Here is a 112,959-nt window from a genome sequence, read left to right on the forward strand (position 1 = left end):
GGTCGGCGAGCTCGTCGACCCGACCCCCGCCACGGTGCTCGAGGCGCTCGGCGCACGCCACCAGGACCCCTGATGCTGCGGGTCGCGCTGCGCGGCATCGGCGCCCACCCGGTGCGGTTCCTGCTGACGATGCTGGCCGTCGCGCTGGGCATCGCCTTCGTGGCGGGCACGTTCGCGCTGCGCACCATGCTCTCCTCGACGTTCACCGACATCGTCGAGACGTCGATGCTGGGAGACGCGTACGTGCGCGGCGCCGATCCCGCGCCGGGGGAGTCCGTCGGCGGGGAGGCCACCGACGCGCGCAACCAGGTGCCGATCGGGCTGGCCGACGTCGTGGCCGGGGTGGACGGCGTCACCGCCGCGCTGCCCGACCTGTCCGGGCCCGTGGTGCTGGTGGGCGCGGATGGCACAGCGGTGCAGAGCACCCAGGCGCCCAGCATCGCCCTGGTGCTGTACCCGCAGACGCGGGGGGTGGACGTGATCGACGGGCGCCTGCCGAACAGCGCCGGCGAGATCGCCCTGGAGCACTCGAGCCTCGACGCCTCGGGGCTCGAGGTGGGGGACGCCACCCAGATCGTGCTGGGCGGCGAGCTGCTGGACGTCGTGATCGTCGGCGACGTGGACGCCGTGGCCCCCACCGCGGGCGCCACGCTCGTCTACCTGGACCCGGCCACCGGGCGCGCGCTGTTCGCCCCCGACGGCATGGTGTCCACCATCGCCGTGTACGGCGAGCAGGGGCTCAGCGAGTCGGCGCTCGTCGACAGGGTGGAGCCCGTGGTCCGGGACGCCGCCCCCGCCGCCGCCCCCGCGCAGGCCGTCACCGGTGACGACGCGCGGGCGGAGAGCCGCGCCGCCATCGAGGCGATCCTCGGGTTCATCCTCACGTTCCTGCTGGTCTTCGCCGGCATCTCGCTGTTCGTGGGCGCGTTCATCATCGCCAACACGTTCTCCATGTCCGTGCGGCAGCGCACCCGGGAGTTCGCGCTGCTGCGCGCGGTGGGCGCCTCGCCGTTGCAGGTGCTCGTCTCGATCCTCTTGCAGGCCGCTGTGATCGGGGTGATCGGCGCCGCGCTCGGCATCGCCGGCGGGCTCGCCCTCGTCGAGGTGCTGCGGAGGGTCCTCGAGTCGATGGGGATGACGCTGGCGGGCAGCATCCCGCTCAATGGCTCGACGGTGGCCCTCTCGCTGGTGGTCGGCACGCTGGTCAGCCTCATCGCGGCGTTCGTCCCGGCCCGGCGGGCCGCGTTGGTGCCGCCCGTGGAGGCGATGCGCGACGAGACGACGGCGCCCGAGCGGCCCTTGCGGTTGCGGGCCGCGATCGGCGCGGCGCTCGGGGTGCTGGGCGTCGCGGGGGTGCTCGTGGCCATGTGGCGGCCCGAGGCGGACCGGGCTCCGCAACTCCTGGGCTACGGCGCCGCCGGGGTGGTGATCGGCGTGCTGCTGCTGGCTCCGGTGATCGCCCGCGCGAGCATCGGGGTGCTCGCGGCGCCCTTCGTCGCGGGGATCAAGCCGGTGGGCAGGCTCGCGCGCGGCAACGTGGTGCGCAACCCGCGCCGCACCGCCAGCACCGCGGGCGCCCTGATGATCGGCATGGCGCTGGTCGGGGCGGCCGCCGTCATCGCCGCGTCCACCACGGCCTCCACCCAGGCGATCGTCGCGCGCGAGGCCACCACCGACTACATCCTCAGCACCCCCGCCTCCGGCTCGATCCCCGCCGACGCCGTGACGGCCGTGCGCGCGCTGCCCGACGTCGCCGCCGCCGACGCGTTCTACGCCGGGCAGGTGCTGGTCGACGGCCCCGACGGTGACGCCGGCGCGCAGGCGTCGGTGCTGCTCGCCGGGATCGACCCCGCCACCATCGGGCGCAGCCTGCAGGTCGAGGAGGTCGACGGGGACCTCCGCGCCACCCTTGAGCAGGGTGAGGTGGCGGTGCAGCGCACCACCGCCCGGGACGAGGGCTGGGAGGTGGGCGACCGGCTCACGCTCACCGGCGGCTCCGGCGCCCAGGATCTGCGCATCGGCGCGATCATCGACTCCTCGGCCATCCCCGCGCCGCTCGTCGTGCCGCCCGACGTCTTCGACGCGCTCGTGCCCAGCGTCGAGCGCACCATCCCGACGGTGTTCGTCACCGCCACCCCCGGCGCCGACCTCGGCGAGCTCCGCGACCAGCTCACGCAGGCCGTGCGGCCCTACGTCATCGTCTCCGTGCTGGACACCGAGCAGTTCGTCGCCGGGCTCGCCGACCAGGTCAACCAGGTGCTGGTGATCCTGTACGCGCTGCTGGGGCTGTCGATCGTGATCGCGGTGCTGGGCATCGTCAACACGCTCGCGCTGTCCGTGATCGAGCGGACCCGGGAGATCGGGCTGCTGCGCGCCGTCGGCCTCGGGCGGCTGCAACTCGCCGGCACTGTCACCATCGAGTCGATCCTCACCGCCGTGTTCGGCACCGTCGTCGGGCTGGCCGTGGGCGTCGCGCTGGCCTCCACCATGCCCACCGTGTTCGCCGACGACGGGCTCACCGACCTCGCCGTGCCATGGGCCAGCCTGCTCGGCATGGTGCTGCTCGCCATCGTCGTCGGCGTGCTCGCCGCCGTGTGGCCAGGGGTGCGCGCCGCCCGGCTCCCGGTGCTCGACGCGGTCAGCTACGAGTAGCCGCGCCGCGCTCGTGGCCCCAAGGCCGACGATGGCTCACCTCAGGCTCGAAGCCCTCGCCTGGGCGCTGGCGTATGCGCGTTCGGCCACGGGATTCTCCCCAGCTTCGGTGGAGACTTCCTCGTAGGCGGTGGCAAGGGCTGGCTCTAGCCGGTCGAGGACCTCCCCACGCAAACGCGATGCCGCGCGTCGGCCCAGACCCCATTGGGTGACCTCGTCGTCGATCACCGTCGCGGTCAGCCCTTCGAGCAGGGTCTCGCCTCCCACGATGAGCGACAGGACGGTCTCGACGCCGAGTGAAGCGGTCGAGACGACGTCGTACGAGGGAGCAAGGCGCACTCCTGTGGCCGGGTCGATCAGCATGGAGATGTTCTTCGCGTGCTGATCGCAGTTGCCGAGGACCAGTGAGGCGAGAACCATTTCCAAGAGTCGCTCGAGCTCGCGCAGAGGGATGGCTGCGTGGTTGCTCAAGACCTGGGCGATCCGCTTGAGCGAGGGCGCGAGCGGGTCAGCGGCCTGCTGATACTTCGAGGTCGGCGCGAGACCCAGCGCTTGGCACATGTCCTCTTGGTGGAGACGGCGCAGGCGTCCCTCGACTGTCTCGCGGTCGTAGCGGCGCACCAGGATGGCCGGCCTGCCGTCGATGGGCCGGTAACTTGCCTGGGCGACGTCGAGGCCGGCATGGTCGAGCGCGCGCATCGCGAAGAGCTCAGCGTGGACGATCCCTGGCCAGCGTTCGCGGCCATTCGCGCGCAACGGCGATGGTTTGAGGATGTGGGTCGAGGGAGTCGCTTCCAGTGGGAGGCCCAACGCACCGTCGTCGCGTTCGACGAGGACGAGCTTGTCCTGGATGCCACCGAGGGACACTCGCACGTGGCTCTCCGGGCTGACGCCGAAGGGTGCGGTCGCGAGGTCGTCTACTGCCTGCTCAAGGGCCTGGTCGTCTAGCCATCGGACACCGGCACTTGCCGGTGGGCCCTCGCCCGCCTCGGTGACGGCAACGGCGCCGGCGCACTCGCGTCCGATCATCGCCAGCAGCCCGACCGTGTTATCGGTGGCGAGTCGAAACCGGTCGGCGAGGACTGCGCGCAGCTCCCCTTCCGGCAAGAGTCCGTCCATCCAGTTGCGCGCCTCAAATGCGTTGTAGGCCTCCTTGCGCACCGGCAAGCGCACCGATAGTGCCAGCGTGCCGAGGCCGAACCGGTCGAGCGCTTCGTCGGTGTACTGCAGCGACGCCATCCCGAAACCCGCGGTGTCGTCCAGGCGGGCGACGTGCACCTCGTTCAGCCACACATCGAGGGAGCTCACTGGCGCCCCTCGCTCCCGGTAGCTGCCTCCTGGTCTGAAGCAGCGGGAAAGGCCGCTCGGATCGCTAGGAGCACTCTGCGAAGCTGCGGGTCGGCAACCTCGATCGCCGCGTCGCTGGATGCCAACCGGCGTAAGTGTCGAATGAGGCGCCGGTACTGGTCACTGCTCGCGGCGAGGCCTTCTGGGTCCGCGGTCAGGGTCCGCAGGAGCCGCAGCAGGGCGGCAATCTCCGAATTCGCGATCCGGGAGAGGTCGGTCTCCGTCAGGGCGGCAGCCAGCTCCTCGATGCCGCTCTTGCCTCTTCTATGAGACAGGGCCAGCGGGCGCATCCTCTCTTCCTTGGCCGCGGGGTTGGTGCGGGGGATGGCGATCAGGTCCAGACCGACGGCACTGAGAGCCTGGACGAGGCGCCGCACCTGGAGGGTGGCTTCTCCTGTCTCAAGGCGCGACAGGTAGGCCTGGGTGACTCCCAGCCGTTCGGCGAGCTCGTTCTGGGTCAGCCCAAGCGCCGAGCGACTCTCGCGCAGGCGCTGCGCGATCCTGACGATGATCTCTGTGTCTCGGTCCATCGTTACCCTCGTCATCTCAAAAACCGATTCCAGCCCGCTCAAGCCACGGTATATCTGCTTTTCGGTATGTCAACACGCTAGCATCCCCGCATACGGATTACCGTGTGCGGGGATGCTCGCTGGTGTCGGAGGCGGGTGCCGACGTCAGACCAGCCGCCGTGCCCCCGGCGCCACGACGCGCAGCCACCGGTACCCGTAGCCGTCGAGCGCGACCTCCACGGCGCCGTGCTCGTCGCAGGTCAGTGTGCCCTGGCCCAGCAGGTCCACCAGTTCCACCTCGGTGTCGAGGTCGGGCAGCCGCAGCGGTACGGTGAGCGGCTCGGGGCCCAGGTTGTGCAGCGCGACGAGGGAGCCGTCGTCCCATGTGGCGCGGTGCGCGAAGACCGCCGCGTGGGGTTGGTCGAGCACCTCGACCTCGCTCCAGCCGAGTTCCGGGGACTCCCGGTAGCGGCGCACGAGCATTTGGACGAATGCGAGCAGCGAGTCGGGGTCGTGGCGCTGGTCGGCCACGTTGACGTGCTCGGGCGCGAACCCGCCCTCCACGACGCCCCCGGGCAGTCGGCGCCGGGCGGCGGTGGAGAAGCCGCCGTTCTTCCCGGACGTCCACTGCATCGGGGTGCGGACGGCCATCCGCCCGTCGAGGTCGAGGTTCTCGCCCATGCCGATCTCCTCGCCGTAGAACAGCACCGGGGTGCCGGGCAGGGAGAACAGCAGCGAGTACGCCATGCGGACCCGGCGCGGGTCGCCGTCGAGCATCGGGGGCAGCCGTCGGCGCAGCCCACGGCCGAAGACCTGCATGTCCTCCTCGGGCCCGAACGCCGCGAAGACCTCCTGGCGCTCGCCCTCGGTGAGCTTGTCGAGGGTCAGCTCGTCGTGGTTGCGCACGAACGTGGCCCACTGGGCGTCGCGGGGGATCGGCGGCCGGTCGTTCAGCGCCTTCTCGAGCGGCGCCGCGTCGGTGCGCGCCATCGCCAGGTAGAGGCTCTGCATGCCGACGAAGTCGAACATCATGGTCAGCTCGTCGCCGTCGCTGCCGCCGAAGTACTTCACCTGCTCGGCGTGCGGCAGGTTCACCTCGCCGAGCAGGATCGCGCCGCCGGAGCGCCGGCCCAGGAACGAGCGGAGCGCGCGCAGGTAGGAGTGCGGGTCGCCGTCCTCGGCGCTCGGCTCCACCTCGGCGCCTTCGAGCAGGAACGGCACGGCGTCCACCCGGAACCCGGACAGCCCCACCTCGAGCCAGAACCCCATGACCTTGGCGATCTCGTCCCGCACTTTCGGGTTGGAGACGTTGAGGTCGGGCTGGTGCTTGTAGAAGCGGTGCAGGTAGTACTCGCCGGTCTTCTCGTCGAGCTCCCAGATGGACGTCTCCTGGTCGGGGAAGACCACCTCGTGCTGCGTGGGCGGCGGCGCGTCGGAGCGCCACACGTAGAAGTCGCGGTAGGGGTTGTCCTTGCTGGACCGGGCGGCCTTGAACCAGGGGTGCTTGTCGGACGTGTGGTTGACCACCAGGTCGGCGATGACGCGTATGCCGCGGTCGCGGGCGGTGCGGATCATCTCCACCACGTCGCCGTGGGTGCCCAGGCGCGGGTCCACGCCGTAGAAGTCGGTGATGTCGTAGCCGTCGTCCTTCTCGGCCGTCGGGTAGAACGGCATCAGCCACAGGCACGTGACGCCCAGGTCGGCTAGATGGTCGAGGCGCTGCGTCAGGCCCGCGAAGTCGCCGATCCCGTCGCCGTTCCAGTCCATGAAGGTCTCGACGTCGAGGCAGTAGACGACGGCGTTCTTCCACCACACGTCGCCGGTGTCGGTGATCCTCATGCCGCCACCCCCACGTCGCTGAGCTGCGGGAGCACATGCTCGCCGAACGCGTCCACGAACCCCTCCAGGTGCTGGCCCACGTGGTGCAGGTACACCTGCTCGAAGCCCACGTCCGCGAGCTCGGCGATCTGCTCCGTGAGCCGTCCCAGGTCGGAGCCCACCAGCACGGTGCCCCGCACCTGGGAGTCGGGCACGTGCTCGCCGATGATGTCGAAGGCCTGCGGGGTGTCCACGTCCCAGCACACCGGCGGCGGATACGTGTTGGTGCGCCACTGGTCGCGGGCGATGGCCATCGCGGCCTCCTCATCCGGCGCCCACGACAGGTGCACCTGCAACGCGAGGTCGCCGCGGCCCCCCGCGTCCCGGTAGGCGCCCGTGACGGCGCGCAGCTTCTCGATGGGCTGGTTGGTGGTGATCAACCCGTCCGCCCACGCGGCATGAGCACGCGCGGTCTCGACGGACACCGCCGGGCCGATGAGCAGCGGCGGGACCTCCGGCAGCGTCCACACCCGCGCCCGGTCCACGGTGACCAGGCCGTGGTGGGTGACCTCCTCGCCGGCATGCAGCGCGCGGATCACGTCCACGCACTCGCGCAGCCGGGCGTCACGCGTCGGCTTGTCCGGCCACCTGTCGCCGGTGATGTGCTCGTTCGCGTTCTCACCCGAGCCGAGGGCCACCCAGAACCGGCCGGGGAACATCGCGGCCAGGGTCGCCGACGCCTGCGCGATGATCGCCGGGTGGTAACGCTGGCCGGGCGCGTTGACCACGCCCATCGGCAGGTCGGTGGTGGCCAGCGCGGCGCCCAGCCACGACCACGCGAACCCGGAGTGGCCTTGGCGCTCACTCCACGGGGCGAAGTGGTCGGAGCACATCGCGGCCCCGAAGCCCGCTTCCTGGGCGCGTTGGACCGCGCTCAGCAGCGCGGTCGGGTGGACCTGCTCATGCGAGGCATGCAGCCCGATGGTTGTCATGCCGGTCATTCCTACCGGCATCCCGTGCGGCCCGCGCGGCGAGAGGTCAGTCGGTGGCGAGCGGCGCGCCCACCGCCGGGCGACCCGCCGCCGGGGTCGTCTCATGCGCCAGGACGGCGATCCGGTCCCGCCGCCACGTGCGCCGCAGGGCGAGCAGCAGCAGGGCTGAGACCAGGATCGAGCCACTCATGAACGCCGCCATGACCAGCGCGCTCGGCGGGCCGCCCAGCCCGGTGAGCGGCGCGATGACCGCCCCCAGGCCGAACTGCAGCGCGCCCAGCAGTGCGGCGGCGGAGCCCGCCCGATGCGGGTTCGCCTCCAGCGCGATCGCCGGCGCCGAGGGCATCACCAGCCCGGCGGTGCCGAGCGTCAGCATCATCAGCAGGGTCAGCGGCCAGAACGGCGCGCCCGCCGCCGCCACGGCCACGAGCACCAGCGACACGGCCACCCCCGCCACCATGCCGCCCGCCAGGATCTGCTGCGGCCGGAACCTGCCGACCAGCGCGCCAGCGATCTGCGTCCCGGCGGTGATCGACACGGCGCCGCCCGCGAACACCCACCCGAACTCCTGCGCCGTCAGCCCGTACCCGGCCTGGAAGACGAACGTGGACGACGACACGTAGGTGAACATCGCCGACAGGTAGAACGCGGACAGCAACGCCAACCCCAGGAACCCGCGGTCCGTGAGGAGCTCACGGTAGGAGCGCAGCGCCGAGACAGTGCCCCCGGTGCGCCTGCGCTCCACGGGCAGCGTCTCGCGCAGGGTCGTCACCGCGAGCATCAGCAGCGCGACGCCGACGGCCGCGAGGAAGCCGAAGATCAGCCGCCACGAGCCGAACCGCAGAAGCTGCGCGCCGATGGTCGGGGCCAGCACCGGCGCCACGCCCACCACCAGCATGAGGCGCGCCATCACCTTGGACACCGCGTCGCCCGAGAACCTGTCGCGCACCATCGCCATCGACAGCACCATGCCCGCGGCCGCCGTGAACCCCTGCACCACGCGCAGCGCCGTGAACACCTCGATGGTCTGCACCAGCAGCATCGCCGCGGACGTCACCGTGTACAGCGCCAACGCCGCGATCAGCGGGCGCCGCCGCCCGAACGCGTCCGACAACGACCCGATCAGCAACTGCCCCGCGGCCAGTCCCGCGAGGGAGGCGGTGAGGGTGAGCTGCACGGCCGACGACGTGGCGCCCAGATCGGCGGCGATCTCCGGGAACGCCGCGAGGTACGTGTCGAAGGTGAACGGCCCGATGGCCGTCAGCGCGGAGAGCAACAGCACCAGGCCGACGCTGATGTGCGCGCGGGCGGGGGTGGCGGCCTGGGCGCGCGGGAGGTCCATGAAGATCCGAACCACTGGGAGCCCGGCGAATCTTCCCGTTGCTCACATCGTGGACAGAGTGGACAGGCCTGATTAGGGGGTCGGCTCCGCGGTCGGCGCGGGGCTGGGTGCGTCGAGAGCTGCGGCGTCGAGGGCGGCGCTGTCGAAGACGGCGCTCGCGCGAGTGCCCGTGCCCGCGTCGTCGTCCGGCCCTGCGCGTCGAGAGGCGACGACCCTGCCCGACAACGCCATCGCCACCAGCGCGATCGCCCCCGCTGCCGAGAAGCCCGCCACGAACGCCGAGTCCGAGGCCGTGCCGCCGAGCGCCGTGAACAGCGAGCCGGCGAGCGCCAGCGTCAGCGCCGTCGCGATCGCGTCCATCGTCTGCAGTGCCGAGGAGTTGGCTCCCTGCTCGGCCGGGGTGGAGAGCTGCAGCGTGAGCACCGAGGTGGTGGGCATCGCCAGCCCGATGCCGAAGCCGGTCAGCGCCCAGCCCGCATACCCGATGAGCACGGGGGTGGCCGGCGCCACGAGCAGCGCGGCCAGCGCCGTGCCGACGGCCATCACCAGCGTGCCTCCCCGCAGGAACACCGTGTCCCGCAGGGTGGTGACCCGGCCCCGCACCGACGAGCCCACCGACCACGTGACAGCCGCCAGCGTGAGCACCGCCCCGGCCGCGGACGGGCTGAGCCCATGCCTGCTCTGCAGCAGCAACGGCAGGAACACCTCGCCGCCGAAGAACGCCGCGCTCATCAGGCCGCGCAGCAAGATCACCGTGGGCAGCCCCCGCCTCGAGCGCAGCGTGCCCGCAGGCAGCAGCGGCGGCAGGCTCACCGCGAGGGCGGCCCCGGCCAGCACGATCCACACCGCCGCGGAGACGCCCTTCTGCTGGCCGCCGTGGTGCAGCGCGAGGACGGCCACCGCCGCGAGCAGCGACAGCGGCAGCAGGCGCTGGGAGGCGCGGCCCGAGGCGGGCCCGCTGGTTGCCCCGTCGACCTGCGGGCCGAGGCCTGCCGTCGCCGGCCGCACGGCGAGCAACGCGGGGATCGCCAGGGCGGGCACCGCCAGGAACACCCACCGCCAGCCCACGTGCTCCACGATCAGGCCCGCGATCAGCGGCCCCACCACGCCGGGGATCACCCAGGCGGCGGCGAACGCCGCGAACACCCGTGGTCGCACCAGCGCGGGGTAGGCCCGCGCGACGACCACATACATCGCGACGATCTCCAGGCCCGAGCCGACGCCCTGCACCACGCGGCCCACGACCAGCATCTCCATGCTCACCGCGAGCCCGGCGATCAGCACGCCGACGACGAACAGCGCCACGCCCCACACCAGCACCGGGCCAGGCCCGCGCCGATCCGACCAGCGGCCGGCCATCGTCATCCCGACCACGCTCGACGCGATGGGCGCCGCGAAGGCCATCGCGTAGAGGCCGAACCCGTCGAGGGCAGTGGCGACCGTCGGCATCGCCGTCGACACGGCCAGCGCCTCGAAGGCCGACAGGCTCGCCAGGGCCACGAGCCCGATCGTCACGATGCGGTGGCTGCCCCGCCACGGGCTCGCGGAGGCCGGCGAGGTGGCGCCCGAGGGCGGCGTGGAGCCCGAGGGCGAAGTCACTTGTCACTCCAGATGCGGTGCGGATGAACGATCTCAGATGGTTCGGCGCGGGTGTCCGCGTGCCCGAGGGCGCGACGCCCCGACGGGCCAGGAGGTCAGCGTGCACCTCAACATGTGATCCGCGCGAATGGGATTCCCCCTGGCTCGCCAGGCGGGACGGCCGAACCGGATCAATCACATATACGGGCAGAAAGTGCCCACAGGGCGGACGGCGCCGTCACGGCGGCCGATGACCTGCTTGGGTGTCGCCGCCAGGCGAGTGCCCGCGCTCGATCGAGCAGCGGGAATCCCCCCGAATCCCCCGGAGACACCCGTGTCTGACCCCCAGGTACCGACCGACCCGACGCGGCCGATCCCCGCCCAGCCCGAGGGCCCCGCGACGATCACCGACGAGGCTGCGACTCCGGACGGCGCCGTCGCCGAGGGCAGCGTCCTGACGGCTGAGGCCGCTCCCGATGTCGAGGCCGCCCCCGTCGAGGAGGCTCCCGCCGACGCGGCCGTGGACGCGCCTGCTGACGACGCGCTTGCTGACGACGCCCTCGTCGACGAGGCCCCTGCGGACGTTCCCTCCGCTGACGACGCGCCCGCCGAGGATGCCCTCGTCGACGAGGCTCCCGTCGACGAGGCGCCATCGGCCACGAGCGACTCCGACGCCGCCACCCAGGTGATCGACGCCGCCGATGCCACCCAGGTGATCGACGCCGCCGACGTCCCCGACGCGACGCCGCCGGCCGCCGACGCCCTCGCGTCCGAGCCCATCGCCGGCGCCGAGCCGCCCCCGTATGCCGCCACCGCGTACCCGGCCCAGGGCGCCCCCGCCCCGACCGGGACCGACGGCATGGCCATCGCGGGCTTGGTGCTGGCGTTCCTGGTCTGGCCTGTGGGCCTCGGCCTGTCGATCGCGGCGCTGGTGCGGACCCGTCGCAGCGGCCGGCCCGGCAAGGGCCTGGCGATCGCCGGCATCGCCGTCGCTGCGCTGGCGTTCGTCTTGTCGGTGATCTCCACGATCTACTGGGTCACCGCGGGGATCGCCCTGGTGGAGGCGGAGGAGGAGCGGATCGCCGCGGCGGCCGAGAAGTTCGAGGCTGAGTCGGCTGAGGCGGCTGAGGCCGCCGAGCTCCTGGCTGCCGAGGAGGCTGCCGCCGCCGCGGCGGAGAGCGTGGCTCCTCCGGAGGTCGCGGCGCCCGTCGTCGAGGGCTCGCTGCTGCTGCCCGCGTCGGTGGCGGGGCTGACCGGCGTGGAGCGCGGCTGCGAGATCCTCTTCGCCGACGACCCCCAGAGCTTCTACTCGATCATCACGACGGCGGACGCCGCTGGGCCCGATGAGGCCACTGTCGCCACGCTGGTCCAGCTCGTGGAGACGGCGAAGCCCGACCTGGGCGCGGAGCACGCCGCGGATGCGGACGCGTTGCTGGCGCTCTTCCGGCCGGAGACGCAGGCGCTGCCCGAGCAGGAGATGATCGCTGCCCTCACGGAGGGCAGCAGTGCGGCGGAACGTCTCGCGGTGGCATGCGTGGGCGGGCTGTGACCGGCGGCGCCCACCCACAGCCCGGCGTGGGCGCCTTCCTGCGCACATGACCTGAACGGGTCAACCCAGGCGGGGCGGGAGCCGTCATACTGGCGGCACCCGCCCCCCAGTGTCGAAAGCGGCCCCCGTGCTCCTCTTCTCCATCATCGGAGGCATTGGCCTCCTGCTCCTGGTCGTCTCGCTCGTGCTCGGCGAGGTCTTCGGCGAGTTGAGCTTCGGTGACGTCGGGCTGTCCGGCTCCGCGGTCGGCATCGGCGCCGTCGTGTTCGGGGCCAGCGGCGTCATCGCCGTCGCCAACGACCTGCCGACGGTGTGGACGTACGTCTTCGCGGTGGTCTTCGCCGTGGTGTCCGCGATCGTCGCCCAGATGATGATCAACCGGCTCGCCGACAGCGAGGACGCCCCGCCGCCCCCACTCGAGGGCGCCTTCGGGGTGCTGACCGCGACCACCGGCCCCGACGGCGGCGAGGTGCGGCTCGAGGGCGTCCGCGACCTCGAGAGCCGCCTGGCGTGGGCCGACGAGGTCCTCGACGCCGGGCAGCGCGTCGTCGTGGTCGGCGTCTCCGGCTCGCGGGTGCGCGTGACCAAGGCCTGACCGGCGCCCGGGCGCCCAGGCGCCTGACGTCGTGACTCCACCGATCCCGTCCGCACCAACGAAAGGAGACCCCGGCCCGCCGGGGATCACCATGAATGACTTCTTCTCGGGTGGTGCGGCCGTCATTGCGGTCGCCGCCCTGGTCATCGCGTTCTTCGCGGTGCTCGCACTCATCACCAAGCGTATTCGCCGGGTGCCGCCCAACGAGGCCCTCATCATCGTGGGCCGCGGCGCGGGACGGAACGCGGCCACCCCCGAGGGCGGCCAGCGGGTCATCGTCGGCGGCCGGGTGTTCGTGTGGCCGGTGCTCCAGCAGGGCTTCCCGATCTCGCTCGAGCAGCGGCAGATCGGCATCACCGTCGAGGGTGTGGACCGCAACCGCATCAAGCTCGCCATCAAGGCGTCCATCAACTTCAAGGTCCGTGGCGACGAGGAGGGCGTGCGGCGTGCCGCCCAGCGCTTCCTCTCCCAGCAGGCCACCCTCACCGACGTCATCCGGGAGTCCCTGGAGGGCTCGCTGCGCGCCATCATCGGCGACATGACGATCGAGCAGATCATCTCCGACCGGAAGTCGCTGCAGGACGCGGTGGTCGCCTCGACGAAGACGGACCTCGCGGAGCAGGGCCTGCAGGTCGACCTGCTCAACATCTCGGACATCTCCACGCCCGGCTCGGACTACCTGTCCAACCTGGGCCGCGCCGAGGCCGCGCGCGCCCGGCAGGTCGCCGAGGTCAAGGAGGCGGAGGCCCAGCAGGTCTCGGAGTTCGCCAAGATCAGCGCGATGGAGCAGATCGCGGAGCGGCAGCGCGACCTCGCGCTGAAGCAGGCGGGGATCAAGGCGGAGACCGACCGCGCCAACGCCAACGCGGAGGCCGCCGGGCAGCTCGCCCGCGCCGAGCAGGACCGCCTGGTCGCCACCGAGCAGCGCGAGGCGCTCGCCGAGCAGGCGAAGGTCACCGAGGAGCAGCTCGACATCGACGTCCGCAAGCCGGCCGAGGCCGCCGCGTACGCCGCCGTCCAGCAAGCCAACGCCGAGCGTGACGCCGCGAACGCCGCCACCGAGGCCGACGCCTTCAAGCGGACCCGCATCGCCGAGGCGAACAAGGTCGCCGCCGTGCAGGACGCCGAGGCCGCGGCCGAGGCGACGATCCGCGCCGGCAACGCCGAGCGGGACCGCCAGCTCGCCGAGGCGAAGGCCATCGAGGCGCTGGGCCTGGCCCGCGCCTCGGCAGCCCGCGCCGAGGGCCTGGCCGCCGCCGAGGCGACCAAGGCGCAGGCTGAGGCGCTGCGTGAGCAGGGCGCGGCAGTCCTCGCGCAGCAGGTCATCGCGAAGATGCCGGAGATCGTGCGGGCGGCCGCCGAGCCGATGGGCGCCATCGACTCGCTGACGGTGGTCTCCACCGACGGCGCCTCGTCGCTCACCAAGAACGTCGCGCAGGTGCTCAGCGAGGGCCAGGACGTCATCAAGTCCCTCACCGGGCTCGACCTGAACAGCCTGCTCAGCGGTGCTGCGGGCGGCGCCGCTGCCAGCGTGGTGGGCTCCGCGCGGGCCGGCGACGCGAAGGCGAACTGACCGCAGCCGATGCGCATCCGACGCGGGGCGTCCCGGGGGCCTGAACGGCTCCCAGGGCGCCCCGCGTCCGTGAACTCCCTACGCTGACCTGATGGGACGTCGCCTGGGCATCACACTTCTCGTCCTGCTAGTGCTCCTCGTGGGGCTGGGCGTGATCGCGGACCGGGTGGCGGTGGCCGCCGCCGAGCGACTGGCCGCCACGAAGGTCGAGCAGAGCCTCGACGTGTCCGGGACCCCGCAGATCGACATTCACGGGTTCCCGTTCCTCACCCAGGCGTTGGACGGGACGCTCGACGAGGTCACCGCCCACGCCGACGCGATCACGTTGGACGGCACGCCCCTCGAGGACGTGGACGTCACCGCCCGCGGGGTCAGCACCCGGGCCCCGTACTCGGTGCAGAACGCGGTCGTGACGGGCGCGCTCAGCACAGCGGCGATGGAGCAGCTCGTCACCGAGCACACCGGCGTGGCGGTGACGTTGGCCGCCGAGGGCGAGCAGCTCGTCGCCACGGGGAATGCGCTGGGGCTGCCGTGGTCCGCGCGCCTCGTCCCGCGCGCCGAGGGCGGTGAGATCCGCGTCGAGGTGGCTAGTGTCCAGTTCGGCGGGGTGGAGGTGTCCGCGGCCTCGCTGCCCGGGGGCCTCGGGTCGATGCTGAGCGACCTGGCCATCCCGATCGACGGGCTGCCCCAGGGTGTGACCGTCACCGACGTGACGGTGATCGGCACCGGTGTGCGGCTCACCGCCACCGGAACTGACGTGCTCGTCCCCACCGGAGGCCGCTGAACCCATGAACCTGCTCACCGACATATGGGAGCGCGCCACCACCGCGCAGCCGGATCCGCCGCAGGCCGTGGTGCTCGGCGCGTTGGCGCTGGCGCTCGTGTGCCTGGCGGTCCCGGTGCTGTGGCGGCTCACCCGGCATGTGCTGACCATCGTGCACGAGGGCTCCCATGCGCTCGCCGCGCTGCTGACCGGCCGGCGGCTGGCGGGCATCCGGCTGCACTCGGACACCTCGGGGCTCACGCTGTCGGTGGGCAAGCCGCGCGGCCCGGGCATGATCGCCACGGCGTTCGCCGGGTACGTGGGGCCGGCGATCCTGGGGCTGGGCGCCGCGTGGCTGCTGGGCCGGGGGTACGCGGTGGGGCTGCTGTGGCTGCTGGTGCTCGCGCTGGCGTTGCTGCTGGTGCAGATCCGCAACTGGTATGGGCTGTGGTCGGTGCTCGTCAGCGGCGCCGTGCTGGTGGGCGTGACGTGGTGGGGGAGCGCCGAGCTGCAGTCGGCGTTCGCCTATCTGGTGACGTGGTTCCTGCTGCTGGGCGCCCCGCGGGCGGTGCTCGAGCTGCAGACGTCGCGGCGCCGGAGCCGTGGCGCGTCCTCGGACGCGGACATCTTGGCCAAGCTCACGCGGGTGCCGGGGATCGTCTGGGTGGGGGTGTTCCTGGTGGTGTGCCTGGGAGCGCTCGGACTGGGGTCCACTTGGCTCGCCGGAGCGTATTTCGGGTAGCTCTGGGCAGGGTCTGCGCAGGTCAGCGTGGGTAAATGCCGATTCAGGACAGTTGTCCACAACTGTGGACCACCCTGTTCATGACGATTCGCCGCTTTCTCCCGGCGAGGCTCGTCTGGCTGCGGCTCAGGCCGTCGCGAGGGCCGATCGCGGGGTCGGCCGGCGGGTCGCGGCGGCGAGGTCGGCGGGCTCGCCGCGCCCGGGGCCGGAGGCGCGCAACGCCCACAGGATCGTGGTGAGGTCGACGAGCTCTTGCAGGCCCGCGCCGACGATCGCGGGGATCATGCCGAACGCCGCGGCTGCCATCAGGGCCAGGCTGATGCCCACCCCGATGCCGATGGCCTGCATGGCGACGTTGACGGTGCGGTGGCCGATGGCGATGGCCCGCGCGGCGCGGTCCACGTCGTCGACGAGGATGACGACGTCCGCCGACTCGGATGCCGCCGAGGATCCCTTCGCGCCCATCGCCACGCCCACGTCGGCGACGGCGAGCACTGGGGCGTCGTTGACGCCGTCGCCGACCATCATCACGGGCCGGTCCGGCAGGGCCCGCACGGCGGCGACCTTGTCGGCAGGCAGGCAGTCGGCGCGGAACTCGTCGACTCCCACGGCGTCGGCGACGTGCCGGGCCGTGGCCTCGCCGTCGCCGGTGAGCATCACGGTGTGGCGGACGCCGAGCTGGCGGAGCCGAGTGACGGTGTGGAGCGACTCGGCGCGGACGGCGTCGGCCAGGGTGATCGCCCCGGCATGCACGCCGTCGACGGCCAGGTGCACGGCGAGCTGCCCGGGCTCGAGCTCGACGGGCTCGATCCTTGACGTGCCGCCGACCAGTCCCGCGACGTAGGCCTCCTTGCCGACGGCCACCGTATGCCCGTCGACCTGGGCGCTGACCCCGTGGCCGGTGCTCTCCCGCACACCGCGCCCCGGGCTCAGCGTCAGGCCGCGGGCGGTGGCGGCGTGGACGATCGACGACGCCAGCGAGTGGTTCGAGTACTGCTCGACGCTGGCCGCGAGCCGCAGCAGCTCGTCGGCCGGCAGCCCGTCCCGCGGCGCCACGGCCACGACCTCGGGGTGGCCGTGGGTGAGGGTGCCCGTCTTGTCGAAGGCCGCCGTCTTGACCCGCGCCAGCCGTTCGAGGGCGCCGCCGTTCTTGACGATGATCCCGTTCTTCGACGCGCGGGACATGCCCGCCATGAACGCGACGGGCGTGGCGATGAGCAGCGGGCACGGCGTGGCGACGACCAGCACCTCGGCGAAGCGCGACGGGTCGCCGGACACGGCCCAGGCTGCCCCGGCGATGAGGAGCGCGACGGCGGTGAACGGGACGGCCACCCGGTCGGCCAGTCGCACGAACGGGGCCTTCGACTCGGAGGCCTCCCGCACCAGCGCGACGATGTGCTGGTACTGCGATGCGTCGGCGGTGGCGGTGGCGCGCATCCGGATCCCGGCGGGCCCGTTCACCGCGCCGGACAGCAGGCTGTCGCCGGTGACGCGCTCGACGGGCATGGACTCCCCGGTGAGCGACGACTCGTCGAGGGGCGCGGCGGCGCTCAGCAGGTCGCCGTCGACGGGGACGACCTCGCCGGGCTTCACCACGAGCTGGTCCCCGGGGCGCACGTCGTCGACGGGCACGTCCTGCACGGAGCCGTCGGGCCGCAGGGCGTGGGCGGTCTGCGGGGCGGCGGCCAGCAGGGCGCTGAGCTCGCGCCGGGCGCGCCCTGCGGCGTAGTCCTCGAGCGCGACCCCGCCGGTGAGCATGAGCACGATGACGAGCGCGGCCCAGTGCTGCCCCACGACGACTGTGGCGACGATGGCCGTCACCGCAAGGATGTCGATCCCCCAGGTGCCGGACCGCAACTCGCGGACCATCGCGACGGCCTGCACGGCGGCGATGGCCAGCGCGTATCCGCTGACCGCCCACTGCGCCACCTGGCCAGCCCCGGCGGCGGTGAGGACACCGCCCAGTGCCGCGACGGCGAGGGTGGCCAGGACGAGGGGGTACTGCCGGAGGAGCGTTCGCCACCACTGCATGCCTCTGGTCTACGCCGCCCGCGAGGTCGCCGCCAGCAAGGCAAGGCTCGGCTCAACGTGGTGCGCGCCTGCTGTTCAGGGCCGTTTCAGCTGGCCGCGGGAGCCGTCACGCAGCGGTCCAGCTCCCTGCTCATCGCGTCATGCTCGGCCTCGGTCACCCACAGCCCGTACGCCGATTTCACCCGGATCTGGCGCACCACGTAGACGCACCGGTAGCCCTTGAGCGGCGGCAGCCAGGTGGCCGCGTCGCCCGCGCCCTTCTGCTGGTTGAGCGGGCCGTCCACGGCGAGCAGGTTCGCGGGGTCGTTCGCGAAGGCTGTGCGGACCTCGTCGGTCCACTGCTGGGCGCCCTTCTGCCAGGCGTCGGACAGCGCGACGACGTGGTCGATCTGCACCTCGGAGCTGCGCTCCCCGCGCTCGAACGCGATGACCTGGCCGCCGTAGGGGTCGGTGAGCGTTCCGGTGAGCACCGTGCACCCGTCGGTGTCCGCCTTGAACGTCAGGTCGACGAGGTCGCGCCGCAGGATGTCGTTGCGGGTGTCGCAGCCGTTGCGGTCGACATCCGCCCAGGCCTGGCCGAAGGCGCTGCGCTCGTAGCCGGTCCGGGGCGCCCGGCCCTTCACGGCCAACCCGTCGAGCGCCGTGCGCGCGTCGGCGAGGTCGGCGGCCGTCACGGGGACGTCGGCGCCCGCGCGGGCGTCCTGCCACATCGGCGTCCCGATGCCGATGGCGACGGCCAGGACTAGCAGCAGCACCCAGCGGCTGCGCGTCGAGCGGGCGGGACGGCGGGAGGGCGAGCGGCCTGCTCGCGCGCGGGGGGACGGCACGGGTGAACGGTGCCATACCGCGGGCCGGGTGCGCCCATGGCGGTGGGGATGCCGCTGGCCGTGGGGATGCCGCTGGGCGGGGGCGGCGCCACGCTCGAGGGAGGCCCGATCTCCGGGCGAGCACTCATCTGCAGGAGGCGGCCATGGCAGTGCCGGCATTCCAGGACTACCCCCTCGCCCCGCGTGACCGCGCGTGGGACGCCGCCGCGGCGGAGAAGCGGGTGCGCGCGTTCACGGGCGCCGAGGAGGCGCCCAACGAGGCGTATCGGGATGCGCACCTGTGGTACGACGCGTCGCGCGAGGAGGACTTCACCGCGCACAAGCTGCTGATCGCCGATGTCGTGGACGGCCGGCTCGAGGCGGTGCCACGCGGGGTCTTCGCTGCGGCGGCGGTGATGGACGGCTCGCGTGGTGGCGTCGACCTGCCTGCCGCGGACATCCCGCGGGTGCGGGGCCAGCTCCGGCGGTACTACGAGAAGTTGGGCGAGGAGCCGCCGTGGGAGCGCGACTAGGGGAAGGCTGAGGGGATGGCTGCCGGTGGGCGCCCGGTGGCATGGTTCGGGTGAACTTCTGCGTATCTCTGGGCAGAAAAAGGGATATGTCCGTTTACCCTGTGGGCTCGGCATCGCCAGTCCGACGAGGGGCCACTACGTTGCGTCCGCTTGTCAGAAACCCTCACAGATAGGTAGGTCTACATGTCCGAGACCGCTGCTCCCGCGGCCCGTGTCCTCGACCCCAACAGCAGCACGCGCAGCCGCGCAGTCGCCGCTGTCCTGGCATTCCTCGTCGGGTTCCTGGGCGTCCACCGCTTCTACGTCGGCAAGATCGGCACCGGCGTCGCGATGATCCTGACCGTCGGCGGCTTCGGCTTCTGGACGCTGTTCGACTTCATCATGATCCTCATCGGCAAGTTCGAGGACAAGGAAGGCCGCGCGCTCATCAACTGGTGACCCGTGCGCGACACCGGAGGGCCTGGCTCATCGAGAGCCGGGCCCTCCGGCCGTCCACCTGGCGTGCGACAGCGTTCAGGCCACCGGCGTCGAGGGGAGCAGCTCGGCGAAGGCCTGCTCGGTGAGGACTGGGATCCCGTGCCGGCGCGCCGTGCGCACCTTGCCGCCCAGGGCGTCCGGGTCGGACGCCACCAGGAGCCGGGTGTCCTGCGTGACGTGTGACCAGGGCACGAGCCCGGCCTCACGGGCGAGGCCGTGCCACTCGTCCCGGGGGCGGCTCAGGTCGTCGGTGAAGACCACCCGATCGCCCTCCTCCAGGCCGATCAGCGGCCGCTGGATGGGCGTGCCCGGCGGCGCCAGGGCGACGGTGAGGTCGCCCTCGTCCAGGCCCAGCGCGTCGGCGATGTCGCGCAGCTCGGCGGCCTCCGCATCCGTGAGCCCACGGCCGCCCGCGGCGGCGTCGACGAGCGCGGCCCGCGCGATCGCCCCCAGGTAGGCCCGGTGCAACTCGTCCACGGTGGCGCTGTCCAGCCCGGCCTCCTGCGCGGCGGCCAGCAGCGACCCGCGGTGCTGGGCCGACAGCGCGCGGTCCAGCAGGGCCTGGTCCAGCAGGTCCAGGTACTCGTCGGCCTGCGGCGGCTCGCAGACCCGGGGGAGGCGGTCCGCGAGGGTCGCGAGCCAGTGGTGCAGGGAGTCGCTGTCGCCGCGGCGCACCGCGGCCGGCTCCTCCACATCGGGCCCGTCCTGCTCCACGAGGGCTGTGCCCAGGCCGTCGAGGCTGCCGGTGCTCAGGAAGTGCCGCAGCAGGCCCGCGCTCGCCCGAGCGTCGTCGAGCGCGGACTGCGCCTCGTGGTACGGCACCCCCGCGAGCTCACAGCACACCGCCAAGCCGCGCGACGCGCCGGGCAGCCGGTCCCGGGCGAGCCGCATCGTGCACAGGCAGTGCTCCGGGTCCAGGCGGAGCGCCACTCCCGCGCGGTCCAGCTCCGCCTGCAGGAAGCGCACGTCGAAGCCCACGTTGTGGCCCACGAGCACCCGGCCGCCCAGCAGCCGCCGCAGCCACGGCGCGACCTGCGCGAACGTCGGCGCCAACGCGAGGTCCGCACGGGGGATGCCGCCGAGCTGCACCGGGCACACCTCGCGGCCCGGGTCGACGAGCGTGCACCACTCCCGCTCGACCTCGCCCCGCTCGTCCAGGAGCACCACCGCGACCTCGAGCACGCGGTCATCGCGGGTGGTGGAGAAGCCTGTGGTCTCGAGATCGAGGACGGCGTAGCCGGTCATGTGGCCAGCCTGGCGTATGCGTGAGGCCGCGAATGGGGACGAACGGCCTGACCGTCTCGGGCGTCGTCCCACGCGAATTCCACGTAGTGGACATGTGTGGCGAGTGTCGTTCACTCTTTGTGCTGGTCAGGGCCCTACGGCCGGAGTGTCGCCGAGCGGAGACCTCAGCCGGTCCACCAGGATCGATCCGGGGCGTGCCGGTGCGAGGAAGCGCAGGCACCAGTCTGGCGCGCCCGGTGCAGCAGGGGGCGACAGGGGGCGGTTCTGGTGGAGAGTGTCGAGACGGTCGACGTGGCCGGGATGTGGGAGGCGCAGCTCGAGGCGGGCATGCTGCCGCGGGCGCCCGGCGAGCTCGGCCCACGAGGGTGGACGCTCGCCGTCGCCGACGTGCTGGCCCCCTTCGCCACCTCCGAGCACGTGCCGTGGGCGTACCACGACTACCGCCCGCTCGGCTCCCGGCGCACAGTGCACGAGGTCAACGGCGACGACGGGCTGGTGCGATTCGCCGGGCTCGGGGCCGAGGGCGCGCACCAGCTGCTGTCGCAGCTCACCGAGACACAGCTCGCCACGACCCAGCGCGACTCCCCGACCCTCGGCGCGGCGCTCCGCTCGGCAGTCGCGCACCCGGGGGTGGTGGAGGTGCACGGCCACGCCGTCGGCCCGGCCCGCGGCGACGAGCGGATCACCGCCGAGGGAGTCTTCCTCTACGCGCTGCCGGACCTGCACGTGCCCGGCTGGCCGCATGACGGCGCCTGCGACTGCACCACGCTGTGGGAGTCCGCCCGGGATGGGTACGGCCTCGACGACGCCCACGGCATGCCACAGGAGCTGCAACGCCGCGTCAACCCGTGGCGGCCCGGCGAGCACTGCTGGCAGCTCACCTGGGACTGATCGCGCGCGAGACGACGAAACCCCGGGACTCCGTCGAGGAGTCCCGGGGTTTCGTCATGCCCGGCCGGATCAGCCAGGCGGGGTCAGATCAGGAGGCCGCGAGGATGTCCACGACGAACACCAGCGTGGACCCGGCCGGGATGGTGCCGGTGGCCGTGTCGCCGTACCCGAGCGACGCCGGCACGACCAGCAGCACCTGGCTGCCGACCGTCTGGCCGACGAGGCCCTGGTCCCAGCCCTGGATGACCTGGCCGGCGCCGATCGTCGTCGTGAACTTCGTGGAGCCCCACGACGAGTCGAACGCGGTGCCGTCCCACAGCCAGCCGCTGTAGTTCACGGTGACGGCCTGGCCGGCCTCGACCGCCGGGCCGGAGCCCTGGATGAGCGGCTGGACCACGAGCTCGGTGGGGGCGTCGCCCTCGACGGGGGTGATCGACGGCTCGCCGTCCTCCGCGAGGGTGACGGTGGGCAGGCCCTCGACCGGGGCGACAGCCTCGCCCTCGGCGCGGTCCGGGACGGTCACGGCGTCGACGACCTCGATGGCCATGATCGTGGCGCCGTCGGCGCCGGGAACGGCGAGCAGCACCCGCGCGCCCACCGACTGGCCGGTGAGCACCTCGTTGAGCTGCGGGACGATGTTCACGTCGCCGAGCGTGATCGCCTCATGCGTGGAGCCGTACGTGCTGCCAGCGGTGGACCCGTCCACGCCGGACACGGCGACGTAGTCGACGGTCAGGACCTGGCCCTCCTCGAGCGGGGCGCCCGTGCCCTCGGACACCACGCGCGCGACGGCGGCGGAGACCGTGAACGGCCAGGCGTCGTAGGTGACGGTCGGCTCGGAGCCCAGGTCCCCTTCGACGGTGACGGCCTCGAGGGCGGCGATGTCCTCGGCGGAGGCGGTGGCCGCCGTGGTGCTGCTCGAGTCGGGGGACGAGGTGGGGTCGTCCGACCCGCTGTCACCGGAGCAGCCCGCGAGGAGCAGGGCGAGGGCGAGAGTGGACGCTGCCAGTCGTCGGCGCACGGATTCAATCCTTCAGGTCGGTTGTCCCGTCCCGGAGGGCGGCGGACTCGACGACGGTACGCGAGAACCCTGGGTGTCCGCTGGGTGGTGACGCCTCGTGATCCGCAGGATCCCGGGTCCCAGGGCGTTCCCGGGCCGACTCGTTAGCCTCACACCGTGCAGCCCACCCCCCGAACTGGCGCCCCCGCGCCTGAGCAGCCCGGCGCCGGCGAGCCCTCGGCCGAGCAGCTGGGCACCGGCCTGAAGGTGCGCCACCTGACGATGATGGGCCTCGGCTCCGCGATCGGCGCCGGGCTGTTCCTGGGCGCCGGGGCGGGCATCGCCCTGGCCGGGCCCGCGATCCTCGTGTCCTACGTCGTCGCCGGCGTGCTCGTCGTCCTGGTGATGCGGATGCTCGCCGAGATGGCCGCCGCGCTGCCGTCCAGCGGCTCGTTCTCCACCTACGCCGACGAGGGCATCGGCCGATGGGCGGGGTTCACCCTCGGCTGGCTGTACTGGGCGACGCTCGTGCTGGTGCTCGGCGTGGAGATCACCGGCGCGTCGCAGATCATCCACGGCTGGCTGCCCGTGCTGCCGCAGTGGGCCATCGCGTTGCTGCTCGTGGCGGCGTTCGCCGTGGTGAACCTCTCGGCGGTGCGCAACTTCGGGGAGTTCGAGTTCTGGTTCGCGTCGCTGAAGGTCGCCGTGGTGGTGCTGTTCCTGGTGGTGGGCGCCCTGCTCGCGCTGGGCCTGCTGCCGGGCTCCGAGCCGGTGGGGACCAGCAACCTGCTGGGACATGGGGGCTTCGCGCCGCAGGGCGTGGGCGGCATCGCGGCCGGGCTGCTCGTGGTGGTGTTCGCCTTCGGGGGCATCGAGATCGTCACCATCGCCGCCGCCGAGTCGCGGGACCCGCGCCGCGCCATCGCCGCCGCGGCCCGCAGCGTGGTGTGGCGGATCCTGCTGTTCTACATCGGCTCGGTGGCGATCATGGTGCTGGTGCTGCCGTGGGACGCGCCCGAGCTGGTCTCCGGGCCGTTCGTCGCCGTGCTGAGCAGCACGGGCATCCCCGGCCTGCCGGTGCTCATGGAGGCGGTGGTGGTCATCGCGCTGCTGTCCGCGTTCAACGCGAACGTGTACGGAACCTCGCGCATGTCCTACTCGCTGGCCCGCCGCGGCGACGGCCCCCGGATGCTGCTCCGCGTGTCCCGGCAGGGCACGCCCGTGGGCGCCGTGGGGCTGTCGGTGGCGTGCGCCCTGGTGAGCGTGGGCCTCAACTGGCTGCTGCCGGACACGCTGCTGGGCATCCTGCTGAGCGCCGCCGGGGCCTCGCTGATCCTGGTGTGGCTGTTCATCGCGGTGGCGCAGATCCGGCTGCGGCCCCGGCTCGAGCGCGACGGGCTGCTGACCGTGCGGATGTGGGGCCACCCGTGGCTGTCCTGGGCGACGCTCAGCCTGCTCGTCGCGTTCATGGTGCTGATGCTCACGGACGCCGACGCCCGCGGCCAGCTCGCCTCGGCGGTCGGGCTGTGCGGGGTGCTCATCGGCATCTACGCCGTGCGGGGCGTGCTGCGACGCCGCCGTGCTGAACAGGTCATCGGGCGCGGCTAAGGGGCGCCTGTCGCCTCAGCGGCTCGTTGTGCGGCGCGGTCAGTCGTCGGTGCGGGCGTGCGGGCTCGGCGCCAGCTCGGTGGGCGCGTCGTCGTGCACCAACTCGAACCACACGGTCTTGCTCTCGTCGTCCGCGTGCGGCAACGTGCCCCATCGGGAGGCCAGGCGGTCGACGAACATCACCCCGCGGCCACCCTCCGCGGTGGGCGGCGGGTTGCGCAGTATCGGCTCGGCGCGGGCGCCGTCGGAGACCTCCACGCGAGTGCGCACAGCGTCGACGTCCACCCGCAGCAGCACCGGCGGATCGGCGTGCTCCACGGCATTCGTGACGGCCTCGCTGACCAGGAGGACGAGCAGGTCGAGTGCAGGACCGCCCACCCCGGCCTCGGCGAGCCGTTCGCGCGCCCAGCGGCGTGCGGGCGCCACGGCGGCGGTGTCTGGCTCTATTCGTGTCTCGGCATGCATCTCTGCCCCCTCGTCGTGCGCGGGCGGTTCCGGTTCGTTCAGCCGTCGCGCGCATGCACCACCGTTCTGTACACCTGCCCGCCTAGCAACTCGAGAGCGTCGGGCATGCGGGTGATCCCTGGTCGCCGCGGCCGCCGACGGTCCCGCCAGGCTGTGGTGGGGAGATGGGATGATCGCCGTCATGCCCACCGACGACGCCCGCCCGCAGGCCCCGCGGGAGCCGGACCGCAAGCAGATCCGCCGCTGGCGCCAGTACCTCGCCGACGAGCGCGCCGAAGCGGCCGTCTACCGTGACTTGGCCAGCCGGCGCACCGGGGAGGAGCGCGACATCCTGCTCGCCCTCGCCGAGGCGGAGCGCCGGCACGAGTCGCACTGGCTGGGCCTGCTCGGTGACGATGTCGGGCGCCCCTTGCGCGGTGACCTGCGCACCCGCGTCCTGGGCTGGCTCGCGCGCCGGTTCGGCTCCGTGTTCGTCCTCGCGCTCGCGCAGCGCGCCGAGGCCCGCTCCAGCTACGAGTCCGACGTCGACGCCACGGCCACGATGGCCGCCGACGAGCGGATCCACGAGGAGGTCGTGCGAGGCCTCGCGCTGCGCGGGCGCAACCGCATCTCCGGGACGTTCCGGGCTGCCGTCTTCGGCGCCAACGATGGACTGGTCAGCAACCTCGCGCTCGTGCTCGGCATCGGCGCCAGTGGCGCGTCCAACGCCACGGTGCTGCTCACCGGCCTGGCCGGGCTGCTCGCCGGGGCGCTGTCGATGGCCGCCGGGGAGTACGTGTCGGTGCGCTCCCAGCGTGAGCTGATGGAGGCCTCGACCCCCGGCCAGCATGCCCACGCGGCGCTGCCGCACCTCGACGTGGACGCCAACGAGCTCGCCCTCGTGTACCGCGCTCGCGGCATGTCCCCGGATGACGCCCATGAGCGCGCAGACCAGGTGCTGCGCTCGCTCGGCTCCACGCAGGCGCCCGCGTTCGGGATGCCCGCGGCGGTCGACGGCGAGCAGGCCGAGGAGCACGACACGATCGGCACCGCGATGGGCGCCGCCGCCGCGAGCTTCTGCTTCTTCGCGTCGGGCGCCCTGATCCCCGTGCTGCCCTACCTCTTTGGCGTCGAGGGCCTGGCGGCTGTGGCGATCGCGTCGGCGCTGGTCGGCATCGCGCTGCTGGGCACCGGCACGGCTGTGGGAGTCCTCTCGGGTGGCCCGCCTCTGCGCAGGGCCCTGCGCCAGCTCGCCATCGGCTACGGCGCCGCGGGGGCCACGTACGTGCTGGGCCTGCTGTTCGGCGCGACGGTCAGCTGACGCCCGTCAGGCCAGGTTGAGCACCACGCCGTCGGGCGTGGCCTCCACGGACTCGATGGCGTGCAGCGCCCCCGAGGCGGTCTGCACGACGATGCGCTCGCCCCGCGTGGCCATCAGCGTCGTGCGGCCGCTCTGCACGCGCATGATCAGGTCGAAGGCGCCCAGCTCGCCGTGGGCGCCGTAGCCGCCGGGGGTGGGGGACGTGGCCGGCTGTGCGGCGGGCCGCGGGGCTGGCTGTGCGGGCGGGGTGGCGGTCGGGGTCGGGGTCGGGTGGACTGCCGGCGCCGCCGCCTGTGGGCGGGCTGCCCCCGCAGCGGGCGCAGTCGATCCGACATACGCCTCCAACGCCGCCACGACGCCCGTGCGGAGCGCCTCGACCTCGCTGGACGCATAACCCGCCCCGGATCGGCGCGGCCCGAACTTCGCGGTCTTCATCTCCCGGAGCAGCATCGTCGCGGCCGTGCTCGACCCCGACCGGCCCTCCTCCAACGCCGACAGGGTCGCGGCGGCGAGCTCCAGGTAGTGGTCGACCTGGGACTGGTCGTAGCCGTCCGAGCGGTAGCTGCTCGACAGTGCGCGGCGGCGGAGCTGGTCGGCGGTGATCACGGGGGACTCCTGGGCTGGTGCGGAACTGGGGGCCGGGCGGGGAGGCGGCTCAGCGGGCGTGCACGACGATCCCGTCCGCCACGGTGTCGACGGCCACCACGCGGGTGAGCGTCCCATCGGGCGCCCGGACGAGGAGGTGGTCCCGCTGGTCGCCGAACAGCGCGGCGCGCGCGGTCTGCAGCCCGAGCACGACGTCGTACGCGGTGAGGCCCTCCGGCGCCGACGACAGGTTCTGGGCGGTGGTCAGTCGGGGGGCCGGGGTGGTGGCGGTGGTGGCCGCGGTCGCCGCGGCGAAGACCGTCGCCGCTGACACGGCGGCGGGTGAGGGCGTCGACGTGATCGGTGCGGGCGTGGCCGCCGCCGCCGGCCTGCTCGCCGGCGCCGCGGCCGGAGTCTGCTGCTCGGCGCCGGAGGCCTTGCGGCGCGGCCCGGCATGCCGACGCACGTACTCCTCGAGTGTGGCGACGAGCTGGACGCGGAACTCGTCCACATCCTCCGACTGATAGCCCACGGCGCCGTCGGTGGCCGCGGGCGGCTCGCCAGTGCGGATGTCGCGGGGGAGCAGCAGTCGCGTCCCGTCAGGGCTGGCCGTCCGGCCCTGCTCGAGCGCGTCGAGGGTGGCCGTGACGCGCCGGATCATGTTGTCGACCGCGGCGGCGTCATACGCGCCGGGGCCCCGCGTGCGGGCGAACGAGATCTCGCGGACCTGTTGGGCGGTGATCACGGCGGCAGCTCCTGTCGGCCGGCGCTCCGAGCGGTGCGCCACGGCCGCATCCTGCCAGCGTGCGGGCCAGATCGCCACGAGCAGGACCTTGGTGCGACAACCCCCCGCAGGGCGCATGCCACGATGTGAGCGGCGACACAGCCACCAGTGGTTGAGGGCAGTTAGGGTAGGCATACCTCAACACGAAGGACGTGTCCTGTGAGCGCAACGCTGACCGCTCCCGCGGTCGTCAGCCCGTTCCGGGTCTTCGCCGTCGAAGTCGCCCGAGTCGAGGACCTCACCCCGAGCTTCCGCCGGATCACGTTCACCGGCCCCGACCTCGACCAGTTCGCCGACACCGGCCTCGACCAGCGCATCAAGCTCATCCTCGCCGCCCCCGGCGACACCTCCCCGACGGCCGTCACAGCGCTGTGCGGCGAGGGCGACTGGTACGGCGCCTGGCGCGCGATGCCCGACGACGTGCGCCCACTGCTGCGCACCTACACCGTGCGCGCCGTCCGGCAGCACGCCCATGAGATCGACGTCGACATCGTGCTGCACGGCGACGTCGGCCCCGCGACCCGCTGGGCCCGGCGCGCCGCCCCCGGCGACACCCTGGCCATCTGCGGCCCCAACGCCCGGTACGACGGCTGGTGCGGCGGCGTCGAATGGGTGCAGCCCGAGCACAGCCTGGCCGTGCTGCTCGCCGGCGACGAGACCGCCGTGCCCGCCATCGCGTCCATCCTCGAAGAGCTCCAGCCCGACGCCCGCGGCGAAGCCGTCCTCGAAGTGCCCAGCGCCGCCGACATCCTCCCCATCGACAGCCCGCCCGGCATCCGCGTCACCTGGCTGCCCCGCGACGGCGCCGCACACGGGGCCCACCTCATCCCCGCCGTCCACGCAGCCGCCGAACGGCTCCTCGCCCCGCCGATCGGCCCCACCGCCACCAGCATCGAGGACGTCGACATCGAGACCGGCATCCTCTGGGAGGTGCCCATCGACCCCGAGGGCGCCCCGCTCACCCGCTCCACCGAGCTGTACGCCTGGCTCGCCGGAGAGGCCGGCGTCATCAAGCAACTCCGCCGCCACCTCGTCAGCGAACGTGGCGTCGACCGGCGGTCCGTGGCGTTCATGGGGTACTGGCGCGAGGGGCGCGCGGAGGGCGCGTGACCACGTTCGCTCGCTCTGCGACCCTTGGGCCAGCCCGTCTGGTCTAGGCAGAGTAGGTGTCATGCTCACGGTCAACGTGCAGGACGCCACAGCGAATCTGTCTGACCTGCTGGCCCGTGCGGAACGCGGCGAGGAGGTATGGATCGCGCGCGACGGCACCCCTGTGGTGCGCCTCGTGCCCGCAGAGCGTAAGCCGCGACAGTTCGGGATCATGAACGGCCCCGACATCCCCGACTCGTTCTTCGAGCCGATGACTGAGGGTGGGCTGGCGGCATGGGAGTGAGGGGGCGCCTGCTCGACACGCACACGCGCCTGCCGTGGGAGCATCGGGACCCGTTCGACCGACGCTCGCCGCCCTGGCGATCCGTGACGAGGCGCTCGCAGAGTTCCGCGAGATCGGCACCCCGTGTGGGCTCCATGAGGAGGTGGGTTCCCTGAGCAGGCGGGCGCGATACCTCCGTGTGGTGATGGTGGGTGCGGCCCTGTCCCTCGTGGCCCTCGCCGCCGTCTGGTTCCTCAGCCCTGGCGACGATCTGGTGATCTCGCAGCGCGCGGGCTTGCCCGCCGGGGTGTCAGCGGACCCTGGCCACAGCGGCGCGGTGGTGCGGGGCGAGGAGCGGCTCGTCGACGTCTACATCGGCGGCAGCTCGTCCTGCCCCACGGAGCTCGATCGCGCGGAGTTCGCCGATGGGGTTCTCACGGTGCATTTCACCTCGCCGCGGGCGTCGGGCCCGTGCACGGCAGACCTGGCCTACACAACGACGACGATCGCGCTGCCGCCCGAGGCTCCGTCCTCGGATGAGCTCGACGTGCGCATCGTCATCGACGACTAGAGGCCATCGTCCGGCCCAGAAGGTGGAAATCGCCCCGGTTGTCACACCTCTGGGGAGCGCGGACCGCTACTTTGACGGCATGAAGCGGTCGATCAGCGACGATACGGGCCACCCGGAACACCGAGCTGCGCGGTACGCGCGATCAGCGCCGCTCGTTGCCGTGACTGTCGCGTTGGTGATCCTCACCAGCATGCGCGCCGAGGGCAATCGATCTGTCATCGGTGCGCTGATCCCTGGATTGACGTTCCTCGCGATTCTTGCCGTCACGTCAGTCATTCACGGGGTCGTCCGCGCGCAGCCTGGGCGTGAAGGCTTCGGCGTCGTCGCCGCCATGCTCCTCGGGCTCCTGTTCGTTCCCTTCGGGATGTGGGGGCCGATCTTCCTCGGGGCGGAGTTCTTCCTCGGCGTGGGCCTGGTGATCGTGGGCTGGCGTGGGAAGGACTCAGGGCTGTGGATCCCGGGAGTGGTCCTCCTTGCCGTGGGGCCGTTCATCAACCTCAACGGGGCAGCGAACACCGTGCCGCCCTACGACTCGACATCAGGGGTGGTGGTCCTGGCGCTCACCACCGCCGTCTTCGCAGTCCTCGCAACGACGGCGATCGCCGGTGAGCGTCGGGTGCGGGCGGGCGGCGTGCAGGTGGCGGGCGCCGGAGCCTGAGCCATCCGGCGCGCGTGTGCCCGGGCAGACATGGCCTGATCGAGTTCGTCGCTGACCGCCCTCAACGGAGATCGACGAGCGATTCCTCGCGGAACTCGCTGACGACCGAGGCGATGTGCTCGAAGTCCCTGTCGTAGTGCAGGACTGTCACGTCATGCTCGATCGCGACGGCGGCGATGAGAGTGTCGAACGCCCCTGCGGACCGGATCAGCCCGTTGTGCCACAGCCGTTGCTGGATGCCGAGTGCCACGGTGTGCGTCGTCGGCGACATGTGCAGCACGGTGAACGTCGACATCGCCCGATGTGAGGTGTCGAGCTCGACAGGGTTCCTGGCGCTGTACCCGTGCTCGAGCATCTGAGCGGTGGTCACGCAGATCGTGTGATCACGCTGGATGTCCGCGACGCGCTGCGCGATCGTCGGGGAGGTCGGCACGCGCGCCCACACGCTGTTGTCGATCAGGTAGCGCAGGCCCGCAATGGGTTCCGGTCGGACGGGCGCGGGCTTCGGACGGCGCGCGCTGGACGTGCTCACCGGCGCGCCTGCGCACGAACCTCCGGATCGAGCAGGTCCCTGGCGAAGGTCATCTGGCTGAGCGCGCCCAGGGCTTCGCGCTGGTGGCTCCGGCGCACGACGTCCTCCAGTGCGCTGGTGATCGCTTCGCGCTTGGTCTTCGCCCCGAGGGCGTGCATCGCTTCAGCGACGAGGTCCTCGGGAAGGTCCACGCTGGTCATCGCCATGAACTGCCTCCGGGTCATATAGAACGACGTCAATAATCATATGACCGGCCACCGCGGATGTCACGCCCCCTCACTTCGGCCCGCGTCATCAGCCGACGCGCGCCGCCAGGCTCCCGGACGACACGACGTCGACAACGCCCCCTCCGGCGCTGACCGTCATCGCGTACGCCCCATCCGTGACGTCGAAGTCAAGCTCGGCGTGCTCGTCGCCCGCCGTCCACGTCATCCGACCCCGCGTGCCCTGGACGTCCCAGGTGAACGCCCCGTCGAATGCGGGGTGGGCGGCGCGGACGCGCAGCGCGTCGAGCTGCGCGCGGACTGCGGGGCGCTCGAGGTGGTGGGCGATCTCGTCGGGCGTGTAGTGGTGGCGGTTGACGTCACGGCCCACGCCGGTGCGCTGGAGCAGGTCCATGTCGTTCTCCCCGGCGAGGAGGCCGACGTAGTACACCTGTGGCGTGCCCGGCACGAAGAGCTGGATCAGGCGGGCGAGCACGTACCGCTGGTCGTCGCGGGCCAGGGCGTCGTAGAACGTGCAGTTGACCTGGTAGAGGTCCAGGTTCGAGGCGGCCGCACCGGTGGCACGGCGGGAGGCGCCGCCGCTGTTGTGGTGGATCGCCTCGACGAGCGCGTCGATCTGGTCGGGCTCGAGGAGGCCGGGCTCGCCGGGGCGCAGGTCGGACGGCCCGACGTCGACGATGCCGATGCCGTCGTGGGTGTCGAGCACCGTCATCGCGTTCGCCGGGCGTATCCGCAGCCAGTGGGCCAGCGGCTCGAGGTCGGCGGCGGTGAGCGCGTGCAGCACGAGCGGCGGCAGGGCGAAGTCGTAGACGTGGTCGACCTTCTGGGCGATCTCGATCTGCTGGGTGTGGTGGCCGTGCACCTCGACCAGCACGGAGGCGCCGCGCGCGTGGGCCCGCTGCACGATCCGCTCGGTGTACTCGTCGGTGGCGGGGGTCATGAAGCAGTCCGTGCCTGCCTGCTTCCCGGTGTACCCGACGGCGTCGAGCCGGATCTGGGTGACGCCGCCGGCGGTGAGCGCGTCGACCACGGAGTCCAGGTAGTCCCAGGCCTGCGGGGTGCGCAGGTCGATGTCGACCTGGTCGGAGGTGAAGGTCGTCCAGACCAGGCGCCGCTCGCCGCCCAGCGTCATCGTGGTGAAGGGCAGGCCCGGCCGGGGCCGGTAGACGCGCGCCAGGTCCGCCTCGGCGGCGCCGTCGGGGAACACCGACGAGAGCGTGAGGAACATCGGCGCCCACGGCGAGGCGTCCCCGCGCTCGCGGACGTCGAGGAACTGCTCGGACTCCGCGGACATGTGGTTGACGATCAGGTCGGCCATGACGGTGCGGCCCTGCGCCAGCGAGCGCATGTCGTCCCACGTCCCGAGCCGCGGGTCGACGGTGGCGTGGTCGCGGGGGTCGAAGCCCGCGTCGACGCCGTCATGCGGGGTGAAGAACGGCAGCACGTGCACGCCGCCGAACGCTCCTGCGAGCGGCCCGTCGAGCAGGTCCGCGAGCCCGGAGACGCTTCCGGCGAGGCGGTCGGCGTAGGCGATGAGCTGGGGGCGGGTGTTCACGTCAGGGACTCCGTCAGGGTGCGGATCGGCGGATGCGGGTGGGCAGCGGGCGCCGCCTCGCTCGGGGTGCGGGCCAGGAGGCGCTCGAGCCAGCTCGCCCTTGCGGCTCGCGCCGCGACGGAGAGGCGGGCGGACGGGGCGAGCCCGTCGAACCCGTGGCAGCCGCCGGGCCACACGTGCAATTCGGCGTCGCCGCCATCGGCCCAGAGGCGGGCGGCGTACTCGACGCACTCGTCGCGGAACGTCTCGGCCGAGCCGACGTCGATGAACGCCGGTGGCAGGCCCTGCAGGGTGTCGGCCCGGGCGGCGGACGCGTATTCCGGGGTGTGCGGTCCTCCCGCGTCGGCGCCGAGATAGGCGCCCCAGCCGGTCGCGTTAGCGGTGCGGTCCCACGAGCCGGCGCCTGCCATCTGATGTCCGGAGGCGCTGTCGTTGCGGTCGTCCAGCATCGGGTAGACGAGGAGCTGGCCGAGCAGCGGCGGGCCGTGGCGGTCTCGCGCGAGCAGTGCGAGTGCCGCGGCCAGGCCGCCACCAGCGCTGAAGCCCGTGACGACCACCCGAGTGGGATCGATCCCCAGGAGCTCCCCCTCCGAGACGAGCCAGACGAGCGCCGCGTACGCGTCCTCCACGGCTGCGGGGTAGGGGTGCTCCGGCGCCAGCCGGTAGTCGACGGAGGCGACCGCCCACCCGGGCGCCACCGACAGGGCCGCGTCGACGTTGTCGGCGACGGCTCCGGCGATCAGGCCGCCGCCGTGGAGGTGGAGGAGGACGGGCAGCGGCCCAGCGCTGTCCTGTGGCCGGAGGACAGTGACCGGCACGTCCCCGTCGCGGCCCGGCGCACGGTGCTCGGTCACAGTGCAGCCCGCGTCCGCGGCCACGGCGTGGATGTCCGGCGGGGTGGCACGGGCTCGGATCGCGTCGATCTCGTCCGGGGCCAGCGACGTCACGACGATGTCGGCCTGTTCGGCCAACGCGAGCGAGATCTCGGGGTCGAACGGGGGCAGTGCAGAGCTCATCCCTTGATCGCTCCCTGCAGGAGTGCCGAGACGAACTGGCGCTGGAACACGAGGAACACGATCAGAGTCGGGGTGAGGATCAGGATCGACCCGGCGCACAGCAGCGGGATGTCCGTCCCGTACTGCCCTTGGAACGCGCCGAGGGCGCCGGCCATCGTCCGCTTCGTGGAGTCGTCCACGAGGACCACCGCCAGGAGGAACTGGTTCCACGTCCACAGGAACAGCAGGATCGCCAGCGACGACAGGGCGGGCATCGACAACGGCAGGTGGATCTTGGTGAACAGCGACCACGTGTTCGCGCCGTCCATCCGCGCCGCCTCGGAGAGGTCGGTCGGCATGTTCACGAAGTGCGCGCGCATCCACATGACCGCGAACGGCATGTACAGCCCGATCAACGGCAGGATGATGGCCCACCGGGTGTTCAGCAGGCCGAACTCCCGCATCTGGTAATACAGCGGGACGATGACGCCCTGGAACGGCAGCGTGAGCCCGAGCAGGAACGTCAGGAAGATCCACCGGTGGCCGGGCGGGCGCAGGTGGCCCAGCGCGAACCCCGCCAGTGTGGCGATGAGCAGCGCGACGGGGACCACGCCGAGGACGATGAGCGCGCTCGACAGCAGCAGCTTGCCCATCTTGGCGGACTGGAACGCGGCGGCGAAGTTCTCCCAGTGCGGCTCCTCGGGCCACTCCAGCCCCGACGGGTAGGTGCCCGCCGGGTGCAGCGCGGTGACGAAGAGCGTGAGGAACGGGATGATCGTCACGGCCATCAGGAGGACCAGGAGGGAGTTGCCCACCCACTTCTCTTGGCGGGAGGCGATCATGAGTCACTGTCCTTGGTGAGTCGCTGGATGGGCAGCACGATCGCGAGCACGAGGAGCATGAAGGCCACCGCGAGGGCGGATGCCTGTCCGATCTCCCGGCTGAAGAAGGCCAGGTAGTAGATCTCCAGCCCGGGCACGAGCGTGCTGTTCCCCGGGCCGCCCTGGGTCGAGATGTAGATGATGTCGAAGCTGGCGAGCGCCGCGATGACCGTCACGGTGACGCACACGCCGATCTCCTGGCGCAGACTCGGGAGGGTGATCGCGAAGAACTCGCGGATCGCCCCTGCGCCGTCGATGCGGGCCGCCTCATAGAGCGCGGGGTCGATCTTGGTCATGCCGGCGAGCAGCAGGAGCATGCACAGGCCGAGTGCCACCCAGGCGCCGATGGCGCCGACGGCGGGCAGGGCCGTGTCGAAGTTGCCGAGCCACGCCTGCGCGAGCGAGCCGAGCCCGACGGCGCGCAGCACCTGGTTGACCAGGCCGTCAGAGGCCATCAGCCAGGTCCACATGATGCCCGCCGCGACCAGGGGGATGACCTGGGGGAGGAAGAGCACCGTGCGCGAGATGATCGCCAGCCGGCTGGTGGCGAACTTGCGGATGGTCGCCGCCGCGAACAGCCCGAGGATCACCGGCACGAACGAGAAGTAGATGATGAGCTGGAGCGCGTTGGCGATCGAGCCGAGCATCTCGCTCTCGCCGAGGAGCCGGGTGTAGTTGTCCCACCCGACCCAGGTCGCCTCGGTCACGCCGTTCCAGTCGTAGAACGAGTACTGGAACGTCAGGGCGAGCGGCCGCAGGACGAACACGCCGTAGAAGAGGGCCGCTGGCGCCACGAGGGCGAGCGCCGCCCAGCCCCGGCGCAGGCGCCGCGCTTTGAGGGCGCGGCGCCTGGCCTCCTGGCTGGTCGCGGGGTGCTCGACCGTCTCGCGGCGACCGGGCGTTCCGGTCGTCGCTGTCATGTCAGCCGCCGATCTGGTTCTCGTAGTCGGCCTGCACGGCGGTGAGGAGCCCCTCGGGCGTCTGCTGGCCGGCGACGAGCTTCTGCAGGTTCGGCGTCCAGCTCTTGGCGTAGATCTCACCGGTGGCGTTGGCGATGAACTCCATCGCGCCGTCGTCCTCGCCGATGGTGGTGCCCGCGGCCAGCGTCTGGGCTGTCACGGAGTCCGCGTCCACCTTGGGCATGAAGGCGCCCGTCTGGCCCATGGGGTGCGAGCCGCCGATCTCGACGGCGATCGTCCTGCCCTCGTCGTTCGTCGCGATCCAGTCGAGGAAGTACGCGGCGCAGTCGGCGTTCTTGGCCTTCGCCGCGATCCCGTAGGTCAGGGGCGCGGACATCGCGCCGACCTTGCCGCCCGCCTCGACCGGCGGGAGCAGGAAGAAGCCGGCGTTGCCGGGCATCTGGGCGTCGAGGTTGCCGGACTCCCAGTCGCCGTTGAACATCAGCAGCGACTTGCCGTCGATGAAACGGCTCATCATCGTGGCGTAGTCGATGGCGTTGGCGTCATCGGCGAAGAAGCCGGCCTTGATCCACTGGTCCAGGTGCTCGGCGGCCTTGATGTTCTCCGGGGTGGCGATGGTCGCGCCGGGCTGCTGGAAGGTCCAGGCGTTGATCTTCGACGCGTCGCCGTAGGAGGCCATGAGCGCCTGCAGCGGGAAGGCGAGGCCGCCCGTCGCGCCACCGTTGAACTGGCCGATCGGGTTGTAGCCGGCGTCCTTCGCCTTCTGCAGCAGCGCGTCGAGCTCGGCGAGGGTCTGCGGCGCCTCGGTCATGCCGAGCTCGGCGGCGATCTCCTTGTTGTAGAAGATGCCCGTCATCGAGTAATTCAGGCCCATCGCGTACAGGGGCCCGTCGCCGCGCCGACCCTCATCGTCGACGCGCATCTGCAGGAGCTGCGAGGCGGGCCACTCATCCCACCCGAATGCCTCCGCATAGGGGTCGAGATCGAGCAGGAGCCCGTCCTTCGCGAGGTCGGACATCTGCGGCAGGCGCATCAGGTCCGGCGGGTTGTCGGCGAGGATTCGCGGCGCGTTCTGCGTGATGACGGCGAACTGGTCCTCGCGGATGTCGAACGTCACGTTGGGGTGCTGCGCGGTGAATTCTTCCGTCAGGGCCTTGGGCAGGGGGAAGCCCGTTTCGATGTACGCGCTGAGCACGACGTCGTCGGAGCCGCACGTCGGCGCCTCGCCTGAGGCGATGGCGTTTCCTGCAGTGGGCTTGGTGTCGTCGCCCGTGGTGGCGCCGGGTGCGCCGCAGGCGGCAATGGTCATGAGGCTTGCCAGGCACAGCGCTGCCGTGACAGTGCTGCGCCGGGTTCTCTCAGAGGCTCGAGACAACGTCGTCTCCCTTTCGTCAGAACGCATCCGGTGGGGCCCGGATCGGCTTGCTAAATCGGCTTAGCACGAGGATGCTCTCTACTCGGGGCTGGCAATGTCAAGCCAGCGGGAGGTCACAGATCAATCACGCCCGATCTGTGGGGGATCTGGTTCGCCGTCAACAGGCGCGGGCTTCGTTCCGTCTAGGATCCCGAAGCGACGAGGGGAGTCAGGTGGGCAACAGCCGCGTGACCTTGGCCGATGTAGCACGCGCCGCTGGCGTGTCGTCGCCGACCGCATCTCTGGTGCTTTCTGGGCGCGGCGACGAGCTGCGCATCTCGCAGCCTGTCCAAAAGCGCGTTCGAGAGGCCGCCGCCGATCTGTCATACCGGCCGAATATCGTGTCAATCGGGCTGCGAAAAGGAAAAACCAGCACCTTGGGACTGGTCTCCGACACGGTCGCGACATCGCAACTCGCCGGCGACATGATCAAGGGCGCCATCGAGGCCGCCCGCGAACACGGGTTCATGCTCTTCATCGGCGAGACCGAGGGCGATCCCGAGACCGAGTCCGCGCTGCTCGAGGCCATGCACGACCGGCAAGTCGACGGCATCATCCTCACCTCCATGTTCACGCGGACACGCTCAGTCCCGGCCGTGCTCGACCGGATCCCGACCGTCCTGCTCAACACCCTCCCGGAGGAGCCCACGAGCGCTCCCGCCGTCGTCCCCGACGAGAGGGAGGCCGGACGCGCCGCCGCACGCCTGCTCCTCGACTCCGGGCACCGCGAGATCCACCTCATCGGCGCCGGGCCGGACGCGCAGGACGTGCCGCCCGACACCGTGGCAGGCGTCGAGCGGCTCGCCGGGATCCGCGAGGTGCTGACCGGCGCCGGGCTCGAGCCCGCATCCGGCCACCTGTGCGACGAATGGCTGCCCCCGCAGGGCTGGCGCGCGACGAACGACCTGCTGCGGGAGCACCCGCGGCCGCGCGCGATCATCTGCTTCAACGACCGACTGGCCTTCGGGGCCTACCAGGCGCTCCACGAGGCCGGGCTCTCCATCCCCGGCGACGTCTCCATCGTGTCGTTCGACAACTACCCGCTCGCCGAGTGGATGCGCCCCGGCGTCACCACCTTCGCCATCCCCCACGAGCAACTCGGCAGGCGGGCCGTCGAGCTGCTGATCGACGCGGTGCAGAACGGCGTGGGCACGGCGCCGGGCCACGTGCACCGGCTGCCGCTGCCCCTGACCTCGCGCGGCTCACTGGCGCCCGCCCAGCCCCCATCGCCACACGGCCGCCCGACCCACGCCAGCGGATAGGAGTCATCGGAACGCTGCGTACCATCGCCGGGTGCCTCCCCGTTCCCCGCTCCCGGCCCGCCATGGCCTGAGCGCCGCGTGGCTGCGCACCCCCGATCGCGACCGCTCCCGGCCGGACGAGTGGGCGACGATGGGCCAGTGGCTGCGCCACCGGCTGCCCGAGCACGTCGACGTGCCGGCGATGCTGGCGCAGCAGCGCTTCGTCGACGAGGCCGGCCGCGCGGTGCGTGAGGACGACCCCTTCGCGCCGCATCAGTTCGTGTGGTTCCACCGCGACCTGCGCGACGAGCCCGAGGTGACTGCCCCGATCCACGTGGTGCACCGTGACGAGCGGCTCGTGGTGGTCGACAAGCCCGCGTTCCTCTCCTCGATCCCGCGCGGCCGGCATGTGATGCAGAGCGTGGTCGTGCGCATGCGCGCGGAGCTGGGCCTGCCTGACCTGTCGCCCCTGCACCGCCTGGACCGGGTCACGTCTGGGCTGTTGATGCTGGCCACGGAGCCCCAGTGGCGTGGCCCGTATCAGAGCCTGTTCGAGCGTCGCGCGGTGGAGAAGGCCTACTGGGCGCTGGCGCCACTGCGGCCCGACCTGGAGTTGCCGACCGTCGTGCGCAACCACATCCACAAGGAGCGCGGCGCGTGGCAGGCGCAGGTGGCGCCCGGGGCGCCGGTCAACGCCGAGACGCTCATCGAGCTGGAGTCGGAGGTGGATGGCCACGGGGTCTACCGCCTGACGCCCCGCACAGGACGCACCCACCAGCTGCGCCTGCACCTGCACGGGCTCGGCATCCCGATCGTCAACGACCCGCTGTACCCGGTGGTCCGCGACATCCCCGTCGACGACTTCAGCAGCCCGCTGCAACTGCTCGCCGGGGAGCTCGCGTTCACCGACCCCGTCGACGGCAAGCCCCGCCGATTCCGCAGCGTCCGGCGCCTGCCGCTCACCGCCGAGGCCTGAGGCTCCTGCGCGCGCCCGCCACGGTTCCCGCGTCACCTCGCCGCCCAGATGCGGGCGTCCTGACTCGCTCCTAGCGTCCCAAGGGTCAGCATCGTGCTGGCGTGACGACGGACGGAGAGTGCGATGAAGACCAAGGCGATGCTCGACGCGTACCCCGGTGAGATCACCCTCGACCGCGGACTCCTGGTCCGGGCGATCGAGTCGCTCGGGAGTTGCGCCCAGGCATGCACCGCATGTGCTGACGCGTGTCTGAGCGAGGAGATGGTCGCCGACCTGCGGGCGTGCATCACGTCCGACCTGGACTGCGCCGACAGCTGCGGGGCCACACTGCGCATCCTGTCGCGCCACGGGGGGTACGACGCGAGCGTCACCCGGGCGCATCTCGAGGCGTGCATCGCGGCGTGCCGTGCCTGCGGTGACGAGTGCGCGCAGCATGCGGGCATGCACGAGCACTGCCGGGTGTGCGCCGAGGCCTGCCGTGAGTGCGAGGCAGCGTGTCGCGAGCTCCTGGACGCGTTCGCCTGAGCAGCGCGCCCGCGAATCACGGCGCCGTCGTCCAGCCGGGGCGCGCTCCCGCTGCCAGGAGGCGGGCGACGACGCCCCCGCCTACGCTCGTCAGCACGCACTGACGGAGTACGAGCGAGTGGAGGCCTGACATGAAGGGCAAGGCGGCATTCGTCCTCGGAGCCGGACTCGGGTACCTACTCGGGACCCCGGCGGGGCGCGAGAAGCTCGACAAGGTGAAGGCCAAGCTGACGGACTCGTGGAACGACCCGCGGGTGCAGGAGAAGGTCAGCGACCTGCGCAGCAAGGCCACGTCGGGATCCTCGGACGACCCGTGGGCCAGCCCCTCGCCGGACGTCTCGTCGCCCAGCTCCTCGACGACCGGCGCCTCCGGCGGCCCCGACCTCGGCGGGACCACTGACTCCGACTACCGGTCCACACCCTGATCCACCATGGTCGCGCGCACGTCGCTGTGGCTCGACCGGCTTGACGCGCGGGCCCCCGCCACCGATGGCGGCGCGGGGCCTTCCGACGAGCTGGCGGATCCGCATGACGTGGTGGTCGTCGGCGCGGGCCTGACGGGCCTGGCCACGGCGCTGCTGCTGGCCCGGGCGGGCTGGTCGGTGGTGGTGGTGGAGTCGCGCTGGGTGGGCGCGGGGACCACGGGCCGCTCGACGGCCAAGGTGAGCCTGTTGCAGGGCACGCGGTTGTCCTCGATCGCGCGGCGGCACCCGGAGCCGGTGCAGGAGTCGTACCTCGAGGGCAGCCGCGAGGGCATGGACTGGCTGCTGCGGTACTGCGACGAGCATCGGGTGCCGTATCAGCGGCGGCCCGCGGTGACGTATGCGACCACAGGGCCCGGGTTGGCCCGGGTCGACGAGGAGATGCGCGTGGCCGAGCGGCTCGGCCTGCCCGTCGAGTGGCGTGACGAGCTGGAGTTGCCGGCGGCGGTGGTCGGGGCCGTGGAGTTGCCCGATCAGGCGCAACTCGACCCGATGGACGTGCTCGCGGCGCTCGCGGACGACCTGGTGGCCCGTGGGGGGCGCATCGTCGACCGGGCCAGGGTGCTGAGCGCTCATCGCGAGCCCGCGGGGACGTATGTCGTGCGGACGACGCGTGGGGACACCCGCAGTGACACGGTGGTCCTCGCGACGGGCGCCCCGGTGCTCGATCGCGGGGGGTTCTTCGGCCGCCTGCAGGCCCGCCGGTCGTATGCGCTGGCGTGCCGGGCTCCTGGCGAGCTGCCGCCCGGGATGTACCTGTCGTCGGACGGCGACACCCGCTCGGTGCGCAGCACGCCGATGGTGGGGGCCGGCGGGTCGATGGCGGGCGTCGGCGAGTTGCTTCTGGTGGGCGGCGCCGGCCACGTGACCGGTCGCGGCGGCCCCACGGGAGCGCATCTGCGCCGGTTGACCCGGTGGACCGAGCGGCATTTCCCGGGCGCTGTGGTGACCCATGCGTGGTCGGCGCAGGACTACGCCTCGTCGGACGGGCTGCCGCTGGTGGGGCGCCTCGTCCCGACGAACGGGCGTGTGCTGTTCGCGAGCGGGTACGACAAGTGGGGGATGACGACGGCGGTGGCGGCGGCGCTGGTGATGGCCGCCGAGCTGCTGGGCGACCATCCTCCGCGCTGGGCCGCCGACTGGCGGCCGTGGCGGCCGCGTGAGCTGGTGATCGGCGCGGGGACCGCCACCCGGTGGAACGCGCAGGTGGGCATCCGGTTGGCCTCCGACTGGCTGCGCCCCTGGCCGGCGGTGGCGGAGCGGCCCACCCCGCCGGAGGGGCAGGGGCGCATCGAGCGGGCCCGGTTCCGGCACCCCGAGGCGGTGTGCACCGTCGGTGGGGTGACCCGGCGGGTCTCGGGGGTGTGCACGCACCTGGGCGGCATCGTCACGTGGAACGACGCGGAGCGGTCCTGGGACTGCCCGCTGCACGGCTCGCGTTTCGACGCGACCGGGGCGCCGTTGGAGGGCCCGGCCACGGCGCCGTTGGAGCCCACGGAGCCGGCCAAGCCCGCGCAGCGGCGGCAGGTGCCGGGCATGGACGCGCCGGCCCCCACGCCAGCCGACTAGGCGGCTGACCGGCCGGGGCGTCATCCTGCGCTGGCGGTCGAACCTCGCACTCAGAAGGTCCGCACGTGGCACGATCCAGCCCATGAGCCCTCCCGTGACCGATGTGCTCCCGGACGAGTACGTGCCCGCGCGCATCGACCCCGCCTGGCTGGCCGCCCTCACCGACGACACGTCATGGCGCGCCCCGTCGCACGCTGTCCCCACCCCGGCGCCGTTCCCGCGCCGGGAGACCGGGACGCTGGCCGATGCGGGGACCGCGCCCCTGTTCGACCTCGAGCACGCGACGACCGCATGGTTCTACAACATCAGGCACGAGCTCAGCGACGCCCACGTGAACCCCTCCGACATGACCCGCGAGCAGCACGACTGGTTCAGCATCGACCGCGAGGTCTTGTTCACCCGTGAGAAGCGCGCGATCGCGCACCGCGGCAACCTGCTGCGCCTGTGGCCCGCGCACTCGGACGTGACCGGCGAGTACGCCCTGGTCTGCGCTCCGACCGTGAGGGGCGAGTACCGCCTGTCGAACGTGGACGGGCTGCTGGTGAGCCTGAGCGCCACCGACCTGCCCACCGCGGTCCGCGACGCGATCGTGGCCTCCGCCCGCATGAACACCACCGTCCTGCTCGCCAGGACCATCGACCGGATGTACTCGTGAGCTGGCCGACGTACGACCCCACCCAGATGGAGTTCCCCGCCAGGACCTGGTGGGAGGGAAAGAGGATCCCAGCGCTCCGGAGCCAGGAGTTCGAGCAGTTCCCCGGCCAGGTCGACACCCCGATCCCTGCCGCGTTCCCCGTGCTCGACCTCCTCGGGGTCGCGACCCCGTCGGCGGCGCTGCTCGACGTGACACACACGCAGACGGCGATGTTCTACGCCAGCGGGGACTCGCTCAGTGACGCCGTCCTGGACGGCGAGCTGCGCGAGCAGGACCTCCTCGACCTTGAAGAAGCCCACCGCGCCGGGCCGGTGACCGCCTACGAGAAGCGTGCGGTCGTCGCCCGCGGCCGGGTCCAGCAGTACTGGCCGGCCGCGCGCGGGTCGGGTGCGCTGATCTTCTTCGTCCCGCCGACTGTGCACGGCGGCGACGCGTTGCGGTTCACAGTGCACTCGGATCCGCTGTGGGAGATCCCGGCCGCGGTCGTGCTCAGCGCACGGATGTGCACGCCCGTTCTTGTCGCGTCCCAGATCCTGGCGCCGCCGGCCACGTAGCCCGCAGGCCACGTCGTCGGGGTCACATCGTCGTGTCGGACAGCGCGCGCACCCGGTCGGCGATCTGGGCGGCCAGTGACTGCGCCGTGCCCGTGGCGTCGAGCGTGAACCCGGGCTCAGTGGGCAGCAGCGGCTCCAACGCGGCGAGCTGGGAGCCCAGCAGCGCGGGCGGCATGAAGTGGCCGACGCGCTGGCCCATCCGCTGGGCGAGCACGTCGGGCGTCACGTCCAGGTGGACGAACAGCACGGGCCCCCCGGCGCGGAGCACGTCGCGGTAGGCGACCTTGAGCGCGGAGCAGGTGAGCACGCTGGGGCGGCCCGCACGGGTCTGCTCGGCCAGCCAGTCACGCAGGGTCGCGAGCCAGGGGGCGCGGTCCTGGTCGGTGAGCGGCTCGCCCGCGGCCATCTTGGCCACGTTGGCCGCAGGGTGCTGGTCGTCGGCCTCCAGGAACTGCCGGTGCAGGCGCTCCGCGACGAGCTGGGCGACGGTGGTCTTCCCGGAGCCCGAGACTCCCATGACCACCACGTGCTGCACGTCCGACATCGACCCTCAAGCTCTCCTCGGTGCGGTCCGCGTCAGCGGCCTGGGGCTCGCCGCCCACGGCAGCGATCGTACCGAGCCGTGATCGCGCCGAGCCTCAGGCGGCGGTCAGGGCCGCGGCACGTTGCGCAGGTTCGAGCGGGCCATCGCCATGACCTCGCCCATGCCGCCGCCCAGGATCTCCTTGCTCATGGCCGCGGTGAACCCGGCGACCTGCTGGCGCGTGATCTTCGGCGGCAGGGACAGCGCGTGCGGGTCGGTCACCAGGTCGACGAGCGCGGGCCCGTCGTGCGCGAGCGCCTCACGCAGCGCGCCGCGGACGCGGCCGGGGTCCTCGACGCGCTCGGCGTGGATGCCCAGCGACCGGGCGACGCCCGCGTAGTCGACGGCCGGGGAGTCGGTGCCGAACGACGGCAGGCCGTCCACCAACATCTCGAGCCGGACCATGCCCAGGGTCGCGTTGTCGAACAGCACGACCTTCACCGGCAGGTTGTACTGCACCAGCGTGATGAGCTCGCCGAGCAGCATCGACAGTCCGCCGTCGCCGGCGAGCGCGATGACCGGGCGGGCGGGGCGGCCCTGGTCCCGGTCGGCGTGCGCGGCGCCGATGGCGTGCGGCACGGCGTTGGCCATCGAGCCGTGCAGGAACGAGCCGATGACCCGGCGCTGAGGGCTGGGCGTGAGGTAGCGCGCGGCCCACACGTTGCACATGCCTGTGTCGACGGTGAACACCGCGTCCTCGGGGGCCTCCTCGTCGAGCATCACGGCAGCGAACTCGGGGTGGATGGGGGTGTGGTGCTCCACGTCCTTGGTGTACGCGCCGACCACCCCGGTCATGGCCCGCTCGTGCTTGCGCAGCATCTGGTCGAGGAACCGGTGCGAGCGCTTGCGTTGCACGCGGGGCAGCAGCGCCCGGACGGTCTCCCCGACGTCGCCCACCACCGCGACGTCCTTGCGGGTGCGCCGCCCCAGCCGGGTGGGCTCGATGTCCACCTGCGCGGTCACCACGTCGGCCGGCAGGAACTGGTCGTAGGGGAAGTCGGTGCCGAGCATGAGGACGAGGTCCGCGCCGTCGAGCGCCGCCTGACATGCGCCGTATCCGAGCAGCCCCGTCATGCCCACGTCGAACGGGTTGTCGTACTGGATCCACTCCTTGCCGCGCAGCGTGTGCCCGATGGGCGCGTGCAACCGCTCGGCAAGCGCGATCACGTCGTCATGCGCGCCCCGGACCCCCGCGCCCGCGAAGATCGTCACCTTCTTGGCGTCGTCGATGGCCGCCGCGAGCCGTTCGAGCGCGTCCTCATGCGGCACGACGCGCGGCGGCTCCGGGGGAGTCAGCACGTCCGGGACGATCGCGGGAGCCTCGAGCTCGGCGACGTCGCCGGGCAGCGTCAGCACCGCGACGCCCGGGGCGCCGTACGCGTGGTGGATCGCCGAGCGGATCACCCGGGGCGCCTGGGCGGCTGTCGAGATCATCTCGGAGAACACCGAGCACTCCGTGAACAGCCGGTCCGGGTGGGTCTCCTGGAAGAAGCCGGTGCCGATCTGCGGGCTGGGGATGTGCGAGGCGATCGCCAGCACGGGCACCCGTGAGCGGTTCGCGTCGTACAGGCCGTTGATCAGGTGCAGGTTGCCCGGACCGCACGATCCCGCGCACACCGCCAGACGTCCGGTGAGCTCGGCCTCCGCGGCAGCAGCGAACGCCGCCGACTCCTCATGCCGCACCTGCACCCAGGCGATGTCGGCGCCGTCCTTCGCCGCGCGGCGGATCGCGTCGACGATGGGGTTGAGGCTGTCGCCGACGATGCCGTACACATGCCGCGCCCCGGCGGCGATGATCTGGGCGACGAGCTGCTCGGCGACGTTCTGGTGTGCCATGAGGGACCTCCACGGGGGTGCTGGCCGGGGTGCTGGCCGCTCTCATCGTGGTCCGGCAATCTGCAAGCCGCACCCGGGCCGACGTGCGATGTCGAGCACACCGCCGCCGTGGCGCGGCGCGGGCCTCGCCGCTCTTCGCCGGTCAGCCCAGCGCGTCGAGCGCCGCGTGCAGGTTCGCCCAGGCCTTCGCGCGGTGCCCCACGAGCCAGTCGCCGGTGTAGCCGCGCGGGCCGATCTCGACGGTCAGCACGAGGCTCATGTACATCCGGTAGAGCCACAGGCGGGCGTCCCCGGACGGCGTGCCCAGCGCGAGCGATCCGCCGGCGGAGGCGTAGCCCTCGAGCAGCGCGTCCGGGACGGGCCCCAGTCCCATCTGGTCGGCGCCCGCGAACTCCAGCAGCGGGTCGCCCCACACCGCGCGCTCGGTGTCGATGACCCCGATGAGCGCGCCCGTCGCGGGCTCGACGAACAGGTTCCCCGGCCACAGGTCGGTGTGGACCAGCGCGGGGTCGCGCACCTCGGCGAGCGCGGCCGCGTGCCGGGCCAGCGCCGTGCGGACCCTCGCGGCGGGGACCTCGGCGCCCCAGGCCTCGGCGTCGTCGAGCAGCGCGCCTGCCATCGCCCCGAACGCGTCGGGCCACGTCGCCGCGTGCAGGCCCGTCGCGTCGTTCGGGTAGCCGAACCGGTCGCCGCGCACGGTGTGCAGGCGAGCCATGAACGCGCCCAGCTCGTGATGCGCCCGCTGGCTCGTCGCGTCGTCGACCTCGCCCAGGTCGGCCAGGGGCGTCCCGTCCAGGTGCGTGACCACCAGCACGTCGCTGGGCAGCACGCTGCGGCTCAGGTCCGTGAGCAGCACGCGCGGCATGAGCAGGTCGGGCCGGTTGGCGGCGAGGCCGTACACGAGCGCCTCGGTGCGCAGCAGGTCGTGCTCGTAGCGCAGCAGCCGGTCCGTGGCGGTGGGGGCGGTCTTCACGACCACGCGCGTGCCGTCGGCGAGGGTCGCGCGGTACGTGGTGGCGAACATGCCGCCGGTGAGGAGCTCGGCGCGGTCGAGGGGCCCGAGGGGGGCAAGCACCGTCGCGAGGGCGTGCAGCGTGGACGCGTCGAGCGGGGCCGGGGCGTGGTCGAGCACGCCGGAAGGCTAGCGCCCGGGGTGGCCCTGCTCGGGCGATTCGGCCGTGCCGTCTGTGTCGCTGGCGCCGGTCGAGTCGTCTGCGGCGAGCGCGACGGCTGAGTGCTCCGCCGCCGCGACCTCGGTGGCGGTGACAGCCGCTCCGGCGGTGGGGCTCACCGGCTCGGGCTCCACCTCGGCGTCCTCGACCTCATGCGCCAGGACGTCCGCGGTGCCCTTGCGCAGCACGCGGGTCGACCCCGCGGCCGCGAGCACCGCGAGCCCCGCAGCCCCGACCACCACGGCGAACCCGCCATGCGAGCCGCGGGCGTCGATGGCCATCCCCGCCACGGAGGCCCCGACGGAGACGCCCACACCGAGCGCGGTGCCGACCCAGGTCAGCCCCTCGGTGAGGCGCTCGCGGGCCACGAAGTGCTGCACCAGGCCGTTGCCGTTGATGATCGTGGGGGAGATCGCGAACCCGGCGACGAACATCACGATGGCGAGCATCGCCATCGACTGGACCATCACGAACAGTGCCGCGCCGACGGCCAGCACCAGGGTGCCGATCACGAACCGCTTCCACAGCGCCATGACCCAGTGCCGCAGGCCGTACAGCAGCCCGGAGATCAGCGAGCCGAGCGCGAACACGGCGAGCACGACACCCGCCAGGTCGGGGCGCCCGTGCTCGTCGGCGAAGGCCACCGTCGCGACGTCGGTGCCGCCGAAGATCGCGCCGATGGCGACGAAGACGATCGCCAGGACGACCATGCCGCCGGAGCGGAGCACCGACCCCTGCCGGGGCGCGTCCACCTCCCGCACCGTCGGCGCCGGCTGGGTGGCCCGCTGGCTGAGGAACCAGAACCCGCCGCAGACCATCCCGAGCACCGCGACCAGCAGGCCGGCGGCGGGGGACACGTTGGCCGCGAGGATCGTCGCCAGCACGGGCCCCACCACGAACACCAGCTCGTCGAGCGCCGACTCCAGCGAGTACGCGGTGTGCACGTCCCGGGAGGACGTGAGCATGTTGGACCAGCGGGCGCGCACCAGGGCGCCGAAGGAGCCGATCGTGGCGCCGGTGAGGGCCGCCGTCGCGTACAGCCACGGGGTGGGGGCGTGGGACATCGCGGCTGTGACGATGCCGATCAGGCCGAGCGAGGCGACGGTGATCGCGGGTCGCATGACGCGGGCCTGGCCGTGACGGTCGACGAGGCGGGCGAGCTGCGGGGAGCAGATCGCCTGGGCGAGGACGTAGACCGCGGACACGCGACCGGCCAGGCCGTACGAGTGGTACAGCGCCTCGACCATGAGGACGATCCCGATGCCCGCCATGGACATGGGCAGGCGTGCGATCACGCCTGAGGCGGAGAAGGCCAGTGCGCCGGGCCGCGCGAGGATCGTGCGGTACGGGCTGAACACCCGCTGATTCTCTCATCGCGCACTGACGCCCCCGCACCAGGGAACCGGGTGCGGGGGTATGTCTGATGTGCGGCTATGCGCCGGGTGGGACCGGCCCGAGTGGGTCAGGCGAGCGCGTCGTTCACCACGGACCGCGCCTGCTCCTGCACCTCCGTCAGGTGCTCGGGGCTGATGAAGGACTCGGCGTAGATCTTGTACACGTTCTCGGTGCCCGAGGGGCGGGCTGCGAACCACGCGTCCTCGGTGGTGACCTTGAGCCCGCCGATGGCCGCGCCGTTGCCGGGCGCGGTGGTCAGCTTCGAGGTGATCTCCTGGCCGGCCAGGGTCGTCGCGGTGACCTGCTCGGGTGAGAGCTTCGCGAGCCGGGCCTTCTGCTCCAGGGTCGCCGGGGCGTCCACCCGGGCGTACCAGGACTCCCCGTACCGCTGCACCAGGTCGGCGTGGTGCTGGGAGGGGGAGCGGCCGGTGATGGCCAGCATCTCGGAGGCGAGCAGCGCCAGGATGATCCCGTCCTTGTCGGTGGTCCACACCCGGCCGTCACGGCGCAGGAACGACGCGCCCGCGGACTCCTCGCCGCCGAAGCCGACGGACCCGTCGAGCAGCCCGGGCACGAACCACTTGAAGCCGACCGGCACCTCGAGCAGCCTCCGGTCGAGCCCCGCGGCGACCCGGTCGATCAAGGACGAGGACACGAGGGTCTTGCCGATGGCCGCGTCGCCGGGCCAGCCGGGGCGGGCGCCGGAGTACAGGTACTCGATGGCCACCGCGAGGTAGTGGTTCGGGTTCATCAGCCCCGCGTCGGGCGTCACGATGCCGTGCCGGTCGGAGTCCGCGTCGTTGCCGGTGGCGATGTCATAGGGCGCCCCGTCGGCCATCGTGCGCACCAGGGAGGCCATCGCGGAAGGCGAGGAGCAGTCCATCCGGATCTTGCCGTCCCAGTCGAGCGTCATGAACGCCCACCGCGGGTCCACTGTCGGATTCACCACCGTCAGGTCCAGCCCGTACCGCTCGCCGATGGCGCCCCAGTACTCGACGGACGCCCCGCCCAGCGGGTCCGCGCCGATCCGCACCCCGGCGTCACGGATCGCGTCGAGGTCGATGACGTTGACCAGGTCGTCGATGTACGCCTCGAGGAAGTCGTGCTTGTGGGTGGTCGGCGCGGCGAGGGCCGCCGCGAGGGGCAGCCGCCGCACCTGCCCGACGCCGGACCTCAGCAACTCGTTGGCGCGCGCGGCGATCCAGGCCGTGGCGTCCGAGCCCGCGGGGCCGCCACTGGGCGGGTTGTACTTGAAGCCGCCGTCGCGCGGCGGGTTGTGCGAGGGGGTCACCACGATGCCGTCGGCCAACCCCGGCCCCTCGACGCGCACGCCGTCGAGGCTGGTCGCGCCGTTGTGCAGCAGGATCGCGTGGGACACGGCGGGTGTGGGCGTGTACGAGTCGCGGGCGTCGACGAACAGCTCCACCCCGGCGGCCGCGAGCACCTCCACGGCCGTCTGCCAGGCGGGCAGCGACAGCGCATGCGTGTCCCGGCCGATGAACAGCGGGCCGTCGGTGCCCTGGCCGCGCCGGTACTCGACGATCGCGGCCGTCGTGGCGATGATGTGCGCCTCGTTGAACGCGCCGTCGAACGCGGAGCCGCGGTGCCCGCTGGTGCCGAACACCACCTGCTGGGCGGGATCGTCCAGATCAGGGCTGCGTTCGTAGTACGCGCTCACGAGCGCGTCCACGTCGATGAGGTCGGCAGGCTGGGCGAGGGTTCCGGCGCGCGGGTCCATGCAGCGATCCTGCCACCGCCAACGCCGCAGGTCACCCGCTCGCGAGAGGCTCACAGCGGCGCAGCGGGTAATCTCGTCGCCCATGGCCACTGGTTCAGTCGATTTCGTCCTGCGCCCCTTCGAGGGGCTCCCCGGTGAGCCCGACTGGGTCGCCCTCAAGGAGGTCGTGCCCGCCGCGACCGCTCCCTCCCGCACCACCGCCGAGTACGGCTCGCGCGAGGTGCTCCTCACCACCGTGCTGCCGATGGGCTGGCCGGCGCTGCACCGCGACGACGGCGTGGTGCTGCTCGCCCTCCAGTCGCAGGGCGGCTCCGGCGACGCGAGCCGCGACCTCGCGGCCGTGCTGCTCGCCGCGCTGGACGTCGAGCCCGGCACCGCCGTGGAGCCCGAGGGCCTGCCCGGCCCCGGCCCGCGCCTGCAGGACGTGCTGGACCTCAGCATCCCGTTCGAGGTGACGGTCGAGGACAGCTTCGGCTACTGGCTCGCGCCCGGCACCGAGCGCACCGCCGACCTGGCCGCCGCCATCGAGGAGGCCGACTCGGGCATCATCCCCACCGTCAAGCTGGGCTCCGTGGAGTCCGCGTACTGGTGCCGCATGGGCTCGCGCGAGTTCCTGCGCTGGGCGCAGCCGCATGACGAGCAGAAGGTGCTCGACGCCCTCGCGCGGCTGCACTCGCGCCGCGAGTCGGGCTTCGACGGCGCCAAGTTCGTCGGGTACTTCCGCTCCAGCGGCATCGTCGTCCCCGTGTGGGAGCTGGCGCGCGGCACCGAGGCCGAGGACATCGAGGGCGCCGTCGCCGAGTTCCTGCCCCGTTTCGAGGCGGCGCTGGCCGACGAGACGCCGCTCGACGCGAACGCCCGCCGGGCCCGCGCCGGGCTCGTCGCCCGCCAGGTCACCCTGCGCTGACCCCCGCTGACCCACCCGCGCTGCGGGGTCCCCACCGCGTTGACGGCGAGGACCCCGCAGGCTGGGTAGGCTGGCCTTCGTGATGCGCCAGGGCGGCAAGGCTGCCGAAGTCGAGACGAACGCGCAGGTCGCGCGCGTAGACGCCGCGCCCGAGCCCCACGACGTGGACGACGTCGCCGCCGACGGGCCGCCGCCGGACCAGGAGAAGCCCTCCAAGGCGCCCCGCCGCCGAGGCTCCCGGCGCACCTCCGCGTCCAGCGAGCCGCTCACCAGCCCCACCAAGAAGGTGCCGGGCGCCCGGTCGCGTCAGCGCGTCGCCGTGGTGATCCCCGCGAAGGACGAGTCCCGGCGCATCGCCGCCACCGTCCGCTCCGCCCGGGCCATCCCGCACGTCGACCTCGTGCTGGTCGTCGACGACGGCTCCGAGGACAACACCCAGCACGTGGCCCGCGAGGCCGGAGCCGTCGTGGTGCGCCACTCGCACAACCGTGGCAAGGCCGCCGCGATGGAGACGGGCGCCGCCGTCGTCGCGATGCGCGACGCCCCGGACCGCCTGCCGCGCCTGCTGCTGTTCATCGACGGTGACCTGGGGGAGACGGCGGTCAACACCGCGCCCCTGGTGCCGCCGGTGCTCGAGGGCACCGCCGACCTGTCCATCGCCCTGCTGCCGCCGCAGCCCGGCGCGGGCGGGCGCGGCATCGTCGTGGGCGCCGCGCGCCGCGCCATCGCCGCGATGACCGGCTGGACGCCCACCCAGCCGCTGTCGGGCATGCGCTGCCTCACCCGCGAGGCATTCGAGGCCGCCACCCCGCTCGCCCGGGGCTGGGGTGTCGAGACCGGCATGACCATCGACCTGCTGCGTCAGGGGTTCGTGGCCGTGGAGGTCCCCTGCGACCTGCGGCACCGGCCCTCCGGCGCGGACCTCAAGGGCCAACTGCACCGCGCGGCGCAGTACCGGGACGTGCAGCTCGCCGTGAACGCGCGCCGGGTCCGCCGCGCCGCGGGGGCGCTGCGGTCCACCGTCACTCCGGCGCGGGACCCGAAGGCGCAGGACCCGAAGGCGCAGAACCCGAGGACGCGGGACTCGAAGGACTGACGTCCGCCTGCCCGGCAGGGGCGCCGGGAGCGTGCCGCTGCGGCAGCAACAGCATCCAGTTCGCACAGGCTGCGATGAGCAGCGGCACGGTGATGGCGATGCCGATGGCGGGGATGACCACCCCGGAGTCGTTCACCGCGAAGCCGATGCCCAGCGTGACGGCCAGCGACACCAGCCCAGACCGCAGCATCGGCGCGTCAGTGCCCAGCCGGGTGAGCGGCGCGCCGGAGGACAGCCACCCGTAGGCGCCGCCGTCGGGAGCGCCCACGGCGGTGCGCAGCGGCCGGCCCAGCACCAGGATCACCACGACCAGGCCGCCGATGGCCAGCAGCGTCAGCTCGTTGCTGAACAGGATGTCCACGTTCTGCTTGAGCTTGCGGGCCACGACGGGCCACACCCCGCCGTCGAGCACCGTCTCGACGAACCGGCCCAGGTGCGTGCGCGAGTCGGCGGGGCGCAGCCAGTCGAGCAGCGCGAACACCGTGACCGTCAGCGCGCCGGCGGCCAGCACGCTGAGGGCGCGCCACCAGTTGAGGCGGATGCCCGCGGCGAGCAGCGCCAGCACCGCGAAGCCGGGCACCAGGGCGGGCGGGCCGCCGAAGTCCGCGCCGATGCTCGGCAGCCCGTCCAGCAGCGTCGCGGCGACACCGATGGCCGCCACGATCCCGGCGGCGGCGCCCCGGCGGCCCCGCGCGACCAGCGGGTTCGTCACGGCGACGGCCAGCAGCACCGACGCGGTGGCGAACAGCGCGAACGCCGTGTTGTTGAACCCGTAGAAGCGGCCCGCGATGAGCGATCGGGTGCCCATCAGCGACTCGAGCTGCAGGTTCGCGCCGGTGGCGATGTCGATGGCGATGACCACCGCGGTGATCCCCGCGACGACGCCCAGGGGCCCCAGCAGCCAGTTCCGCCAGCGCGGCAGCAGGGCGACGGCCGTGATGACGCCCACCCAGGTGACGATCAGCGCCGTCAGCGCGTAGGAGGGCGGGTCCACCCGCCACCACGGGCTCAGGTTCGCCAGGAACGTCGAGACGGGGATCGCGGCCACTGCCACGCCCGCCACGCGGAGCTGCTTGAGGACGAGCACCGGGTCGGTGCTGGCGGCCAGCGCGCGCCGGCCCTTGCGCGGCGCCCAGCGGTCCAGGGTGCGGCCCCACCAGTCGAGCACGCGGCCGTTGAGGCCGACGCTCACCAGCGCGTACAGGATCAGGTTGATCGCCACGAAGATCACGTAGAACGGCGAGACCAGTGGCGTGACGGCCAGCACGTGGTCGTTGTCATCGACGAGCTGCGCCACGCGCTTGCTGGCCAGTGCCGGGCCCGGTGTCGTGGTGATCACCGTGCCGACCAACGCGCCCGCGGGCACGTCACCGCGCAGGCCCAGCGCGCTGAGGATCGTGGGGGTCACGTCGGTGGTCTGCAGGTAGCCGGGCTGACGGGTGGAGCGCGCCGCGAGCAGCGCGTCCGCGTAGTCGCCGTCGCCGGTGGCCTGCGGGCCGGTCGCGGCGGCGAGTTGGAGCTGCGCGCGCCGGGACGAGTCGGCCAGCGACGTCACCAGCACAGTCGTGTCGGCGCGCGTGTCCGCGATACCGGCCAGCACGGCGCCCACGCGCGCGTCGATGATCTGCGCCTGCTCGCCGTGCGTCGGCTCGGTCACGGCGTCGGGGCCGATCAGCTCCGGGGTCTCGACGTCGCCCTCGGACGCCTCGTCGGTGGGCAGCGTCACCACCCGGTCCGTGGTGCTCTGGCCCGGGTCGCGGATGGAGCCCACGTCGACGACTACCAGCTGAGCGCCATCGTCCAGCGCGTCACGCACCGCCGTCTGCAGCGCTGATGTGGTCCACGGGCGGTTGAGGTGCTGCCCGACGGGCACGCCGTCCGTCTTGGCCAGGGCGATCGCCGCCCCGGGCCCGATGCCGACGGCCGCGGTGCCGGTCGCTGCGAGGGTGTCGCCGAGCAGGCCAGGCTTCGCCGCGTAGTCCTCCTCGGCGGCCGACTGCAGGTAGTCGTCCCAAGCGGGCACGGCCTGGTCGGGGAGCGGGTCGCGCAGGGTGCGGCAGGTGCGGTCCTCGGCGACGAGGTCCGCGGCGCGGGCGCCCGCCGAGACGGCCAGCCACCCGTCCGCGGGGCAGTTCGAGGAGTGGACGCTGCGGGCCGCGATGCTGCCCACGGCCCCCTCGCGGGACATCGTCCACAGCGCGGGGGTGGTGAGCGTGCCGATGTCGTCCCAGCGCAGGCCGGTGGTGCCGATGAGCACGACAGGCGCCCGGTCGCCCTCGACGGCTGCGGGGTTGGACGCGCTGGACGGGGCGGTGGCCGACGTGGGGAGAGTCGCCGCGGCAGGGCCGGCAAGGCCGAGAAGCAGCACGAGCGCGCCCACCACGGCCGCCATCGCGGTGGCGAGGGCGGGGCGGGGAGTCAGGGCGCGGAGAGGCGTCGGCACCGGGCCAGCCTACGGTCGCACTAGGCTCGTCCAGTCGTGCGCCAGCGCCAGAAGCCCTGGTCGGCCAGGCGGCGCACGGTATCCGCACGAGCCCCTCACCAGCCGTTCCCAACCCGCCGTCTGCGAACAGCCCACGGCATGAGCACCGACCGGAGGACGTCCATGTCCGTCCCGCGCTACGCGTACCTCGGCCCCGCCGGGACGTTCACCGAGGCCGCCCTGCGCCAGGTGGCCTCCCCGGACGAGTCCCAGTACCTGCCGCAGACGGATGTGGTCTCGGCGATCGAGGCTGTGCGCTCCGACCTGGCCGACTTCGCGGTGGTCGCGATCGAGAGCACCGCCGAGGGCGGCGTCACCGCGACCCTCGACGCGCTGGCCGTGGGCGAGCCGCTGGTGCTGCTGCGCGAGATGCTCGTGCCCGTCGGCTTCACCCTCGTCGCCGCGCCCGGCGTCCGGCTCGAGGACGTCCACCGCATCTCCGCGCACCCGCACGCGTGGGTGCAGTGCCGCCGGTGGCTCGCCGCCCACCTGCCGGGTGTCGCGCACGTGCCCGCCACGTCCAACACCGCCCCCGCGGCGCTCCTCGCCGAGCAGGTCGCCCAGGGCGGCGGCCCGGAGCTCGCCTTCGACGCCGCGCTGGTGCCGCCTCCGGCCGTCGCGCACTACGGGCTGCACGTCCTCGCCGAGCACGTCGAGGACAACGACAGGGCCGTCACCCGGTTCGTGCTCGTCGGCCGCCCGGGCCAGGTGCCCGACCCCACCGGCGCGGACAAGACGACCCTCGACGTCCACCTGCCCAGCAACGAGGCAGGCGCCCTGCTGGACATGCTCGAGCAGTTCGCCGCTCGGGGCGTGAACTTGTCCCGCATCGAGTCGCGCCCCATCGGCGACGCGCTCGGCAGGTACTCGTTCTCCATCGACGCCGAGGGGCACATCGCCGACGAGCGGATGGGCGAGGTGCTGGTCGGCCTGCACCGGGTGTGCCCGCATGTGCGGTTCCTCGGCTCCTACCCGCGGGCCGACGCCGTGCGGGCCGTGGTGCGGCGCGGCACCGCCGACGAGGATTTCGTCGCCGCGCGCGAGTGGCTGCGCTCGCTCCGCGCGGGGCGCACCCACTGACACTGCTCAGGCGGGGCTGACCCGCACCACGAGCGCGCCCTCGTCGACGCGGGTCTCCACGTCTCGCGCGCGCCCGATGATGTCGCCGTCGACCTGCACCTGCTCGCTGCTGGAGAACCGCGCGTGCACGGTGCGGCCGCGGGTGTGGTCGATCCGGCCGATCTTCGCGGGCAGCTCGGTGCGCACGCCCACGCCCTGCAGCACCACCTCGCCGAACAACTGCGCCCAGCCGGCCACGCCCCCGCGGGTGTCGATGGCGGCCACGTCGAGCCAGCCGTCGTCGATGAGCGCGTCCGGCAGCAGCGTGATCCCGCCCGGCAGCCGGCCGCAGTTGCCCACCAGCAGGCTCCGCAGCCGCAGCGTCTCCGGCGGGGCGTCGTCGATCCGCACCACGGCGCGCAGCCTGCGGCCGTGCAGGTGCCGCACCCCGGACACGAAGTAGGCGATCCAGCCGACCCGCGCCTTCAGGTCGTCGTCGGTGTCGGCGATCATCGCGGCGTCGAAGCCGACCCCGGCGATCACCAAAAAAATGTGGTCGCGGGAGGCCTGTTTGGTGGGCGTGGCCCGGACGGCGGCGGCCGTCACGTCGTCCTCCACCGATCCGTCGTTCAGCACACGCAGCCAGCCGACGTCGATCGGGCGGTCTGCGCCCTCGAGCGCGATCCGCAGCGCGGCCGTCGGGTCGCCGAGCGGCAGGTCCAGGTTGCGGGCCAGCAGGTTCCCGGTGCCGACGGGCACGATCCCCATCGCGACCCTCGTGCCGACCAGCGCCTCGGCGACGGCGCGCACGGTGCCGTCCCCGCCCACGGCGACCACCACGTCCGCGCCGCGCCGGACGGCGTCACGCGCCTGCCCGACGCCCGGGTCCTCGACGGTGGTCTCGAGCCACAGCGGGGTGGGGATGCCGAGCTCGGCCGACGCGCGCAGGATCTCGGCGCGGGCGTCGGCGACGGCGGGCTTGGACGGATTGGCGACGAACGCGACGAGCCGGGGCATGGCCGGCGCCTCCGGCTCGGGAGCCGCCGGCGCCTCGTCGGCCAGGGAGCCGCGCAACTCGCTGAACCGGCGCAGCACCAGAGCGGCGATCGTGAGGGCGCACCCGGCGAGCACCAGGGCTCCGAGCGCCACCCACGCCTCCCATGTCATGCCGACAACCTAGTGCCGCCTGCGCGGGAGCCGCAGTGCGGCGCCGTGCGCGGCCAGCGCCTCCGCGGGCCGCCTGCCCGCCGCGCGCGGCTGGCTGAGCCGGGGGCTGGCAGGGTCGATAGGCTCGTGCTCGTGATCGACCTGCGACTCGTCCGTGAGGACCCCGACCTCGTCCGTGCCAGCCAGCGTGCCCGTGGAGACGACCCCGGGCTCGTCGACCAGGTGCTCGACTCCGACGCCCGCCGCCGGTCGGCCCTGACGGACTTCGAGCGGCTGCGCGCCGAGCAGAAGGCGCTCGGCAAGCAGGTCGCCTCCGCGCAGGGCGAGGAGAAGGCAGCGCTGCTGACGCACGCCAAGCAGCTCGCCGAGCAGGTCAAGGCGCTGCAGGCCGACGCGGAGGCCGCCGACGCGGCCGCCGGGGAGCTCGCGCGCAGCATCGGGAACATCATCGAGGAGGGCGTCCCCGCCGGCGGCGAGGACGACTACGTGGTGCTGCGCCACGAGGGCACGCCCCGGGACTTCGCCGCGGAGGGCTTCACGCCGCGCGACCACCTCGAGCTGGGCGAGATGCTCGCCGCGATTGACACCGAGCGCGGCGCCAAGGTCTCCGGCGCCCGGTTCTATTACCTGACCGGCGTGGGCGCGCGCCTCGAGCTGGCGCTGCTGAACGCCGCCGTCGACCGCGCGCTGGCGCACGGCTTCACCCCGGTGATCACCCCGACGCTGGTCAAGCCCGAGGTCATGGCCGGCACCGGGTTCCTCGGCGCCCACGCGGACGAGATCTACCACCTCGAGGCCGACGACCTGTACCTGGTGGGCACCAGCGAGGTCGCGCTGGCCGGGTACCACTCGGGGGAGATCCTCGACCTGTCGAACGGCCCCCTGCGGTACGCCGGCTGGTCGGCCTGCTACCGCCGCGAGGCCGGGTCCTACGGCAAGGACACCCGCGGCATCATCCGCGTGCACCAGTTCCACAAGGTCGAGGCGTTCAGCTACACCACCGTCGAGGACGCCGCCGACGAGCACCGCCGCATCCTCGGCTGGGAAGAGGAGATGCTGGCCCTGGCCGGGCTCCCGTACCGGGTGATCGACACCGCCGCCGGGGACCTGGGCATGAGCGCGGCCCGCAAGTTCGACTGCGAGGCGTGGCTGCCCACCCAGGAGCGCTACCTCGAGCTCACGTCGACCTCGAACTGCACCACGTTCCAGGCGCGCCGCCTGGGCATCCGGGAGCGCACCGCCACGGGGGAGACGCGACCCGTCGCCACCCTCAACGGCACGCTCGCCACCACCCGCTGGATCGTGGCGATCCTGGAGAACCACCAGCTGCCCGATGGCTCGGTGCGCGTGCCCGAAGGCCTGCGCCCCTACCTCGGCGGCCTTGAGACCCTGGAGCCGGTGACCCGATGACCCAGCCACGCGCCGCAGACGGCATGCTCGTCGCGCTCGACATCGACGGCACGCTGATGTCCTTCGACGGGAGGATCTCCCCCGCGGTGCGTGAGGGGGTCACCGCGCTGGTCGAGGCGGGCGCCCACGTCGTGCTCGCCACCGGGCGCTCGGTGGTGGCGACCGTCCCGGTCGCCCATGACCTGGGGATCGACACCGGGTGGGCGATCACGTCCAACGGCGCCGTGACGGTGCGCCTCGACCCGTCGCTCGACGACGGCTACGAGCTCACCGAGACCATCACCTTCGACCCGGAGCCCGCGCTGCGGGTGCTCTCCCTGGAGCTGCCCGACGCGCTGTACGCCGTCGAGGACCTGGGCCGCGGGTTCCTGGTGAGCGCCCCGTTCCCCGACGGGGAGCTGGACGGCCACCACCGGGTCGTCTCCTTCGACGAGCTGTGCGCCGCGCCCTCCACCCGTGTGGTGATCCGCAGGCCGCAGAGCACGCCCGAGGAGTTCCACGAGCTCGTCGAGCGCGTCGGCCTGCACGAGGTGTCCTACGCCGTCGGCTGGTCGGCGTGGCTCGACCTGACGCCCGGCGGGGTGTCCAAGGGCAGCGCGCTCGAGGAGCTGCGCCGCGCGCTCGGGGTCGAGCCATTCGCCACGGTGGCGATGGGCGACGGCTCGAACGACCTGGAGATGCTGCGCTGGGCCGCCCGGGGCATCGCGATGGGCCACGCGCCCGAGTCGGTGCTGGCCGTCGCCGACGAGGTCACGGGCACCATCGACGACGACGGGGCCGCGGCTGTGCTGCGTGGGGTGCTCTCCGGCGTCGAGTGAGGACCGCTCGCCGACGTGCGCGGAGCGTTGGGGCGCGTCGGCCGATGTGACGTGATTGTGACCGCCAGAGGCCGTCGTGACCCGTCTGTGACTGCTCTGTCCTGATGTGACTCAATCGTGACCGTGCCAGGTGCCTTCTGGGGTTGCGCCCCGGTTCAGGCCGGGCTTCCATCAACGGAGGGCAAATGCCCGCCGACCAGGACTTTTCTGTCTTGGGGGGAGCGGAACCACGACGACGTGGAGGTCAGATGAACAGCATGGGCAGGCGCCGCGGCCAGATCACGGCAGCGAGCGCAGCAGGGCTCCTCATCCTCGTGGGGGCATGCAGCACAGACACCGGCGAGGGCTCCGAGGGGGAGAACACCGCAGCGGCGATCGACTGCTCGCAGTTCGAGCAGTACGGGGACCTCGAGGGCAAGACGATCAGCGTGTACACGTCGATCGTCGACCCGGAGGCCGAGGAGCAGCGCGCGTCCTACCAGCCGTTCGAGGAGTGCACCGGCGCGGAGATCGAGTACGAGGGCTCGCGCGAGTTCGAGGCGCAGCTCCCCGTCCGCCTCACCGCCGGGAACCCCCCGGACATCGCGTACATCCCCCAGCCGGGCTTCCTGAAGTCCCTCGTGGAGGACTTCCCGGACGTGGTGGTGCCGGCCGGCGAGTCGGTCGTCTCCAACGCGAACGAGTTCTACACCCCGGAGTGGGTGGACTACGGCACCGTGGACGGCACGCTGTACGCCACGCCGCTCGGCGCGAACGTGAAGTCCTTCGTCTGGTACTCGCCGGGCGCGTTCGCCGACGCCGGCTACGAGGTGCCGACCACGTGGGACGAGCTGATGGACCTCAGCCAGCAGATCGCGGACGACGGGGCCATCCCGTGGTGCGCCGGCATCGAGTCCGGTGAGGCGACCGGCTGGCCGGCCACCGACTGGGTCGAGGACGTGGTGCTCCGCACCGCCGGACCCGAGGTCTACGACCAGTGGGTCAACCACGAGATCCCGTTCAACGACCCGCAGATCGTCGCGGCCCTCGGGACTGTGGGGGACATCCTCAAGAACGACACGTTCGTCAACGGCGGCCTGGGCGGCGTGACGTCCATCGCCACGGCGCCCTGGAACGAGTCGGCCAACGGCATCCCGGACGGCACCTGCTGGCTGCACCGCGCGGCCAACTTCTACCAGGCCAACTGGGACGAGAGCCTCGAGGTCGCCGAGGACGGCGACGTCTACGCCTTCTACCTGCCGGGTCAGAGCGCCGACGACAAGCCGCTGCTCGGTGGCGGTGAGTTCGTGACCGCGTTCAGCGACCGCCCCGAGGTCCAGGCGTTCCACGCCTACCTCTCCAGCCCGGAGTGGGCCAACGCCAAGGCGTCGGTGACCGGCCAGGGGTGGTTCAGCGCCAACAGCGGGCTCGACGCGTCGCTGCTCCAGTCGCCCATCGACCAGCTCTCCTACGAGCTGCTCACCGACCCGAGCTACACGTTCCGGTTCGACGGGTCGGACCAGATGCCCGGCGCCGTGGGCGCGGGGACGTTCTGGACGGAGATGACGGCCTGGGTCGCGAGCGACAAGTCCGACGAGGACGTGCTCGCCGCGATCGAGGCGTCATGGCCCAGCTCCTGACCGACTGACCGGATGGACGTGACGGGCGGCCCGCGAGGCGCCGCCCGTCACGTTCGTCCTTCCCACCGGGGTCGATGGCGCCCTGGCTGAACGCGGTGGAAGGCGGGGAGCGATGGACTGGCTCATCGATGCGGGGTCCACGGGGCACAAGTTCGCCCTGATGTTCGTGGCGATCGCGCTGTTCGTGGTGGTGATGGGGGCCATCCTGCTGGCCGTGGACCGCCCCAAGCGGGTGCCCGGCTGGGTGGTCGCGGCGGCGTTCCTCGGCCCGACGGTGCTGGGGCTGGGCTTCGGCCTGGTGTACCCCGGGCTGCGGACCATCTGGGGATCGCTGCTCGACAGCAAGGGCAACGCGTTCGTCGGGCTGGAGAACTACGTCCGGGTCTTCTCCGAGGACCAGTTCCAGACGGTGCTCCGCAACACCCTCCTGTGGGTGATCCTCGTCCCGGTGCTGGCCACCCTGATCGGCCTGGTCTACGCGGTGCTGGTGGACCGGACCCGGTTCGAGTACCTGGCCAAGACGCTGATCTTCCTGCCGATGGCGATCTCCATGGTGGGCGCCGGCATCATCTGGAAGTTCGTCTACGAGTTCCGGCCGGACCAGCCGGGCGTCAACCAGATCGGCATCCTCAACCAGCTCCTCGTGTGGCTCGGGCTGCCGCCGCAGCAGTTCCTGCTCGGAGAGCCCGCCAACACGCTCTTCCTCATCGCGGTGATGATCTGGATCCAGACCGGGTTCGCGATGACGGTGCTGTCCGCGGCGATCAAGGCGATCCCGGACGACATCGTCGAGGCCGCCCGGCTCGACGGGCTGCACGGCGCCAAGATGTTCCGCTTCATCACGGTGCCGAGCATCCGCCCGGCGCTGGTCGTGGTCGTCACCACCATCGCGATGGGCACGCTGAAGGTGTTCGACATCGTCCGGACCATGACGGGCGGCAACTTCGGCACGTCCGTCGTCGCGAACGAGTTCTACGTGCAGAGCTTCCGCATCCGCGACCTGGGACTCGGCGCCGCGCTCGCGGTGATCCTCTTCGTCCTGGTGATCCCGCTGGTCATCTACAACGTCCGTCAGCTGCGTATCGCGGAGGAGATCCGATGACTGCCGCGATCCCGTCCACCACCCTCGTCGACTCCGACGCCCGCACCGCCAAGACCCGCACCGGCCGGCTCGGCCGCATGGACCAGCGGGCCGGCATGGCCCGCGCCCGGCTCGCCCGGCCCTGGACGTCGTTGCTGGCCGTCATCCTGGCCGTGCTGTGGACCATCCCGACGTTCGGGCTGCTGCTCACCTCGTTCCGGCCCCGTCAGGAGATCCGCACCTCCGGGTGGTGGACGTTCCTGCAGAACCCCGCCACCACCCTCGACAACTACACAGAGGTGCTGTTCGGCAGCGGCACCCAGTTCTCGACGTTCTTCGTGAACTCGGTGGTCATCACCATCCCCGCCGTGGTCATCCCCATCTCGCTGGCCCTGCTGGCGGCGTACGCGTTCGCGTGGATCGACTTCAAGGGTCGCAACATCCTGTTCGTCGCGGTGTTCGCGCTGCAGGTGGTGCCCATCCAGGTGACGCTGATCCCGCTGCTCACCCAGTACGTGCAGTGGGGGCTCGCGGGCTCGTTCTGGACGATCTGGCTGTCGCACTCGATCTTCGCGCTGCCGCTGGCGATCTTCCTGCTGCACAACTTCATGAAGGACATCCCGCCGTCGCTGGTCGAGGCCGCGCGGGTGGACGGCGCCGGGCACGTGACGATCTTCTTCCGGGTGCTGCTGCCCCTGCTCACCCCGGCCATCGCGTCCTTCGCCATCTTCCAGTTCCTGTGGGTGTGGAACGACCTGCTGGTGGCCCTCACGTTCGCGGGCGGGTCCCCCGACGTGGCGCCGCTGACGGTCCGGGTCGCGGAGCTGGCGGGCACCCGCGGCGCGCAGTGGCATGTGCTGTCCGCCGGGGCGTTCATCGCGATGATCGTGCCGCTGATCGTGTTCCTGCTGCTGCAGCGGTTCTTCGTGCGGGGCCTGCTCGCGGGCTCCGTGAAGGGCTGACCTGGGCTGGTGTGGGGGCTCAGGCTGGCGTGGGGGCTCAGGGCCGTGTGACACCATCGGCGCGTGGTCCAACGTCCTTCGCCTGCCTCCTGGGCGGCGGCGTCGGCCCACGGCCTGGGCCGCGTGCCCGCACCGGCGCTGTTCGTCGTCTCGGGCCTCACCCAGTACCTGGGGGCGGCCATCGCGGTCGGGCTGTTCACCGTGCTGCCCGCCCCGACGATCGCCTGGCTGCGGGTGGCCGTGGCCGCCGTGGTGCTCGGGCTGTGGCGCCGGCCGTGGCGCACCCGGTGGACCCGAGCCGAGCTGGGCGCCTCCGCGCTGTTCGGCGTGGTGCTCGCCCTCATGAACGTCACGTTCTACATCGCCATCAGCAGCCTCCCGTTGGGCACCGCCGTGGCGATCGAGTTCATCGGCCCGGTGGCGGTGGCCGCCGTCACCGGGCGCGGCTGGCGTGAGCGGGGCGCCATCGCCGTGGCGGCCGTCGGCGTGGTGCTGCTCGCCGGCGTCAGCCTCGACGCCGGGCCGGACGCGGTGCGCGGGCTCATCGCCATCAGCGTGGCCGCCGCCTGCTGGGCCGGCTACATCCTGCTGGGCCGCCGGGTCTCGCAGCACGGCGGCGCCGGGGGAGGGGTGACGTCGTTGGCCGTGGCGATGGGCTTCGGCGCCCTGGTGCTGGCGCCGTTCTTCGCCGGCGACGCGGGGCCCGCGCTGACCGACCCCCGGCTCGCGCTGCTGATCGTGGCCATCGCGGTGCTGTCCTCCGTGGTGCCGTACGCGCTCGAGCAGATCGTGCTGCGGCGCGTCACCTCCGCCACCTTCGCGGTGCTGCTGGCGATGCTCCCCGCGACGGCCGCCGTGGTGGGCGCCGTGGTGCTGCGCCAATGGCCGCATGGCGTGGAGCTCATCGGCCTCGCGTGCGTCAGCATCGCGATCATGCTCAGCTCCGGCAGCCGCCGAGGCTCCCGCGCCGACGACGTGACGGTGGACTGACTACAGGTACTGCCCTGGGCGCGTGTCCGAGGACGGTTGCTGGCCCTGACCGGCGCCCTGTGGGGGCTGCGACATCGGCACCAGGCCCGGCGGCAACGCCTTGCGCTGGGACTGCGACGCCACCTGCTGCGCCACGAGCGCCGTCTGGATGCTCTGGAACAGGCCCTCCAGCCAGCCCACGAGCTGCGCCTGGGCGATCCGCAGCTCGGCGTCGCTCGGCACCATGCCCTCCTCCCCGAGCGGCAGCGTGAGCCGCCGCAGCTCAGCGAGCAGGTCCCCCGAGAGGCCGTCCTCGAGCTCGTGGACGGCGCGCGCGTGCACCTCGGTCAGCCGCACCCGGGCCGCCTCGTCCAGCGGCGCGGTGCGGACCTCCTCCAGGAGCTGCTTGATCATCGAGCCGATCCGGATGACCTTCGTCGGCTGGTCGACGAGCCCGGCGGTGGTGCGCTGCTCCTCGGCGGCGGCCTCGCCCTCGGCGGTGGTGGCCGGCGCCTTGGTCGCGACTGCGGGCATCACCATCGGGCGCCCGTCCGGCCCGACCACGACGACGCGGGCGTTGCCTCCCGCGCGGGGCCGTTGCTCCGGCGTGGCAGTCGCCTCGGACGCTGCCCCGTTGTCCGCGCTCGGTGGCGTGGAGGCCTCGGCGGGCTCGGCGGCCTCCGGCGTGGCGCCCTGCGAGGTTGCGGCCTTCGACGAGGCGGCGCCCTTCGCCGGGGCTGACCGCCTTCGTGCGGTGGCCTTCTTCGCGGGACGCTCCTGCTCGGCGGCCTCCGCGGCTGCTGTGGCCTCCTCGGCCGCCTCGCTCGTGGGGGGCGGAGCCTCGTCTGTCGTCTTCCGGCGGGACCGTCCCCGGGCCGGGCGCTTCTCGTCGGCCGGGCTGTCGTGGCTGGTCTTGCTCATCCTCGATTGTCACCCGCAGTCGCGGGGCCCGCATGCGCCCGTCACCACGCCTGGCTCCGCCGCTAGGGTGACGGCATGACGTGGCTGACCACTCCTGCCCATGCCCGTTGGCTCGAGCAGGAGACGGACCGCCTGCTCGCCTTCGGGGTCGCCTCAGCCGTCGGATCTGGCGGGTTCGCGCGGCTCGACGAGCAGGGCGCCGTGGTGGATGGCCCCGCCGAGCTGTGGATCACCTGCCGCATGACGCACGTCTACGCGCTCGGCGCATTGCTGGGACGCCCGGGCTGCGCGCCGCTGGTCGACCATGGGCTGGCGGCGTTGCGCGGCCTGTTCCACGACGACGAGCACGGCGGCTGGTTCGCCGAGGTCGGCCCCGACGGCCCCACCGACGACGAGAAGGCCGCCTACCCGCACGCGTTCGTGGTCCTGGCCACGGCGAGCGCCGTCGCCGCCGGGCGCCCGGGCGCGAGCGAGTTGCTGGACGAGGCGCTGGCGGTCTCCACGCGGCACTTCTGGGACGACGAGGCCGGCATGGCCGTCGAGGCGTGGGACCGGGCGTTCACCACGTTGGACGACTACCGCGGCGTGAACGCGAACATGCACACCGTCGAGGCGTACCTCGCGGCCGCCGACGTCACCGGCGACCGCCTGTGGCTCGACCGGGCGGTGCGGATCATCGAGCGCGTGGTGCACGGGTTCGCGCGGGACAACGCGTGGCGCATCCCGGAGCACTTCGACAGCGCGTGGTCGCCCGAGCTCGAGTACAACGCGGACACCCCGGCGCACCCGTTCCGGCCGTACGGCGCGACCATCGGGCACTGGCTCGAATGGGCGCGGCTGACCCTGCACGCGCGCGCCGCCCTGACCGTCCGCGGCGACACGGCGCCCGCGTGGATGCTCGACGACGCGGTGGCGCTGTTCGACGCCTCCGTCGCGGAGGGCTGGGATGTGGACGGCGCGCCGGGGTTCGTCTACACCGTGGACTGGGAGGGCCGGCCGGTGGTGCGCGAGCGCATGCACTGGGTCGTCGCCGAGGGCATCGGCGCCGCGGCCACGTTGTTCGCCGCGACGGGCGACCCGCGCTTCGACGACTGGTACGCGACGTGGTGGGACTACGCGGAGCAGCACCTGCTCGACCGCGTGGGCGGCTCCTGGTGGCATGAGCTCGGCCCCGACAACGCGGTGTCCCGCACGGTGTGGGAGGGCAAGGCGGACCTGTACCACGCGGTGCAGGCCACGCTGATCCCGCGGCTGCCCCTCACCCCTGTGCTGGCCCCGGCGCTGGCGGAGGGCCTGCTGGACTGACCAGCAGCACCTTGCCGAACACCTCGCCCGAGTCGAGCAGCTCATGGGCGGCGGGAGCCTCGGCGAGCGGCAGCCGGGTGTGCACCACGGGCCTGAGCCGGCCATCGGCCAGCATCGGCCACACGTGCTCGCGCACCGCCGCCACGATGGCCGCCTTCTCGTGCGCGGGGCGTGAGCGCAGCGTGGCGCCGGCGACGCTGGCACGCCGGGCCATGAGCATCCCCAGGTCCAGCTCGCCGCGTCGTCCGCGCTGCAGGCCGATCACGACCAGCCGCCCGCCGGTGGCGAGCATCTGCACGTTCGAGCCCAGCGCCCCGGCGCCCAGCACGTCGAGCACCACGTCCACACCGCGCCCGCCGGTCGCGTCGAGCACCGTCGCCACGACGTCCTCGGCGCGGTGGTCGATCGCGACGTCGGCGCCGAGCGCCACGCAGCGGGCCGCCCGGTCGGCGCCGCCCGCCGTGGTGATCACCCGCGCGCCCAGGGCCTTCGCGAGCTGCACCGCCACCGACCCCACACCGCCCGAGCCGCCCTGCACCAGCACCGTCGACCCGTCACGGACGCCGCCCACGTCCACCAAGTTGGACCACGCCGTGCACACGGCCTCCGGCAGGCCCGCGGCGTCCACCAGGTCAACGCCCGGGGGAGCGGGGAGCACCTGGCCTGCGGCGACGCAGGCCCGGGTCGCGTAGCCGCCGCCGTCGAGCAGCGCGACGACGGGGTCGCCCACAGCCCAGCCGCCGCGCTCGGGCCCCGGCACGTCCGAGCCGGTCGCCGCGACGCGTCCCGACACCTCCAAACCCGGCCAGGACGGCGCGCCCGGCGGCGGCGGGTAGTGCCCGGCGCGCTGGAGGAGGTCGGCCCGATTCACCCCGGAGGCGACCACATCGATCAGAACCTCACCCGGCCCAGGAGCCGGATCTGGCAGTTCTGCGACTTCGAGGACATAAGGTCCGCCTGGGGACCGGACGACGATGGCATGCACAACCGTGAGGTTAGGTCTGAAAGGGGCGTACCGCTGGGGGTGAGGTCATGGCAAACTCCTCGGCGGGCTAATGGTCTGGTGTCCAGGAGCCGATGAGATGCGAACGGTGACTGCCAGGCTGGCGCCACAGAGCCGGTCACCGCCGGTGCGACGCCCTTCACGGGTGAAGGAAAGAGGTCGACATGCTGCGCAGACTTGGCATCCGCGCCAAGGTACTGGCGGTCCTCGCCGTGCCCATGATCGTGCTTCTCGCTGCCGGTGCGTACATCTCGTACGACGCGCTGCGGACCGCGCGCTCCGCGGGCGCCGCTGCGACAGTCGTCGAGGTCCTCGAGGGCTATGCGCCGCTCGGTGTGGCACTGCAGCAGGAGCGAGCGCTCTCGGTGCAGCCGGTGCGAGACGGCGCCGCGCTCGAGGAGGCGCGCAAGGCGACCAACGCCGCGCTGGCGGCCGTGAAGCCGCTGACCGCGAAGGTCGACTTCTCCCAGTTCCCCGCCGACGTCGTCGCCTCGTTCCAAGAGGCGCAGATCGCGCACAACATCAACCTGGACACGGTGCGCGGCCTGGTCGACTCCGACGCGAACACCTCGACGGTGACCCGCGCGTACAACGAGATCATCGACGGCCAGATCACCCTGGTCAGCCAGATCGCGGACTCGCTCGAGAACCGGCAGCTCGGCCGCTACGTCGCGTCGTACCACGCGCTCACGGTGACCGCCGAGGACCTGGTCAACGAGCTCGCCCTCGGCGCCAACATCATCGCCACGCAGGGCTCCTCCCCGGCCTCGCTGCGGACCTACCAGACGCAGACCGCCTCGACGGAGCTCTCCCGTGACGCAGCCCGCGCCAAGCTCGCGTCGCTGGGCCAGCGCGCCCTGCGCCTGCCCGTGGACGACCCGACCTCATCGTTCACCCGCAAGCGCGCGCTCATCGCCGAAGCGACCCCGGGCAGCAACCTGCCGACGATCGACGACCTCAACTTCGACATCACCAAGCAGCTCACGACGATCTCCGAAGTCAGCCAGAAGGTGCTCTCCTCGGCCAAGGTCGTCGCCGCGAAGGCGTCGGACGACGCCCGGAACACCGCGCTCGTCACGATCCTCGGCGCCCTCCTGGCAGCCGTCGCGTCGTTCGCCTTCGCGATCGTCGTCTCGCGCGGCATCGTCAACCCGCTGCGACGCCTGACCGGCGCCGCCCAGGACGTCCGCGACCAGCTCCCGAAGCTCGTCGAGCAGGTCACCGTCCCCGGTGAGGGTCCCGGCCTCGAGCTCGTGCAGATCCCCGTGGACTCCTCCGACGAGGTCGGCCAGCTCGCCGCGGCGTTCAACTCCGTGAACGCCACCACGCTGCAGGTCGCCCAGGAGCAGGCCGCGCTGCGTGGGTCCATCGCTGAGATGTTCGTCAACGTGGCCCGCCGCGACCAGGTGCTCCTCAACCGCCAGCTCTCGTTCATCGACTCGCTGGAACGTGCTGAGGAAGACCCGAACACGCTGGCCAACCTGTTCCGCCTCGACCACCTCGCCACCCGAATGCGTCGAAACGCCGAGTCGCTGCTCGTGCTCGCCGGTATCGACTCGGGCCGCCGCGTGCGCGACTCGATGCCCCTCTCGGACGTCATCCGCACCGCCTCGTCCGAGATCGAGCAGTACGACCGCATCGAGCTGGACCTGCCCATCGACCCACTGATGCACGGCTTCAACGCCCTCGGCGCCGCGCACCTCCTGGCGGAGCTGTTCGAGAACGCGACGATCTTCTCCGAGCCGGAGACCCCGGTCGAGGTCAAGACCGGCGTCATCGGCGAGTTCGTCGTGGTGCAGGTCCTCGACCACGGCCTCGGCATGTCCGACCAGGAGCTCGAGTCCGCGAACCTCAAGATCCGCTCGACCGCTGCGAGCGACGCGCTGGGCGCCCAGCGCCTCGGCCTCTTCGTCGTCGGCCGCATCGCGCACCGCCTGGGCGCCGAGGTCCGCCTCGCCAAGAGCCAGCGCGGCACGGGCACCGTCACCACGGTCCGCTTCCCGGTCACGCTGTTCGCGACGACCGAGAGCCCGACCTTCGGCTCGTCCCAGCAGGCCCCGCCCGTCCTGACGGCGTCCTCGGAGCCGGTGCAGGAGCGCCCCCGCCCGATCCAGGACGAGGCCCCCGTCGTCGAGGCTGTGGACCTCGCGGCGCTCACCGACGGCGAGACCTCGCTCGGCCTGCCGCGCCGCCGCCTGCGCGACGACGACTCGGGTGAGATCCCGCTGGGCAGCCCGATGCCCGGTGGCCTGCCCAAGCGGTCGGCGAAGACCTTCGACGAGGACAACATCGTCCTTCCGGCGCCCACCGAGGCCCGGCTGTCGCCTGAGCTGTCCGCCGAGTCGACCGGATGGAGCCCGGCGATCGCCGCCGCGCCGTCGGCTGGGCTCCCCAGCCGCTCCCGTGCGACGACCCCGGCATGGCAGGCCCCCGACGAGGAGCCCGCCGTCGAGGAGAAGCCGGCGCCGTCGGCCCCGGCTGAGCGCGCAGGCCTGTTCACGGGCTTCCGCGGACGCACCGAGATGCCCGCCGCCGGTCTGCCGCGGCTGTCCCCGCGTGCCGCCGCCGAGGCGCTCGCGTCACCGACGAACCCCACCTCCGAGGTCGAGCCCCCCGCTCCGCCCGCCCTGGTGCAGCGGCGCAGCGCCACCGACTTCGAGGTTCCCGGGCTGATGCCCGACGAGCCCGAGGGCGACGAGACGCAGATCTGGACGCCGTCGTGGGCGCCCGCGACGGAGGCCCCCGCGGCGTCCGAGCCCGCCGCCGCGCAGCACGTCGAGGCTCCCCATGTCGAGGCATTCGACGTGCCGCAGCTGGAGTCGCCGCAGTACGAGGCCCCGCAGTACGCGGCGCCGCAGTTCGAGGCTCCGCAGTTCGAGGCGCCCAGTGCCGACGCGTCGCAGGCCGAGGAGCAGTGGACCGCGCCCACCTGGGACCAGCCGGTGGCGACGCCCACGTGGGAGGAGCCGACGCCTGCTTGGGAGGACGTCGCTCCGGCGCCGCAGCCCGTTGAGCCTGTCGCTGAGGCTCCTCGCACGTCCTACCCCGACTTCACCGCCTACAGCGGCTACACCGGTTGGGCCAACCCGCTCGACGAGAGCCGCCCGGCGCCGCAGTTCACCTCGCCGTACGCCTCGTCCTACGAGCCGGTGTCGCTCGGCTCGGGGCTCGACGAGTCCCGAGCGTGGAACGCGGGCGAGCAGGTCGAGCCGCAGCCCGCCGCCGAGCCGGCGCCCGCTTGGGAGCCGACTCCCGCGTGGGAGCCGACTGCCGACGCGACTCCCGCCTGGGAGCCGACCGCCGACGCGACGCCGCAGGCGCAGCAGTGGCAGGGCGACGCGCCGCAGGCGCAGCCGTGGCAGGAGGACGCCCCCGCCGAGTCGCTGTGGGCCGCGCCCGAGCAGCCCGCCGAGCCGTCCTGGCAGCAGCAGGCGCCGCAGTGGGACGACGTCCCGGCGCCCGCGGCTGACACGCCGTGGCAGCCGACCTCCATCGAGAGCAGCACGCCCTCCTGGGGTCGCCGTGGGGAGTCGCAGGCACAGCCCGAGCCGGTCGTCGAGAACGCCTGGCAGCAGCCCGTCCCCGGCCTGGTCGAGGACGAGCCCGAGCCTGTCGTGTACCGCGAGCGTGACACGTACGCCCAGACGGAGATGTTCACCCCCGTCGAGGCCGAGCTCGTCGCCGAGGCGCACGCGGTGGAGCCCGTCGTCCAGCACGAGCCCCAGGTTCCGACGTGGGCGCCCGCCATGCCGATGTCGGCTGGCCCCGCGCCGGCCTTCAACGACCTGGTCCAGGGTGGCCAGGACGAGCAGGACGCCAAGGGCCGCCGTCGCTGGAGCCTGTTCGGCCGCCGCAAGGCAGATGGCTCGCCCGAGTCGCAGCCCACGTCGTCGGTGCCGTCGTTCCACCCGGACCCGCCGGCCGCTCCCGTGCCCGCTCCGGGCTCGATCGCGCCCCGGCAGTCGGCGTGGTCGATGGACCCCGTCGCACCCGTGCAGCAGCCAGCGGCCCCGGACGCCGGACCGGTCAGCCGCGCCCCGGCGCAGCCGCCCGTCGCCGAGCCGCAGGGTTGGACGCCGCCGCCCACGCTGCCGGAGGAGCGGCCCGCCGCCGCGCACACGCCGCAGCAGGTGTCGTCGTTCTTCCGCCCGCAGGGCCCGGCCGCGACCGCTCCCGCGTCGTGGACTCCGCCCGAGTGGACCGGCCGGGCGCCTGCAGCCCCGGCAGCCGGGCCGGCGGAGTCGCCGCGCTCGTCACCGCCCTCGGCGGCGCCGCGGATCGGCGCGCTGGACGACGAGGTCGCCGCGATGCTCGCCCTGCGGTCCGACATCCAGGAGCAGGCGCTCTCCGAGCTCAGCCAGCTCTCCGCCTACCGCCCCAGTGCGGTCAACGGCTCGACCGGCTCCCCGTCGCTCACCAAGCGGGTTCCGGTCGCGATCCCCGAGTCACCGCCCCTGGTGACCCAGGAGGCCACCGGGGCCACCGGCCGGGATGCCGAGGAGCTGCGCACGCGGCTGTCGAGCTTCCAGTCCGGGACGTCGAGGGGACGTCGAGCGGCGGAAGCGCCGATCGACTCGCCGAACCGTCACGAATCCGATCCGCTGGTCGATCAGGATCAGCACAGCACCCCGCCGTCCCCGACATGGTGACGCATCAGTACGCAGTCAACCCCGGCTGCCACCGCAAGGAGGAAGTGTGACAGCGCTCAGCACCGAGGCAGCCAACTTCGGCTGGCTCCTGGACAACTTCGTCCGGACCGTGCCCGGGACCCGGCATACGCTGGTCGTTTCCGCCGACGGTCTCCTCATGGCCATGTCGGAGCAGCTCGACCGCACCAGCGGCGACCAGCTCTCCGCGATTGTCTCCGGCATGTCGAGCCTGACCCGTGGCGCCTCGCGGCAGCTGCGCGCAGGGGAGGTCCGGCAGGCCATCGTCGAGATGGACAACCTGTTCCTCTTCCTCATGAGCGTCTCCAACGGGTCGGTCCTCGCGGTCGTCGCCGAGGCGAGCTGCGACGTCGGCCTGATCGGCTACGAGATGGCGATGCTCGTCTCGCGCACCGAGGCGACGCTGACCCCGCAGCTCATCAGCGAGATGCGCGGCCAGCTCCCCATCGATGGCGCCACCCGGGCGCCGGTGGCGTGATCTGACGATGAGCGACCACGTGGAGTACGAGGCCCGCACGGTCCGGCCCTATGCCGTGACCGGGGGCCGCGTGCGCTCGGCGCGATCCGACCTGCCTCTCGAGGCGCTGGTCGAGGTCATGCCGGGCGCCGTCTCGAGCCAAGGGCTGCCCCCCGAGAAGCGGGCGATCCTTCAGCACGCAGCGCACACCTATATCTCCGTCGCCGAGCTCTCGGCCCTGCTGCACCTGCCGCTCGGCGTGGTGCGGATCCTGGTGGCCGACCTGGCCGACGCGAAGTACATCCGTGTGCACACGTCCACGCCGGTGGAGGTCAACACCGGCCAGTCCCCTGCCCTTTCACTGAGCGTGCTGGAGAGTGTTCTCAATGGCATTTCCGCCCTCTGACGCCGCTGTGGCCACGACGGCCGCTCCGGGCAACGTCGCCCCCACAGTCGTCAAGATCGTCGTCGCGGGCGGCTTCGCCGTCGGCAAGACGACCTTCATCGGGTCCATCTCCGACATCGAGCCGCTGAACACCGAGGCGGCCATGACGGAGCACTCAGTCGGCGTCGACGACGCCGGCGGGGTCTCGGACCGCAAGACCACCACCACGGTGGCGATGGACTTCGGTCGCATCGCCCTGCCGGGGTCGTTGTGGCTCTACCTGTTCGGCACGCCGGGCCAGGACCGCTTCCTCTTCATGTGGGACGACCTGGTGCGCGGTGCGATCGGCGCGGTCGTCCTGGTGGACACCGACCGGCTCGACCAGTGCTTCCCGGCCGTCGACTACTTCGAGAGCCGCGGCATCCCGTTCGTCGTGGGGGTCAACTGCTTCGACGGCGTCGCCAAGCACCAGCTTGACGACGTCCGCGAGGCGCTCGCCATCCCGGCGCACGTCCCCGTCCTCTACACCGACGCCCGTTCGCGGGCGGCCACGAAGCACGCGCTCATCGCGCTGGTGCAGCTGGCGATGGAGCGGCTGCGCGGCGCCTGACGCACCGCCCGTCCTCCGGCCGGCCTGCCCTCGTGGTGGCCGGCCGGAGGTGTGTCCTGCCCCTGACCTCGGGGTTCGCTGGCTAGGGTGACGCCGTGCGGGTCTACGTCGATGGATCGGCGCTCACCCGGTACCTCGATGACGTGCGCGGGTCGGCGCAGTTCCGCGCATGGGCACAACCGCTCGAGGCCGACCTGCTGGTCAGCGTGGTCTCCCGCGCCGAAGTGCGTGTCGCCACCCTGCACACCACCTCCGCACAGCGGGTGCGTGCCCGCGACGACCTCGACCGCATCGAGGTGCTGCGCCTCAGCGACCAAGCCCTCGGCTGGGCCACGAACGTCACCGGCGTGCTCAGCCCGTTCGCAGCCGTCCACCTGGGCATGGCCATGACCCACCGCGACGTGCGCGCCGTCGCCACCTACCACGGGCGCCTCGCCCGGCTCGCGGCGCTGCACGGGCTCCAGGTGGTCTCCCCGGGGCTGCCCGACGGCTGGTGGGAGCAGCACTCGGCGCCCACGCGGCCCAGGGTTCCCGTCCCGGTGGGCGGAGCCGAGCCGACCCGCCCCGGCTGACGTGCCAGAATGTCCGCGCACCAGGAGGGCTGGCTGAGCGGCCGAAAGCGACGGTCTTGAAAACCGTTAGTGCGGTGACCCCGTACTCAAGGGTTCGAATCCCTTGCCCTCCGCTCTTACCGGGACACCGCTGGCTCAGCCATGCTGGGCGCGTGCCCCGGACGACGACCGACACCGTTCCGCGCGGCCGGCTGAGCGGCCTAGGGCAGCCCGTTCTCGAGAGCGGGACGTGCACGCTTCGACCGTGGCGCGCCTCCGACCAAGCCAGCGTGGTCGCGGCGTTCGACGACCCGGACATCCGGCGCTGGCACGCCCGCTCGATGACTGCCGAGGAGGCCGCCGCGTGGATCGCGCACTGGCCCGATCGATGGCGCGCCGAGACCGGCGCCGGCTGGGCGCTGGCCGTCAACGATGAGCCGGTCGGGCAGATCAGCCTGCGCCACCTGAATCACGCGGACGGGGTCTCCGACGTCTCCTACTGGGTCATGCCCGCCTTCCGGGGCAGAGGTGTCGCCTCGGCGGCGTTGGGCACGCTGGCGGTGTGGGCGTTCGACGTCCTCGGCCTGCATCGGATCTTCGTCGACCACTCCACCCGGAACCCGGCCTCATGTGCCGTGGCCACGCGCGCGGGCTTCCGGCTCGAGGGCACGAAACGCGAGGACGCGCTGCACGCCGACGGCTGGCACGACATGCACCTCCACGCGCGCCTCGCCGCGGACGTGGCGCCCGCGGGTTGAGCCGGGGAGTCGGGTGGGGTCGGACGTCCCTGCGGGGGGTAGTGGGGCGCCCTCACAATGGTGCGCGTGCCACTGGAACCGAATGATGACGAGCTCGAGCTGATCCGGCAGTCCGGAGTGGCGCTCCGGGTGGGCAGGCTCAGCCTCGCCTCCGGTACCGGCAGCTACCGGGTGAAGTCGTCGATGGCGAGGGTCGCCCGCGCGCTGGGCATCGAGCGGCATGAGGCGCATGTGACGCTCACCGAGATCACCACCACCTCGCACCGGGGGCGCAGCTTCCGGACGGAGGTGGCGGAGGTGCGGTCGATCGGCATCAACGCCGACCGGCTCTCTGCGCTGGAGACGATGGTGTCGAGCCTCGACGCGGCGCACCGGGAGACGGGCCAGACAGCGCGGGTGGATGACGTCAACCGGCGGCTCGACCAGATCGCGGCGCGGCCCCCGCTGTACCCGGCGCTGTTGAACGCGCTGTGGTCGTCGATCGCGTGTGCGGCGTTCGCGTTCCTCAACAACGGCGGCGTGATCGAGCTGTGCGGGGTGTTCCTGGGCGCCGGGCTGGGCCAGCTCGCGCGTCGAGCGATGCTGCACAAGGGGTACAACCAGTTCGGTGTGACGATGCTCGCGGCGACTGTGGCGTGCTTCGTGTACTTGGGCTTCGTCGTCACGTTGTCGACGCTGGGCCTGACGGACTCGCAGCACCAGGCGGGGTACGTCTCGGCGGTGCTCTTCCTCATCCCGGGGTTCGCGCTGGTCACGGGCGCCCTGGACCTCGCGAAACTGGACTTCTCCGCGGGGGTCGCGCGGCTCGTCTACGCGTTGATGCTGCTGACGTCGGCGGCCCTCGCCGTGTGGGGGGTGTCGACGGCGGTCGGCCTGACGCCGGACCTCACGAGCCCGATCGACGTGGCGCCCTGGGTGTTGCTGGTGCTGCGCCTCGTCGCGAGCTTCTTCGGGGTACTGGGCTTCGCGCTCATGTTCAACAGCCCGTGGCGGATGGCGGTGGGCGCCGCCAGCGTGGGGATGGTCGCGAACGTGGTGCGCATCGAGCTGGTCGACGCGGGCTTCGTGGTGCAAGGCGCGGCTGCTGTGGCGGCGCTGCTCGTCGGGCTGTTGGCCGCCTGGGTGGCCCCGCGTCTGCGCGTCCCCCGCATCACCATCTCGGTGCCGGCCGTGGTGATCATGGTGCCCGGCGTCACCGCCTACCGGGCCGTCTTCCACCTCTCCAACGGCAACACCACGGAGGCCCTCGCGTACGGCGTGCAGGCGGCCTTGGTGGTGACGGCGATCTCCATCGGGCTCGCTGTGGCGCGCATGCTGACCGACAAGGCGTGGGCGTTCGAGCGCTGATCAGCAGCCACTTTGCCGCAAGCCGACCTGGCCAGGTAGCCTGTGCGAGCCTGGAGACGTCGCATAGCCAGGTCTAGTGCGCGACCCTGCTAAGGTCGTGAAGGGGCAACCCTTCCGTGGGTTCAAATCCCACCGTCTCCGCTGTGAGGGGCCGCAAGGCTCCTCAGCACGACCGATGACCCCGTCCTGATTCTCAGGGCGGGGTTTCGCGTTCTCTGGGATCGGCTTCGGGGGCTTCTGGGGCGCTATCGGCAGGTGGGGCTTCCCCTTGCACGCGTCAACACTTACCGTAAGAGAGTTAGCCACGCATGGAGAGTAAGGGCCCTCCGACAGTCTGATGCCGTGGCGGCGCAGAGGAGACGACGATGGCCGACCCGCAGTGGGATCCCTACGACCGCAACTGCCCGACGCGGCGCGTGCTGGACCGCATCGGGGACCGCTGGACGGTGCTGGTGGTCGGCACTCTGGACGATGGGCCGATGCGCTTCGGGGAGATCACGCGCCGGATCGACGGCATCTCGCAGAAGATGCTCACCCAGACGCTGCGTGGGCTGGAGCGCGACGGGCTGGTCAAGCGGACGCTCTACCCGCAGGTCCCCCCGCGCGTCGAGTACGAGCTCACGGAGGCCGGGCGCACGCTGCGCGAGCCGCTCAAGGCGCTCGAGGACTGGGCGACCACGCACATCGGCGGCGTGCTCGAGGCTCGCGAGCAGTACGACCAGGCCGTCTGAGGAGGGCGCCGGACACGCCTGCGGCCCGGCGCCGTGGAGGCGTCGGGCCGCAGCCGGAGTGGATCTCAGTACGCGACGGTGAACCGCTGGCGGCTGTGGGCCGGGTTCTCGATCTCGTCGACGAAGGCCTGCGCGTAGTCCGCGCCGGAGATGTTCGAGTTGCCCTCGGAGTCCACCAGCAGGACGTCGCCGCCGATCCGGAACTCGCCGGTGTGCTCGCCGGCCGCCCACGGGCCGAAGTTCCCCGCCGGGCTGACGAAGAACCAGTCCAGCGTCGCGTCCGCTGCACGGAGGTCGCTCAACACCTCAGCGAGCTCGGCGGCCTCGGATTTGAACGCGTCGGGGAATCCGTCGGTCGACGCCACGGTCGGGCCGCCCTCGGAGACCAGGAGCGAGCCGGCGCCCCCGACGACGCCGATCCGCACGCCGGCGTCCTGCGCGGCGGTGGCGAGCGCGCGCACGACGCCCACGAGCTTGCCCTCGAGCTCGCCACGCGGCGACAGGGTCTCGACGACCACGTCGGTGTCCGCCACGGCCCGCTCCAGAACCGCGGTGTCGAACACATCGCCGGTCACGTAGGTGGCGCCGGGGACGGGCTCGACTGGCGCGTTCCGAGAGATCGAGGTGACCTGGTGGCCTCGCGAGACCGCCTCGCGCACGATGTGCGACCCGGCGTACCCGGTGCCGCCGACCACGGTGATGCGTGCCATGACAACTTCCTCTCGTCCTCGGCTTCGTTCGAAGCTGCTACTTACCGTAAGAGAGTTACTGCCGAACAGGAAGTAGGCACTTTGCGGTAAGTAACTTCCGATCCGGTGCCTGATGCGGTGGGCTGGGGAGGGAACAACCCGCGGCGCCGAGGGGTTGGGCGTGCATACCCTAGGGGGGTATGCGACGAAGGGATGGGCACGTGAGTACCCCACACCAGCACCACGGCGACGACAGCCACAGCGGCCACAGCGGTAGCGAGCAGCACCCGGCGGCGACAGCGGCATCGGATGGCTCGGAGCAGCCCCACCACGGCGCCGCTGAAGCCCACGTCGGGCACGAGGCCGCAGACCACGGCGACCACGGCGACCACGCGGGGCACGCGGGGCACGCGGGGCACGGTGACCACGCCGCCGCGTTCCGCGACAAGTTCTGGTGGACCCTCGCGCTGGCCGTCCCCGTGGTGGTCTTCAGCGAGATGTTCGCCGACCTGCTCGGGTACATGCCCCCGGACTTCCCCGGCTCAGGCTGGGTCTCCCCGGTGCTGGGCACTGTCATCTTCTTCTACGGCGGCGCCCCGTTCTTGACCGGCGCCGTCGCCGAGGCGCGGTCCCGGCGTCCGGGGATGATGATGCTGGTGGCGCTGGCCATCACCGTCGCGTTCGTCGCGTCGTGGGCCACCACCCTGGGGTTCGCGTCGGGGCTGGACTTCTGGTGGGAGCTCGCGCTCCTGATCGTCATCATGCTGCTGGGGCACTGGCTGGAGATGCGCGCGCTGGGGGCGGCGTCGGGCGCGCTGGACGCCCTGGCGGAGTTGCTGCCCGACGTCGCCGAGAGGGTCGCCGACGACGGGGCCGTCGTCGAGGCGCCGCTCGACGAGCTGAGGACTGGCGACGTGGTGCTCGTGCGGGCCGGTAGCCGGGTCCCCACCGACGGCGTGGTGGTCGACGGCTCCGCCCACCTGGACGAGGCGATGATCACCGGCGAGTCGAAGCCGGTGCGGCGTGGGCCCGGCGACGCGGTGGTCGGCGGCACGGTGGCCACCGACTCGACGCTGCGCGTGCGGGTCACGGCCGTGGGCGCCGACACGGCCCTGGCGGGCATCCAGCGGCTGGTGGCGGACGCCCAGGCATCCAGCTCACGCGCCCAGGCGTTGGCCGATCGGGCCGCGGCACTCCTGTTCTGGTTCGCGCTGGTCGCCGGGATGCTGACCTTCGCGGTGTGGGCGCTGCTGGGCAACGTGCCCGACGCCGTCGAGCGCACCGTGACAGTGCTGGTCATCGCGTGCCCGCATGCGCTCGGCTTGGCGATCCCGCTGGTCATCGCGATCTCCACCGAGCGCGCCGCACGCTCCGGGGTGCTGGTGAAGAACCGCCTCGCGCTCGAGCGGATGCGCACCGTGGACACCGTCCTGTTCGACAAGACCGGCACCCTGACGCAGGGGCGCCTGACGCTGCTCGGGCACGCCGCCGTGCGCGGCGTCTCCGACGACGAGCTCCTCGCGTTGGCCGCGGCGGTCGAGTCCGACTCCGAGCACCCGATCGCCCGGGCCGTCACGGCGGCCCACGACGGCCCGCTGCCGGCGGTGCGGGACTTCGCCACGCTGCCCGGGCGCGGCGTCGAGGCGAAGGTCGGCGGGCGGACGGTGCATGTGGGCGGCCCGGCGCTGCTCTCCGAGCTCGGCCTCAGCGAGCCGGCGGAACTCGCCGAGACCACGCGGGGCTGGCAACAGCAGGCCGCGAGCGTGCTGCATGTGGTGAGCGACGGCCGGGTCATCGGCGCGCTGGCCGTCGCCGACGAGATCCGCCCGGGGGCCCGGGCAGCGATCGACGCGCTGCACGCCCGGGGGGTGCAGGTGGCGATGGTCACGGGCGACGCCCAGCACGTGGCGGACGCGGTCGCCGCCGAACTGGGCATCGACGAGGTGTTCGCCCAGGTGCTGCCCGCCGACAAGCACGCCAAGGTCGCCGAGCTCCAAGCGCGCGGCCGCAAGGTCGCCTTCACGGGTGACGGCCTGAACGACGGGCCGGCGCTGGCGCAGGCCGACGTGGGCATCGCCATCGGGGCGGGCACCGACGTCGCCATGGAGTCCGCGGGCGTGGTCCTCGCCTCGGACGACCCGCGCTCGGTGGTCTCGGTCATCGAGTTGTCGCGGGCGTCCTACCGCAAGATGCAGCAGAACCTGGCCTGGGCGGCCGGGTACAACGTCATCGCCGTGCCGCTCGCGGCGGGCGTGCTGGCCTGGGCCGGGTTCGTGCTGTCCCCGGCGGTCGGCGCGATCCTCATGTCCGCGTCCACGATCGTGGTCGCCGCCAACGCACAACTGCTGCGCCGCCTCGACCTGGACCCCGAGCGCGTCACAGCCCGCGCAGCAGGCCACCCATCTCCGCGATCTCCGCAGCCTGCGCCTCGATGATTCATCGGGTCAGAGGCGCGCGTTGACCTCCTTGAGCAGCTCGGCGGGGGACAGCCACATCGACGGGTAGTTGCCGTGCCAGAGCTGGTTGCCGTCGGCGTCGATGAGGATGAAGCCGTGGCCCGGCAGCCCCTCGTGCATGCCGACGCCGAGGGTTCCGTAGGCCTCGGAGATCGTGCCGTCGTCCAGCAGGAACGGCGCCTTCACGCCCAGGCGCTCGCGATCGGCGTTGATCTGCTCGGCGGTGTTCATGACGATCGGCAGCACCGTCAGGCCCGCCTCGGCGAATGCCGGGTCCTTCTCGATCTCGGCCATCTGCACCAGGCACGAGTCGCAGCCAGCGCCCTCGTTGAAGTACAAGATGACCGGCGAGCCGCGGTGGTCGGCCAGCGACACACTCGACCCGTCCGAGGCGGGCAGCGTGAAGTCCGGCGCCATCCGGGCCTCCGTGGAACTGGTGGGACGCGAGGTGAGCAGCCCCGCGGTGACCAGCGCCACCACGACGAGCAGGCCTGCCGCCCAGGCGGCCCCGCCCAGCCGGCGGCGACGGAGCGCGGCGCCGGTCTGGGCCTGCTGGACGTCGGCGAGGGCCTGTTGGCGGTCACGCTCACGGCGAGCGGCAGTTCCGGAGGTCATCGGGTCACTTCTTCCGTGGGAGCGGGCAGGGTGGTGTCGGGCGCGGCCGGGGCCGCCGGGGTCGAGTGGCAGGGCGGCTCCTCCGGGGCGCCGCGGCGCCGGTCGGCGAGGGTCGCCCAGACGAAGGCGGCCACCACGGCGAGCAGCGCCAGGCCCTGGACCGGCTCGGGCACAGGGGACAGCACGTCTTGCACGGCGGCGAAGACGTCGGTCAGGGTGCGGCTTGCGGCGTCTTGGAACGCGCTGCCGCCGGTCATGTCCTCGCTGCCGGCCAGGGCGATGACGAACACGCCCATCACGGCGAACGCGACGGCCACACCGATGTTCAGGGAGTTGGTGACCAGGGTCCGCCCGGCGACGCGCAGCCGCACCAACCGGGCCCGCAGGAACCGGCGCTCGCCCAGCCGGGCCTTGTCCCACACCAGCGCCATCACGAACAGCGGGAACACCATCCCGAACACGTAGGCCAACCCCAGCGCGAGGCCGCCGATGGCAGAGCCGGACAGCACCGACAGCGTCATCACCCCCGCCAGGACAGGGGCGCAGCAACTCGACGCGACACCCGAGAAGACGCCGAGGGTGAAGAAGCTCGCGGTGTCCCCACGTGTGGTGTCCGGGGCGCGTAGGAATGACGGCAGCGACCACATCCGCCCCGACAACGCCAGCAGGGCCAGCACGATCATCAGCAGCCCACCGGCCCAGTACAGGGGCTCGTGGTACTGCGCGATGGCCCCCGCCAGCAGGCTCATCCCCAGCGTGATCGGCACGAGCACCAGGGCCAGCCCGGCCGCGAACACGAACGTCAGCGGCAGCAGCCGCCACCGGGCGTTCTTGATGGCGCCCGCCATGTACGACGGCGCCAGGAACACGATGCAGCACGGGGCGAACAGCGCCACGCCACCGGCGAAGAACGCCGCCAGGATGCTGCCCGTGGTCAGCAGCTCGCTGCCCATCAGCCCGCCGCCATCGCGGCGGCCCGCCCGGCCAGCAGCGCGGCGAGCTTCTTGCGGGGCAGGCGCCCGGAGGACAGGAACACCCCGTCCACCAGCGCGAGGGGGCTCATGGGCGGGCGGTGCAGGGCGACCAGGGCGCGACCCTCCTCAGAGTCGAGCTTGACGGTGCGCACCTCCACGGGGAACCGCGCGGCCAGCTCGGCCAGCGCCTGCTCGGCGTCGAGGCACAGGTGGCACGCCGGGGACTGCACGAGCGTGACGACCGGTGGGTGCGGCATGGCGGCTCCTTCGGTGCGGCTGCGCCCTCAGAGGGGCGGTCGACCACCAGCCTCGGAGCCCCGCCACGAAGGGACCCTCGCCGTTCGATCAAGGTTCCATGAAGATCGCGCGGCGGCTCCCCGGGGGCGGCGGCTGCGCCCAAGATGGTGGGCGTGACCCCGACTGCGACCGCCTCCTCCCGCCGCGCCGTCGTCGTGGACGACGAGGAGCCCCTGGCCCGCCTGGTCGCCGGGTATCTGGAACGCGAGGGCTTCGAGACGCGCCTCTGCCATGACGGCGCCCAGGCCCTGGACGTGCTGCGCGAGGTGGACCCCGACGTCGTCGTCCTCGACCTGGGCCTGCCCGGAGTGGACGGCGTCGAGGTGTGCCGGCGGCTGCGGACGTTCTCCGACTGCTACGTCGTCATGCTCACCGCGCGCGCCGAGGAGGTCGACACGCTCATCGGGCTGTCCGTCGGGGCGGACGACTACGTGACCAAGCCCTTCAGCCCGCGCGAGCTGATGGCCCGCATCACCGCGATGATGCGCCGGCCCCGCAACGGCGCCGCCATACCCGCCACCTCCCATCGCGCTGAGTCGGTGTCGCGCGTGCTGCGCGCGGCCGACCTGCGCATCGACGTCGACGCCCGGGAGGTCCTGCGCGACGGCGAGCTCGTGGCGCTGACCCGCACCGAGTTCGACGTGCTGGCGACTCTGGCCGCGCGTCCGGGCCGCGTGTTCAGCCGCCAGGTGCTCATCGAGGCGGTGTGGGGACCCGGCTGGGTCGGCGACGAGCACCTCGTCGACGTGCATGTGCTGCATGTGCGGCAGAAGCTCGGCGACACCGCCGAGGCGCAGCGTTACGTGCGGACGGTGCGCGGCGTCGGCTACCGCATCGGCGCGGGCGCATGACCGGGGCCCGGGCGGCGTGGGGGCTCGGCGCGCGGCTGCTCGGCGCGCTCGCGGTGGTGATGGCCGTCGGCGCCGCGACCGCCGCCCTGGTGGCATCCGCCGTCGGCCCCGGCCTGTTCCACGAGCACATGGTGAGCGCCGGCCTGGGCGACCACGACAGTGCCGTGCTGCATGCCGAGCGCGCGTTCCGGGATGCCAGCGCGGTGTCCCTCGGGCTGGCGATCGGCGCCGCGGCGGTGGCGTCGGCAGCGGTCAGCGTGGTGCTGGCCCGCCGCATCGGCCGGTCGGTGGCCGCCGTCGCGTCCGCCGCCAACCGCGTGGGCTCCGGGGCCTACGACTCCCGGGTGCCGGCGCCCGGGCTGGGCGCGGAGTTCGACGACCTCGCGCACTCCTTCAACACGATGGCCGCGCGCTTGCAGGAGTCGGAACGGCTCCGCTCCCGGCTGCTGGCCGACGTCGCGCATGAGGTCCGCACCCCCGTCGCGACCATCGCCGGGTACCTCGAGGCCGAGGAGGACGGCCTGCGCCCGATGGGCAAGGACACGATCGCCGTGCTCCGGGACCAGGCTGCCCGCCTGACCCGACTCGCCGAGGACCTGGCCGCCGTCACCCACGCCGAGGCCGGGGACCTCGACCTCGACCTGCGGCCCGAGCCCGTCGCCCCGCTGCTCGAGACCGCCGCCGGCGCAGCCCGGGAACGGGCCGCCGACGCCGGGATCGCTGTGCGCGTCGAGCAGCCCGCCGATGTGCCGTCCGTCCTCGTCGACCGACACCGCATCGCGCAGGTCATCGACAACCTCGTGGCCAACGCCGTGCGCCACACCCCGCCCGGCGGCGCCGTCACCCTGGCCGCCCGAGCCGCCGGACCCGGGCTCGTGGACCTGACCGTCACCGACACGGGGGAGGGCATCTCCGCCGAGCACCTGCCCCACATCTTCGAGCGGTTCTTCCGCGCCGACACCGCCCGTGACCGCACACGGGGCGGTGGATCGGGCATCGGGCTGGCCATCAGCAAGGCCCTCGTCCAGGCGCATGGCGGGACGATCGCCGCCGCCAGCGCCGGGCGCGGCCACGGCGCCGCCTTCACCGTGACGCTGCCCGCGGCCCGCGCACAGGACAGAACCCCTGCCGGAGGACCGACAGGGGTTCAGCCACGAGGGTGAGCCCTCCAGGGCAGGTCAGGCGCGAGCGCCCTTGTTGCCCGTGAGCGCCCCGTAGACCAGCAGCACCAGGATCGATCCGCCGATGGCCAACAGCCACGTGCGCAGCGAGAAGAAGTCCTGCAACGGGGCGTCCAGCAGGATGCTGCCCAGCCATCCGCCGAGCAGCGCGCCGATGACCCCGAGCGCCAGCGTCGCGATCCAGCCGCCCACCTGCTTCCCCGGGAGGATCAGTTTGGCGATGGCGCCGGCGAGCAGCCCCAGCAGCATGAAAGCGAAGAATCCCATGTCAACCTCCAGATGGCGCCTCTCCCGTTGACCGTCGCACGTCGGCGCAGTGGCTGCATCCGGAGCCGCGTGGCCCGGCCCAGCCAGCGCGGTGTGGCGGCCGTCACCAGGGCGGCGGGGGAACTCAGTTTGGGTCCAGGCCCGCGGGACGGTATTGTCATCGTCGGCCCGCCAAGGGCCACGCGCCCGTAGCTCAATGGATAGAGCATCTGACTACGGATCAGAAGGTTGGGGGTTCGAGTCCCTCCGGGCGCACAGTAGAGGAAGGCCCAGCACCGAGTCGGTGCTGGGCCTTCGTCGTTGAGTGGATCGACGCCTTCTCGGGCTGGGGGCCGCTCTCCACCCTGCCCTCCACCCTGCCCGGTCGATCGAGGGGGCAGGGGATCCCGATGCCTCGTTCTGCAGAGTGTAGCGCCGATTGCCTGCAAAGTGTCGTCTGAAGTGTCTGCAGAGTGTAGTGTCAGGATCCTGCGGAGTGTCATCGAGGGCGGAGCGTCATGACCACGGCCTACCGGGAACGAGTGATCGACGGGTTGCTGCGCGAGCGCCTGCAATCGTCAGGCGCCGTCGTTCTCGAGGGCCCGAAAGCGTGCGGCAAGACGTTCACCGCCGAGCAGCATGCCGCCAGCCGTGTGTACCTCGATCAAGACGACGCCGCGATGGCCGCCCTCGACGTCGATCCTGCTCTCGTCCTGTCCGGCGCCGCGCCTCAACTCGTCGACGAGTGGCAGTTGGCGGCGACCAGGGTGTGGAACCACGTGCGCGCTCAGGTCAATCAGCGTGGCTTGCCTGGCCAGTACATCCTGACCGGCTCGGCCGTTCCCGTTGACGACGACCGCCGCCACACCGGCGCGGGCCGGTTCGCCCACCTGCGCATGCGTCCCATGAGCCTGTTCGAGTCGGGGCAGTCCACCGGTGCGATGTCCCTGACGGCCCTCATGGCCGGGGAGCGGCCCACGGCGCCCGCGTCAGGGCTGACAGTGCCCGACCTGGCCGACCTCGTGGTGCGCGGAGGGTGGCCGTTGAACCTCCCCTTGAGCACCGCGGCGGCGGCACGCGCCAACGCCGACTACCTGCGCACGACGACCGAGGTGGACATCCCGCGAGTGGACACCCGCCGCGACCCGCAGTTGGCGACCCGCCTGATGGGCGCGCTGGCCCGCAACACGGCGATGGAGCTCAAGGTCGCCCGTCTGGTCGCAGCCGTCAGCGCCGAAGGGGATCCGGTCGCCCGCAGCACCGCCTACACCTACCTGTCCGTCCTCGAGCGACTCATGCTGATCGAGAACCAACCCGCCTGGTCGACCCATCTGCGCTCGCGTGCCCGCCTGCGCACGGCGCCCCGCACGCACTTCGTGGACCCGTCGCTCGCGGCCGCCGCACTGCAGGCCGGACCGGATCGGCTGTTGGGCGATCTGGAGACTCTGGGCCTCCTGTTCGAGTCCCTCGTCGTGCGCGACCTTCGCGTGTACGGCGATGCGCTCGACGCCGAGATCTGCCACTACCGGGACAGCAATGGCGCGGAGGTTGACGCGATCGTTCAGACGCGTGGCGGGCAGTGGGGGGCGTTCGAGGTCAAGCTCGGGTCAGCGTCCATCGACGCGTGGGCCGCCAAACTCCTGAAGTTCGCGTCCGATGTCGACACCGACAAGGCCGGACCGCCGGCGGTCTTGGCCGTCATCACCGGCACCGGGTACGGGTACACCCGACCGGACGGCGTGGTCGTCGTGCCGATCGGCACGCTGGGCCCGTGACCGCGGCAGGCCCAGATCAGTCGACGCCCCAGTACGTCTTTCCGAGGTTGCGGACCTGCATGGCGAACTCTTGGGAGAGGCGGGGCCGACCCTTCACCAGGGCCCGAAATGGGACCGGGAACAGTCTGATCCGGACGGCCGCTCCATTCCCAGGCGGACCCCCGCCACGCAGACGCTCTCTCCAGTCTTGCGGCCGATGACCGGGTCCTACCGCACCAACAGGATCCGCGGGAGGGTCACGGTGCCCGTGTAGTTCTGGTCGCCGCTGTAGTGGACGAGGACCAGGGACGTGCGGGTCCGGTCGGGCAGCCGCAGGCTCGCGGCGCCGTCGGGGCCGAGTGCGGCGGTGACCGTCGGCCCGCCGATGACCACGGCGCTCACGGTCCCGGTGGGGATGACGCCCGCGACTCCGTGGACCTTCGCCTGGATGGCCTTCGGGTCGTCGCGGCGGACGGTCCAGTCGGTGCCGGCGGTGGAGAGCGACGGGAGGGCGCGGGTGACGACGTACCGGCCCGGGTCGGAGGACGACGGCGCGACCTCGCCTGTGCCGCGGTAGGCGGCGACGACCTCATGCGCGCCGGCCGGCACGCTGTCGGGCAGGGCGATGCGGGCCTGTGCGCGCTCCGGCCCCGCGGCCACGAGGTCGCCGGTCGCGACGACCTGGCCGTCGACCAGCAGGTCGACCGTGCCGCTGGGCGTGGCGCCCTCCGCGCGCACGGTGACCGTCGCGGTGGCGCCGTGGCCGAAGGGCGTCCGCTCGCGTGAGAGGCGCAGCGTCGTCGTGGACTCGGCGGGCTCCGGCAGATCGATCCCCGCAGCGGCCGCCAGCAGTGTGGCGGCCTCGCCGGCGCGGCCGGACATGAGGGCGTGCTCGGCGTCGGCGGTGAGCCGCACGGCGCCATCGGCGCCCGCCCCCGTCACGACGGAGGCCTGGGCCACGTCGCGCACGACCGACAGGACCAGGTCCGCCTCGGGTGTCCAGTCGCCGTCGAACGTGCCCGCTGCCGTGGTGAGCAGGCGCACCGCCTGCGTCGTCGCCTCGGGCGTCGCGGCGAGCGCGTCGCCCTCCCACACATCGGCGTCGAGCACCGCCTGCACCGCGTCGCGCTGGGCGCCTGGCTCGAGCGCCGCGACGGCGTCGACCAGTCGGATGCGCTGCGCGTCGGTGCGCAGGCCCCAGCCGTAGGCGTACAGCGGCGTGGACGTCGCATCGCCCACGTTCACTGGGACGCTGGCGGCCGTCGCGGGCCACGAGATCGGCAAGCGCCCGGTGAATGGCTGCTCGCCGAACAGGACGTCCGCGACGCCTGCGCCCTCCGAGCCGGGCAGCCACGACGCGACGAGCGCGTCGATGGCGTCGAGGCGGTCGGTGACGAGTTGCGGGCGGCCCGCGACGACGAGGACGACGCACTCCATCGCGCCGCAGACCGCGTCGATCGCGGCGCGGTCCGCCGCGGGGAGCTCGAGGCTGCGGCCGTTGTTGCCGACGTCGCCGATGCCCTCGGCGTACGAGGGCTCGCCCACGACGACGACTCCGACGTCAGCGCCGGTCATGGGCGCTGACGCGTCGGCCGAATAGGTCACCTCGGCGCCCGGCGCGGCCGCGCGGATGCCCTCGAGGATCGACGTGCCCGGCGTGATGTCGCCCGATCCGCCCTGCCACGAGATCGTCCAGCCGCCCATCTGGTGGCCCAGGTCGTCGGCGTTCGAGCCCGCGACGTAGAGGTGCTGGTCGCGGCCGAGCGGCAGGACGTCGCTGTTCTTGAGCAGCACCTGTGACTCAGCGGCTGCCTCGCGCGCCACGGCCCGGTGCTCGGCCGAGCCGACGTCGTCCGCATGCGTGCGGTCGGCGAGCGGCTGCTCGAACAGGCCCAGGTGCATCTTCGCGGTGAGGATGCGGCGCACCGCGTCGTCGACGCGCTCCTGGGTCACGGCGCCGCTCTCGACGTTCTGCGTGAGGGACGTGACGAACGCGCCGAAGTTGTACGGCGCCATCGCCATGTCGAGCCCCGAGTTGACGCTGCGCGCGACCTTCTCGGTGTACGTGCCGCCGGGCAGCTTGTCGATGCCCTCCCAGTCGCTGACCAGGAACCCCTCGAAGCCGAGGTCGCCCTTGAGCACGTCGGTGTTGAGCTGCGTGTGCTCGTGCATGCGCAGCGGGCCGGCGCCCAGGTCCACCGCCGAGTAGGACGGCATGATCGAGCCGACGCCGGCCTCGATCGCGGGGACGTAGGGGTCGCCGTGCACCCGCAGCAACTCGGCGAGCGAGCTCGCGTAGGTGATGCCCTGGTCGATCGGGTACCCGGAGCCAGCGAGGGACGGCTCGTAACGCGTGCCGCCGTCGCCGAGCCAGTGCTTGGCCGTCGCGAGCACCCGCCCGGGCCCGGACAGGTTCGTCGGGTCAGAGCCTTGCAGGCCGACGATGGCGTCGTCGGCGAGCACCGAGACGAGCGCCGGGTCCTCGCCGAACGACTCGTAGCTGCGGCCCCACCGCTCGTCGCGCGTGACGCACAGGCACGCCGCGAACGTCCACGGCACCCCCGTCGCCCGGGTCTCAACGGCCGTCGCCTCGCCGACGCGGCGGACCAGGTCGGGGTCGCGCGCGGCGCCCAGGCCGCTGTTGTGCGGGAAGATCGTCGCCCCGACCACGTTGTTGTGGCCGTGCACGGCGTCCACGCCGTAGATCAGCGGGATCTGCAAGCGCGTCGAGAGGGCCTGGCGCTGGAACGCGTCGACCATGTCCGCCCAGCCGGCCGCCGTGTTGTCCTGCGGCACCGATCCGCCGCCCGAGAGCACCGACCCGAGCCCCAGCGCGGCGATCTGCGCGGGGGACTGCAGGCCCAGGCGCTCGGCCTGCGCCATCTGGCCGACCTTCTCCGCGAGCGTCATCCGCCCGAGCAGGTCGGTGACGCGCTCCTCGACGGGGCGCGCGGTGTCGAGGTACGCCGCGCCCACCGCGTTGAGCACGACCCGCGCCGACGTGGCCGCGCCGCCGTCCGCCGCCAGGGCCAGCGTGAACGAGCGCGCGTCGTCCTCGGTGGCGGTGACGGCCGTCGGGACCTTGACCACCTGCTCGGCGCCCGAGGCCGCGCCGGCCGCGAACGTCAGAGTCCCGGTGGTGGCGGTGTAGTGCGTGCCGGCCTCGGCGGTGCCCGGCTGGTCGGCGTACGTGACCGTCACGGGCGCGGGAAGGGGCTCGCCGTCGGTGGTGGTCACGCGCACCCGGACCTGCGCGGTCTCGCCCGGGTCCACGAGGACGACGTCGTCCACGGGGGCGACGCGCACCGTCGGCGCGGGAACCGCCGAGCCGTACAGCGCGACGTCGTCGACGGCGAACCGCACAGGCTGCGCGGCGCCGGGGACCATCGTCAGGGCGTAGCCCCATGCGGAGGTGAGGTCGAGCGTCCCGTTGCGGGTCGCGGCGTCGCCCGGCTGGTAGCCGCCGAGCCGGAAGTCCGCGAACGGGATCTCGACGACGCGCCACCGGCTGCCCTCGGGCGACCAGGTGTCCTTGAACGTCGCGGCCCACAACTCGGAGTGCTCGCCGTCGGGGCCGCCGTCCTTGAGCTCGACCTTGATGTCCGCGCCCGCCGTCGGAGACGCCGGCCGCGTGTCTTGCGACGCGTACCAGAGCAGGCGGATGCCCCGGTAGGAGCTCCAGTCCTGCGGCGCCGCGAGGTTGTGGCTGTAGCCGCCCCAGCCGCCGCCGGGGATGAGGTACTCGCCCGCGAGCACGTGGTTCCCCGTCGGCCCTCCCTCACGGTCCTGCTGCTCCACGCCCAGCGAGACCTGCGCGCCGTCGGAGCCCCAGGTGAAGTGCCCGACGGTGGCGCCTGGCGCCGCGAATGGCACGTCGCCCTCGAAGTCTTGGATCGACGTGGCCCGGTCGTAGAGGGCCACGTCGTCGAACTGCCAGTCGCCGGCGCCGAGGTCGGTCAGCGTGACCGCGAAGCCGGTGGACGCGGCCGGGTTGAAGCGCGCGTCGGAGGTCGGATTCCCCTTGAGCCGCAGTTGCGCGAACGCCGTGCTGACCAGCCGCCATCCGGCGGCGTCGTCGACGATCGAGCGCTCGAAGAGCTGGCCGCCGCTCTTGAGTTCGAACCGCAGCAGCCCGCCTGAGCCGGTCCCGCGGAACCAGAAGGCGAACCCGTCATGCGCCGACCAGTCGGCTGGCGCGGCGAGGTCGTGCGTGAAGCCGAACCAGTCGCCGGCGGCCGGTACGCCGCCGACGAGCGCCTGGAGCGCACGGTTGCCCGCGGGCGCGCCGTCACGGTCCGCCGCGACGGTCGAGAGCGCCGGGGTCACCGGCGCGGCGCTGCCCCAGCTCGTGTAGTCAGCGGGCACGCCCGACTCGAAATCGTCGAGCACCTGCACCGCGCCGACGTCCGGCAGGTCGCCGTGCGGGGTGATCGTCACCGTCGACGTGGTGCGGCCGCCCAGCAAGGCGCCCGTCGGGTCGGTGAGGGTCAGCACGACAGTCGTGACCGGCGCCAGCGGGCCGTGGTCGACGGTGTGCAGCGCGACGTGCTGCGTCGTGGCGCCAGCGGGGAACGTCACGACCTCCTCGAGGGCGGTGTAGTCCGCGCCCGGGACGGCCGTGCCGCCGGTCGACGTCACGCGCACCGACACGTCTGCGTCGGCAGGGGCGTTGAGCACGAGCGGCACTGTCGCCGTCCCGCCCGCAGGCGTCGACGTGGCCCCGCGCGCGAACGACACCGCGACGTCGTCGGGCACGCCCAGCACTTCGAGCGAGTAGAGCGAGTACCCGTACCAGTGCGGGCGCGCCGGGTCCCAGTCGAAGGAGACGCGCTCGAGCATGGCGACGCGCAAGTAGCGGGCGTTGGCTGGGGCCTCGAAGGCGACGGTGTCGGACCCGCCGTCGCTGGCCACCGTGGCGACCGTGGCCCAGCTCGCCTCGTCCTCGGGCGCCGTGGCCGCGACCTGGACCTCATACGACGCGGCGTAGGCGGCCTCCCAGGCGAGCGCGACGCCGTCGATGGCTGCCGACGTGCCGAGGTCGACCTGAAGCCACGCGGTGAACTCGACGTCCTCGTCGGGCCCATTGCCGCTGGCCCACCGGGTGCCGGGGTCGCCGTCGATCGCATGCGCCGCGGGGAAGGCGCCGTCGGCGTCGTCCTGTGAGGCGGATGCTGTGGCGACGCCGGTCCGTGCGAGGTCTGTCGCCGCGAGCGCTGGTGTGGCGGTGGTGACCAGGGCGCCGGGGACGAGCATCGCGAGGAGGCCGACGGTGGCGGCGCGTCGCCGTCGCCGCGGTGGAGGCGCCCCCGGCGTTGAGCGTCGGGCAGACGGAAACGTGCGCAGGGCTCCGGACACCGTTCACTCCTTTGTGAGACGACGACACCTCACGTAAGCACGAGACAGGTCTAGGCCACTAGCCCGAAAGAGGTCACAAATCGGTAACGGGACGGTTTGAGGTGTTGCCAGAGTCCTCATCGGCCGTGACGAAGGTGAAGGCCGCGAAGTCGAGAGCGCCGACGCCCTCGAACCTCAGATACAACGGCCGCGTGCCGCCGGGTATCGCGCAATCGACCCGGTGCGCCGTGAAGCGCTTCGAGCCCACGTCGAGGGAGGAGGCGCCCCCCACCCGGGAGAAGTCGACGGTGTCGGAGGCGACGACCCGGCCGCGGAACGTGCCGCGCACCTCGAGCTCCAAGGCCACCACCGCGTCGCAGGCGAAGTGCTTGAAGCCGACGACAGTCCCGTCACGGACATTGGCGACGTGCTGGGACTCGGTCGTCGAGGAGTCCGGGTGCTCCTGCGTCAGGTAGGGGTGGGCGCGCAGCCGCCACCGCGCGAACGGCATGTCGTACCGGGCGGCCCCGTCACGGCCGATCAGGTGGCAGGCGATCGACGCGGGATAGCGCCCCCGGCCACGCAGCGGGCCTCCGTTGAGGCCGCAGCTGGTCACCTCGGCCTGGGCGAACCCGCCGCCGTCGAGGCGCACGAGGCGTTCGGCGCACCCCTGGCGCGAATACGAGTGCCGATGGGTCTGGCGGTGGTAGAACACGTGCCACTCGTCCTTGATCGAGACGATGCCCCCATGCGTGTTCCCGAGGTAGTTCACCGCGTGGCGCTCGGTCGGCCGCCCGTCGAGGAACACGTCGCCCAAGTCGACGAGGGTGCCGCCAAAGGCGAACGGCCCCTCGGGATGGTCGGCCATGGCGTAGCAGAGCTCGTGGTTGTGCTCCGAGGAGTAGACGAAGCAGTAGCGGCCGTCGACCTTGCGGATCGAGCTCGCCTCGAAGAACGCGTGGTCCGTGAACGCCCCCTCACGACCGCGGGCCGGGAAGAGCAGAGACGGCCCGGAGCGGATCGTCAGCATGTCTGGCTCGAGCCGGAGGACGACGCCGCCCTCGTGGGTGAGCCTTCGAAAACGTGAGAGGACGCGCGGGGTCTTCCGCGCGAATCCCGAGTACAGGTAGACCGATCCGTCGTCGTCGACCAGCACCCCGGGGTCGAAGGGGAACGGGTCGCCCGAGGACTCGCCCCACAGGCGGCCGTCGGGGAACCGGACGTGGCCGAGGAACTCGAACCGGCCCGCGGGCTCGTCGCAGACCGCAACCGACATCAGGCCCACGAAGTCGAGCGCGTAGAACAGGTAGTACCTGCCATCGGGACCGCGCACCACGTCGGGCGCGTACATCGACCGCCAGCCGAGCCGATTGCGCGGGTCCTGCCGCTTGCCGTAGATGACGCCCTCGTGGCGCCACGCCGACAGGTCGTCGACGCTCGCCGACCAGCACACGTAGTCGTTCAGGCAGAAGAGCCGGGAGCCGAAACGGTCATGCGAGCCGTAGACGTACACGCGGTCACCGAACACCCGCGGCTCATCGTCCGGCACGTACTCCCACGTCGGCAGATAGGGGTTCAGGGCCTGGCCGTCCACGCCGCGCACCTCCTCGTCTCGCCTCATCCCGGCTGGGCGTGAGCCGCCCGAGAGCCGGGCCGAGTTGTAGCACGGGACGACGCCCGAGGGCCTGTCTCCGTGATGGTTCCGTGACCTCCGCTGCTGTTCGTCCACCGAAATCGACAGAACATGCCTCCCGGCCAGGGGGGCGCCACGGCCGTGCCTACGTTGACGTCGCGGCACCCGGACCACGACGTCCGGGGCCGCGTTCGGTTCGCTTCAGTGCGCTGTGTCGCGCACGTGCCGCGTGCCCCGCCCGAAGCCGGTGCGGTGCCCACGGCGCGCGGGCAGGGCCGCAGACGACAAGGGAAGGTCGATGAAGACAACGACAACGGCGCGACGGCGCGGCGGATACGTCAAGGGTGCGGCGGCGGTTGCCGGTATCGCCCTGTTCGCTCTCACAGCGTGCTCGCCCAGCACCTCGGACGCTGACGGCGCAGCGGGTGACTCGTTCACCACGCGCGAGGTCACGGACGGCAAGACGGAGTTCGTGGTCGTCACGAACCCCGGCGACGGGCCCGTCCTCTCCTACGGCGCGGACAGCGGCATCGAGCTGCTCACCGAGGAGATCGACGGCAAGAAGTTCGCGTTCAAGGACATGAACGCGAACGGCACGCTCGACACGTGGGAAGACTGGCGCAAGACCTCCCAGGACCGCGCTGCGGCCCTGAGCGAGGAGCTCACGATCGAGCAGATCGCCGGCCTGATGCTCTTCAGCTCGCACGAGCGCTCGCCTGCCGACGGGATCACCGACGCGCAGAAGACGTACCTGTCGGAGTCCAACCTCCGCAACGTGCTCAACGCGGGCCCGAACGACGTCGAGGCGAATGTCACCTGGTCCAACCAGATGCAGGCCTACGTCGAGTCGCTCGCGACCGCCGACATGCCGTACGTGCCGGTCAACTTCAGCTCCGACCCGCGCTCGACCGCAGGCTCCGGCGGCTACAACTCCGAGGGCGCGGACATCTCCCGCTGGCCCTCGAACCTGGGCCTGGCCTCGACCTTCGACGTCGAGAACGTGAGCAACTTCGCGACGATGTCCTCGGCCGAGTACCGCGCCCTGGGCATCACCACGGCGCTCAGCCCGCAGATCGACCTGGCGACCGAGCCGCGCTGGCTGCGCGTCGACGGCACGTTCGGTGAGAACGTCGAGCTGACCAGCGAGATGGCCGCGGCGCTCGTCGACGGCCTGCAGAGCTCGCCGGGCACCGACGGCTGGGGCTCCGAGTCCGTCGCCGCCATGATCAAGCACTGGGCCGGCGACGGCCCGGGCGAGGGTGGGCGCGAGTCGCACACCGCCGCCGGCAAGTACGGCGTGTACCCGGGCGGCAACTTCGACGCCCACACCCAGGCGTTCCTCGGCGCGCTCGACTCGGCGGCTGTCATGAGCGCCTACTCGATCGCCCTCGACGGCAACGGCGACCCGCTGTTCGACGTCCGCATGGGCAGCGCGTACGACGCGGGCCGCATGGACCTGCTGCGCAAGGACAACGGCTACCAGGGCGTCGTCGTCACCGACTGGGGCGTGACCTCCGGTGGCCCGACCGACCCGGACTCGTTCTTCGGCATGTCCTGGGGCGCCGAGGAGCTCACGGTTGACGAGCGCCACTACGCGATCCTCAAGACCGGGCACGACATGTTCGGTGGCAACAACGAGGTCGGCCCGGTCCTCGCGGCGTTCGACCTGTGGCAGGCGGACTTCGAGGCCGGCGTGAACGAGATCGACGCCGACACGCGGTTCCGCGAGACGGGCACCCGCATCCTCAACATGCTCTTCCAGCCGGGCCTGTACGAGAACGCCTACCTGGACCTCGACGAGTCGCGCAAGATCGTCGCGAGTGCCGACAAGGTCGACGCCGGCTTCCAGGCGCAGCTCGACTCCGCTGTGCTGCTGAAGAACGACGGCGAGGCCATCTCCGCCGCTGACAAGGCGGCGTGGGCGGACAAGACCGCGTACATCCCGCGTGCGTACAACACCGGCTTCGCGGGCGCCTTCGGCCCGGCCGAGTACACCGAGGCCCCCGGCCTGGACATCGAGACCGCCGAGCAGTACTTCGCGAAGGTCGTCACCGACGAGGCAGTCCTGGACGAGAACGACCAGGTCGTCAGCTACACGGCGCCTGACCTGAGCGACGTCGACATCGTGCTGGTCGGCATGGCCAGCCCGGACAACGGCAGCAACTTCACCGGCGCCGGCCGCGACAGCGAGACGGGCGAGACCTACCCGCTGTCGCTGCAGTACCGCCCGTACACGGCCGACGGCGCGAACGTCCGGAAGGTCTCGATCGCTGGCGACATCCTCGCGGATGGCACGCAGGAGAACCGCTCCTACTTCGGCAAGACCTCGCGGATCGCCAACGAGTCCCACCTGGACGCGTTCGAGCGCGCCGTGGCCGCCGTCGAGGCGTCCGGCAAGGACATCCCGGTGATCACGGTCCTCAAGGCCGTCAACCCGACCGTCCCGGCCGAGTTCGAGGCGAAGTCCGACGCGATCCTGGTCGGCTTCGGCATCAGCGACCAGGCGCTCATCGAGGTGGCGCTGGGCCTGTCCGAGCCCCAGGGCCGCCTGCCGATCGGCTTCCCCGCCTCCATGGACGCGGTTGAGGCGCAGCTCGAGGACGTCGGCGAGGACACCGCGCCGTACGTCGACTCGGTCGGCAACACGTATTCGTTCGGCTTCGGCCTGAACTACGCCGGTGTGATCGCGGACTAGTCCGCGCGAGCACAACCCGGGGTGGTCGGCGGCGCATGCCGCCGGCCACCCCGGACCGGCCGCGGGGTGGGCCCGGGGCCAGAACTCACCAAGGAGTAGAAGTGAAGCGAAACAAGGTGCTGACCAGCGGCCTCGGCGTCGTGCTCGGCCTGACGGCCGTTTTCGGGCTCGCCGCGTGCGGCAGTGACGACGGCGGCTCCGGCTCCTCCGCCGAGCAGGCGGCGAACGTCGACATCGCGGAGGACCTCGAGAACGCGCGCACGGCTGTCGCCGACGCGCTCGCCGACGACGACTCCTGGGCCCAGATCATGCTCGCGAGCGACGTGAAGGCCCCGACCGTGAAGTACGGCCTGCTGGTGGTCCCCTACACGAAGTCCGACGCCGCGTCGCGGATCCAGGGCACCGTCAACATCTCGGACGGCAAGTACACGATCGACGGCGACTCGGCCGCGACCGACAAGACCTGGCAGATCGACCAGGACGGGAACATCACCGAGGTCACCGAGTAACAACTCGCACACCCCGCCCGTCTGAACTACCTGGGCCGAGTGCCCGCCCCGCCGATGCGCGGGCGGGCACTCGCGCCCACGGCGGGACAGGATCCCCGCCCACGCGGCGGGACAGGACGACCGCCCATGCGGGTCGGTCCTGCCGCAGTACCGACTGATCGTGCGCCGAGCCGGACTTCCCTGGTCCCGCCCCTGGCCTGATCGCGGTCAGCTCTCGAGGAGGAATGCAGTGAATGCCAGGGCGAAGAACGCCGATCGGGTGAAGAGGCCGATGTCGAACAAGAAGTTCCTGTGGATCTGGGCGCCCGTGCTCGCCGTGGTGACGGTGCTGACCGTCGTGGCGAACATGGCGCTGTCGATCGCGGGCGGGTGGGTCGCGTCCCAGTTCGGGTCGGGGACGTACGAGTTCACGAACTCGGAGGAGTCCGCGGGTTGGGACACCGAGTACTACTCCGCTGACTTCGACAGCATCGAGGAGGTCGACGAGGCCGCGAAGGCGCTCGTCGAGGAGATCTCCGGCGCCGGCATCGTCCTGGCGAAGAACGAGGGCGCGTCGCTGCCGCTGGCCCCGGGCGCGAGCGTGACCATGCTGGGCCGCGCGGCAGCGGACCCGGTGTTCGGCGGCTCGGGCTCCGGCTCGGTCGACACGAACTCCGCGGTGACCGCGCGCGGTGGCCTGGAGAACGCGGGCTTCCAGGTCAACGACCAGGTGTTCGCGGCGATCGAGGCCTTCGCGGCGGAGAACCCGCGCGGGTACATCGAGATGGACCGCCCTGACATCTCCACCTACTACATCGGCGAGATGCCGGTGGCTGACTACCAGGCGCAGCAGGCGTCCTTCGCGGACTACTCGGACGCGGCAGTCGTGTACATCGGGCGTCCGGGTGGCGAGGGCGGCGACCTCGTCCGGGACATGACCGGCTGGGACGACAACGCTGTGGACGGCCAGCACCAGCTGGAGCTGAACAAGGACGAGAAGGACCTGATCGCGCTGGCGAAGGCGAACTTCGACACGGTCGTCATCGTGGTCAACGCGTCCACGACCATCGAGATGGGCGCTCTGCAGGACGACCCCGAGGTCGACGCGATCCTGCTGGCCGGCTCGCCGGGCGCCACGGGCCTCAACGCCCTGGGCCGCATCCTGTCCGGTGACGTGAACCCGTCGGGGCGCACCGCGGACCTGTGGGCAGCGGACTTCACCGCCGACCCCACGTTCGTGAACTTCGGCAGCTACCTCTACGAGAACATCGAGGCGTCGTACCCGGTCTCCTCCATCGAGACCGCGACGTCCAACGCCACGGTGACGTCTGACGCGCCGTTCGTGAACTACGCCGAGGGCATCTACTTCGGGTACCGGTACTACGAGACAGCCGCGGCCGAGGGCTTCATCGACTATGACGAGGCCGTGGTCTACCCGTTCGGGTACGGCCTGAGCTTCACGGACTTCACCTGGGCGGTCACCGACACCCAGGCGGGCGACGTGGACGGCACGATCGCGGTGACGGTCGAGGTCACCAACACCGGTGATGTCGCGGGCAAGGACGTCGTCGAGCTGTACTACACGGCTCCGTACACCGCGGGCGGCATCGAGAAGTCCGAGGTCGTCCTGGGCGACTTCGCCAAGACCGGCGTGATCGCGCCTGGCGCGAGCGAGTCCGTCACGCTCGAGCTGGCCGTGGAGGACATGGCGTCCTACGACCACCTGGACGCCGCCGCGTACGTGCTCGAGGCCGGTGACTACACGCTCAGCGTGCGCACCGACTCGCACACCGTCGCCGAGGGCGCCGAGCCGATCACCTACACGGTCGACTCCGACGTCGTGTACTCCGGCGAGGACCACCGCGCGAGCGACCTCGCCGAGGTCACCAACCAGTTCGACGACGTCTCGGCGCAGTTCAGCACCGAGCCTGTCGACGGCAAGATCCTGTCGATGTCCCGCGCGGACTTCGCCGGCACGTTCCCCACCGCCCCGACCGCGGACCTGTTCGTCGCGGACGACGCGATCGTGGCGGGCTTCGAGGCCTGGGACGTCGAGGCGGCCGCGGCCGAGTTCGAGGGCGAGATGCCCACGACCGGCGCCGGTTCCGACCTGTCGTTGATCGACATGCGCGGCCTGGCGAAGGACGACCCGAAGTGGGACGAGCTGCTCGACTCGCTGTCGGTCGACGACATGACGGGCATGCTGCTCAACGGCGCCTACCAGACGGCCGCGATCGGCTCGATCGGCAAGCCGCAGACCACCGAGCCTGACGGCCCCGCCGGGTTCTCCTCGTTCATCAACTCCTCCATCAACGGCGTGGCTTACCCGTCGGAGTTCCTCATCGCGCAGACGTGGGACGTCGAGCTGGGTGCGGCGATGGGCGAGATGCTCGGCAACGAGGCGATGTTCAAGGACATCAACGGCTGGTACGCCCCGGCGATGAACCTGCACCGCTCGCCGTTCGGCGGCCGCAACTTCGAGTACTACTCGGAGGACCCGTTCCTCTCGGGCGCGATGGCGACCTCGGTGGCCAACGGCGCGGCGAACAAGGGCGTCTACACCACGTTCAAGCACTTCGCGCTGAACGAGCAGGAGGACAACCGGGTCAACAACGGCATCGCCACCTGGGCGACCGAGCAGACGATCCGCGAGGTCTACCTCAAGCCGTTCGAGATGGCCATCAAGGGCGTCTCCATGGACGTGCAGTACGTGTCCGACGAGGACGGCACGATCTCGGAGACGACGATCGGCGCGGGCGGCATCATGAGCTCGTTCAACCGCATCGGCGCCACCTGGGCCGGCGGCTCCGAGGCGCTCATGACGAATGTGCTGCGCGGTGAGTGGGGCTTCGAGGGCTTCGCGATCTCGGACTTCAACCTGTACCCGTACATGCACCCGAACCAGAGCATCAGCGCGGGCACGGACCTCACCCTGACCTTCCAGCCGTCGAAGTCCTTCGCGGACACGGGTTCGGCCAAGGCGGTCAGCGACATCCGCGAGGCGACCCACAACATCCTGTTCACGGTCGCGAACTCCAACGCGATGAACGGGCTCGCCCCGGGCGCCACCGTCGACTACACGCCGCCGACCTGGGTCTACATCCAGATCATCGCGACGGTCGTCATCGGCCTGCTGGTCGTGGGCGGGACGTTCCTGGTGACGCGGCGCGTGCTGCGCCACCGCAAGGCCACGGCGGGAACGCCGAGCGAGTAACCCTCCGGCCGCGGTCCCCGTCAGGCCGGTGGTGCCCACCACCGCCGGCCTGACGGAGACGACGCGGCCCCGTCAAGAACAACAAGGAGCGCGCGTGCGCTCCTCGGCGAGGACGCCCGCGTCCGCCGATCGCGCGCGGCACCCACCCCGCGGCCGCCTGGGCCGCCACGCACGATCGAGGAAGCCATGATCGAGAACCTGACCCTGCTGGAGAAGGCCGCCCTGCTGACGGGCAAGTCGGTGTGGGAGACGTACGACCTGCCGCGGCATGGTGTGCGTTCGCTGTGGCTGGCCGACGGCCCGCATGGGGTGCGCAAGCAGGTCGGTTCCGCCGACCACCTCGGGCTGAACGCCTCCGAGCCCGCCACGTGCTTCCCCACCGCCGCGGCGGTGGCGAACACCTGGGACGTGGAGCTCGCGGAGTCCGTCGGCATGGCGCTGGGCGCCGAGGCCGCCGCGCAGGGCGTGGACGTGCTGCTCGGCCCGGGCCTGAACATCAAGCGGTCCCCGTTGGGCGGGCGCAGCTTCGAGTACTTCTCGGAGGACCCGCTGCTGGCCGGGAAGATGGCCGCCGGGTACGTGCGTGGCATCCAGTCGCAGGGCGTGGCGGCCTGCCCGAAGCACTTCGCGGCGAACTCCCAGGAGCTGCGCCGCATGGTCTCGGACTCCGTGGTGGACGAGCGGACGCTGCGGGAGGTCTACCTGACGGCGTTCGGCATCGTGGTCACCGAGGCCAAGCCCCGCACGATCATGTCCGCGTACAACCTGGTCAACGGGGTGTACGCGCATGAGGACCCGTTCTTGCTCACGCAGGTGCTGCGCGAGGAGTGGGGCTTTGACGGGGCCGTCGTGTCCGACTGGGGCGGCTCCAACGACATCGTGGCCGCGGTGGCGGCCGGCGGCACGCTCGAGATGCCCGCGGCGGGGCTGGACTCCGCGCGGCAGATCGTCGAGGCCGTCCGCTCCGGGCGCCTCGCCGAGGCCGACCTGGACGCCCGCGCCGACGAGATGCTGCGGCTGGTCGCCGACGCCCGCGAGCCGGGCACGGCCGAGGCAGTGGACCTGGACGCGCACCACGCGCTCGCTCGCTCCGTGGCGGCCCGGTCCGCGGTGCTGCTGAAGAACGACGACGCGATCCTGCCGCTGGCGCCCGGGACGCGGGTCGCGGTGATCGGGGACTTCGCCCAAACGCCGCGCTACCAGGGCTCGGGGTCCTCGGCGGTGAACCCGACCCGCCTGGACTCCTTCGTCGACGTGGTCGCGGGCAGTGGGCTCGACGTCACCGCCGTCGTGCAGGGCTTCCGGCGTGACGGCACGCCCGACGCCGCGCTGCACGACGCCGCGGTGCAGGCCGCCCGCGGCGCGGATGTGGTGCTGCTGTTCCTCGGGCTGGACGAGGTCGCGGAGTCCGAGGGCCTGGACCGCTCGACGCTGTCGCTGCACCGCGTCCAAACGGACCTGCTCGCGGCCATCGCCGAGGCGAACCCCGCCACCGTGGTCGTGCTGGCCGGCGGCGGGGCGATCGAGACGCCGTGGCTGGGCTCCGCGCGCGCGCTGGTGCACGGCTACCTGGCCGGGCAGGCGGGAGCGGGCGGGATGCTCGACGTGCTGACCGGCGAGGTGAACCCCTCGGGGCGCCTGGCCGAGACGATGCCGCTGGCGCTGGCCGACACCCCCACGGCCGGGGCGTTCCCCGCCCTGGGCCGCAGCGCGGAGTACCGCGAGGGGCTGTTCGTCGGGTACCGGTACTACACGTCCGCCGGGGCGCCGGTGGCGTTCCCGTTCGGGTTCGGCCTGTCGTACACGACCTTCGCGCACAGCGCCCTGTCGGCGTCGCAGGACTCCGCGACCGTCACGGTGACCAACACTGGCGACGTCGCGGGCGCCGACGTGGTGCAGGTGTATGTGCGCCGGGTCTCGCCCGGGGTGCACCGCCCGGCGCGCACGCTCGCCGGGTTCGCCCGGGTCGAGCTGGAGCCGGGCGCCTCCGCGACGGTCAGCGTGCCGCTCGGGGACGCCGCGTTCCGGCACTGGGACACCGCCACCGGCGCCTGGCAGGTCGAGCACGGCTCCTGGGAGGTGCTCGCCGGCGCCCACGTCGACGACCTGCCGCTGGCGGTCCCGGTCGAGGTGACCGGCACGGTGCCCGCCCGCGCCGAGGACGTGCCCGCCCGCTACCGCACCGGCGACGTCCAGGACGTGCCGGACGCGGACTTCGCCGCGCTGCTGGGCCGCGACGTCCCGGCGGCCGCGTGGTCCGGGCCGCTGACCGTGAACGACGCCCTGGACCGGATGGCGACGGCCCGCTCACCGCTGGCGCGCCTGGCGTACCGGGTGCTGGCCTGGCGCCGGGACGTGGCCGACCGCAAGGGCGCGCCCGACCTGAACATCTTGTTCCTGCTGAACATGCCGCTGCGGGCCGTCGGGAAGATGACCGGCGGCATGGTCTCCGCCGAGATGGTCGACGGCCTGGTCCGCATCGTCAACGGCCACTTCCTCTCCGGCTTCGGCGCCACCGCGCGCGCCTTCTTCCGCAACCGGCGCGCCAACCGCGCCACGCTGCGCGACCTGCGTCGCGACGCCTGAACCTGCACCTCAGAAGAGAGACCTCACCATGCTCACCCGCCTGAAAGACGCCTGGGGCCGCTTCGCCGCCAAGCGCCCCGGTGTCGCCCAGTTCGCCGTGTTCTTCCTGCTGAGCAACGGCATCACCGTGCTGCAGCTCGCGCTGATGCCGCTGATCAAGTGGGTCTTCGGCATGACCGCCCTGGTGGACACCGCGTTCCAGATCTGGCCCATCGGGTCCACCCCCGACGGGTCGCAGTACTTCATCTTCGACTACGCCGCGGGCGCCCTGCCGGCCGGCGGCGGCGGGCTGGCGTACTTCCTGGCCGTGCAGATCACCCTGCTCATCGCCCAGGTGATCAACTTCTTCGCCCAGCGGAACATCACCTTCAAGTCGAACTCCTCGATCACGAAGGCGGCCATCTGGTACACCATCGCCTACGTCGTGATCACCCTGATCGCCGCCGCCGCGCAGGGCCTGTACAAGACCCCGATCTACGACCTGTTCATCGACACCTGGGGTCTGGGCGGCACCGGTGAGACGCTCGCGGACTTCGTCACGATGATCATCAACTCCGCGATCTCCTTCTGGGTGTTCTTCCCGATCTTCAAGGTCATCTTCAAGCAGGTGCCCGCCGTGGACGCCCCTGAGCAGGCGCTCGCGTCATGAGCCCGGTGTTGTCCGTGGTGGTTCCCGCGTACAACGCGCAGGACTACCTGGCCCGCGCCCTGGACTCGTTGACCGGGTTCGGCGCAGACGTCGAGGTCCTGGTCGTCGACGACGGGTCGACGGACGGCACCGCAGCGCTCGCCCAGCAGTACGTCGACGCGCACCCGGGCGCGGTGCGCCTGCTGCGCAAGGCCAACGGGGGGCACGGGTCGGCGATCAACACCGGTCTGGCCCACGCCCGCGGCGCGTACCTGAAGGTCGTGGACGCGGACGACTGGCTCGACCGGGACGCGTTCGCGCAGGTGCTGGAGACGCTGCGCGGGTTCGTCGCCGGCGGGCGCCCCGTGGACCTGCTGGTCTCGAACTTCGTGTACGAGAAGGTCGGCAAGCGCACCAAGACCGCCGTGCGGTACGGCGGGGCGCTGCCGCGCGGGCGGGAGCTGACCTGGTCCCAGACCCGGCGGTTCGCCAAGCGGCAGTACATGATGATGCACGCGCTGATCTACCGCACCGACGTGCTGCGCGCCGCGGGCCTGCGCCTGCCCGAGCACACGTTCTACGTCGACAGCCTCTACGCGTTCGTGCCCCTGGCCCACGTGCGGACCCTGTACTACCTGGACGTCGACCTGTACCGGTACTTCATCGGCCGCGAGGACCAGTCCGTCCACGAGGCCGTGATGCTGCGCCGCATCGACCAGCAGCTGCGGGTCAACTGGCTGATGCTCGAGCACCTGTCCGGGGTGACCACGCACGACCGGCGGCTGCGCAAGTACCTGCTGCACTACGCGCAGATCACCTGCGCGGTGACCTCGGTCCTGCTGATCCGCGCCGGCACCCCCCAGGCCCTGGCGGAGAAGGAGCGCCTGTGGGCGCGGCTGCGCGCCCAGGACCCCGCGGTCTACCGCGAGGTCCGCTGGTCTGCGCTGGGCCAGATCTGCCACCTGCCCGGCGCCGCCGGCCGCCGGGTCACGGTGCTGGCCTACCGCGTCGCCCAACGCGCCATCGGCTTCAGCTGACCGTCGAGAGCGGCCCGGCGGACGACGTCCGCCGGGCCGCTCTCCTCGACCTCCCAGCCACACTCAGGGGCGGAGCATGACCTTGAGCGCCTCGCGGGAGTCCATCGCCCGGTACGCCGCGGGCGCCTCCTCCAGGCTGAGCGTGCGGTCGAAGACGCGACCCGGGTTGATCCGGCCCTCGAGCACGGCGGGCAGCGCGGCCTCGATGTAGGCGCGCACGGGAGCCGGGCCGCCCGTGAGGGTCGCGTTCTTGCCGAACAGCGAGCCGAAGCCGATCGGCGCCCGCTCGTACTGGGGCACGCCCACCCGTGAGATCACGCCTCCCGGGCGGACGACGCCGTAGGCCTGCTCGTAGGCGGGCAGGTGGCCCACGGCCTCCAGCACGACGTGGCTGCCCGCGCCGCCGGTGAGGTCCATGACTGCCGCGACCCCTTCCGCGCCGCGCTCCGCGACGACGTCGGTGGCGCCGAACTCGCGGCCCAGGTCAGTGCGGGCCTGGTGCCGGCCCATGAGGATGATCCGCTCGGCGCCCAGCTCGCGGGAGGCGAGCACCGCGGACAGTCCGACGGCGCCGTCGCCGATCACCGTGACCGTCTTCCCCGGGGAGACCCGCCCGGTGTGCGCCGCGTGGTGGCCGGTGAGGTAGACGTCCGAGAGGGTCAGCAGCGAGGGCAGCAGCGCCTCGTCGGCATCGGCGGGGACGGGGACGAGGGTGCCGGACGCCTGCGGCACGTGCAGCAGCTCGGCCTGGGCGGCGGACAGGAACCCGCCGTGCTCACAGGACGTCTGGACGCCGTCGCGGCAGAACGCGCACGTGTTGTCCTGGTAGGCGAACGGCACGATGACCAGGTCGCCGGGTGTCACGCCCGTGACGCCCGAGCCGATCTCCTCGACGATTCCCACGGCCTCGTGGCCCATCTGGACGCCGCCGTCGCGGGAGGCCATGGAGCGGTACGGGTGCAGGTCGGACCCGCACACGCAGGCGGCGACGACCCGCACGATCGCGTCGGTCGGCTCCTGGAGGGCCGGGTCGGGGATCGTCTCGACACGGACGTCCCCGGCGCCGTGCATGAGGGTGGCTCGCACGGAGCTGTCTCCTTCTTCGAAGTGTGGGGTCACAGGCCTGCGAACCCACCAGGCATCCAACGCGATGACGGCCCGCCGTGGCAGGCACTGGCGAGGCACGCACTGTCAGTACGCCCTCACGTGGGCTGCCGTCCCGAGCGCCGCGGCCCGCGGCCACGCCGCGGGGCACGCGGCCCAGGACCAACGTCCACCTCGTTAGGGCAGGCAACCCTAAAATCTGACCATGGCCACACCGCTCACCCCCGCGCTGCCGCGCCACGTCGTGCTCATCCCCGCAGCTCTCACGTGGGTCACGGCCGCGAGCACCACAGTCGCCTTCGTCGGCGTCGGCGCCGTCCTGGACGCCGCGCGCTCGGGCGACCGCTCCGGCGCGGGCGCGATGGCCACCGTCATCCTCGGCCTGCTCGCCGCCGCGGTCAGCGCCTACCTGGGCTCGCACCTGAGCCTGGTCGGCGTGGGCGCGCGCGAGGGCGAGCGTCGCGACGTGCTGCTGCGTCAGCTCTTCCGGCTCGGCGTCACGTTCCGCACCCAGCAGCGGTCCGGGCGGTTCGTGTCGACGGCCACCGACGGCGTCGAGCGCGCCGCCTTCTACGAGTCCACGTTCATCGGCCCGATGATCGCCTCCCTCACCGTGCCGCTCATCGCGCTGGCAGTCCTCGGCGCGACGGTGGACTGGGTCGTCGCCGGGTGGCTGGCGCTGGCGGTGCCGGCCATCCCGGTGCTGGTGGGCGGCTTCCAGCGGGTGTTCCGCAAGGTGTCCGACGAGTACCGCGCCACGGGCCGGCGGTTCGCCGCGCAGTTCCTCGACGGCCTGCAGGGGCTGCCCACGTCGACGGCGTTCCACCGGGCAGAGGCCAAGGGCGCCGAGCTGGCCCACGCCGCCGAGCAGTTGCGCCTGCAGGTCATGCGCCTGCTCGCCGGCAACCAGCTCGTGCTGCTGATCGTGGACTCCGCGTTCTCGCTCGGCATGGTCACCGCCGCGGCGGGCCTGGCGATGGCACGGCTGCGCGATGGCGCCATCACCCCCGGCCAGGCGGTGGCCGTGGTGCTCGTGTCCACGGTGCTGCTCGAGCCGCTCGACCGCATCGGCCAGTTCTTCTACGTGGGGATGGGCGGGCGCGCCGCGGTGCGCGAGATCGAGGGCGTGCTCTCGACGGTCCCGGACGTGGTGGACGCCGAGGGCGTCGAGGCCCCGGCCGTGAGCCTGCGCGCCCCCGCGAGGACGGCTGAGCGCGCCGCATCCGACGATGGCGCCGCCACGTCCGCCGTGGCGCTCGAGCACGTGCGGTTCGCCTACCCGGGCGGCAACCCGGTGCTCGACGGCGTCAGCCTGACCGTCCCCGTCGGCGGGCGCACCGCCCTCATCGGGCCGTCCGGGTCAGGCAAGACGACTGTCACCTCGCTGCTCCAGGGCCACCTGCGGCCCACATCCGGGACAGTGCGCATCGGCGGCCACGACCTCGCCGCGGCGCCGCTGGACTGGGCCCGCGCCCAGCTCTCCGTCGTCGCCCAGAGCACGTACCTGTTCACCGGCACCCTCGCCGACAACCTGCGCCTGGCGGCCCCCGACGCCGACGACGAGCGCCTGTGGCACGCGCTCGCCGAGGCGAACCTCGCCGACCACGTGCGCGGGCTCCCGGACGGCCTGGCCACCCGCGTCGGCGAGCGCGGGGTCAGCCTCTCGGGTGGGCAGGCGCAGCGCGTGGCCGTCGCCCGGGCGCTGCTGAAGGACGCCCCCGTGCTGGTGCTCGACGAGCCCACGTCCCAGGTGGACGCCGCCTCGGAGGCCGCCCTGGTGGACGCGCTCGAGCGCGCCGGCCAGGGCCGCACCGTGCTGGTCGTCGCGCACCGGCTCACCACCGTGCAGGACGTGGACGAGGTGATCGTGCTGGTCGGCGGCAGGATCGTCGAGCAGGGCCCGCCCGAGCGGCTGCGCGCAGCCGACTCGTACTACGCCCGCGCCGTCGACCTCACGAGCAACGCAGGAGCCACCCGATGAACGCCCCCGCAGCCGCCGCCACCCCGGCGAGCCAGCTCACCCGCCGGCAGATCTCCGCCCGTCTGGTGCGGTTCGGCCGGCCCGTGCTGGCGCCCCTCGGCCTGTCGCTGCTGTGCCGGCTCGCCGCGCAGACCCTCGGCATCGCGCTGCTCGCCCTCGGGGCGTGGGGTGTGGCCCGCATCGCCGACGACCCCTCGGCGCCCATCGCGCCCCTCGTGTGGACGCTGATCGGGCTCTCGCTGCTCAAGGGCGTGCTGCGCTACCTCGAGCAGTTCGCGGGCCACTACGTCGCGTTCAAGGCGCTGACGATGCTGCGGGACGACTTCTACGCGCGGCTGGCCCCGCAGTCGCCCGCGGGCATCCTGTCCCGCCGCTCGGGGGACCTGCTGTCCCGGGCCACGAAGGACGTGGACCGGGTCGAGGTGTTCTTCGCGCACACCCTGGTGCCGGCCGTCGCGGCCGTGATCGTGCCCGTCGGGGTGCTCGCGTACCTGGCCCTCGAAGTCGACCCGGTGCTCGCGCTCACCCTGGCGCCGTTCCTGGTGGCCGTCGGCGCGCTGGTCCCCGGCTGGGGTCGCGAGTCGAGCGGGCGGGCCGCCATGGAGGTGCGCCGGGCGCGCGGGGACGTCGCGCAGCTCGTCGCGGAGTCCATGCAGGGCGTGCGGGAGATCCTCGCGTTCGGCGCCGGCGAGCGCCGTCGCGCGCACATCGCCGCGGCCGGCGAGGAGGTCGCGGGCGGCCTGCGCGTGCTCGGCGCGTGGACGGCGCGGCGGCGCGGAGTGAACGCCGGGCTCGTCGTGGCCGGGCTGGTCGCCGTGACGCTGGTGGGGGCGTTCCGGGTCGCCGACGGCGCCCTCGACTGGACGTCGCTCGTGGTGGCCTGCGCCATCGCGGCCGGGGCCTTCGCGCCGGTGCTCGCCGTCGAGGACGTCGCCCCCGACCTGGAGCAGGCGTTCACCAGCGCGCGCCGCATCTGGGAGGTCACCGACACCCCGCCCGCCACGACGTCGCCCGCGCGTCCGGTCCCGCTGCCCGACGGCCCGCTCGACGTCGTCTTCGAGGGAGTCGGCTTCACCTACCCGGGCGCCACGGCCACGGCGCTCGACGGCGTGACGCTCGAGGTCCCCGCCGGGTCCACCACCGCCGTCGTGGGCCCCTCGGGCTCGGGCAAGTCGACGCTCGTGCACCTGCTCACCCGCAGCTGGGACCCGTCGGCCGGGCGCGTGCTGCTGGGCGGCGTCGACGTGCGCGACCTGAGCCTGGCGGACCTGCGCCGCAGCGTCGCCGTCGTCGGGCAGAGCACCTACCTGTTCAACGACACCATCGCGGCGAACCTGCGCCTGGCCCGCCCCGACGCCACCGACGCGGAGCTGGCGGACGCGTGCCGTCGCGCGGCCCTGCATGACGCGATCGCCGCGATGCCCGCCGGATACGAGACGGTCGTGGGCGAGCATGGCGAACGGCTCTCCGGCGGCCAGCGCCAGCGCGTCGCGATCGCGCGTGCCCTGCTGGCCGACGCGCCGGTGCTGGTGCTCGACGAGGCCACGAGCCAGCTCGACGTCGAGACCGAGGCCGAGATCCAGGCGGCGTTCGCCGAGGCGGCCGTCGGGCGCACCGTGCTGGTCATCGCGCACCGGCCCGGCGCCGTGCGCACCGCCGACCGCCTGGTGCGGCTGGACGCGGGCCAGGTGCGAGCCGTCGAGGAGGGCCTGCCCGTCGCCTGACGCGGCCGGCGCCCCTGGTCCGGTTGTCGGCCGCTCGGTCTGGGTTGACGATGAGGTCACCGGAGCAGGGGGGCTGCCATGGAACAGGGACGTGTCACGGCGTGGGTCGGATGGGTGTGGTTCGCGGCGGCCGTCTTGGTGACGGTCGGGCTGTTCGGGGTGATCTCCGGACTTGTGGCGGTGTTCAGCCCGGACACCGTGATCGCGTCGAATGGCGACGCCGTCGCCGTGATCGACGTCTCGACGTGGGGATGGGTCCACCTGGCGATCGGCGTGCTGATGGTGCTCGTCGGGCTGGCGCTCTTCGGCGGCGCCGCATGGGCTCGGCTGATCGCGATCGTCTTGATCGTGTTCAACCTGCTGGCCCAGTTCGTCGCGCTGCCGGCCACGCCGTGGTGGTCGCTCGTCGCGATCATCCTGTCGATGGTGGTGCTGTGGGCGTTGATCGTGCACGGGGACGAGGCCGAGCGCGCGAGGTGAGCGGCTGCCTGTGCGCCCGGCCGTGGCGTGCACGGCCGGGCACCGCAGGTCATCGCGTCATGACGTGGCGCGGACGGCGGCCTTGACTGCCTTCGTGACGGCGCCGGGGTCGGTGACCAACGTGAGGTGGCCCGCCTTGACGCGGGTGATCGTCGACCCCGCACGGGTGGCCATCGACTCCTGCAGGCTCGGCAGGATGATCTGGTCCTCCGTGCCCAGCACGTACCAGGTCGGCAGCGTCGCCCAGGCGGGGACGCCCGAGGGCTCGGTCGCCGCGCTGAGCGTGATGGGCCGCTGGCCGGCCGCGAGCACCGCGGCGCGCTTGGCGGGGACCCCGGCGGCGAACACGTTCGTGTACACCGGGGCCTTGAGGTACAGGTCGACGTCGCCCTCCGGGGCGCCCGGGTAGACCACCGCGTCGAACAGCGCCTCGATGTCGAGGGGGCCGGCGGAGGTCAGCAGGCCCAGGAGGGTCTCGCCCTCGGCGGGGGCGAACGCGTTGACGTAGACGATGCCCACGACGTCCGGGTCGGAGGTCGCGGCGTTCGTGACGACCGCCCCGCCGTACGAGTGGGCGACGAGCAGCACCGGGCCGGTCGTGCGCTGCTGCAGGTAGGCGCTGAGGTACGCGGAGTCCGCGGAGAGCCCGCGCAGCGGGTTGGGCGGCGCGACGACGGTGTAGCCCTCGCGCTGGAGCTGGGCGGTCACGGCGTCCCACGACGAGGCGTCCGCCCACGCCCCGTGCACCAGGACGATGGTGGGCTTCGCTGCGGGTGGGTGTGGGCGCTGATGGGCGGACGCGGCGGCCGTGGTGGCGAGTAGTGCGAGCGTGGCGAGCGCTGCGGCCAGGAGGGTCAGCGGGCGACGTCGGGATCGGGCGGCGGGGCGGGTCATCGTGGCTCCTTCGCGGGGTGGTCCGGCGGGAGTGCCCGGTATGCGGCCTTCATCCCGATCATCCCCCCGGGCGCACGCGCGCGTCGAGAGGCCCCGCCGTGCCGTTCCGCGCTGGGCTCAGCGCCCGCGGCGCCCCTTGCCTCGAGCCGCGCCGCCGCCCTTGCCTGCCGTGCCGCCCTTGCCCGGCGTCGCGCGCTTGCCCGCTGTGGCGGCCTTGCCGGCGGCGGCGGCCTTGCCGGACGTGCTGCGCTTGTCCGTCGCGCGGCGCTCGGACCCGCCAGCCGTCGCCGCGACAGCGCCCGCCGCGCCGGCGCCCCGCCCGCGCGAGCTGTTCACCGTGCGCCCCCGCACAATGCCCACCAACTCCTCGACCAGGTCGGTGGTGCGGTCCTCGACCCAGGCGAGCGCCACCGACGAGGTCGGCGCCTCGGGGACGGGCCGGTAGGTGACGTCGCGCCGGTGGTGCAGCCGCGCGAGCGACTGCGGCGCCACGAGCACGCCCACCCCGGCGGCGACCAGCGCCACGGCGTCGGCGGTCGTCGCGGGCGCCTCGACGTCCAGGCGGGTGCCAGGTGCGTCACGCCAGTCGAGCGTGTCGTCGAGCGGCACGACGAGCAGCTCGTCGGCCAGGTCGTCCACCGTGACCTCCTCGGCGGCGGTGAGCAGGTGGTCGCGCGGGACGATGACCACCGACGTCTCGGTGTACAGCGGGATGGCGCTCAGGCCGGCGCGGTCGATCGGCAGGCGGACCAGCGCGGCATCGGCACGGCCCTCATGCAGGGCCCTGGCCTGGTCCTCGACCTCGGCGTGCACCAGTTCCAGCCGCACGTCCGGGAGGCGTTCCTTCCACACCCGCACCCACTTCGCGGGGGTCGCGCCGGGGACCACGAGCAGCCGGAACGGGCCCTCGGTCTCGCTCGAGCCGTGCTCGTCCACCCGCTGCCTCCGGTTCCGCGACCGGCAGTCGGTCGGCGTCGTGCTCGACGTCGTCCCGACGCGCGCGCTCGGGCCAGGTTACCGGCGGGTCCCCACGATGACGTCGCGGGGCCCAGCGCTCGTTACCCTGGTGACGTGAGCGCGCCCCGGAAGACCCAGACCATGAAGCCCTCGACTGCGGCGCAGAAGCTCGAGGTGTACCTGCCGGCGACGCCCGCCGAGTTCCAGGAGCGCGACATCTCGCGCGAGGAGCTGCAGGAGTTGCAGCGCACGCCCCCGCAGTGGCTCGTCGACCTGCGCAAGAACGGCCCGCACCCGCGCGGCGTCGTGGCCGCGCGCCTGCGCGTGTCCATCAGCGCCCTCGGCCGGCACGGCCTGACCGATCCCCTCACCACCGAGGAGATCGACGAGATCATCCAGAACCCGCCGGAGTGGCTCTCGCGCGAGCGTGCCGTCCAGGCCGAGGTGAAGCGCGAGGAGCGCCGCCTCAAGGAGCGCGACGCCCAGCGTCGCGCGGGCGAGGACACCCCCAAGGCCTGAGGCCTCGGCGGGGCCGACGCGGGCCCGACGCGGGGCCGACGCGCCCGGCCGGCTCAGCGCGCCCGGCGGGCCACCAGGTCGCGGACCTCGTGGCCGAGCCGCAGGCCCCGGCGCTCGAACTTCGTCACCGGGCGGTGCTCTGGCCGGGGCGCGAAGCCGCCCGACGGGTTCACCAGGCCCGGGTCGGCGTCGAGCACCTCGAGCATCGACTCGGCGTACTCGACCCAGTCGGTGGCGCAGTGCAGGGTCCCGCCCAGCACGAGCCGCGAGCGCAGCAGCGCGACGTGATCGGGCTGGATGATCCGGCGCTTGTGGTGCCGGGCCTTGGGCCACGGGTCGGGGAAGAACACGTGCACGGCGTCGAGGCTCTGCTCCGGCAGCCGGCGCCGCACCAGGTCGAGCGCGTCGCCGTGCGCGACCCGCACGTTCCGCAGCCCCTCGGCCTCCACGAGCCCGAGCAGGTGGGCGATGCCGGGCAGGTGGGCCTCGACGGCCAGGTAGTCGCGGCCCGGATCTGCGGCGGCCATCACGGCGGTGGCCTCGCCCATCCCGGAGCCGATCTCCAGCACCAGCGGCGCCTGCCGCCCGAACAGCGCCGGGACGTCGAGCAGGCCGTCGGGCGTCAGCGGCATCGGGCCCTGCTCCGCGTCGTGCACGGAGAAGCCCAGCAGCGGCCACAGCCGGGCCAGCGCGTCCTCCCGGCCGGGGCCGAGCTGGCTGCGGCGCGGGTGGAACGTGCGCACCGGCTCATGGGCGGAGGCGGAGCTGTGTCGGAACGCGGCGGACGGGAGGGTCACGGTCGCCCAGCCTACGGACCCGGCCTGGACGCCGGCTCCAGCCTCGTCAGGCGAGCGGGGGAGTGGACTCCTCCTCGGTGGACATCACGGCGAACGTCTCCCCGAACGGCCCGCGGATGACGGCCATCCGGCCATAGGCGCTGTCGGCCGCCGGGCTGGTCACCACCCCGCCGAGCTGCGCCGCCAGGTCCACGGAGGCGTCGGTGTCCGCCACGGCGAAGTAGGTGGTCCAGGAGGTCGGGACGTCTGCGTCGGCGTCGGCGGGGATGCCGCCCATGCCGCCGGCGATGTGCCCGCCGATCTCCAACGTGTTGTACGTGAAGCCCGGCCCGCTCATGTCGCCGAACGCGTAGTCGAACAGGTGGCCGTAGAAGTCGCGCGCCGCCGGGACGTCCCGCGTCATGACCTCGTTCCACACCACCGTGCCGGGCTCGTTCACCACGTCGGCGCCGGTGTGGTCGCCGGACTGCCACAGCCCGAAGACGGCGCCCGTCGGGTCCGCGAGGACCGCCATGACCCGGTCGGCGCCCCGCTCGTCATGGCGCGCCACCTCTTCGAGGACCTGCCCGCCGTGGGCGAGGCACCGCTCGACGGCCGCGTCGATGTCGTCGGTGGCCAGGTACGTCATCCAGTGCGCGGGCGCCGCTCCGGGCTGGAGCGTGCCGAAGGCCGCCGCCCGTCGGCCCCCGAGCAGGCAGGTCGTGTAGTACCCGGCGCCGCGGCCCGACTCCTCGAAGTCCCAGCCGAACAACTTGCCGTAGAACCGTCGGGCCGCCGGTCGGTCGGGCACCCGCAGGTCCACCCACGCCGGAACGCCCTCGGGCCAGCGCGCCTCTCTGGTGCTCATCCCAGACCCCCCTGGTGAGACGGGCCCGCCACGCGCCGGGCCACCGTGCCATCACACACCGGAGCGGGGGACTCCACCACTGGTCCCGGTGCGCTTGCCGGCCCCGGGCATGAGCAGACCCCGGGAGTCAGGTTCCCGGGGTCTGCTCTGCGGGGCGTCAGGGGATTCGCCCCGCCCTCAGGAGGTCTCAGGCGGCAGCGCGCCCCAGGCCTCGGAAGTCCCATCCGGCGTCACGCCAGGTGCGCGCGTCGAGCTTGCCCCGCCCGTCGATGACCCGCGGGGAGAGGGTGAGCTGGGCGAGGTGCGCGGCGTCGGCCACCAGGAACTGGTCCCACTCCGTCAGCACGAGCACCACGTCAGTGCCCTCCACTGCCTCCTCGATCGACGTCGCGTAGCTCAGCGTCGGAAAGCTGGCCCGTGCCGTGTCGCCCGCCTCGGGGTCGAAGACCGTCACATGCGCGCCGCGCAGGTGCAGGGCGGCCGCGACGTTCAGCGCGGGGGAGTCCCGCACGTCGTCGGTGAGCGGCTTGAAGGCCGCGCCGAGCACCCCGATCCGCCGGTTCAGCACGGAGCCGCCGCAGGCGTCGATGGCCAGGTCCAGCACCCGCTCGCGCTGGCCCATGTTGATCTCGTCGACCTGCTGCAGCAGCGACGCGGCCCGGTGCGCGCCGAGCTCGGTGGAGCGGTGCATGAGGGCCCGGATGTCCTTGGGCAGGCACCCGCCCCCGAAGCCGAGGCCCGCGTCGAGGAACTGCCGCCCGATGCGCACGTCGTGCCCCAGCGCGTCGGCGAGCACCGTCACGTCAGCCCCAGCGGCCTCGCACACCGCGGAGATCGCGTTGATGAACGAGATCTTCGTGGCGAGGAACGCGTTGGCGCTGACCTTGACGAGCTCGGCGGTGGGCAGGTCGGTGGTCACGACGGGCGTGCCCTCGGCGATCGGCGTCGCGTACACCTGGCGCAGCAGCGCCTCCGCGTGCTCCGACGCGCCGCCGATGACGATCCGGTCGGGGTGCAGCGTGTCGCCCACGGCCTTGCCCTCGCGCAGGAACTCCGGGTTCCACACCAACTCGACGTGCACCCCGGCCGGGATGCGTGCCGCGACCATGCCGCGCAGGCGCTCGGCCGTGCCCACGGGCACCGTGGACTTGCCGACGATGAGCGCGTCCTTCGTCACGTTCTCGGCGATCCCGCGGGTGGCCGCCTCGACGAACCGCAGGTCGGCCGCGTGGCTGGTCTTCTCCTGGGGGGTGCCCACGCACACGAAGTGCACGTCGGCCCAAGCCGCCGCCTCGGCGAGGTCCGTGGTGAACCGCAGGCGGTCGGTCAGCAGGTGCTTCTCCAGCAGCTCGTCGAGCCCAGGCTCGAAGAACGGCACCTTGCCCGCGGCCAGGGCGTCCACCTTGTGCTTGTCGGTGTCGGCGCCGATCACCTCGAAGCCGAGCTCGGCCATCGCCACGGCGTGCGTGGCCCCCAGGTACCCGGTGCCGAAGACGGCGATGCGGATGTCCTGCGGGTCGCGGTCCGCCAGCGCCAGGCTGTCGGCCTGCTCCCAGGCGCTGGCCCGGTCGAGGGCGTCGCCGTGCTCCTCGTCGGAGCCGTCCAGCAGGGTCAGGTCGCGGTCGTTGCTCATGAGGGCT

General features: G+C 72.5%; 97 protein-coding genes and 3 tRNA genes (1 of these 100 running past the window's edge). 58 read left to right on the forward strand and 42 right to left on the reverse strand.

Features of this window, described 5'->3' with window-relative positions:
* Both QUV83_RS10785 and QUV83_RS10790 read left to right on the forward strand, forming a co-directional pair.
* Positions 1-73: the final stretch of an ABC transporter ATP-binding protein gene (locus QUV83_RS10785; protein WP_289564526.1), read on the forward strand. 710 nt of this gene lie to the left of the window's left edge; only the last 73 of its 783 coding nucleotides appear in the window; its start codon lies off the left edge, out of view; its stop codon occupies positions 71-73.
* Positions 73-2,652 (forward strand): ABC transporter permease, encoded by a 2,580-nt coding sequence (locus QUV83_RS10790; protein ID WP_289564527.1) that lies wholly within the window; start codon positions 73-75, stop codon positions 2,650-2,652. Before QUV83_RS10785 ends, QUV83_RS10790 begins: the two co-directional genes overlap by 1 nt.
* 36 nt (positions 2,653-2,688) lie before the next feature.
* On the opposite strand, the gene QUV83_RS10795 is transcribed toward QUV83_RS10790, so the two are convergent.
* The 6 genes from QUV83_RS10795 to QUV83_RS10820 form a co-directional block, all read right to left on the reverse strand.
* A complete protein-coding gene (locus QUV83_RS10795) occupies positions 2,689-3,960 on the reverse strand; it encodes a HipA domain-containing protein (protein ID WP_289564528.1) in 1,272 nt (423 codons plus the stop codon).
* On the reverse strand, positions 3,957-4,529 hold the full coding sequence (locus QUV83_RS10800) for a helix-turn-helix domain-containing protein (RefSeq protein WP_289564529.1): 573 nt from the start codon (positions 4,527-4,529) through the stop codon (positions 3,957-3,959). The genes QUV83_RS10795 and QUV83_RS10800 overlap by 4 nt, the downstream gene beginning before the upstream one ends.
* A gap of 144 nt (positions 4,530-4,673) precedes the next feature.
* Entirely contained in the window at positions 4,674-6,347 is a 1,674-nt protein-coding gene (locus QUV83_RS10805; protein WP_289564530.1) for an alpha-amylase family protein, read from the reverse strand.
* Positions 6,344-7,318, reverse strand: a complete 975-nt coding sequence (locus QUV83_RS10810; protein WP_436231902.1) for a TIGR03885 family FMN-dependent LLM class oxidoreductase — start codon at positions 7,316-7,318, stop codon at positions 6,344-6,346. The genes QUV83_RS10805 and QUV83_RS10810 overlap by 4 nt, the downstream gene beginning before the upstream one ends.
* Positions 7,319-7,364: 46 nt before the next feature.
* Positions 7,365-8,660, reverse strand: coding sequence for a multidrug effflux MFS transporter (locus QUV83_RS10815; RefSeq protein ID WP_289564532.1), 1,296 nt, complete (start codon positions 8,658-8,660; stop codon positions 7,365-7,367).
* Between the two features lie 72 nt (positions 8,661-8,732).
* Positions 8,733-10,259: an MFS transporter gene (locus tag QUV83_RS10820; protein WP_289564533.1), complete on the reverse strand. Its 1,527-nt coding sequence runs from the start codon at positions 10,257-10,259 to the stop codon at positions 8,733-8,735.
* Positions 10,260-10,572: 313 nt separating this feature from the next.
* Here QUV83_RS10820 and QUV83_RS10825 point away from each other — a divergent pair, with 313 nt between their 5' ends.
* The 5 genes from QUV83_RS10825 to QUV83_RS10845 all read left to right on the forward strand — a co-directional run bounded on the left by QUV83_RS10825 (position 10,573) and on the right by QUV83_RS10845 (position 15,460).
* Positions 10,573-11,787 (forward strand): DUF4190 domain-containing protein, encoded by a 1,215-nt coding sequence (locus QUV83_RS10825; RefSeq protein WP_289564534.1) that lies wholly within the window; start codon positions 10,573-10,575, stop codon positions 11,785-11,787.
* Between the two features lie 127 nt (positions 11,788-11,914).
* Positions 11,915-12,382: an NfeD family protein gene (locus tag QUV83_RS10830; RefSeq protein WP_289564535.1), complete on the forward strand. Its 468-nt coding sequence runs from the start codon at positions 11,915-11,917 to the stop codon at positions 12,380-12,382.
* Between the two features lie 91 nt (positions 12,383-12,473).
* Complete coding sequence (locus QUV83_RS10835; protein WP_289564536.1) at positions 12,474-13,955, forward strand: SPFH domain-containing protein; 1,482 nt, start codon at positions 12,474-12,476, stop codon at positions 13,953-13,955.
* A gap of 91 nt (positions 13,956-14,046) precedes the next feature.
* Positions 14,047-14,739: an LmeA family phospholipid-binding protein gene (locus QUV83_RS10840; RefSeq protein WP_289564537.1), complete on the forward strand. Its 693-nt coding sequence runs from the start codon at positions 14,047-14,049 to the stop codon at positions 14,737-14,739.
* A gap of 4 nt (positions 14,740-14,743) precedes the next feature.
* Positions 14,744-15,460, forward strand: a complete 717-nt coding sequence (locus QUV83_RS10845; RefSeq protein WP_289564538.1) for a M50 family metallopeptidase — start codon at positions 14,744-14,746, stop codon at positions 15,458-15,460.
* 126 nt (positions 15,461-15,586) lie between these two features.
* Here QUV83_RS10845 and QUV83_RS10850 read toward each other — a convergent pair whose 3' ends face one another.
* Both QUV83_RS10850 and QUV83_RS10855 read right to left on the reverse strand, forming a co-directional pair.
* On the reverse strand, positions 15,587-17,491 hold the full coding sequence (locus QUV83_RS10850; protein ID WP_289564539.1) for a heavy metal translocating P-type ATPase: 1,905 nt from the start codon (positions 17,489-17,491) through the stop codon (positions 15,587-15,589).
* A gap of 86 nt (positions 17,492-17,577) precedes the next feature.
* Positions 17,578-18,318, reverse strand: coding sequence for an HNH endonuclease family protein (locus QUV83_RS10855; protein WP_289564540.1), 741 nt, complete (start codon positions 18,316-18,318; stop codon positions 17,578-17,580).
* Positions 18,319-18,461: 143 nt separating this feature from the next.
* Between QUV83_RS10855 and QUV83_RS10860 the strand changes: the two genes are divergently transcribed.
* Complete coding sequence (locus QUV83_RS10860) at positions 18,462-18,830, forward strand: hypothetical protein (protein ID WP_289564541.1); 369 nt, start codon at positions 18,462-18,464, stop codon at positions 18,828-18,830.
* A gap of 183 nt (positions 18,831-19,013) precedes the next feature.
* Positions 19,014-19,268 (forward strand): TM2 domain-containing protein, encoded by a 255-nt coding sequence (locus tag QUV83_RS10865; RefSeq protein ID WP_289564542.1) that lies wholly within the window; start codon positions 19,014-19,016, stop codon positions 19,266-19,268.
* A 75-nt stretch (positions 19,269-19,343) separates the two neighbouring features.
* On the opposite strand, the gene QUV83_RS10870 is transcribed toward QUV83_RS10865, so the two are convergent.
* Positions 19,344-20,552 carry an exonuclease domain-containing protein gene (locus QUV83_RS10870; RefSeq protein ID WP_289564543.1) on the reverse strand — a complete coding sequence of 403 codons (1,209 nt, stop codon included), beginning with the start codon at positions 20,550-20,552 and terminating at the stop codon, positions 19,344-19,346.
* A gap of 267 nt (positions 20,553-20,819) precedes the next feature.
* On the opposite strand from QUV83_RS10870, the gene QUV83_RS10875 reads away from it, so the two are divergent.
* Positions 20,820-21,443, forward strand: coding sequence for a hypothetical protein (locus QUV83_RS10875; protein ID WP_289564544.1), 624 nt, complete (start codon positions 20,820-20,822; stop codon positions 21,441-21,443).
* Positions 21,444-21,531: 88 nt separating this feature from the next.
* Here the strand turns inward: QUV83_RS10875 and QUV83_RS10880 are convergent, their stop codons facing one another.
* Positions 21,532-22,464 carry an FKBP-type peptidyl-prolyl cis-trans isomerase gene (locus QUV83_RS10880; RefSeq protein ID WP_289564545.1) on the reverse strand — a complete coding sequence of 311 codons (933 nt, stop codon included), beginning with the start codon at positions 22,462-22,464 and terminating at the stop codon, positions 21,532-21,534.
* Between the two features lie 156 nt (positions 22,465-22,620).
* Here QUV83_RS10880 and QUV83_RS10885 point away from each other — a divergent pair, with 156 nt between their 5' ends.
* Positions 22,621-24,051 (forward strand): amino acid permease, encoded by a 1,431-nt coding sequence (locus tag QUV83_RS10885; protein WP_289564546.1) that lies wholly within the window; start codon positions 22,621-22,623, stop codon positions 24,049-24,051.
* 39 nt (positions 24,052-24,090) lie between these two features.
* Here QUV83_RS10885 and QUV83_RS10890 read toward each other — a convergent pair whose 3' ends face one another.
* On the reverse strand, positions 24,091-24,516 hold the full coding sequence (locus QUV83_RS10890) for an ATP-binding protein (protein WP_289564547.1): 426 nt from the start codon (positions 24,514-24,516) through the stop codon (positions 24,091-24,093).
* A 181-nt stretch (positions 24,517-24,697) separates the two neighbouring features.
* Here QUV83_RS10890 and QUV83_RS10895 point away from each other — a divergent pair, with 181 nt between their 5' ends.
* A complete protein-coding gene (locus QUV83_RS10895) occupies positions 24,698-25,816 on the forward strand; it encodes a VIT1/CCC1 transporter family protein (RefSeq protein WP_289564548.1) in 1,119 nt (372 codons plus the stop codon).
* Between the two features lie 6 nt (positions 25,817-25,822).
* On the opposite strand, the gene QUV83_RS10900 is transcribed toward QUV83_RS10895, so the two are convergent.
* Together QUV83_RS10900 and QUV83_RS10905 are read right to left on the reverse strand one after the other, a co-directional pair.
* Positions 25,823-26,422: a DivIVA domain-containing protein gene (locus QUV83_RS10900; protein ID WP_289564549.1), complete on the reverse strand. Its 600-nt coding sequence runs from the start codon at positions 26,420-26,422 to the stop codon at positions 25,823-25,825.
* Positions 26,423-26,471: 49 nt separating this feature from the next.
* Positions 26,472-27,263 carry a hypothetical protein gene (locus QUV83_RS10905; protein WP_289564550.1) on the reverse strand — a complete coding sequence of 264 codons (792 nt, stop codon included), beginning with the start codon at positions 27,261-27,263 and terminating at the stop codon, positions 26,472-26,474.
* Positions 27,264-27,344: 81 nt separating this feature from the next.
* Here QUV83_RS10905 and QUV83_RS10910 point away from each other — a divergent pair, with 81 nt between their 5' ends.
* The 4 genes from QUV83_RS10910 to QUV83_RS10925 all read left to right on the forward strand — a co-directional run bounded on the left by QUV83_RS10910 (position 27,345) and on the right by QUV83_RS10925 (position 29,786).
* Complete coding sequence (locus QUV83_RS10910) at positions 27,345-28,295, forward strand: siderophore-interacting protein (protein ID WP_289564551.1); 951 nt, start codon at positions 27,345-27,347, stop codon at positions 28,293-28,295.
* Between the two features lie 61 nt (positions 28,296-28,356).
* A complete protein-coding gene (locus tag QUV83_RS10915) occupies positions 28,357-28,578 on the forward strand; it encodes a type II toxin-antitoxin system Phd/YefM family antitoxin (RefSeq protein ID WP_289564552.1) in 222 nt (73 codons plus the stop codon).
* A 184-nt stretch (positions 28,579-28,762) separates the two neighbouring features.
* A complete protein-coding gene (locus tag QUV83_RS10920) occupies positions 28,763-29,128 on the forward strand; it encodes a hypothetical protein (RefSeq protein ID WP_289564553.1) in 366 nt (121 codons plus the stop codon).
* 22 nt (positions 29,129-29,150) lie between these two features.
* Positions 29,151-29,786: a hypothetical protein gene (locus QUV83_RS10925; protein ID WP_289564554.1), complete on the forward strand. Its 636-nt coding sequence runs from the start codon at positions 29,151-29,153 to the stop codon at positions 29,784-29,786.
* Between the two features lie 61 nt (positions 29,787-29,847).
* Here the strand turns inward: QUV83_RS10925 and QUV83_RS10930 are convergent, their stop codons facing one another.
* From QUV83_RS10930 to QUV83_RS10960, 7 genes are all read right to left on the reverse strand, one after another.
* On the reverse strand, positions 29,848-30,318 hold the full coding sequence (locus tag QUV83_RS10930; RefSeq protein ID WP_289564555.1) for a PIN domain-containing protein: 471 nt from the start codon (positions 30,316-30,318) through the stop codon (positions 29,848-29,850).
* Positions 30,315-30,524: a type II toxin-antitoxin system VapB family antitoxin gene (locus QUV83_RS10935; protein WP_289564556.1), complete on the reverse strand. Its 210-nt coding sequence runs from the start codon at positions 30,522-30,524 to the stop codon at positions 30,315-30,317. Before QUV83_RS10935 ends, QUV83_RS10930 begins: the two co-directional genes overlap by 4 nt.
* Before the next feature lie 88 nt (positions 30,525-30,612).
* Positions 30,613-32,097, reverse strand: a complete 1,485-nt coding sequence (gene gtfA, locus QUV83_RS10940) for a sucrose phosphorylase (protein WP_289564557.1) — start codon at positions 32,095-32,097, stop codon at positions 30,613-30,615.
* Positions 32,094-33,113 (reverse strand): alpha/beta hydrolase, encoded by a 1,020-nt coding sequence (locus tag QUV83_RS10945; protein ID WP_289564558.1) that lies wholly within the window; start codon positions 33,111-33,113, stop codon positions 32,094-32,096. Before QUV83_RS10945 ends, gtfA begins: the two co-directional genes overlap by 4 nt.
* Positions 33,110-33,934 carry a carbohydrate ABC transporter permease gene (locus tag QUV83_RS10950; RefSeq protein WP_289564559.1) on the reverse strand — a complete coding sequence of 275 codons (825 nt, stop codon included), beginning with the start codon at positions 33,932-33,934 and terminating at the stop codon, positions 33,110-33,112. The genes QUV83_RS10945 and QUV83_RS10950 overlap by 4 nt, the downstream gene beginning before the upstream one ends.
* A complete protein-coding gene (locus tag QUV83_RS10955) occupies positions 33,931-34,893 on the reverse strand; it encodes a carbohydrate ABC transporter permease (protein WP_289564560.1) in 963 nt (320 codons plus the stop codon). Before QUV83_RS10955 ends, QUV83_RS10950 begins: the two co-directional genes overlap by 4 nt.
* Position 34,894: 1 nt before the next feature.
* A complete protein-coding gene (locus tag QUV83_RS10960) occupies positions 34,895-36,202 on the reverse strand; it encodes an ABC transporter substrate-binding protein (protein WP_289564561.1) in 1,308 nt (435 codons plus the stop codon).
* A gap of 293 nt (positions 36,203-36,495) precedes the next feature.
* On the opposite strand from QUV83_RS10960, the gene QUV83_RS10965 reads away from it, so the two are divergent.
* The 7 genes from QUV83_RS10965 (at position 36,496) to QUV83_RS10995 (ending at position 42,309) form a co-directional block, all read left to right on the forward strand.
* A complete protein-coding gene (locus tag QUV83_RS10965; protein WP_289564612.1) occupies positions 36,496-37,569 on the forward strand; it encodes a LacI family DNA-binding transcriptional regulator in 1,074 nt (357 codons plus the stop codon).
* A 31-nt stretch (positions 37,570-37,600) separates the two neighbouring features.
* On the forward strand, positions 37,601-38,524 hold the full coding sequence (locus tag QUV83_RS10970) for a pseudouridine synthase (protein ID WP_289564562.1): 924 nt from the start codon (positions 37,601-37,603) through the stop codon (positions 38,522-38,524).
* Between the two features lie 123 nt (positions 38,525-38,647).
* Positions 38,648-39,049, forward strand: coding sequence for a four-helix bundle copper-binding protein (locus QUV83_RS10975; protein ID WP_289564563.1), 402 nt, complete (start codon positions 38,648-38,650; stop codon positions 39,047-39,049).
* Between the two features lie 131 nt (positions 39,050-39,180).
* The gene (locus tag QUV83_RS10980) at positions 39,181-39,474 is read left to right on the forward strand and encodes a hypothetical protein (RefSeq protein ID WP_066582916.1); all 294 of its coding nucleotides are present in this window, start codon (positions 39,181-39,183) and stop codon (positions 39,472-39,474) included.
* Positions 39,475-39,480: 6 nt separating this feature from the next.
* Entirely contained in the window at positions 39,481-41,100 is a 1,620-nt protein-coding gene (locus QUV83_RS10985; protein ID WP_289564564.1) for an FAD-dependent oxidoreductase, read from the forward strand.
* A gap of 82 nt (positions 41,101-41,182) precedes the next feature.
* Positions 41,183-41,755, forward strand: coding sequence for a hypothetical protein (locus QUV83_RS10990; RefSeq protein WP_289564565.1), 573 nt, complete (start codon positions 41,183-41,185; stop codon positions 41,753-41,755).
* Complete coding sequence (locus QUV83_RS10995) at positions 41,752-42,309, forward strand: hypothetical protein (RefSeq protein WP_289564566.1); 558 nt, start codon at positions 41,752-41,754, stop codon at positions 42,307-42,309. The genes QUV83_RS10990 and QUV83_RS10995 overlap by 4 nt, the downstream gene beginning before the upstream one ends.
* A gap of 22 nt (positions 42,310-42,331) precedes the next feature.
* Here QUV83_RS10995 and QUV83_RS11000 read toward each other — a convergent pair whose 3' ends face one another.
* The 5 genes from QUV83_RS11000 to pgm form a co-directional block, all read right to left on the reverse strand.
* The gene (locus QUV83_RS11000; RefSeq protein WP_066582909.1) at positions 42,332-42,853 is read right to left on the reverse strand and encodes a gluconokinase; all 522 of its coding nucleotides are present in this window, start codon (positions 42,851-42,853) and stop codon (positions 42,332-42,334) included.
* Positions 42,854-42,958: 105 nt separating this feature from the next.
* On the reverse strand, positions 42,959-44,728 hold the full coding sequence (locus QUV83_RS11005) for a pyruvate dehydrogenase (RefSeq protein WP_289564567.1): 1,770 nt from the start codon (positions 44,726-44,728) through the stop codon (positions 42,959-42,961).
* Positions 44,729-44,870: 142 nt separating this feature from the next.
* Entirely contained in the window at positions 44,871-45,860 is a 990-nt protein-coding gene (locus QUV83_RS11010; RefSeq protein WP_289564568.1) for a phosphotransferase family protein, read from the reverse strand.
* Positions 45,861-45,869: 9 nt separating this feature from the next.
* Positions 45,870-47,258: an MFS transporter gene (locus tag QUV83_RS11015; protein WP_289564569.1), complete on the reverse strand. Its 1,389-nt coding sequence runs from the start codon at positions 47,256-47,258 to the stop codon at positions 45,870-45,872.
* A 104-nt stretch (positions 47,259-47,362) separates the two neighbouring features.
* Complete coding sequence (gene pgm / locus QUV83_RS11020) at positions 47,363-49,033, reverse strand: phosphoglucomutase (alpha-D-glucose-1,6-bisphosphate-dependent) (RefSeq protein ID WP_289564570.1); 1,671 nt, start codon at positions 49,031-49,033, stop codon at positions 47,363-47,365.
* Positions 49,034-49,115: 82 nt separating this feature from the next.
* Between pgm and QUV83_RS11025 the strand changes: the two genes are divergently transcribed.
* Positions 49,116-49,940, forward strand: coding sequence for a DUF5926 family protein (locus QUV83_RS11025; RefSeq protein ID WP_289564571.1), 825 nt, complete (start codon positions 49,116-49,118; stop codon positions 49,938-49,940).
* Between the two features lie 79 nt (positions 49,941-50,019).
* Positions 50,020-51,036, forward strand: coding sequence for a glycosyltransferase family 2 protein (locus tag QUV83_RS11030; protein ID WP_289564572.1), 1,017 nt, complete (start codon positions 50,020-50,022; stop codon positions 51,034-51,036).
* Here QUV83_RS11030 and QUV83_RS11035 read toward each other — a convergent pair.
* On the reverse strand, positions 50,963-53,479 hold the full coding sequence (locus QUV83_RS11035) for a hypothetical protein (protein ID WP_289564573.1): 2,517 nt from the start codon (positions 53,477-53,479) through the stop codon (positions 50,963-50,965). The genes QUV83_RS11030 and QUV83_RS11035 overlap by 74 nt on opposite strands.
* 138 nt (positions 53,480-53,617) lie before the next feature.
* Between QUV83_RS11035 and pheA the strand changes: the two genes are divergently transcribed.
* Entirely contained in the window at positions 53,618-54,598 is a 981-nt protein-coding gene (gene pheA / locus QUV83_RS11040) for a prephenate dehydratase (RefSeq protein WP_289564574.1), read from the forward strand.
* 6 nt (positions 54,599-54,604) lie between these two features.
* Here the strand turns inward: pheA and QUV83_RS11045 are convergent, their stop codons facing one another.
* Positions 54,605-55,744 (reverse strand): diacylglycerol/lipid kinase family protein, encoded by a 1,140-nt coding sequence (locus tag QUV83_RS11045; RefSeq protein ID WP_289564575.1) that lies wholly within the window; start codon positions 55,742-55,744, stop codon positions 54,605-54,607.
* Positions 55,745-55,876: 132 nt separating this feature from the next.
* Between QUV83_RS11045 and serS the strand changes: the two genes are divergently transcribed.
* From serS to QUV83_RS11075, 6 genes are all read left to right on the forward strand, one after another.
* Positions 55,877-57,154: a serine--tRNA ligase gene (gene serS / locus QUV83_RS11050; protein WP_289564576.1), complete on the forward strand. Its 1,278-nt coding sequence runs from the start codon at positions 55,877-55,879 to the stop codon at positions 57,152-57,154.
* The gene (locus QUV83_RS11055; RefSeq protein WP_289564577.1) at positions 57,151-57,972 is read left to right on the forward strand and encodes an HAD family hydrolase; all 822 of its coding nucleotides are present in this window, start codon (positions 57,151-57,153) and stop codon (positions 57,970-57,972) included. The genes serS and QUV83_RS11055 overlap by 4 nt, the downstream gene beginning before the upstream one ends.
* A 248-nt stretch (positions 57,973-58,220) precedes the next feature.
* A complete protein-coding gene (locus QUV83_RS11060; protein ID WP_289564578.1) occupies positions 58,221-59,591 on the forward strand; it encodes an ABC transporter substrate-binding protein in 1,371 nt (456 codons plus the stop codon).
* A 112-nt stretch (positions 59,592-59,703) separates the two neighbouring features.
* Positions 59,704-60,693, forward strand: coding sequence for a carbohydrate ABC transporter permease (locus QUV83_RS11065; RefSeq protein WP_289564579.1), 990 nt, complete (start codon positions 59,704-59,706; stop codon positions 60,691-60,693).
* On the forward strand, positions 60,690-61,634 hold the full coding sequence (locus QUV83_RS11070; RefSeq protein WP_436231903.1) for a carbohydrate ABC transporter permease: 945 nt from the start codon (positions 60,690-60,692) through the stop codon (positions 61,632-61,634). Before QUV83_RS11065 ends, QUV83_RS11070 begins: the two co-directional genes overlap by 4 nt.
* A gap of 123 nt (positions 61,635-61,757) precedes the next feature.
* The gene (locus tag QUV83_RS11075; protein ID WP_289564614.1) at positions 61,758-62,624 is read left to right on the forward strand and encodes an EamA family transporter; all 867 of its coding nucleotides are present in this window, start codon (positions 61,758-61,760) and stop codon (positions 62,622-62,624) included.
* Here QUV83_RS11075 and QUV83_RS17695 read toward each other — a convergent pair whose 3' ends face one another.
* Positions 62,625-63,524 (reverse strand): bacterial proteasome activator family protein, encoded by a 900-nt coding sequence (locus QUV83_RS17695; RefSeq protein ID WP_436231904.1) that lies wholly within the window; start codon positions 63,522-63,524, stop codon positions 62,625-62,627.
* 75 nt (positions 63,525-63,599) lie between these two features.
* Here QUV83_RS17695 and QUV83_RS11085 point away from each other — a divergent pair, with 75 nt between their 5' ends.
* On the forward strand, positions 63,600-64,829 hold the full coding sequence (locus QUV83_RS11085; RefSeq protein WP_289564580.1) for an AGE family epimerase/isomerase: 1,230 nt from the start codon (positions 63,600-63,602) through the stop codon (positions 64,827-64,829).
* Here QUV83_RS11085 and QUV83_RS11090 read toward each other — a convergent pair.
* On the reverse strand, positions 64,783-65,814 hold the full coding sequence (locus QUV83_RS11090; protein WP_289564581.1) for an NAD(P)H-quinone oxidoreductase: 1,032 nt from the start codon (positions 65,812-65,814) through the stop codon (positions 64,783-64,785). The two genes, QUV83_RS11085 and QUV83_RS11090, sit on opposite strands and share 47 nt — an antisense overlap.
* A gap of 182 nt (positions 65,815-65,996) precedes the next feature.
* Between QUV83_RS11090 and QUV83_RS11095 the strand changes: the two genes are divergently transcribed.
* From QUV83_RS11095 to QUV83_RS11140, 10 genes are all read left to right on the forward strand, one after another.
* Positions 65,997-70,481 (forward strand): sensor histidine kinase, encoded by a 4,485-nt coding sequence (locus QUV83_RS11095; protein ID WP_289564582.1) that lies wholly within the window; start codon positions 65,997-65,999, stop codon positions 70,479-70,481.
* 46 nt (positions 70,482-70,527) lie between these two features.
* The gene (locus QUV83_RS11100) at positions 70,528-70,977 is read left to right on the forward strand and encodes a roadblock/LC7 domain-containing protein (RefSeq protein ID WP_066586880.1); all 450 of its coding nucleotides are present in this window, start codon (positions 70,528-70,530) and stop codon (positions 70,975-70,977) included.
* Between the two features lie 7 nt (positions 70,978-70,984).
* Entirely contained in the window at positions 70,985-71,362 is a 378-nt protein-coding gene (locus tag QUV83_RS11105) for a DUF742 domain-containing protein (RefSeq protein WP_066587278.1), read from the forward strand.
* Entirely contained in the window at positions 71,343-71,951 is a 609-nt protein-coding gene (locus QUV83_RS11110; protein WP_066586878.1) for a GTP-binding protein, read from the forward strand. The genes QUV83_RS11105 and QUV83_RS11110 overlap by 20 nt, the downstream gene beginning before the upstream one ends.
* Before the next feature lie 95 nt (positions 71,952-72,046).
* The gene (locus QUV83_RS11115) at positions 72,047-72,523 is read left to right on the forward strand and encodes a hypothetical protein (RefSeq protein ID WP_289564583.1); all 477 of its coding nucleotides are present in this window, start codon (positions 72,047-72,049) and stop codon (positions 72,521-72,523) included.
* 23 nt (positions 72,524-72,546) lie between these two features.
* A tRNA-Ser gene (locus QUV83_RS11120) sits at positions 72,547-72,636 on the forward strand.
* A 39-nt stretch (positions 72,637-72,675) separates the two neighbouring features.
* Positions 72,676-73,260, forward strand: coding sequence for a GNAT family N-acetyltransferase (locus tag QUV83_RS11125; RefSeq protein WP_289564584.1), 585 nt, complete (start codon positions 72,676-72,678; stop codon positions 73,258-73,260).
* A 66-nt stretch (positions 73,261-73,326) separates the two neighbouring features.
* Positions 73,327-74,607: a threonine/serine ThrE exporter family protein gene (locus QUV83_RS11130; RefSeq protein ID WP_289564585.1), complete on the forward strand. Its 1,281-nt coding sequence runs from the start codon at positions 73,327-73,329 to the stop codon at positions 74,605-74,607.
* A gap of 52 nt (positions 74,608-74,659) precedes the next feature.
* Positions 74,660-74,748: transfer RNA gene (locus QUV83_RS11135), tRNA-Ser, on the forward strand.
* Between the two features lie 224 nt (positions 74,749-74,972).
* On the forward strand, positions 74,973-75,338 hold the full coding sequence (locus tag QUV83_RS11140; protein ID WP_066586866.1) for a winged helix-turn-helix transcriptional regulator: 366 nt from the start codon (positions 74,973-74,975) through the stop codon (positions 75,336-75,338).
* A gap of 65 nt (positions 75,339-75,403) precedes the next feature.
* On the opposite strand, the gene QUV83_RS11145 is transcribed toward QUV83_RS11140, so the two are convergent.
* A complete protein-coding gene (locus tag QUV83_RS11145) occupies positions 75,404-76,048 on the reverse strand; it encodes an NAD(P)-dependent oxidoreductase (protein ID WP_289564586.1) in 645 nt (214 codons plus the stop codon).
* 179 nt (positions 76,049-76,227) lie between these two features.
* Between QUV83_RS11145 and QUV83_RS11150 the strand changes: the two genes are divergently transcribed.
* The gene (locus QUV83_RS11150; RefSeq protein WP_436231905.1) at positions 76,228-78,462 is read left to right on the forward strand and encodes a copper-translocating P-type ATPase; all 2,235 of its coding nucleotides are present in this window, start codon (positions 76,228-76,230) and stop codon (positions 78,460-78,462) included.
* Between the two features lie 9 nt (positions 78,463-78,471).
* Here the strand turns inward: QUV83_RS11150 and QUV83_RS11155 are convergent, their stop codons facing one another.
* The 3 genes from QUV83_RS11155 to QUV83_RS11165 are packed head-to-tail and all read right to left on the reverse strand — an operon-like array spanning position 78,472 to position 80,329.
* On the reverse strand, positions 78,472-79,098 hold the full coding sequence (locus tag QUV83_RS11155; protein WP_289564588.1) for a peroxiredoxin family protein: 627 nt from the start codon (positions 79,096-79,098) through the stop codon (positions 78,472-78,474).
* Positions 79,095-80,051 (reverse strand): cytochrome c biogenesis CcdA family protein, encoded by a 957-nt coding sequence (locus QUV83_RS11160; RefSeq protein WP_289564589.1) that lies wholly within the window; start codon positions 80,049-80,051, stop codon positions 79,095-79,097. Before QUV83_RS11160 ends, QUV83_RS11155 begins: the two co-directional genes overlap by 4 nt.
* Entirely contained in the window at positions 80,051-80,329 is a 279-nt protein-coding gene (locus QUV83_RS11165) for a glutaredoxin (protein WP_289564590.1), read from the reverse strand. The genes QUV83_RS11160 and QUV83_RS11165 overlap by 1 nt, the downstream gene beginning before the upstream one ends.
* A gap of 144 nt (positions 80,330-80,473) precedes the next feature.
* Here QUV83_RS11165 and QUV83_RS11170 point away from each other — a divergent pair, with 144 nt between their 5' ends.
* Complete coding sequence (locus QUV83_RS11170; RefSeq protein ID WP_289564591.1) at positions 80,474-81,220, forward strand: response regulator transcription factor; 747 nt, start codon at positions 80,474-80,476, stop codon at positions 81,218-81,220.
* The gene (locus QUV83_RS11175) at positions 81,217-82,383 is read left to right on the forward strand and encodes a HAMP domain-containing sensor histidine kinase (RefSeq protein WP_289564592.1); all 1,167 of its coding nucleotides are present in this window, start codon (positions 81,217-81,219) and stop codon (positions 82,381-82,383) included. Before QUV83_RS11170 ends, QUV83_RS11175 begins: the two co-directional genes overlap by 4 nt.
* Before the next feature lie 15 nt (positions 82,384-82,398).
* Here the strand turns inward: QUV83_RS11175 and QUV83_RS11180 are convergent, their stop codons facing one another.
* Positions 82,399-82,668, reverse strand: a complete 270-nt coding sequence (locus tag QUV83_RS11180; RefSeq protein WP_066586851.1) for a GlsB/YeaQ/YmgE family stress response membrane protein — start codon at positions 82,666-82,668, stop codon at positions 82,399-82,401.
* A gap of 182 nt (positions 82,669-82,850) precedes the next feature.
* On the opposite strand from QUV83_RS11180, the gene QUV83_RS11185 reads away from it, so the two are divergent.
* Positions 82,851-82,923: transfer RNA gene (locus QUV83_RS11185), tRNA-Arg, on the forward strand.
* 242 nt (positions 82,924-83,165) lie between these two features.
* Positions 83,166-84,422 carry an ATP-binding protein gene (locus QUV83_RS11190; protein ID WP_289564593.1) on the forward strand — a complete coding sequence of 419 codons (1,257 nt, stop codon included), beginning with the start codon at positions 83,166-83,168 and terminating at the stop codon, positions 84,420-84,422.
* Between the two features lie 207 nt (positions 84,423-84,629).
* Here the strand turns inward: QUV83_RS11190 and QUV83_RS11195 are convergent, their stop codons facing one another.
* The gene (locus QUV83_RS11195) at positions 84,630-89,654 is read right to left on the reverse strand and encodes a glycoside hydrolase family 3 N-terminal domain-containing protein (protein ID WP_289564594.1); all 5,025 of its coding nucleotides are present in this window, start codon (positions 89,652-89,654) and stop codon (positions 84,630-84,632) included.
* A gap of 175 nt (positions 89,655-89,829) precedes the next feature.
* Positions 89,830-91,356, reverse strand: a complete 1,527-nt coding sequence (locus QUV83_RS11200; protein ID WP_289564595.1) for a family 43 glycosylhydrolase — start codon at positions 91,354-91,356, stop codon at positions 89,830-89,832.
* Positions 91,357-91,666: 310 nt separating this feature from the next.
* Here QUV83_RS11200 and QUV83_RS11205 point away from each other — a divergent pair, with 310 nt between their 5' ends.
* From QUV83_RS11205 to QUV83_RS11230, 6 genes are all read left to right on the forward strand, one after another.
* Positions 91,667-94,063 carry a glycoside hydrolase family 3 N-terminal domain-containing protein gene (locus tag QUV83_RS11205; protein ID WP_289564596.1) on the forward strand — a complete coding sequence of 799 codons (2,397 nt, stop codon included), beginning with the start codon at positions 91,667-91,669 and terminating at the stop codon, positions 94,061-94,063.
* Between the two features lie 101 nt (positions 94,064-94,164).
* On the forward strand, positions 94,165-94,572 hold the full coding sequence (locus tag QUV83_RS11210) for a hypothetical protein (RefSeq protein ID WP_289564597.1): 408 nt from the start codon (positions 94,165-94,167) through the stop codon (positions 94,570-94,572).
* A gap of 229 nt (positions 94,573-94,801) precedes the next feature.
* The gene (locus tag QUV83_RS11215; RefSeq protein ID WP_289564598.1) at positions 94,802-97,765 is read left to right on the forward strand and encodes a glycoside hydrolase family 3 protein; all 2,964 of its coding nucleotides are present in this window, start codon (positions 94,802-94,804) and stop codon (positions 97,763-97,765) included.
* Positions 97,766-97,951: 186 nt separating this feature from the next.
* Complete coding sequence (locus QUV83_RS11220) at positions 97,952-100,351, forward strand: glycoside hydrolase family 3 C-terminal domain-containing protein (RefSeq protein ID WP_289564599.1); 2,400 nt, start codon at positions 97,952-97,954, stop codon at positions 100,349-100,351.
* Positions 100,352-100,379: 28 nt separating this feature from the next.
* Positions 100,380-101,000 (forward strand): hypothetical protein, encoded by a 621-nt coding sequence (locus tag QUV83_RS11225; RefSeq protein WP_289564600.1) that lies wholly within the window; start codon positions 100,380-100,382, stop codon positions 100,998-101,000.
* Complete coding sequence (locus tag QUV83_RS11230) at positions 100,997-102,016, forward strand: glycosyltransferase family 2 protein (RefSeq protein WP_289564601.1); 1,020 nt, start codon at positions 100,997-100,999, stop codon at positions 102,014-102,016. Before QUV83_RS11225 ends, QUV83_RS11230 begins: the two co-directional genes overlap by 4 nt.
* Positions 102,017-102,079: 63 nt before the next feature.
* On the opposite strand, the gene QUV83_RS11235 is transcribed toward QUV83_RS11230, so the two are convergent.
* The gene (locus QUV83_RS11235) at positions 102,080-103,102 is read right to left on the reverse strand and encodes an alcohol dehydrogenase catalytic domain-containing protein (RefSeq protein WP_289564602.1); all 1,023 of its coding nucleotides are present in this window, start codon (positions 103,100-103,102) and stop codon (positions 102,080-102,082) included.
* 223 nt (positions 103,103-103,325) lie between these two features.
* Between QUV83_RS11235 and QUV83_RS11240 the strand changes: the two genes are divergently transcribed.
* The 3 genes from QUV83_RS11240 to QUV83_RS11250 all read left to right on the forward strand — a co-directional run bounded on the left by QUV83_RS11240 (position 103,326) and on the right by QUV83_RS11250 (position 107,305).
* Positions 103,326-105,101: an ABC transporter ATP-binding protein/permease gene (locus tag QUV83_RS11240; RefSeq protein WP_289564603.1), complete on the forward strand. Its 1,776-nt coding sequence runs from the start codon at positions 103,326-103,328 to the stop codon at positions 105,099-105,101.
* Entirely contained in the window at positions 105,098-106,825 is a 1,728-nt protein-coding gene (gene cydC / locus QUV83_RS11245; RefSeq protein WP_289564604.1) for a thiol reductant ABC exporter subunit CydC, read from the forward strand. Before QUV83_RS11240 ends, cydC begins: the two co-directional genes overlap by 4 nt.
* A gap of 78 nt (positions 106,826-106,903) precedes the next feature.
* Positions 106,904-107,305: a DUF7144 family membrane protein gene (locus QUV83_RS11250; protein ID WP_289564605.1), complete on the forward strand. Its 402-nt coding sequence runs from the start codon at positions 106,904-106,906 to the stop codon at positions 107,303-107,305.
* Positions 107,306-107,362: 57 nt separating this feature from the next.
* Here the strand turns inward: QUV83_RS11250 and QUV83_RS11255 are convergent, their stop codons facing one another.
* A complete protein-coding gene (locus QUV83_RS11255; protein WP_289564606.1) occupies positions 107,363-108,199 on the reverse strand; it encodes an alpha/beta fold hydrolase in 837 nt (278 codons plus the stop codon).
* A 117-nt stretch (positions 108,200-108,316) separates the two neighbouring features.
* Positions 108,317-109,135, reverse strand: a complete 819-nt coding sequence (locus tag QUV83_RS11260) for a LysR family substrate-binding domain-containing protein (RefSeq protein ID WP_289564607.1) — start codon at positions 109,133-109,135, stop codon at positions 108,317-108,319.
* Positions 109,136-109,297: 162 nt separating this feature from the next.
* Here QUV83_RS11260 and QUV83_RS11265 point away from each other — a divergent pair, with 162 nt between their 5' ends.
* Complete coding sequence (locus QUV83_RS11265; protein WP_436231906.1) at positions 109,298-109,675, forward strand: DUF5997 family protein; 378 nt, start codon at positions 109,298-109,300, stop codon at positions 109,673-109,675.
* Positions 109,676-109,728: 53 nt separating this feature from the next.
* Here QUV83_RS11265 and trmB read toward each other — a convergent pair whose 3' ends face one another.
* The 3 genes from trmB to QUV83_RS11280 form a co-directional block, all read right to left on the reverse strand.
* Entirely contained in the window at positions 109,729-110,472 is a 744-nt protein-coding gene (gene trmB, locus QUV83_RS11270; protein WP_289564609.1) for a tRNA (guanosine(46)-N7)-methyltransferase TrmB, read from the reverse strand.
* A 46-nt stretch (positions 110,473-110,518) separates the two neighbouring features.
* The gene (locus QUV83_RS11275; RefSeq protein ID WP_289564610.1) at positions 110,519-111,319 is read right to left on the reverse strand and encodes a VOC family protein; all 801 of its coding nucleotides are present in this window, start codon (positions 111,317-111,319) and stop codon (positions 110,519-110,521) included.
* A 187-nt stretch (positions 111,320-111,506) separates the two neighbouring features.
* Entirely contained in the window at positions 111,507-112,952 is a 1,446-nt protein-coding gene (locus QUV83_RS11280) for a UDP-glucose dehydrogenase family protein (protein WP_354003940.1), read from the reverse strand.
* Positions 112,953-112,959: the final 7 nt, after the last annotated feature.

The sequence above is a fragment of the Cellulomonas cellasea genome, from assembly GCF_030372105.1.
In the GTDB taxonomy this organism is placed as follows: Bacteria; Actinomycetota; Actinomycetes; order Actinomycetales; family Cellulomonadaceae; genus Cellulomonas_A; species Cellulomonas_A cellasea_A.

Coding starts and splice junctions, on each gene's coding strand:
- cydC (WP_289564604.1), top strand. CDS start 105,098: ATGAACGCCCCCGCAGCCGCCGCCACCCCGGCGAGCCAGCTCACCCGC.
- QUV83_RS10865 (WP_289564542.1), top strand. CDS start 19,014: ATGTCCGAGACCGCTGCTCCCGCGGCCCGTGTCCTCGACCCCAACAGC.
- QUV83_RS11085 (WP_289564580.1), top strand. CDS start 63,600: ATGACGTGGCTGACCACTCCTGCCCATGCCCGTTGGCTCGAGCAGGAG.
- QUV83_RS11250 (WP_289564605.1), top strand. CDS start 106,904: ATGGAACAGGGACGTGTCACGGCGTGGGTCGGATGGGTGTGGTTCGCG.
- QUV83_RS17695 (WP_436231904.1), bottom strand. CDS start 63,524: ATGAGCAAGACCAGCCACGACAGCCCGGCCGACGAGAAGCGCCCGGCC.
- QUV83_RS11055 (WP_289564577.1), top strand. CDS start 57,151: ATGACCCAGCCACGCGCCGCAGACGGCATGCTCGTCGCGCTCGACATC.
- QUV83_RS10950 (WP_289564559.1), bottom strand. CDS start 33,934: ATGATCGCCTCCCGCCAAGAGAAGTGGGTGGGCAACTCCCTCCTGGTC.
- QUV83_RS10945 (WP_289564558.1), bottom strand. CDS start 33,113: ATGAGCTCTGCACTGCCCCCGTTCGACCCCGAGATCTCGCTCGCGTTG.
- QUV83_RS10870 (WP_289564543.1), bottom strand. CDS start 20,552: ATGACCGGCTACGCCGTCCTCGATCTCGAGACCACAGGCTTCTCCACC.
- QUV83_RS11000 (WP_066582909.1), bottom strand. CDS start 42,853: ATGTCGGACGTGCAGCACGTGGTGGTCATGGGAGTCTCGGGCTCCGGG.
- QUV83_RS10890 (WP_289564547.1), bottom strand. CDS start 24,516: ATGCATGCCGAGACACGAATAGAGCCAGACACCGCCGCCGTGGCGCCC.
- QUV83_RS10990 (WP_289564565.1), top strand. CDS start 41,183: ATGAGCCCTCCCGTGACCGATGTGCTCCCGGACGAGTACGTGCCCGCG.
- pheA (WP_289564574.1), top strand. CDS start 53,618: ATGAGCACCGACCGGAGGACGTCCATGTCCGTCCCGCGCTACGCGTAC.
- QUV83_RS10905 (WP_289564550.1), bottom strand. CDS start 27,263: ATGCGCCCTGCGGGGGGTTGTCGCACCAAGGTCCTGCTCGTGGCGATC.
- QUV83_RS10810 (WP_436231902.1), bottom strand. CDS start 7,318: ATGACAACCATCGGGCTGCATGCCTCGCATGAGCAGGTCCACCCGACC.
- QUV83_RS11065 (WP_289564579.1), top strand. CDS start 59,704: ATGGACTGGCTCATCGATGCGGGGTCCACGGGGCACAAGTTCGCCCTG.
- QUV83_RS10835 (WP_289564536.1), top strand. CDS start 12,474: ATGAATGACTTCTTCTCGGGTGGTGCGGCCGTCATTGCGGTCGCCGCC.
- QUV83_RS11045 (WP_289564575.1), bottom strand. CDS start 55,744: ATGACATGGGAGGCGTGGGTGGCGCTCGGAGCCCTGGTGCTCGCCGGG.
- QUV83_RS10805 (WP_289564530.1), bottom strand. CDS start 6,347: ATGAGGATCACCGACACCGGCGACGTGTGGTGGAAGAACGCCGTCGTC.
- QUV83_RS11105 (WP_066587278.1), top strand. CDS start 70,985: ATGAGCGACCACGTGGAGTACGAGGCCCGCACGGTCCGGCCCTATGCC.
- QUV83_RS10980 (WP_066582916.1), top strand. CDS start 39,181: ATGAAGGGCAAGGCGGCATTCGTCCTCGGAGCCGGACTCGGGTACCTA.
- QUV83_RS11225 (WP_289564600.1), top strand. CDS start 100,380: ATGCTCACCCGCCTGAAAGACGCCTGGGGCCGCTTCGCCGCCAAGCGC.
- QUV83_RS11070 (WP_436231903.1), top strand. CDS start 60,690: ATGACTGCCGCGATCCCGTCCACCACCCTCGTCGACTCCGACGCCCGC.
- QUV83_RS10895 (WP_289564548.1), top strand. CDS start 24,698: ATGCCCACCGACGACGCCCGCCCGCAGGCCCCGCGGGAGCCGGACCGC.
- QUV83_RS11175 (WP_289564592.1), top strand. CDS start 81,217: ATGACCGGGGCCCGGGCGGCGTGGGGGCTCGGCGCGCGGCTGCTCGGC.
- QUV83_RS11195 (WP_289564594.1), bottom strand. CDS start 89,654: ATGCTCGTCCCCGGCGCCCTGGTCACCACCGCCACACCAGCGCTCGCG.
- QUV83_RS10845 (WP_289564538.1), top strand. CDS start 14,744: ATGAACCTGCTCACCGACATATGGGAGCGCGCCACCACCGCGCAGCCG.
- QUV83_RS11095 (WP_289564582.1), top strand. CDS start 65,997: ATGCTGCGCAGACTTGGCATCCGCGCCAAGGTACTGGCGGTCCTCGCC.
- QUV83_RS10850 (WP_289564539.1), bottom strand. CDS start 17,491: ATGCAGTGGTGGCGAACGCTCCTCCGGCAGTACCCCCTCGTCCTGGCC.
- QUV83_RS11265 (WP_436231906.1), top strand. CDS start 109,298: ATGAAGCCCTCGACTGCGGCGCAGAAGCTCGAGGTGTACCTGCCGGCG.
- QUV83_RS11140 (WP_066586866.1), top strand. CDS start 74,973: ATGGCCGACCCGCAGTGGGATCCCTACGACCGCAACTGCCCGACGCGG.
- QUV83_RS11200 (WP_289564595.1), bottom strand. CDS start 91,356: ATGAGGCGAGACGAGGAGGTGCGCGGCGTGGACGGCCAGGCCCTGAAC.
- QUV83_RS11025 (WP_289564571.1), top strand. CDS start 49,116: ATGGCCACTGGTTCAGTCGATTTCGTCCTGCGCCCCTTCGAGGGGCTC.
- QUV83_RS10800 (WP_289564529.1), bottom strand. CDS start 4,529: ATGGACCGAGACACAGAGATCATCGTCAGGATCGCGCAGCGCCTGCGC.
- QUV83_RS10860 (WP_289564541.1), top strand. CDS start 18,462: ATGGCAGTGCCGGCATTCCAGGACTACCCCCTCGCCCCGCGTGACCGC.
- QUV83_RS11165 (WP_289564590.1), bottom strand. CDS start 80,329: ATGCCGCACCCACCGGTCGTCACGCTCGTGCAGTCCCCGGCGTGCCAC.
- QUV83_RS10935 (WP_289564556.1), bottom strand. CDS start 30,524: ATGGCGATGACCAGCGTGGACCTTCCCGAGGACCTCGTCGCTGAAGCG.
- QUV83_RS10915 (WP_289564552.1), top strand. CDS start 28,357: ATGCTCACGGTCAACGTGCAGGACGCCACAGCGAATCTGTCTGACCTG.
- QUV83_RS11230 (WP_289564601.1), top strand. CDS start 100,997: ATGAGCCCGGTGTTGTCCGTGGTGGTTCCCGCGTACAACGCGCAGGAC.
- QUV83_RS10985 (WP_289564564.1), top strand. CDS start 39,481: ATGGTCGCGCGCACGTCGCTGTGGCTCGACCGGCTTGACGCGCGGGCC.
- QUV83_RS10920 (WP_289564553.1), top strand. CDS start 28,763: ATGGTGGGTGCGGCCCTGTCCCTCGTGGCCCTCGCCGCCGTCTGGTTC.
- QUV83_RS11160 (WP_289564589.1), bottom strand. CDS start 80,051: ATGGGCAGCGAGCTGCTGACCACGGGCAGCATCCTGGCGGCGTTCTTC.
- QUV83_RS11190 (WP_289564593.1), top strand. CDS start 83,166: ATGACCACGGCCTACCGGGAACGAGTGATCGACGGGTTGCTGCGCGAG.
- QUV83_RS11240 (WP_289564603.1), top strand. CDS start 103,326: ATGGCCACACCGCTCACCCCCGCGCTGCCGCGCCACGTCGTGCTCATC.
- QUV83_RS10955 (WP_289564560.1), bottom strand. CDS start 34,893: ATGACAGCGACGACCGGAACGCCCGGTCGCCGCGAGACGGTCGAGCAC.
- QUV83_RS11275 (WP_289564610.1), bottom strand. CDS start 111,319: ATGAGCACCAGAGAGGCGCGCTGGCCCGAGGGCGTTCCGGCGTGGGTG.
- pgm (WP_289564570.1), bottom strand. CDS start 49,033: ATGGACCCGCGCGCCGGAACCCTCGCCCAGCCTGCCGACCTCATCGAC.
- QUV83_RS11180 (WP_066586851.1), bottom strand. CDS start 82,668: ATGGGATTCTTCGCTTTCATGCTGCTGGGGCTGCTCGCCGGCGCCATC.
- QUV83_RS11280 (WP_354003940.1), bottom strand. CDS start 112,952: ATGAGCAACGACCGCGACCTGACCCTGCTGGACGGCTCCGACGAGGAG.
- QUV83_RS10790 (WP_289564527.1), top strand. CDS start 73: ATGCTGCGGGTCGCGCTGCGCGGCATCGGCGCCCACCCGGTGCGGTTC.
- QUV83_RS11060 (WP_289564578.1), top strand. CDS start 58,221: ATGAACAGCATGGGCAGGCGCCGCGGCCAGATCACGGCAGCGAGCGCA.
- QUV83_RS11145 (WP_289564586.1), bottom strand. CDS start 76,048: ATGGCACGCATCACCGTGGTCGGCGGCACCGGGTACGCCGGGTCGCAC.
- QUV83_RS11150 (WP_436231905.1), top strand. CDS start 76,228: ATGCGACGAAGGGATGGGCACGTGAGTACCCCACACCAGCACCACGGC.
- QUV83_RS10840 (WP_289564537.1), top strand. CDS start 14,047: ATGGGACGTCGCCTGGGCATCACACTTCTCGTCCTGCTAGTGCTCCTC.
- QUV83_RS11005 (WP_289564567.1), bottom strand. CDS start 44,728: ATGGCACACCAGAACGTCGCCGAGCAGCTCGTCGCCCAGATCATCGCC.
- QUV83_RS10960 (WP_289564561.1), bottom strand. CDS start 36,202: ATGACCATTGCCGCCTGCGGCGCACCCGGCGCCACCACGGGCGACGAC.
- QUV83_RS11255 (WP_289564606.1), bottom strand. CDS start 108,199: ATGACCCGCCCCGCCGCCCGATCCCGACGTCGCCCGCTGACCCTCCTG.
- QUV83_RS11205 (WP_289564596.1), top strand. CDS start 91,667: ATGAAGACAACGACAACGGCGCGACGGCGCGGCGGATACGTCAAGGGT.
- QUV83_RS10975 (WP_289564563.1), top strand. CDS start 38,648: ATGAAGACCAAGGCGATGCTCGACGCGTACCCCGGTGAGATCACCCTC.
- QUV83_RS11155 (WP_289564588.1), bottom strand. CDS start 79,098: ATGACCTCCGGAACTGCCGCTCGCCGTGAGCGTGACCGCCAACAGGCC.
- QUV83_RS11220 (WP_289564599.1), top strand. CDS start 97,952: ATGATCGAGAACCTGACCCTGCTGGAGAAGGCCGCCCTGCTGACGGGC.
- QUV83_RS11110 (WP_066586878.1), top strand. CDS start 71,343: ATGGCATTTCCGCCCTCTGACGCCGCTGTGGCCACGACGGCCGCTCCG.
- QUV83_RS10815 (WP_289564532.1), bottom strand. CDS start 8,660: ATGGACCTCCCGCGCGCCCAGGCCGCCACCCCCGCCCGCGCGCACATC.
- QUV83_RS11170 (WP_289564591.1), top strand. CDS start 80,474: ATGGTGGGCGTGACCCCGACTGCGACCGCCTCCTCCCGCCGCGCCGTC.